The organism is Kosakonia sp. R1.Fl, assembly GCF_023516815.1.
Lineage (GTDB): Bacteria > Pseudomonadota > Gammaproteobacteria > Enterobacterales > Enterobacteriaceae > Kosakonia.
This window is the reverse complement of record NZ_JAMGSQ010000001.1, coordinates 742,440-852,369: the sequence shown is the minus strand read 5'-3', so window position 1 is coordinate 852,369 and position 109,930 is coordinate 742,440. Positions and strand designations below refer to the sequence as shown.

The window sequence follows — 109,930 nt, the reverse complement described above, 5'->3', positions numbered from 1 at the left end:
AAGCTCAAGGATCTCATCTTTGCTCAGCAATTGTTCAATGCGGATCGCCAGGAACACCTCTTTAAGCTTACGCATCAGCGTGCGTTCCGGGCTTAAGAAAAAGTTACGTGCCAGCTGTTGGGTAATCGTACTTGCGCCCTGCGACGCGCGTCCGGAAAACATCGCCACGCTGGCGGCGCGGAAAATCCCCACCGGGTCGACACCGTGATGTTCATAAAAACGGCTGTCTTCCGTGGCGATAAACGCTTTAACCATTACAGGCGGGATTTGATTCAGCGTCAGCGGAATACGGCGTTTTTCGCCATATTGCGCGATCAATTCGCCGTCAGCGCTGTAGACCTGCATCGGAATTTGTAGCCGCACATCTTTCAGCGTGGCGACGTCAGGTAGCTGTGGCTCAATATATTTGTACAGACCGTAAATCGAGCCTGCTCCCAGCAGAATGCAACATACTGCAAGGATGAATAAATACTTTACGAACTTCACTGGAGATTTCCCATTTAGAGTCATTTGGGCAGTTTATAAACAACCGCGCGGTAGTATAAAGGCAAGCCTGATGCATTGATATAGCGTCATCCAGCGAGACGATAAGGAGATCGGGAATTATGGCATTCAGGCACTGGCAAATTGGTTTGCATATTCAACAAGATGGCATCTTCATTGTCGCCCTTGCCGCCGGGCGTCGCGGCCAGGCGCTGCGCCGTTGGTGGCACCTTCCGCTATCCCCTGGCGTCGTGGTGCAGGGGCGAATAAAAGCGCCAGAAGAACTGCTCAATGTTTTGCGGCCCTGGCGGCAAACCCTACCGCAACGCCATTGCGTACGCATGGCATTTCCCGCCGGGCAAACCCTGCAAAAAAAACTGCCGCGACCGGCAATCACGCTGCGCGAACCAGCTTTAACCAGCTGGGTTTCGCAGGCAATGGCGCGTGAACTGGAGATGGCAGAAAACGATCTCTGTTTCGATTTCACCGAAGATGAGCCCGGCAAAGCGTACGGCGTTACTGCTGCGCAAAATAAAGATGTGGCGTCGCTGCTGGAGATAGCGCAGACATTATCCCTCCATCTTTCCTCTATTACGCCGGACGCCAGTGCGCTGCAGCCATTGTTACCCTGGCTTACACCACCGGCTCGTTGCATTGCATGGTGTGATGAGCGCCAGTGGCTATGGGCTACGAGAGAGAGCTGGGGGCGACGAGCGCGGGAAGAAGCCGAAAATGCTACCCAGCTTGCCGCCGTGCTTGGGCTACCCGCAGATGAAATCGCACAGTGCGGCGAGATGCCCGGTGGATTTGACTGCTGGAGCGCTGTTCCGTCGCGCCAGCCACCTTTACCCGATGCCGGAGAACGCTACGCGATAGCGCTGGGGCTGGCTGTTGCCAGGGGATACTGATGCAGCCCGTCGTGAATTTTCTCCCCTGGCGGCGTCAAAAGCGGTTGCGCTGCATTCGTCTGTGGGGCGCGGTTGTCATCGCAACAGCGTTGCTGATTGTGCTGGGCGGCACATTATGGCGGGCACTTGCTGCGGTTGATCTGCGTCAGGCTACGCTGTGGCAGCAATCTGATGCCGCCTTACTCGCCGGGTTGCACGCCGCCGAGCAGCCGTTGCAGCGTCGTCGCCAGCGCTGGCAGCAGGAGCAGGCGCAGCGATTACGGCTTCAGCGTACCCAGGCGTGGCGGCAGACGTTGCTTACCCTCGCGGAAAATCTGCCTCCCAACGCCTGGTTTACTGCTCTGCGCTGGCAGCAAAACCAGCTTGAAATCACTGGCCTGGCCGGCTCTTTTAACGCATTAAGCGAGCTTGAGCAAGGGTTGCAGAAAACGACAGGATTTCAGTTGCAACCCGCAGGCACCGTAGAGCGTGATGCGCAAGGGCGCTGGCAATTCCACTACCAACTGAACCGGGAGCGTGATGATGCTCAACCCTGATGTTTGGTTTGCTTTGTCATTACGAACGCGCGTGCTTTGTTGGCTACTCAGTTCACTTTGCGCGCTGGCACTTTTATGGTGGCTGGCGATATCTCCGGTCAAAGAGACGGAGATGCGGCTGGTTGATCAACAACAGCAACAAAACATGAAGCTGCGCGCGCAGTGGCAAAAGTTACTTGCGCTGGTGCCGCCGTCAGAATCTGTGACCTTGCCGCGGCGTCGTGCATTTAGCCCGCTCGATTTTCAGTCACAGGGGCGCCAGCTTGCACGCTGGCAGCCTGCTCAGGGGGGCGGAGAGTTAGTGCTTGCGACCAGCTGGGAAGGCGCGGTTGAAACGTTTTCACTGCTAACGGCGAGCGACATGCAGGTTCCTGCGTTTTCATTAATGGCCAGTGAAGGCGCGCTGAATTTTACGCTGCGAGTGGAGCAGGACAATGCGAATTAGACGTTTGTTGCTGGCCGCGCTGCTCCCTCTGCTTCTGTGCGGCATGCGCGATCCTTTTCAACCACCGCCAGATACATGCCAAACCGCGCAACTTGGCAACTGGCATTTTCACGGCGCAGTGACGGGCGAGCAATCGACAGGGATCGTGCGCGATGATACCGGGCGCTGGTATCGCCTTATTACCGGCGAAACACTGCCCACCGGATGGCGCGTTGTCGCTATCCACCAGGATGAAATGCTGATTGAGGTTGGCGAAGAGTGCACTCCAGCGCAATGGCGCTGGCAACGAGAAGGAACTCAACATGCGAAAATGGATAGCGAGCGCGATGCTCTTTAGCCTGCCGCTTGCGGGCGCGCAGACATCACGTGTCGTCACAATGACCGTCGACGACGTGCCTGTCACCCAGGTATTGCAGGCGCTGGTTGCGCTGGAGAAGCAGAACATGGTGATTTCACCTGAGGTCAGCGGCACGGTGTCGCTGAACCTCAAAGATGTTCCCTGGCAGCAGGCGCTACAAACCGTTGCTGCCAGTGCCGGATTAACGTTATACCAGCAGGGCAATATCTGGCAGGTCCATACTGCGGCATGGCGGCAGCAAAAGCAGACGGAGCAGGAGGCCGCTCTGCGCCAGCGCAAGCAGAACATACCCTTGCAAACACGCAGTTTTGTGTTGCGCTATGCCGACGCGGTAGAGCTGGCAAAAGCCGGGGAAAAACTGCTCAGCCCACAAGGCGCGATGACGGTTGATGTGCGGCTTAACCGGTTACTGGTGCGTGACAATAAAGAAGGGCTCGCCGCACTGGAAAAATGGGTCGCGCAGATGGATTTACCGGTCGAGCAGGTAGAGCTGGCGGCTTATATCGTCACCATCAATGAAAAAAGCCTGCGCGAGCTGGGGGTGAAATGGGGGCTGGCACAGGATAAACCTGCGGCTCGTGGGCAACTTAGCGGTGTTTCTGCCGATCTCTCAGTTCAGGATGCCAGTACGCGCGTCAGCTTTAATATCGGCAGTATCAACGCCCAACTGCTGGAGCTGGAATTGTCAGCGCTTGAGCAAAAACAGCAACTTGAAATTATCGCCAGCCCGCGCCTGTTGGCGTCTCACCGCCAGCCAGCGAGTATCAAGCAAGGGAGCGAAATACCTTATCAGGTTGCCAGCGGCGATAGCGGTAGCACGGCGGTGGAATTTAAAGAAGCGGTGTTGGGAATGGAAGTCACGCCGACGGTGCTGCCCGATAATCGTGTACGGCTGAAGTTGCGCATTAGCCAAAATATGCCGGGCCAGGTGTTACAGCAGGCAGGGGGTGAGGCGATGGCGATTGACAAGCAGGAGATTGAAACGCAGGTAGAAGTAAAAAGCGGCGATACGCTGGCGCTTGGTGGGATCTTCTCACAAAAGAACTCCGCCGACAGGGCGCAGGTTCCGGGTTTAGGTTCGATTCCAGGCATCGGTAGGTTATTTCGCCAGGACGCGAAAGATAATGAGCGGCGCGAGCTGGTGGTGTTTATTACGCCCAGGTTGGCGGCGGTACATTAAATCTGCCGTAACTCCCCCTTTTTCAATGGAACTTGGTTCATGTGTTTGACGTGAGACATGATTTAGCTTACAAGGAGTACCGATTTGAGCGTCAGTGGTCTCCGTCGAACAATGAGCAGCATGAAGGATTGCGTGTTTATTCAGTTGCCAAACAAGCCGGAGTACTGAGATAATTTTCGATCTGACTCTCGCACTATCGCATATGAGGTTTCAGTTCATGTCCTGCTACGCCGAGTCTTTGCGAAGCGGGTTTATCATCAACGAATAGTCTTAGTAGTACCGAAAAAATGGCAGAGAAACGCAATATCTTTCTGGTTGGGCCTATGGGTGCCGGCAAAAGCACTATTGGGCGTCAGTTAGCTCAACAACTCAATATGGAATTTTACGATTCTGATCAAGAGATTGAGAAACGAACCGGAGCTGATGTGGGCTGGGTCTTCGATGTTGAAGGTGAAGAAGGCTTCCGCGATCGCGAAGAAAAAATCATCAATGAGCTGACGGAAAAACAAGGCATCGTACTGGCGACCGGTGGTGGCTCTGTGAAGTCTCGCGAGACCCGTAATCGTCTCTCCGCCCGTGGCGTAGTGGTTTATCTGGAAACCACTATCGAAAAGCAATTAGCTCGCACTCAACGTGACAAAAAACGCCCGCTTTTGCAGGTGGATACGCCGCCGCGCGAAGTGCTGGAAGCGTTGGCCGACGAACGTAATCCGTTGTATGAAGAGATTGCCGACGTGACCATTCGCACCGACGATCAGAGTGCTAAAGTGGTGGCAAACCAGATTATTCATATGCTGGAAAGCAACTAATTCTGGCTTAATTCACACGCCTGCGGGTTTTAGCAACTAAGGTGGATGTCGCGTCATGGAGAGGATCACAGTCACTCTCGGGGAACGTAGTTACCCTATCACCATCGCGGCTGGTCTGTTTAACGATCCAGCTTCCTTCTCGCCCCTGAAGTCTGGTGATCAGGTTATGCTGGTCACCAATGAAACACTGGCTCCGCTCTATCTTGATAAAGTCCGCCATGTTCTTGAACAGGCTGGCGTGAAAGTGGATAGCGTGATTCTGCCGGATGGCGAGCAGTACAAAAGCCTTGCGGTGATGGACACGGTCTTTACCGCATTGTTGCAAAAACCCCATGGGCGCGATACCACACTGGTCGCGCTGGGCGGTGGAGTGGTGGGCGATTTGACCGGCTTCGCGGCTGCCAGCTATCAGCGCGGTGTGCGCTTTATTCAAGTGCCGACCACGCTCCTTTCTCAGGTTGATTCCTCTGTTGGCGGTAAAACAGCGGTGAACCACCCCCTCGGCAAAAACATGATCGGCGCGTTTTATCAGCCTGCATCGGTGGTTGTCGATCTTGATTGTCTGGCTACGCTTCCTGCCCGCGAATTGTCCTCCGGCCTCGCGGAAGTGATCAAATACGGCATTATTCTCGACGGCGAGTTCTTTACCTGGCTGGAACAGAACATGGATGCGTTGCTGCGCCTTGATGGTCCGGCGATGGCGTACTGTATTCGCCGTTGTTGTGAGCTGAAAGCAGAAGTTGTTGCCGCCGATGAGCGGGAAACAGGCTTACGTGCTTTACTGAATCTGGGGCATACCTTCGGCCACGCTATTGAGGCGGAAATGGGCTACGGGAACTGGTTACACGGTGAAGCTGTCGCGGCAGGTATGGTGATGGCGGCGCATGCATCTGAACGTCTTGGCCAGTTCAGTAAAGCGGATACGCAGCGTATAAAAGCGCTGCTGAAACGCGCAGGTTTGCCGGTACAAGGCCCGCAGGAGATGTCTGCGCAGGCTTATTTACCGCACATGATGCGCGATAAAAAAGTGCTGGCGGGAGAGATGCGTTTAGTGCTCCCGTTGGCAATAGGGAAGAGTGAAGTTCGCGGCGGAGTGCCGCACGACGTAGTACTTGGCGCTATTGCTGATTGCCAGCAGGCGTAACTATTAGAAAGGTCTGGTCACGCACCGCGTGGCGTTTAACTTCGGGCGGGATGCATGATGTGGCATACGCCTTTGTGTGGGGTGTTAAATGGATGAATTCAAACCAGAAGACGAGCTGAAACCCGATCCCAGCGATCGTCGTACTGGTCGTTCTCGCCAATCTTCCGAGCGTGTAGATGAACCGCAAATCAACTTTGATGATGTTGATGTCGATGCGGACGAACGCCGCCCTTCTCGCAGCCGCCGGGCGCGTGATGAGCGTGAAGAAGAGAGCTATGAAGAAGATGAAGAAGCGTTTGACGAGGAGCGCGAAGAGCGCCGTCCGCGTAAACGTAAGAAAGCGGCAGCCGCGAAACCCGCTTCCCGTCAGTATGTGATGATGGGCGTCGGCATTCTGGTTCTGCTTCTGTTAATCATCGGCATCGGTTCTGCGCTGAAATCCCCCGCACCGACAACGAGCAATGAACAAAACGCGCCGGCGGAGAAAAGCATCGATCTCTCTGCAGGCAATAACAACGCCGGCAATACCGGTGCTGCAGATCAGGCGAATGGCGCGCAGCCAGCACCTGCTCAGCAACCCACTTCAGGCAATGCGCCTGCGCAGCAGGATGTCTCGCTGCCGCCAATTTCTTCTACGCCATCACAAGCTGAAACTCCTGCCGCGCCTGCGGGTCAGCAGCGTGTTGAAGTGCAGGGCGATCTGAACAACGCACTGACTCAGCCACAAAACCAGTCTCAGTTGGATAGCGCGGTAAATTCGACGTTGCCAACCGAGCCTGCAACAGTTGCGCCGGTACGTAACGGCAACGGTGCTGCTGCGCGTCAGCAACAATCTGCTACAGCTGAAAGCCATACCGCTGCGCCGCGTACCGAACGCAAACAGATGGTGATCGAGCCGAAGGCGGTGGCTAAAGAGTCCGTATCGAAAGCGGAACCGAAAGCCGAATCCAAAGCTGTCGCTCAGCCGCCGAAACGCACTGAAACCGCCTCTACCGCGCCGGTAAAAGCGCCTGCGGTAACGTCGTCACCTGTGCAAACTCAGCCCAAAGCCGTGACTGCACCTGCAGCCAGCGCCGCGCCTGCAGCAAGCGCTGCTGCCGCCACCGGGAATGTTGGAGCGTTAAAATCTGCGCCGGGTAACCACTACACGCTGCAGTTGAGCAGTTCCTCGAACTCTAACAACCTGAATGCATGGGCGAAGAAAGAGAATCTGAAAAACTTCGTGGTTTACCAGACAACGCGTAACGGCCAGCCGTGGTACGTGCTGGTGAGTGGTGTGTACGCATCTAAAGACGATGCGAAACGCGCTGTTGCGGCGTTGCCGGCAGACGTACAGGCGAAAAATCCCTGGGCCAAACCGATACATCAGGTTCAGGCCGATCTGAAGTAATGTATAAAGCGCAGGATGCTGTCGGAGCTTTCTCCACAGCCGGAGAGAGTGTAAGTAATCAGTCAGCATGAAAAAGAATCGCGCTTTTTTGAAATGGGCAGGGGGGAAATACCCCCTGCTGGACGATATCGGAAGGCATCTGCCGCAGGGTGAATGCCTTATCGAGCCGTTCGTCGGCGCGGGTTCGGTGTTTCTCAACACGTCGTTCTCCCGCTATATCCTCGCTGATATCAACAGCGATTTGATTAGCCTCTATAACATCGTTAAAGACCAGCCTGACGAGTATGTGCGCCAGGCGCGGGCGCTGTTCGCGCCTGAGACCAATCAGTCTGTGGTTTATTACCAGCTGCGCGAAGAGTTTAACCAGTGCCAGGAGCCCTTCCGGCGCGCGCTGCTATTTTTATACCTCAATCGCCATGGCTACAACGGTCTGTGCCGCTATAATTTGCGCGGTGAATTCAACGTGCCGTTCGGGCGTTATAAGAAACCCTATTTCCCGGAAGCGGAGTTGTATCACTTCGCCGAAAAAGCGCAGAATGCCTTTTTTTACTGCGAGTCTTACGCAGATAGCATGGCGCGCGCGGACGAGAACTCCGTGGTCTACTGCGATCCGCCTTACGCCCCGCTGTCGGCGACGGCCAATTTTACGGCGTATCACACCAACAGTTTCAGTCTTGAGCAGCAGGCGCATTTGGCGGCGATTGCCGAAAGCCTGGTGCAAAACCGGATCCCGGTATTGATTTCCAACCACGACACGCTATTAACGCGTGAGTGGTACAGTCAGGCAAAATTGCACGTGGTAAAAGTGCGGCGCAGTATCAGCAGTAACGGTGGTACACGTAAAAAGGTGGATGAGCTGCTGGCACTCTATCGCCCGGCTCCGCGATAATTCGCATTCACCGCGCTGCCTGCCGAACCCTACTTTCTCAAGGAGATGCGGATGAAACAGTATTTGATTGCCCCTTCGATTCTGTCGGCTGATTTTGCACGCCTCGGCGAAGATACCGCCGCCGTACTGGCTGCAGGTGGTGACGTGGTGCATTTCGACGTGATGGATAACCATTACGTGCCGAATTTGACCATTGGCCCGATGGTGCTCAAAGCGCTGCGCAATTATGGCATCACCGCGCCTATTGATGTTCACCTGATGGTGAAACCGGTTGATCGGCTGATCCCGGACTTCGCCGCCGCTGGCGCAAGCATTATCACCTTTCATCCCGAAGCGTCCGAACACGTCGATCGCTCCCTGCAGCTCATCAAAGAGCACGGTTGTAAAGCGGGACTGGTATTTAACCCGGCAACACCGCTCAGCTACCTGGACTACGTGATGGATAAACTGGACGTGATCCTGCTGATGTCGGTAAACCCCGGTTTTGGCGGTCAGTCTTTTATTCCGCACACGCTGGATAAGCTGCGTGAAGTGCGTCGCCGCATTGATGCCTCAGGCTTTGATATCCGTCTCGAAGTCGACGGCGGTGTGAAGGTGAGCAACATCGGCGACATCGCCGCAGCGGGCGCAGATATGTTTGTCGCAGGCTCGGCAATTTTCGATAAACCCGATTACAAACAGGTTATTGATGAAATGCGTAGTGAACTGGCAAAGGTAAGTCATGAATAAAATGCAGTCGATTCAGGGAATTGCTTTTGATCTCGACGGTACGCTGGTGGATAGCGCACCGGGTCTGACCGCCGCGGTGGACAGCGCGCTGTATGCTCTTGAGTTACCGCAGGCGGGCGAAGCGCGTGTGGTGACCTGGATTGGTAACGGCGCGGATGTGTTGATGGAGCGAGCGTTTAACTGGGCTCGCCAGGAGCGCACCAGCCAGCGCGTGGCGCAAGGCAAGCCGGATGTGGGTCATGATATTCCACAAGAAGAGCAGATACGCATGCTGCGTAAGTTGTTCAACCGTTATTACGAAGAGACGGTGGAAGAGGGCAGTTTTCTCTTCCCGGACGTGGCACAAACGCTGGCAGCTCTGCATGCTAAAGGCTTGCCACTGGCACTGGTGACCAATAAGCCGACGCCGTTCGTGGCACCGCTGCTGGAGGCGCTGGGTATTGCGCAATATTTCACCTTTGTGGTCGGCGGCGATGATGTGGTAAACAAAAAGCCGCACCCGGAACCGTTGCTTCTGGTGTGCAAAAAGCTCAATATTCAACCTCATGAATTGCTCTTCGTTGGTGATTCGCGCAATGACATCCTGGCGGCAAAAGCGGCTGGAAGCGTCTGTGTCGGTATGACTTACGGTTATAACTACGGCGAAGCGATTACCGCCAGCGAGCCGGATTACGTGTTCGATCACTTCAAAGATTTACTGCCCGCACTCGGGCTTTCGCACAGTGAAAATCAGGAAACGAAAAATGACTAAGCCCATCGTCTTTAGTGGCGCACAGCCCTCAGGTGAATTAACCATTGGCAACTATATGGGTGCGCTGCGTCAGTGGGTGAACATGCAGGACGACTATCACTGTATCTACTGCATCGTTGACCAGCACGCGATTACCGTGCGCCAGGATCCGCTAGCGCTGCGTAAGGCGACGCTGGACACGCTGGCACTTTACCTGGCGTGCGGCATCGATCCGCAAAAAAGCACCATCTTCGTTCAGTCCCATGTGCCGGAACATGCGCAGCTCGGCTGGGCGCTGAACTGCTACACCTATTTCGGTGAACTGAGTCGCATGACTCAGTTCAAAGACAAATCCGCACGCTATGCGGAAAACATTAACGCCGGCCTGTTTGATTACCCGGTGCTGATGGCGGCGGACATCCTGCTATATCAAACCAATCAGGTACCGGTGGGTGAAGACCAGAAACAGCATCTGGAACTGAGCCGCGATATCGCCCAGCGTTTCAACGCGATTTATGGCGATATCTTCAAAGTGCCTGAGCCGTTTATTCCAAAATCTGGCGCGCGCGTGATGTCACTGCTGGAGCCGACCAAGAAGATGTCCAAATCAGATGATAACCGCAACAACGTTATCGGCCTGCTGGAAGATCCGAAATCGGTAGTGAAGAAAATCAAACGTGCGGTGACCGATTCCGACGAGCCGCCAGTGGTACGTTACGACATCGCCAACAAAGCGGGCGTTTCCAACCTGCTGGATATTCTCTCTGCCGTAACCGGCCAGAGTATTGCGGAGCTGGAACAGCACTTTGAAGGCAAAATGTACGGTCATCTGAAAGGGGAAGTGGCGGATGCCGTTTCCGGCATGTTGACCGAGCTGCAAGAGCGTTATCATCGCTATCGCAATGATGAAGCCTTCCTGCAACAGGTGATGAAAGACGGCGCGGAAAAAGCCAGCGCGCGGGCATCGGAAACCCTGAAGAAAGTCTACGAAGCGATTGGTTTCGTTGCTAAACCGTAATCGTTGGCATCATTAAAAAGGGCAGGTTTATCTGCCCTTTTTCTGTTTTTAAAACCATTTAAGCTTATCGCGCAGTCCCACCACGCGACCAACGATGATCAGCGCCGGGCTTTGCACCTGCTGTGCCAGTTCGCCCAGTTGCGTCAAATCACCACTCACGACTTTCTGTTGTACCGAGGTGCCGTTTTCCACCAGCGCCACCGGCATATCTGTCTGCATTCCATGCTCTATTAATTGCGCCTGAATCGTCGCCGCCTGATTCAGCCCCATATAGAACACCAGCGTTTGCTTTTCCGCAGCCAGATTGGCCCAATCCATCTCGCCACCGGTTTTCAGGTGCCCCGTTACCAGCCGCACGCTTTGTGCGTAATCGCGGTGGGTTAACGGAATGCCGGAGTAGGCCGAACAGCCGGATGCCGCCGTAATGCCTGGCACCACCGAAAAAGGGATACCCGCGTGGCAGAGCGTTTCCAGCTCTTCGCCGCCGCGACCGAAAATAAACGGGTCGCCGCCTTTGAGCCGGACAACGCGTTTACCGCTTTGCGCTTCGCGCAGCAGGATCTGATTGATCTCCTCCTGCGGTACACAGTGATAGCCCGCGCGTTTGCCAACAAACACCCGGTCAGCGTCGCGGCGCACCAGGTTCATGATCTCATCGGAAACCAGCCGGTCATACACCACTACATCGGCTTGCTGGATCTGCTGCAAACCTTTTAAGGTCAGCAGCCCGGCGTCGCCAGGCCCCGCGCCAACCAGTACCACTTCGCCACGGTTATCCAGCGGCTCGGTCAGCAACTGTTCGGTGATTTTATCCACTGAGCTGGTGTCCTGGTTCGCCAGGGATTGCGCCAGTCGGTCGTTGACGAACAATTTTTCCCAGAAGCGGCGACGCTCGCTCATGGTGGCGAACTGTTTCTTGACCCGGCTGCGTAGTTTGCCTGCGTAATGGGCGACGTGACCCAGATGCTGCGGCAACAGCGATTCGAGTTTTTCACGCAGCAAACGCGCCAGCACTGGCGATGTGCCGCCGGAAGAGACCGCCACCATCAACGGCGAGCGGTCAATGATTGACGGCATGATAAAGCTCGCCTGTTTGGGCGCATCGACAACGTTACAGAAGATACGGCGCTGCTCTGCGGCGTCGCTGACGCGCTGATTCACCGCTTCGTCATCCGTTGCGGCAATCGCCAGCCAACACGCGTCTAACAACGTTTCGCTAAATCCACCTTCAACCAGCGTCAACATGCCTTCTTCGGCCCAGACGGTGAACTGAGGAACAAACGTGAGCGCGTTAACGGTAAGCCGTGCACCCGCATCCATTAACAGCCGGGCTTTACGTTCTGCGACATCGCCTCCACCGACAAGCAGGCACTGGCGATCGCGTAGCTGGCAAAAAATTGGCAAATGGTCCACGACATTACCTCAACATTTTAGTTATTCGCTGTAGCCTGGCTTGCCACGCGGGTGACCGCAGAAGGACGCTCAGATTTCGGCGTAGCATACCAGTAACCTAACCCCATAAATACCGCACCAGAGAGAGTATTGCCAAGCGTTACCCACAGCAGGTTATGACCGATACCGGAGAGGGTATACGCCTCGCTGTGATGACCAAACCAGGAGAGGGCAAAGAGCGTCATATTGGCGATGGAGTGTTCGTAACCCGAGGCGATAAACGCCAGCAGACACCACCAGATAGCGAGAAACTTCGCCGCGCCTTCGGTACGGATTGCCATCCAGATAGCCAGGCACACCAGCCAGTTACACAGCGCGCCCTTAAAGAACAGCACCGTTGCTGGCGCACTGGTTTTCGCCAGCGCTACCGCATGCACCAGACTCGTATCCACCGGTAACAAACTGCCGCCGCCCCAGCTGTACAGCAGCGCGACGAACACTGAGCCGAGCAAATTACCCAACCAGGTTTGCGGCAAAATAGCGCACATTTGCCCGTGGCTGATGGTGCCCGCTTTGACGCCCAGCGTCAGAAACATGGTGTGACCGGTAAATAACTCAGAACCGGCGATAATCACCAGCGTTAAGGCGATACCGAACGTCGCGCCCATCACCAGCGGGCGCAATGTTGGATCAAGCAGGTTACCAAGGGTAAAAATCAGGATGATGCCAAGCCCAACATAAGCGCCCGCCATGGCAGAGCTTATCCAGAAACCCAGCGGATTTTGTGCAGAGAGGCGAGCGATACGCGCAGCGTTAGCCGCGCACTTATTAATAGTGTCGGTAAACATGATGTTGATTATCCAAAGTTAAAAGAAAATGTTTAAAAGGAAAAAATGAAAACGAAAAAGTGAAACAGCGGGAGCATTGCGCCCCCGCAGGGGTATTACGCTTTAATCTGTACTTCGCCGTCTTTCACGCGCGCATCGAAATGCGCGACAGAGCGGCTTTCATCTTCCATACATACGCCGTCGCGCAGGCGGAAACGCTGTTTTTTCAGCGGGCTGGCAACCCACAACTCGCCCTGATGTTCAGCGATAAGGCCGCGAGAGAGCACGCTGGACTCAAAAAACGGGTCGATATTGCTGATGGCATACACTTGATCATCATGGCGCGGGCGGAAAATCGCGACTTGCTGACCTTTCACCAACGCACACACACCGGTCGCCGGAATGATGTCGTCGATTTTGCAGACGGTGTTCCACTGGCTCATGCGTTATCCTCCACTAACACCACCGGAATTCGTTCATACGGGGTTGCCGGGCGATGTTGCTGACGCTCTGGCACTACCTGCACGTTCGGATCGCGGCGGTCGCTGTTGATAAAGTGTTTGAAGCGAAGCTGCGCAGAAGGCGTGTTCACCGTTTCAGTCCACTCGCAGACTACCGCTTCACGCAGGCGGGTCATCTCTTCTTCAAGCTGCGCGTCAAAGCCCAGCTTGTCATCGATAATCACGCTCTTCAGATATTCGATGCCGCCTTCCATGCTGTCGAGCCAGGAGGCGGTACGCGTCAGTTTGTCGGCGGTACGGATGTAGAACATCATAAAGCGGTCAAGATAGTGCAGCAGGGTTTCGCGATCGAGATCCGCCGCCAGCAGATCTGCGTGGCGCGGTTTCATGCCGCCGTTACCGCACACATACAGGTTCCAGCCTTTTTCCGTGGCGATGATCCCCACATCTTTACCCTGTGCTTCGGCACATTCACGGGTACAGCCTGAGACGCCGAATTTCATTTTGTGCGGGGTACGAATCCCTTTGTAGCGGTTTTCCAGCTCAACGCCGAAGCCCACACTGTCACCCACACCGTAACGGCACCAGGTCGAACCGACACAGGTTTTCGCCATACGTAGTGCTTTGGCGTAGGCGTGCCCGGTTTCAAAGCCCGCGTTAATCAACTGACGCCAGATTTCCGGCAGATCGTCTTTTTGCGCGCCGAACAGGCCGATACGCTGAGAACCGGTGATTTTGGTGTAGAGATTGAATTCACGGGCGATACGGCCCACTTCCATCAGCCCTTCCGGGGTGATTTCGCCGCCTGCGGAGCGCGGGATCACAGAATAGGTGCCATCTTTCTGGATGTTGGCGAGGAAGTTGTCGTTGGTATCCTGCAACGGTGTGTGCTGCGGTTTCAGGATGTACTCATTCCAGCAGGAAGCCAGCAGTGAACCGATGGTCGGTTTACACACTTCGCAACCATAACCTTTGCCATATTTTGCCAGCAGTTCGTCGAAGGATTTGATGCCTTCCACGCGGATCAGGTGGTACAGCTCCTGGCGTGAGTAAGCAAAGTGCTCACACAGATTATTGGTTACTTCGATACCCTGTTTCGCCAGTTCGGCGTTCAGCACCTGGGTTACCAGTGGGATACAACCGCCGCAGCCCGTACCGGCTTTGGTTTCTGCTTTCAGTGCGGCAACGGTGTGACAGCCTTTGTTAATCGCGGCAATCAGGTCGCCTTTGGTGACGTCGAAGCAGGAGCAGATCTGCGCGCTGTCCGGCAGCTTATCCACGCCGATAGAGGGTTTACCGCCTGCCGCATGGGCCGGCAGGATCAATGCGTCCGGGTTTTCCGGCAGTTCGATAGCGTTCAGCACCAGTTGCAGCAGGTTGCCGAAATCGCTGGTGTCGCCAACCAGTACCGCGCCGAGCAGAGTTTTGTTATCCGGGCTGACAATCAGGCGCTTGTAAACTTCTTTGCTTTCGTCGAGATAGACATAGCTGCGTGCGCCTGGCGTGCGGCCATGTGCGTCGCCGATACCACCAACGTCGACGCCGAGCAGTTTCAGTTTGGCGCTGAGGTCTGCACCTTCAAAGGCGTTGGCGGTGCCGAGGATATGATCCACTGCCACCTGCGCCATTTTGTAACCTGGCGCGACCAGACCGTATACGCGGTTGTTCCAGCTGGCGCATTCGCCGATGGCATAGATATTCGGATCCGAGGTCTGGCAGCTATCGTTGATCACGATACCGCCGCGCTGCGCCACTTCCAGGCCGCACTGGGTCGCCAGTTTGTCGCGCGGGCGAATACCGGTGGAGAAGACGATAAAGTCGACTTCCAGTGCGCTACCATCAGCAAAATGCATGGTTTTACGCGCTTCGGTGCCTTCCTGCACAATCTCTTTAGTATTTTTGCTGGTGTGCACGCGCACACCCATGCTTTCAATTTTGCGCTTCAGTTGCTCGCCGCCCATCTGGTCGAGCTGTTCTGCCATCAGCATTGGCGCAAATTCAATGACGTGGGTTTCCACGCCTAAGTTTTTCAGCGCTCCGGCTGCTTCCAGACCGAGCAAACCGCCCCCGACGACCGCGCCGCGGCGGCTGCGACGGGCGCAGGATTCAATGGCGTTCAAATCTTCAATGGTGCGATAAACGAAGCAGTCTTGTGTTTCGGAACCTTTGATCGGCGGGATCCACGGATAGGAACCGGTAGCCATGATCAATTTGTCGTAATAAACCGTACGTCCGGCGCTGGAGTGGATCACTTTTTCCTGACGGTTGATGGTGATAGCGCGCTCGCCGACCAGCACTTTTACGCCGTGTTTCTCGTAAAAGCCTTCGCGTACCAGCGACAGCTCTTCAGCCGTATGGTGGGAAAAATAGGAAGAGAGGTGGACGCGGTCGTAGGCTTTACGCGGCTCCTCACAGAAGACGGTAATATCGAACTGGCTGGCGTCGGCTTTATCGAGGAGATCCTCAATAAAACGGTGACCGACCATGCCGTTACCGATAATAGCGAGTTTGACTTTGCTCATTTTTGCCTCGATTTCTTTTCTACTACCACCTACCTTAACGATTCAGCTACCCAGCTTATTGATGTACATCAAATACACCTTCACATACCACTTAATGGGTAGATATTTGATTTTTATTGGTTTTTATAAGTCGCGGATATCACTGGTTTTTATGGTTTGCGGAATTTGTGTACAAAAAAAGAGGGTTTTTGCACGCACGTCTGATACAAATTATCTGAGGGAAACTGAGGGAGTCACACTATGTCGGCAGCACCGATTTGGTTAGTTCAGAATGTGCATTTACCCGATCGCGAAGGGTTATGGCAAATCGCGATTGAGAATGGTCGCTTCGGTGAAATCACCCCGATGAATGATACACACAGCGACAGCCTGGAAGTGCTAAATGCGCACGGTGGGCTGGCGTTGCCGCCGTTTGTCGAACCGCATATTCACCTGGATACCACGCAAACTGCCGGAGAGCCGAACTGGAACCTATCCGGCACGCTGTTTGAAGGCATTGAGCGCTGGGCGGAACGCAAAGCGCTGCTGAGCCATCAGGATGTTAAAGCGCGTGCCTGGCAAACATTGAAGTGGCAAATGGCCAACGGCGTGCAGCATGTACGTACCCATGTTGATGTTTCCGATCCCAGCCTGACAGCGCTGAAAGCCATGCTGGAAGTAAAAGTCGAGGTCGCGCCGTGGATTGATCTGCAAATCGTCGCTTTCCCGCAGGAAGGGATCCTCTCCTATCCCAACGGCGCTGCATTGCTGGAAGAGGCGCTCCAGCTTGGCGCGGATGTGGTTGGCGCGATCCCACACTTTGAATTTACCCGCGAATATGGTGTTGAATCGCTGCACATAGCTTTCGCACTGGCGCAAAAATATGACCGTCCGTTGGATATTCACTGTGATGAAATTGACGACGAGCAGTCGCGCTTTGTCGAAACCGTTGCCGCGCTGGCGCTGAAGATGGGCATGGGCCCGCGCGTCACCGCCAGCCATACCACGGCGATGCACTCTTACAACGGTGCATATACTTCGCGACTATTCCGTCTGTTAAAGCTTTCTGGCATTAACTTTGTTGCTAACCCGCTGGTAAATATCCACTTGCAGGGGCGCTTTGACGATTATCCCAAGCGCCGGGGAATTACGCGGGTGAAAGAGCTCCTCGCGGCGGGAATAAATGTCTGTTTTGGCCATGACGATGTGTTTGATCCCTGGTATCCGCTTGGCACCGGCAACATGTTGCAGGTGCTGCATATGGGGCTGCACGTTTGCCAGTTGATGGGCTACCAACAAATTAATGATGGGCTGCGTCTTATCACGCATAACAGCGCCAGAACGTTTGGCTTAACGCAGTACGGTCTTGAAACGGGGAACCCGGCGAATATGGTCATTTTGCCCGTTGAAAGCGGTTTTGATGCAGTACGCTGCCAGTCGCCGGTACGCTGGTCGATTCGACAAGGGCGGATCATTGCCAGCACGCAACCTGCGCAAAGCTGGATTCAGATGGATAACGGTGGTGAAGCGGTGCTTTTTAGCCGTTATCGTTCAGGTATGTAGCCTTCGTGAAGCGGGTTGTGAGCGGTCTGGCGTTACATCTGTTACTAAATACGTAAAATTAAGTAAAAGGCTAGCCTGCTGGCTGACTGCTCTTTAGAATCAAGCCACTCGCTTTCTTTACTGCTCTTCGTTAAGGAAACCTTATGGTTAAATCGACTCTGGCGGCTGTTGCGGCTGTGTTTGCCCTTTCTGCTTTCTCTTCTGCTGCGCTGGCGGCAAAAGGCGATCCTCATGTTCTGCTCACCACTTCCGCCGGTAACATTGAACTGGAGCTGAACAACCAGAAAGCCCCTGTGTCGGTGAAAAACTTCCTTGATTACGTAAATAACGGTTTCTATAACAACACCACGTTTCATCGTGTGATCCCGGGATTTATGGTGCAGGGCGGTGGTTTCAACGAACAGATGCAGCAAAAGCAGCCTAACCCGCCTATCAAAAACGAGGCTGACAATGGCTTGCGTAACACGCGTGGCACCATTTCGATGGCGCGTACCGCCGATAAAGACAGCGCAACCAGCCAGTTCTTTATCAACGTTGCTGACAACGCGTTCCTCGATCATGGCCAGCGCGACTTTGGTTATGCGGTGTTTGGTAAAGTGGTGAAAGGTATGGATGTCGCCGACAAAATCTCCCAGGTACCGACGCACGACGTTGGGCCTTACCAGAATGTCCCGTCAAAGCCGGTCGTTATCCTCTCCGCGAAAGTGCTGCCGTAAGTTTCCCCGCACGGGGTATTCACCCCGTGCTTCCTGAGCTTCCCTGCGTAACCTGTCATTTCTGCTTATAATTTGGGCACCGACATGTGAAACAGGGAGGCGCTATGGCCAAAAAACTCACCGACCGGCAAAAATCCCGTCTCTGGGAACAGCAGCGCAATGCCAATTTTCAGGCCAGCCGGCGGCTGGAAAATGTCGACAGCGAACTGGTGACGCTAAGTAGCGCAGAAGCCGATGCGCGCCTTGAAGAACTGCGGAGGCACTATGAGCGATAAATTCGGCGACGGGCGCGATCCGTACCTCTATCCTGGCCTGAATGTGATGCGCAATGAGCTGGGGCTTCGCCAGGCGCAGAAACTGGAGCAGGCGGCTTATCAGTTCACCGCCTTACGCGCCGCCACACTGGATCTTGGCCCGATGGTGCGCGGTCTTCCTCATTTATGCGCCATTCACCACCATCTTTATCAGGATGTGTTCGACTGGGCCGGGCAGATCCGTGAAGTGGATATTTACGAAGGCGATACCCGGTTTTGCCACTTCGAGTATATCGAAAAAGAGGGCAATGCCTTGATGCAGCAACTGGAAGATGAAGAGTGGCTGTGCGGGCTGGAAAAAGCAGCGTTTATTGAGCGGCTGGCGCACTACTACTGTGAAATCAACGTGCTGCACCCGTTTCGCCTTGGCAACGGCATCGCTCAGCGCATCTTCTTTGAACAACTGGCGCTGCACGCGGGTTTTTCGCTCGACTGGCGTGGCATCGATCCTGATGCGTGGCGTGAGGCAAACCAGGCAGGCGCAATGGGCGACTTAGCGCCGCTTTGCACCATCTTCAGCAAAGTGGTGAGCGAAGCGGTCGAAAGCGAGTAAACTAGCGCGGTTTCCGACACCAGAGGCCGCTATGATCCTGCTTATCGACAATTACGACTCCTTTACCTGGAACCTGTATCAATATTTTTGTGAGCTGGGGGCAAGCGTAGAGGTGCGGCGTAACGATGAGATCGCGCTTGCGGATATTGCCGCGCTGGCACCGGAAAAGATCGTGATTTCGCCCGGACCCTGTACCCCGGATGAGTCCGGCGTTTCACTGGCGGTTATCCGCCATTACGCTGGAAAATTGCCGATTCTTGGCGTTTGTCTTGGTCATCAGGCGATTGCGCAGGTCTTTGGCGCGACTATCGTTCGTGCGGCAAAAGTGATGCACGGTAAGACATCGCCTGTCACCCACAACGGCACTGGCGTATTTAGCGGGCTTAATAATCCGTTAACCGTCACCCGTTACCATTCCCTGGTTATCGATCCGCCTACGTTACCGGCATGCTTTGAGATTACCGCCTGGAGCGATAGCGGCGAGATCATGGGCATTCGCCACCTGGAGTGGGATCTGGAAGGGGTGCAATTTCACCCGGAAAGTATCCTGAGCGAGCAGGGACACCAGTTATTGAAAAACTTCCTCGAACGCTGATTTGTGGTTGCCATTAACTGATTTTTTATGCATATTTCGTGATTATATTTTCATAATCAATGCAACGTAAAACTGGATGGGCAAGCCATGGCAACTCAGCAAGACGCGGTAACGCGTGCAAACTTCGATGACGTTATTCTGCCAATTTACGCACCGGCCGAGTTTATCCCGGTAAAGGGTAAAGGCAGCCGGGTGTGGGATCAGCAGGGTAAAGAGTACGTTGATTTTGCAGGTGGAATTGCGGTTACTGCGTTAGGGCACTGCCATCCGGCGCTGGTGGAGACGCTGAAAACGCAGGGCGAAACGCTGTGGCACACCAGCAATGTTTTTACCAACGAGCCTGCTCTGCGCCTGGCGCGTAAACTCATTGACGCCACGTTTGCCGAGCGTGTGGTGTTTATGAACTCCGGCACTGAAGCTAACGAAACAGCATTCAAGCTGGCGCGTTTTTATGCATCTACGCGTCACAGTCCATACAAAACAAAAATCATCGCGTTTCATAATGCCTTCCACGGTCGTTCGCTGTTTACCGTAAGCGTGGGTGGCCAGCCGAAGTATTCCGATGGCTTTGGCCCGAAACCGGCGGACATTATCCATGTGCCGTTTAACGATCTGCACGCGGTGAAAGCGGTGATGGATGATCACACCTGCGCGGTAGTGGTAGAGCCTATTCAGGGCGAAGGCGGCGTTACTGCCGCCACACCGGATTTCCTGAAAGGTTTGCGCGAGCTGTGCGATCAGCACAACGCACTGCTGGTATTTGACGAAGTGCAGTGCGGCATGGGCCGCAGCGGAGAGTTGTTTGCTTACATGCACTATGGTGTGACGCCGGATATTCTGACCAGCGCCAAAGCGCTCGGCGGCGGTTTCCCTATCAGCGCGATGCTGACTACACATGACATTGCCAGTGTCTTCCACGCCGGTTCACACGGTTCCACTTACGGTGGCAACCCGCTGGCCTGCGCCGTCGCCGGAACCGCATTCGACATTATCAACACCCCGGAAGTGCTCAGCGGTGTGAATGAAAAACGTCAGTTGTTCGTTAAGCATCTGCAGCAAATCGGCGAGAAGTTTGACCTGTTTAGCGATATTCGCGGCATGGGGCTGCTGATTGGTGCTGAGCTGAATCCGCAATATAAAGGCCGTGCGCGCGACTTCCTCTACGCCGCTGCCGATGCGGGCGTCATGGTGCTGAACGCTGGCCCGGACGTCATGCGTTTTGTGCCTTCGCTGATTATTGACGCGCAGGATATCGAAGAAGGGATGAAGCGCTTCGCGAATGCGGTGGCGAAAGTGATCAACGGTTAAGGCGGCGGTTTAACCAGATGCCGTGATGCGGGCGCTGACGCCATGCTACCGACGAAATGGTGTGCATGGTGTTCAGATGCCCGATAATCCGCTGTAAATGCTGCTCCAGCGTACTCATTGGCCCGTGCGTTAATGCTTCCGGGGCTTCGAGAATATTCACATCGCCGGATCCTCCCGGCCCGTCGTACTCCAGCCGCTGCTGGCAGCGCTGCAGGGCAATTTCGCAGGATTGCAAATAACGTTGTGCCAGCTCCGGCGTCAACATCGTATGTTCACGCGCCAGCGTCGTCATCGCATTGATATGTTCAACGATAAACTGGCTGTGCGTTACCCACAGTTTCATATCTTCCAGATAACGCGTATTGAAGCCCGGTTCCTGCATCGCCTGGTTTAGCGAGTTGAACAGGGCGTTATGCGCCTGATTTACGCGCATGCGCTGCCAGGCAAGCGGAGTGGGCTGCGGGTTATCGCTTAAGATCAGGCGAATCGCTTCCTGATCTGTTTCCAGCGCATCGTGCGCATTCTGGCGCAGTAAGCCACTTTGCCACTGCGGCCACAGCCAGACCATGCCGCCGAAGGCAATCAGGCAACCAATCAACGTGTCGATAAGGCGGGCGACAATAAACTCCTCACCATTTAGCGTCAGCAGCTGCAAGGTGTAGACGGCGGTAATGGTAAAACCCACCATCGCCCAGCCGTAGTTTTTCCGAATAATGAGATAACTGACCAGCGTAATCATCAGCATCGCCGCCAGCGTAAAACCGAGTGGAACATGAAAGTGCAGCGTCGCTCCGGCAATCACCAGCCCCGCAATGGTGCCCGCCGCCCGGTGGACAATGCGAACGCGCGTTGCGCCATAGCCGTTTTGCGTGACAAACATCACCGTCATCATGATCCAGTAGGGTTTCGGTAAATGCAGGGCGCTGCCCATCAGGCTGGCGATGCTGAGCATGACGCTGATTCGCGCGGCATTACGCAGCGCCGCAGATTTCAGTGATAAATAGCTTTTCAGCGCCGGGAAAAGGGGCAAGCGACGCTGCTTTTCCGCCATCAGATCGCGGGCATAGAGCGGGCGCTGAGTGCGCAAGACGCGCGCGATACGGCTAAAATGCCAGGCGCAAAACTGCCCGACCGGATTATCCGGGTGCTGGCGGGCGATTTTTTCCAGCGCGCCAATCTGCTTATCCATGTTGAAGCGCGTGGGATAGCGGTGATAGAGAATGTCGTCTGCCAGCACGCGCAGACGAGCGGCAACGGTTTGTGCGTTCCAGCGGATCACCTGCTCGGCGTGGGTTTGTTCCACCAGTTTTTGCACTTCTTCCGGCTGGTGCAAACTTACCGAAATGTGTTCTTGCAAATCCAGCCCTACCTGGAAAACCCGCAGTAGCCGTTTGTAATCGTTATGTTTATTGGCGGCCAGCATATGCAGCTGTTGATAGCACTGGCTTATCATATCCACCGCTTTCTGCTGGCGGGCGAGCAAAGGTGGCAGGGCATTTTCCGGATCGGCGTGCTGCGTCAGCAGGTTGTATTTCGCCTCGCAGTAATCCGCCAGTTGCCGGTAGAGCAGGCTGAGCGATTCGCGCAGCGGTTGCTCGCGCCACATCCAGAACCAGAACCAGTTGAACAATCCGTACCACAGCGTGCCCAGCGCATAGATAAGTATCGGCTCCCATACCGGCATGTTACCGGCAAGGCTGAGCGTAAAGATGGCGGCAATGAGCGAAGCCGGGAGCAGGCGACCGTGCAGCGCACTGATTTCGGCGGTCACACCTAAAACCAGCGTCAGTCCGGTGAGGATCAGCGGCAATGGAAGATCTTTCGCCAGCAATAACTGCACCGCCAGGCTGCTGCCGGCAAACAGGATTCCGCCAATGATCAGGCGTTTGAAAAAACGTTTATGTGGCGTATCAAGCCCGGCAATGTTGCAACAGGCGGGAACGAGGGAAAACAGCAGACCTTGTTGCAGATGACCCGTAACCAGACCAATGGCCACAGGTAAACATAACACCAGCGTTTGTCGCAGTGCGTAGTTGATTTCGGGGTGATAAATCAGCCTGCGCCACATGAGGGAAGAAAAACGACGCAGCGCGTAAGCTGCGCCGTTTTACAGATTAACGCGTTCCGTATACGACGATGGTTTTACCGTGGGCGGAGATCAGGTTCTGATCTTCAAGCATTTTGAGAATGCGGCCCACTGTTTCACGGGAACAACCGACGATCTGACCAATTTCCTGGCGAGTAATTTTAATTTGCATGCCGTCCGGATGGGTCATTGCGTCTGGCTGTTTCGCCAGGTTTAACAGCGTTTGCGCGATACGGCCAGTTACGTCCAGGAAGGCGAGGTTACCCACTTTTTCGGAAGTAACCTGCAGGCGACGCGCCATTTGCGAGGAAAGACGCATCAGGATATCCGGGTTAACCTGGATTAACTGACGGAATTTTTTGTACGAGATTTCAGCCACTTCACAAGCAGTTTTAGCGCGTACCCATGCACTGCGCTCCTGACCCTCTTCGAACAGGCCCAGTTCACCGATAAAATCTCCCTGGTTCAGGTAGGAGAGGATCATCTCTTTACCCTCTTCGTCCTTGATCAGCACTGCCACTGAGCCTTTAACGATGTAGTACAGCGTTTCCGCTTTTTCACCCTGGTGAATCAGCGTGCTCTTCGACGGGTACTTATGAATGTGGCAATGAGACAAGAACCATTCAAGCGTCGGGTCTGTTTGTGGTTTGCCAAGCACCATGCGCGATTATCCTCTGTTATAAGCTGTCTCAGACACAGGATGAGCCCCTACGTCTGGGGTTGCAATCTAAGCTTCCCGCATCCAGGGAAGTGGACCGTCAGCGTCATCTGCGGTCTCTAAAGTATGATGTCATGCATACATGCGTAACATCCATTTATCTCTGTAGCATCCAGAGTGTTTTAGCATAGCTTTTACCGCCTGTCTCCTGGTGTCTCGCTTCAGCATGACGCAGGTCGCCTTCCGTTGCGAGTTTTGTTATGTACGCGTAATCTGTAAAGAAAATTGCCACTCCGGAGTGAAGAAAATGCAGGCACGTGTGAAATGGGTTGAAGGGTTAACGTTCATCGGTGAGTCCGCATCGGGCCACCAAATCCTGATGGACGGTAACTCCGGCGACAAAGCGCCAAGCCCGATGGAAATGGTGCTGATGGCGGCGGGCGGATGCAGCGCCATTGATGTGGTATCTATTTTACAAAAAGGGCGTCATGACGTGACTGACTGCGAAGTGAAGCTGACCTCAGAGCGCCGTGAAGAAGCGCCGCGCCTGTTTACCCACATCAATTTGCACTTTATCGTCACCGGTAAAGATCTGAAGGATGCGGCGGTTTCCCGCGCGGTGGATTTATCCGCGGAGAAGTATTGCTCCGTGGCCTTGATGCTCGAAAAAGCGGTGAATATCACCCACTCTTACGAAGTTATCGAAGCCTGATGTGCAAAGCCCGGCGGCGCGTTGCTGACCGGGCTATCTGCATTATTTGATCTTTTTGCCTTCCATCAGCCGTTGCACCAGCGGCGTCATAATCAACTCCATCGCCAGCCCCATTTTTCCGCCAGGCACCACCAGCGTATCCATATGCGAGATAAACGAGCCTTGCAGCATTGCCAGCAACCACGGGTAATCAATCCCTTCCAGATTGCGAAAATGGATCACCACAAAACTCTCGTCCAGTGAGGGAATGCCTTTCGCGGCAAACGGATTGGACGTATCCACTGTTGGCACGCGCTGGAAGTTAATGTGCGTACGGGAAAACTGTGGCGTAATAAAATTGATGTAATCTTCCATCGAACGCACGACAGAATCCATGACCGCTTCCCGCGAATGCCCGCGCTCGCTGGTATCGCGGACAAGCTTTTGAATCCATTCCAGATTGACGATAGGCACCACGCCCACCAGCAAATCCACATGACGCGCGACATCGTTTTGCGGCGTCACCACGCCGCCGTGCAGACCTTCATAAAACAGCACATCGGTCGGCTCCGGCAGCGGTTGCCACGGCGTAAACGTGCCCGGAACCTGGTTCCAGGGAACGGCTTCATCGTAGGTATGCAGGTATTTGCGCGCCTGGCCTTTGCCGGTTTGACCATATTCGCTAAACGTCTGTTCCAGCAGGCCAAAATCATTGGCTTCCGGGCCAAAATAGCTGATATGCCGCCCAAGATCGCGGGCCTTACGGATAGCCATATCCATTTCCGGACGGGTATAGCGATGGAAGCTGTCACCTTCCACTTCTGCCGCGTGCATATTGAGCTGGGCGAAGATCTTGCGAAAGGCGAGGCTGGTGGTGGTGGTTCCCGCGCCGCTGGAGCCTGTGACGGCGATAACCGGATGTTTGGCGGACATAGCAACTCCCTGAATAAACGATTATTTCAGTATAGCCAGCCGCCATGGACTTGTTCAGTCGTGGAACTGCCCGCGTGGCATGATATTGACCGTCTCGTGCAGTTCCGACCACACCAGTACGGCTTCGCCGCGTTGCAGCTGCCGTTTAACGTCGGCGACCTTTTGCTCAAGTGAACGCTCATGTTCACCATAATCAGTGCCTTCGCGCAAGACAAAGCTCTCAATCAGATTGTCCAGCATCTGTGCATCAATTTCTTGCCAGGGAATAATCATCGTCTTTCCAGGTAAGCGGATAACCAATCCGGAATACGCTTTTCCAGCCACATTTCCGGGTGGCGCAAGGTTCCGCCAACAAACCCGACATGGCCGCCGTGTTCCGTCAGTTGGTACTCAATATTTGCCGGCAAATGTCCGGCATCCGGGATCACATTGTGATCCATAAACGGATCATCTTTCGCGTGGATAATCAGCGTCGGTTTACGAATATCCGGCAAAACCGGCATTGCGCTACAGCGGCGATAGTAATCCAGCGCGTCGGCAAAACCGTGGATTTTCGCGGTGATCAGATCGTCAAACTCGCGAATACGGCGCAGCTTACGCAGCGCCGGCAAGGTGGTTGGCAGCGAACCAGGATAAGCGCGTAATTTGCGCGCGGCGTTCGCTTTCAGCAAATTCAACAAATAGCGCTGATAAACACGGGAAAATCCCTTATCCATATGATAACTGCAGGCTTCCAGCACCAACGGAGCAGAGACAATCACCGCTGCATCGACGGGCAAGTCGTCAGCGGCTTTTGCCAGCAAACAACCGAGCATGTTCCCGCCGAGCGAGTAACCCACCGCTGCGGTTGGCGCGGGTCCGAATTCCTGATGTAACCAGTGCAAGAACCAGGTGCCATCTTCGGTTTCGCCCGAGTGATAAATGCGGTTCAGACGATTTGGGATGCCGCTACAGCCGCGAAAATGCATCACCACGCCAAGCCAGCCGCGCTGCTTCGCCGCATGCACCAGACCGTGTGCGTAAGGGCTGTGCAAGCTGCCCTCCAGACCATGGAAAACCACCAGCCGCGGTTTATGTTTTGCCTGATTCGGCTCTTCGCTCCAGGCCAAATCAACAAAGTCACCATCCGGCAGCTCAAGGCGCTGCCACCAGGGTTCAAACTGGAGGCGTCGACGTAAAATGCGTGGCAGCATCGTTTGTAGATGCGGATTACGCGCACCTGGCATTGGATGAAAGTTAAGCGAGTCTCCCTGATTTTCAAGGAAATTTGCAGGTGTAATATCTGCCATCTTGTCAATAAACGTAAGTAAATAGACGATTATTATACTTGTTAATAAATGGGCTGTTTAATACTTTGCTGCTGTTGTACCGTATATGCCTTTGCAGTCGGCCCGATAACTTTCTAAGAAATCTATTACTTTCATTGGATTACTGCCGTCTGCTTTTAAATCATTGAGGATGTATTAGATGACAGACAATACCTCGCGTGACCTTGCAGCGTCACCGTCCCTGGGCCAAACCATCAACGACTTACCCGGTAGTAAAGATTTAACGCCAGCCGAGCAGACGCAAATCCAAAATATTGTCGACGAGATTAATATTAACGACCCGGTGTTTTCGCTCTCTTTTGGCGCGAAAACTATGAATAGCATTTCGCAATTCTCTGATTCGCTGATGCAGGAAGTCCGCGCAAAAGACGCGGGGGTTATCGGTGCGCAACTGACTGACTTGCTGATGAAAATCAAACAGGTAGATATCAGTCACTTTGAGCAGAAACCGGGCTTTCTTGCCTCGCTTCCGCTGCTGGGTTCGCTGTTTAATCGTATTGAGCGCACCATGCTGGAGTATCAGACGCTGGCGAAGCAAGTTGATACCATCACTGAAAAACTCAATCAGGCAATGGTGGATCTGCTGCGTAATATCTCTGTACTGGAGATCCTCTTTGATCGTAACCGAGATGTTTTCCAGCAAATCACGCTGCATATCATTGCCGGTAAGCAAAAGCTTGATGAGATAAAGCGCAATGAAGTGCCCGCATTACAAGCTCAGGCGTCTGATCCGATGAGCGCACAACGTTTGCGCGACCTGATGGAGGGGATCCAGCGTTTCGAACGTCGTCTGCATGACTTAATGCTGTCGCGCACCATTGCTATGCAAAGCGCTCCGCAAATTCGTCTGATGCAAAGTAACAGCCAATCGCTGGCGGAAAAGATCCAGAGCAGCATCCTTTCCACCATTCCTGTCTGGAAGAGCCAAATTGCACTGTCGATGTCGCTACAGACTCAGCGTCAGGCAGCGAAACTGCAAAAAGACGTTGCTGATACCACCAATGACCTGCTTCGTCGTAATGCGGAAATGTTGCAAACCGGCACCCTGGAAACGGCGCGAGAAGTTGAACGTTCTGTTGTCGATATCGAGACGTTGCGCGACGTACAGTCACGCTTACTGAATACCCTGGAAGAGTCAGTGAAAATTGCCTCTGATGCGCGTCAACGTCGTGCAGAAGTAGAAAAAGAGCTGGTTACGATGGAAAACGAAATGCGCACTCGCCTGGCTGACATTGCCAGCGGCAAGGCTGCACAGCCGTAAGAGAAACGGAATAAGTTATGTTACAGAAATTACTCCTCCCCTTTGATCACATACGTGACAGCCGCTGGATGCGCGTTTTTTTCCATCTGTGCATTTTCATTCTGGCAATGATGTTTCCCTCCTTCTTTAATGCCATACCTACAGACGTCCAGCCCACGTTGCTGGAGAACGCACAGTGGAAAGGCGCATTAAGTACGCTGTACTGGTTTGCGTTCATCATCTTATGCAGGGGGCTTATTTACGATCGCTCATCACTGGTTATGGGCATCATCGCTGGAACAATATGGTTATTTTTTGGTGATGCGGCAGCCATGCCTTTCTGGGCGGCAATAACAACGCTGGTTTTTCATTTTTGCCGAAGCCGACACAGTCTCATGAATGTTCACGGGTGGTATCTTTTCGTCGGCGTACTCATGTTTTTGGCCTACCAAAAGCTCTTTGTTTTCAACGTACCTTCCTTTTTCTTGATCCTGTATGGCCTGATGTTCGTCTCCCTCTTTTTAATAAAAAAATATGCGCAGTACATTGAAGTGCGTAACCAGCAGCGGCTTAAAATCAAACAAGCCCAGGTTAGGTTTGAGGAACAGCGCGAGCAGGAAATAAAAGGTGCGTTGAGTAAGCAGATTTCTCGTCTGGAAGGCATCGGTCATCTACCTGCCGCATTAAAAAAAGAGCTGAACGTCATTACCAACACTGCGCGATTAATTGAACTTTGTATGCAGAGAGATGAACGGGATGAACAGCCAGGACGGTTATTTCTCGAGCGCTATTTACCAATGGCAGAGGCGATTGTGACTAAAGGGCTATCGCTCTCCAACCAGTTGAAAGAAGATCAGCAACAACAGTCGCTTAACGAGCAACTGGAGGCGTTAAGAACGTTAGGTCTTGCCTTTCAGGAGAAGCACCAGGAGCTGTTAATAAACGATCAAACTGATTTAAAAACAGAACTCTCCACACTGGATAAAATGCTAAAAACCGACGGTTACCGCAAGTGACCCTCGTGTGGCGCCCGCACTTTTGCGGGTGCCGACAGCGTTACCCATCCGCCAGCAAATTCCGCGAAAACAAATGGATGTCGACGCCCGGTTTGCGCCGCCATAAACGTGCTTTACGCGCGCCGGTCGCCACGCTTTCGCCGGTCTCTTCAAACATGCCGGAGGCTTCAAAGCGGCGAATCAAACTTTTGCGCTGGATAGGCTGACCAAGGATTATCTCCGTCGCTTCCTGCAATTGCGCCTGGGTAAATGTATCGGGCAAACAGTAAACCGGCAGGAGCGAATACATGGTTTTCTGCCGCAGCCGATGCAGCGCCGCCTGAATTATCGCCCGGTGATCAAAAGCCAGCTCAATAGTCTCCAGCTCGCTTACCGGCACCCATTTCGCATCGCTAACGCTTGCGATATGCGGCGCGCAGGAGACCCACGAAATCAGCGCAAACCAGGCGATGGTCAGACTCCAGCCGCGCGGATCGCGCTGCGGCCCGGAAAAGGTATCCAGCTGTTCCAGCCACGATGGGGAAACGCCGGTTTTTTCCGTCAGTTTGCGCAGCGCTGTGGCGCGCGTGGAATCATCCTGCGCCATATCGATAAACCCGCCGGGCAATCCCCAGCGTCCTTGCTGCGGCTGGCTGGCTCGCTGAACCAATAACACGCAAAGCACCTGCTGATGCACCGTAAACAGCACGCTATCCACCGTCACCAGGGGTGAGGGGAAACGGCTGGCATCATACGTTTTCAGATACTCTGCTTCACTGATCATCGCTCACTCGCTCCTTTTTACACGCCTCAAGTTTATCAGCCTGCCCTGGTGCGGCAAGTTAACTTTTATCTTATTAATTTTCAAAGGGTTAATTATTTAATTTATGAATACACAAAAAAACGCTTGCCTAATAAGTGTCTTATGGACAATATTAAACGTGTCCAAGAGACACTAATTATTGAGTCGAGGTGAAAGATGGCGAGCAGAATCGAATTATTCATTGATAACGAGCAAGTTGCACTGAGCCATGGCGTCTTTCCGGACGGCGCCGTCTGGCTCAAAGTGACTGGCAAACTTCCGTCATTCGGCCAGCAAATGCGGGTGCGTGTTGCCGCGATGCGCGATATGAACGACTTCATGTTGCTGGCACAACTGGTGGACGCCGTTCGTCACGCCACCGATATCGCCGTAAGCCATCTGGAACTGGCGTGGTTGCCGTGGGCGCGTCAGGACAGGCATATGGTGCCTGGCGACAGCTTCGCGCTGAAAGTTTTCGCCAACTTCCTCAACACACTCAATTTCAATAAAGTTTTTGTACTTGACCCGCACAGCGACGCCGCTGCCGCAGCCATCAATAACTGCGTGGTCATTGCGCAGGAAAGCTGCTTAATGCAGAGCGAAACCCTGCGTCGCGCCATTGGCAAAGGCGAGCTGATGCTGGTCGCGCCGGATGCCGGTGCGCTGAAGAAAATCCATAACGTGGCAAAAGCCAGTGGCGCGCAAGAGTACGCCATCCTCACGAAAGAGCGTGATGTCGCCACCGGAAACCTGACCGGGTTTGCGCTGGTCGCCGGTGATGTGGCGGGAAAAGATGTGCTGGTTGTTGACGACCTTTGCGATGCAGGCGGCACATTTATTGGTTCAGCCCAGGTGCTGCGCGATGCCGGCGCCCGCAGCGTCAGCCTGTATGTCACGCACGGTGTCTTTTCCAAAGGGGTTGAGAACCTGCTGAATAACGGTATCGACGCGATTTACACCACCACATCCTTCACCTCGCCTGCACTGACGAACCCGCGAGTTGAACTGATCGACATTGACGCTATTTTTCGCGCCTGAGGGAGACAACATCATGAATATCAATCCGATTCTGGCTATCGACGGTTACAAAGTTTCACACCGCGTGCAGTACCCGCAGGGGACAACGCAGGTGTATTCCAATTTCACGCCGCGCAGCGACCGCTTTTTTCAGTCGCCGGTGGCGGACGGAAAGCTGGTGTTCTTCGGTCTGCAGGGGTTCCTGAAGTGGTTTGTGGTCGATCTGTTCAACGACGGCTTTTTTGCTCGCCCGGAAGAGGAAGTCGTTAACGAATACAAGCAGGTGATGGATAACTATCTCGGCAGGGACGCCGTGGCGGTCGATCACATTCGCGCGCTGCACCGTTTGGGCTATCTGCCGCTGCACATTAAATCGCTGGATGAAGGCAGCAAAGTGCCGATGAAAGTGCCGGTTCTGACCATTACCAATACCCAGGATGAGTTTTTCTGGCTGGTGAACTACCTGGAAACGGTGCTTTCCGCCGAGCTATGGAAAGCCTCCACCAACGCCACCATTGCGCACCACTACCGGAAAATTTGCGAACAATGGGCAGCAAAAACCTGCACGGATTTGTCGCACCTTGATTTCCAGTGCCACGACTTCTCGTTTCGCGGCATGGCTGGCCTGCACGATACCGCACAGGCGGGCGCGGGGCATTTACTGAGTTTTAAAGGCACCGACAGCATTCCCTCTCTGCTGTATGCCCGCGATCACTACACCGCTGGGGAAGAGTACTTTATTGGTGCCAGCATTCCGGCGACCGAGCACAGCGTGATGTGCATGGGTGAACACGACCATGAAATCGAAACCTTCCGCCGCCTGATTGCCGACATCTATCCGCAGGGATTTGTCTCTATCGTCTCCGATACCTGGGACTACTGGCGCGTACTGACGGACTATACCCGCGAACTGAAACAGATAATCCTGGGGCGTGACGGGCGTGTGGTGTTCCGCCCGGACAGCGGTGATCCGGTGGAAATTCTCTGCGGTACAGGCGCGGATGATGACACGCGGGCAGAACGTAGCCCGGAGGAGAAAGGCTCGGTGGAAGTGCTGTGGGAAATCTTTGGCGGCACGGTCAATGAGAAGGGCTACAAAGTGCTGGATCCGCATGTCGGCCTGATTTACGGCGACTCCATTACCCTGGCGCGTGCCAATGAGATCCTGCGCCGTCTGGAGGCCAAAGGCTTCGCCAGCTCTAACGTGGTGTTCGGCGTCGGCTCGTTTACCTATCAGTACAACACCCGTGACACCTTCGGTTTTGCGATGAAAGCGACCTGGGGTGCGGTCAATGGTGAAGGACGGATGATCTTCAAAGAGCCGAAAACCGATAACGGCCTGAAACGCTCGGCGCGCGGGTTATTGCGCGTGGATCGCGATGCGCAAGGCGAACTGCAACTGCACGATGAGCAGAGCTGGGAGCAGGAAAAAGGCGGGGAGCTGAAAACCCGCTTCCTCGACGGCAAACTCTACCAGACCGAGCATTTCGAACAGATTCGCCAGCGCCTGGCGAACCAGCGGTAATCCTCAGCTGGCGGTACGCTCGTACCGCCAGCGCTATAAGCCTTTCTTTCGATGTCGAAATTGACGCACATCACAATTACTTTCATTTAATTATTACTCTCAGGCTAATGATTTAGCTGCCTCCTTAATTGATGGCTTTCTCACCACGGCGCACACTGAGTTCAGTGTTAAGCAAGTCAAAATGATGAGCTGAATCAGGAGGTTAATAATGTTATCTGGGCAAACGCCAGCACAGGTATGGAACACGCGGCGCAGCGAGAAACAGCGCCGCCTGGCGTCCATTCCCGTGCAGGGCAAGGTACTGCCGACCGGCGACCTTGTCGCCATGCTGGAAAAGCTGATTGCACCGGGCGACCGTGTGGTGCTGGAAGGGAACAACCAAAAACAGGCAGATTTCCTCTCGCGAACCCTTGCCGAAGTCAATCCGCAGAAAGTCCACGACCTGCATATGATTATGCCGAGCGTCGGTCGCAGCGAACATCTGGATATTTTTGAAAAGGGCATTGCCCGCAAGCTGGATTTCTCCTTCTCCGGTACCCAGAGTCTGCGCATCTCGCAACTGCTGGAAGATGGTCTGCTGGAAATCGGTGCGATCCACACTTACATCGAGCTTTACTCCCGCCTGTACGTTGACCTGTGTCCGAATGTGGCGCTGATTGCCGGTTATAAAGCGGACCGCAAAGGCAACCTTTACACCGGCCCAAGTACGGAAGATACCCCAGCGCTGGTGGAAGCTGCCGCCTTCCGCGACGGCATCGTTATCGCTCAGGTCAACGAACTGGTGGATGACGAATGTGACCTGCCACGTGTCGATATCCCCGGTTCCTGGATCGACTACGTAGTGGTCGCCGACAAACCGTTCTTTATCGAGCCGCTGTTTACCCGTGACCCGCGCCTCATCAAGCAAGAACACATTCTGATGGCGATGATGGCCATCAAAGGTATCTACGCCGAGCATCAGGTGCAGTCGCTCAACCACGGTATCGGCTTTAACACCGCAGCCATCGAACTGCTGCTGCCGACCTATGGTGAGCAGCTCGGCCTGAAAGGCAAAATCTGTAAACACTGGACACTGAACCCGCACCCGACGCTGATCCCGGCGATTGAAAGTGGCTGGGTGGAAAGCGTGCACTGCTTCGGCGGCGAATTGGGGATGGAAGAGTACATCCGCGCCCGCCCGGACGTGTTCTTCACCGGTTCAGACGGTTCGATGCGTTCCAACCGCGCGTTCTGCCAGTTAGCCGGTCAGTACGCCGTCGATATGTTTATCGGCTCGACGTTGCAAGTCGATGGCCTGGCGAACTCCTCCACCGTGACGCGTGGTCGTCTCTCGGGCTTTGGTGGTGCGCCAAATATGGGCCATGACCCGCACGGTCGCCGCCACGCAACACCGGCCTGGCTGAACATGATCACCGAACCTGACCCGATGCAGCGCGGTAAAAAACTGGTGGTGCAGATGGTGGAAACCTTCCAGGCCGGTGCGAAACCCACCTTCGTGGAAAAACTCGACGCCGTGGACGTGGCGAAAACCTCCGGCATGCCGCTGGCTCCGGTGATGATTTATGGCGATGACGTGACGCACGTGCTGACCGAAGAGGGGATTGCTTACCTCTATCGCGCTGAAAGCCTTGAAGAGCGCCGGGCGATGGTCGCGGCGGTGGCGGGGATCACCGATATCGGTCTGGGCGTTGACGCCAAACGTGTCGCCCAGCTTCGCCAGAGCGGCAAAGTGGTCTACCCGGAAGATATGGGCATTCGCCGCACTGACGCCACCCGTTCACTGCTGGCTGCCAGCAGCGTCGCGGATCTGGTGGAGTGGTCCGGCGGGCTGTACAACCCACCTGCGAAATTCCGGAGCTGGTAATGAAACTTCTGCCACGGATTGACGCTGAAGGCGGTGCCGAATGGTTGGCGCGAACCGCCACACTGTGTCTGATTGACGAAGCACGATTAAGCCCGAAGCCCGGTCTGGTGGACAGCCGGGGGAACGGCGCGCATCACGATTTAACGCTCGAACTGATGGAGCGTTCCGCGCATAGCCTGACCCCCACGTTTCAGGCGCTGGCGCAACAAAGCTGGCGGCGGCCAGCGGATGTGGCGCTCAGACAAACCATTGGGCGATTAGGTCGGGAAGGTGAGCAGCAGATGATGGCGGCCACCGGTGGCGTAAATACCCATCGCGGCGCGATCTGGGCATTAGGGTTGCTGGTAAGCGCAGTCGCCATGTCGGGCGGTAGCGCACCGGCACAGGCGATTGCCGCCACGGCCGCGAAGCTGGCGCAACTGCCGGATGACGCAGCGCCGAAGCTCTTCAGTAAAGGGCTGCGCGCCACGCACCGTTACCGGGTGCCGGGCGCGCGCGAGGAGGCGCAACAAGGCTTTCCGCACATCATCAAGCTGGCGCTGCCGCAGTTGCAGCACAGCCGCCAGCGCGGCAGCAATGAAGCGCAGGCCAGGCTTGATGCGCTGATGGCCATCATGACCTCGCTCAGCGATACCTGCGTGCTTTCCCGCGCGGGTCTGGAGGGGCTGGATGCGATGCGCCAGGGCGCGAGTGCGGTGCTGCAAGCCGGGGGCGTTGCGTCGAAGGCCGGTCAGCAAGCATTAGCCGAACTGGATGCGCGGATGCTGGCGCTGAATGCGTCGCCGGGCGGCGCGGCAGATTTACTCGCGGCGACACTGTTTCTCGATCGCATGACCACGCCTTATTTAGCGAATTAAGAGGAAGTTATGGAACACATTACGATAACCGTGCCTGCTGGCCGCGCATTACGCGGTAAAGCGCTGGCGGGCGTTGTGGGCTCCGGGGATATGGAGGTGTTATTCACCGCCGACCAGGGGCAAACACTGACAATTGAGATCACCACCTCCGTGGATAACAGCCGTGGACGCTGGGAAGCGTTGTTCAACCGTCTCGGTCTGGTAAGCACGCTGCCTGCGGGCCAGCTTGTGATCCACGATTTCGGCGCGACGCCCGGTGTGGCGCGCATCCGTATCGAACAGGTATTCGAAGAGGTGAGCTATGCGTGACGATCGCAGTTTTATCGAACTCAAAGCGCGCCAGCGCGCACAGGCGCTGCTCGATGACGGCAGCTACCGCGAATTGCTGGATCCGTTTGAAGGCATTATTTCGCCGTGGTTAGGCCCGCAGGGCATTGTACCGCAGGCCGATGACGGCATGGTGGTCGCCAAAGGCACCATCAACGGTCAGCCGGCGGTTGTGGTGGCGATTGAAGGCGCGTTCCAGGGCGGCAGCATGGGTGAAGTCTCCGGCGCGAAAATGGCGGCGGCACTTGAGCTGGCGGCGGAAGATAACCGTAACGGCATCCCGACTCAGGCGGTGCTGTGCCTCGAAACCGGCGGCGTGCGCTTGCAGGAAGCCAACCTTGGGTTGGCGGCGATTGCCGATATTCACGCGGCGATTGTTGACCTGCTCCGTTACACGCCGGTTATCGGCATCGTTGCCGGTACGGTTGGCTGCTTCGGCGGGATGTCTATCGCCGCTGCGCTCTGTAGCTACCTGATTGTGACGCGCGAAGCCCGTCTTGGTCTGAACGGCCCGCAGGTTATCGAACAGGAAGCCGGGATTGAAGAGTACGATTCCCGCGACCGTCCGTTTATCTGGAGCATGACCGGCGGCGAAGTGCGTTATCGCAGCGGGCTGGTGGATGCGCTGGTCGGCGATGGCATCCATGCGGTGAAACAGGCGATGAATGAGGCGATTGCCAAAGGCGTACCGGCCAAACATCGCACCGATAACTACGACGATTATCTGCAACGTCTGACCCACTTCGACACCCGCAAACAAGCGGATGCCGAACAGATCAGCGCGTTGTTTGCCGGGGAGGGGAAAGCATGAGTACGACAGTAAGCCGCGGCGCGTTATGGCTGGATAAACTGGCGCCGAATGCAACACGTCTGAGCGGGCTGTGTCCGTCCGTGCAGGCAGCTGATGGCAACGTTAACGGTGAAGCGGTGCGTTTCATCGCCGTGGTGCCGGATGCTAACAACCATTATCCGCGTGCGGCAAAAGGTGAAGTCGGTCTGCTGGAGGGCTGGACGCTGGCGAAAGTGGTGAGCGAAACCGTTGCCGCCGATGCCAACAACAGCGTGAAGCGCCCAATCATTGCGGTGATTGATGTGCCAAGCCAGGCCTATGGTCGTCGTGAAGAAGCCTTTGGTATTCACCAGGCGCTAGCCGGTGCGGCTGCGGCTTACGCCAATGCGCGGCTGGCGGGGCATCCGGTGATTGGTTTGATCGTCGGTAAAGCGATGTCCGGGGCGTTTCTGGCCCACGGCTACCAGGCGAACCGCCTGATCGCCTTTAACGATGCCGGTGTGCTGATCCACGCCATGGGCAAAGAGTCGGCGGCGCGCATTACCTTGCGTAGTGTGGAGGCACTGGAAAAACTGGCGGCCACCATTCCGCCGATGGCTTATGACATCAGTAACTACGCGACACTGGGGCTGCTTGCCGATCTGCTGAACATCAGCAACCCGGACGCGCCGTCAGACGCCGATCTGGCGCAGGTGCAGAGCACATTGCACCAGGCCATCAATGACGCTCGTCAGGACACCACGTTGAAAAACCGTCTGGGTGCTGACAACCGCCGCAGCTCCGCTCTCGTGCGCGAACGCATGAAAGCGAGCTGGTAAGTAAAAAGAAACCTGCCAGATAGCAACGCATGGGCGCGCACGCCGCGCTCATGCGCTACTGAAAATAATAACCATCGCGCTAGTGCTATTTCTTTTCCTTTTAAAGGCTTACAGGTGATTTATGACTTACGTAATTGTTCATGCCCTCGCACCGATATTCGTCATCATGTTGCTGGGGTTCTGGGCGGGAAAGGCCAAAATGGTCGACAACAAAAACGTTTCCCTGCTGAATATCTTTGTGATGGATTTCGCTCTGCCCGCTGCGCTGTTTAGCGCTACCGTGCAGACGCCGTGGACCGGGATCATCGCGCAGTCACCGCTGATTCTGGTGCTGACCCTCTCCATGTGGATTACCTATGCCGCCATCTACTTTCTGGCGACCTCGGTTTTCAAAAAATCGCCGCAGGATGCCGCCGTGCTGACGCTGACCGTCGCACTGCCGAACTACGCCGCGCTCGGCCTGCCGATCCTGGGCAGCGTGCTGGGTGAAGGCCCGTCGACATCGCTCTCCGTTGCAGTTTCCATCGCCTGTGGTTCCGTGCTGATGACGCCGTTCTGCTTACTGATCCTTGAGCGTGAAAAAGCGCGAGCCGCGGGTGACAACACCGGTTCTACGCTGGCCATGCTTCCGGTACTGATGTGGCGCTCGGTGAAAAAACCGATTGTCTGGGGGCCGCTGCTGGGCGTGGTGCTCTCCGCTATCGGTATCAAAATGCCGGAACTGGTACTGGCATCCATCAAACCGCTTGGTCTCGCTGCGACGGCTGCGGCGCTGTTCCTGACCGGTGTGATCCTCTCGGCGAGAAAACTGGCGATTAACACCATGGTTATTTCTGCCACCATCACCAAATTGCTGATCCAACCGGCGATTGCGTGGGGAATTGTGCTGGTGTTCGGCCTGCACGGCTCGGTGGCGATCACCGCTATCCTGATGATTGCGCTGGCTGCGGGCTTCTTCGGTGTGGTATTTGGTAACCGCTTTGGCGTGCAATCGCCGGATGCGGAAGCCGTGCTGCTGCTGAGTTCCGTGCTCTGTATCCTGTCGCTGCCGCTGTTTATCACGCTGACTTCAGGAATGTAATCATGACCGCAACATTACGCCCGCACGATCTTCTCTGGCTGCGCGCACAAGATGCGCTGGAAGGGGTAACCGAACCCTGGGTCGCAGAGATCTGGCACGCTGGTTTACCGGTGGTGGTGCGGCGTGATGTTGCACAAAACGGACGCATCCCCGTTGGCGTGCGCGGCCTGCGCCGCGACCAACGCGCGGCGGGGTGGGTAAAGCCTGAACAGGTTATCCGTGTGGTCTCACCCGAACAACTGGTCGCACCGCAAGAACTGCCGCGTTCGCCGTTTATCTCCCAACCGCCGGTACAACTGGCGCTACAACTGGCGCAGTTTTCCTGGCCGTGGACGTGGGGAGTAACCGGCAGCAGCGGTTATGCGCTGGCGACCGGCATTCCGGTTATCCATGCGACCAGCGATCTCGACTTGCTGATCCGCGTGCCGGAACCGCTCTCCACCCGCGATCTGGCCCGCTGGCAACAGCAGCTTAGCGGCGGGCTTTGCCGGGCGGATACCCAGGTAGAAACGCCGAACGGCGGCTTTGCCTTAGCCGAGTGGCTGCGTGACGGGCGGGTGATGCTGAAAACCAACCACGGGCCGCGTCTGGTGAGCGACCCGTGGCAAAGGGAGGATTCATGAAGATCATCTTTACTTTTCCGGGGCAGGGGACACAACGCCCGGGAATGTTACACGCGCTTCCCGGCAGTGAAATGGATGAAGCCCGCGACGTGTTGGGTGCGGAAATCGACACCCTCGATACCGCCGAATCACTAAAGCATACCCGTGCGGTACAACTGGCGCTGCTGATTGCCGGTGTCGCCTGGGCGCGTGAATTACAGCGGCGTGGCGTGCGCGTTGATATCACCAGTGGCCTGTCGATTGGCGCGTATCCGGCGGCGGTGATCGCGGGTGCGCTCGATTTTCGTGATGCGTTGCGTCTGGTGGCCTTGCGCGGCGATTTGATGGAACAGGCGTATCCGCACGGTTACGGGCTGACGGCGATCATGGGGCTGACGTTGCCCACGGTGGAAACGCTGATCGAAGGCAGTGGAGCCTATATCGCTAATCTCAATGCCGAGACGCAGATTGTCATCGCCGGCAGCGATGAGGCGATGGCGCAGGTGGCGCAACGGGCATTAGCAAAAGGGGCCAGCAAGGCGCAGCGCCTCGCGGTCAGCGTACCTTCCCACTGTGCATTGCTGGAAAAACCCGCCGAAAAACTGGCGCAGGCGTTTGCAGATGTGACGCTCCGTCGCCCGCAGTGCGCTTATTTAAGCGGTAGCACCGGGCGCGTGTTGTGGCAGCCGGAGAAAATCGCTGACGATCTGGCGTGGAATATGGCGCGCACCGTGCGCTGGCAGGAGGCGGTCGTTGCCGCTAACGAACGTGACGCGCGGCTGGCGATTGAAATGCCGCCGGGCGGTATTCTGACCTGCCTGACCCGGCAAGCCGCGTGGAACGGCGAAAGCATTTCGCTGGAGCGCAGCGGTGTGGATGTGGCGGTACATCTGGCGAATCGCCTCAGGATGCAGGCGTAATGTTTTCTTGCAGGCTGCGGGCGTACATGCGGCCTTCCGCCGCCAGCGCCAGCAAGTTGGGATCGCGCTCGCGGTTGCGGGAAAAGACAATGGCGATCAACTGCTGCATTTGATACGGCTCGGCGAGGCGCAACATCTGCACTGATCCTTCGTAGACTTTCTTCATTCTTCCCGGCATTAACGTAAAGCCGACGCCCGCCTGCACCAGACTCAGCATCGAGAAGATGTCATTGACGCGGGTGACAATTTCCGGCTCAAAACCGGCAATATGAAACGCTTCCTGAAAACCGGCATAAGTGGCGAAGCCTTCGGCCAGCGAGACAAATTTTTGCGTGCGGTAGTCGCGCAGATCGGCCAGCGTATCGGTTTCAAGCGTGGCGCTCGCCGGTGCGGCAAGGAAGATGTCGTCATGAAACAGCGGCAGAACTTCGAGGTTGTTGCGATCGATTTCGCTTTCGGAAATGGAGATCAAAATCGCGTCGAGCCTGCCTTCCTCAAGCATCTGCAACAGCGCTTCGTTTGAGCCCATCGTCAGATCCATCTCCAGATCCGGGCGCCGCAATTTCATTCCCATTATCAGTCGCGGTACGGTTTCCAGCGTCAGGGAGTAGAGCGTGCCAACGCGCAACCGCCCCTGGCCAACGCCAGCGGTTTTACGCGCTTCATCCAGCCCGCGCTCCATTAATTGAGTAACTTCCTGGCAATACTCGAGCAGCGTCCACGCGGCAGGCAGCGGGATGAGGTTACGGCCTTTGTGGGCAAACAGCGGGCAACGGACATTTTCTTCCAGCGTGTGCAGCGCACGGTGTACGCTCACGCCGCTGAGATTGAGCGCTTCGGCGGCGCGCGCAATATTGCCTTTTTCCATAAAGGCCATGAAGATGCCCAGCTTGCGAAACGTAATGTCGTTGGTGATATCCAGATTCATAAGCTCTCCCGCCGCCGTTGTTGCGTGTTACTCCCCTTGCAACATGGCTTCCAGTTGCTCGTGCGCTTCCAGCCAGGCCATCTCGCACGCTTCGAGGCCCGATTTTGCCGCCGCCTGCTGTTGCAGACAGGTGGTGAGCTCTGCTTTACGGCTTTGATCGTAAAGCCCGCTGTCACCGAGTTTCTCTTCGACCTGGGCAAGCTGGGCGTTGAGTTTTTCCATCTCTTTTTCCAGCCGGGCAATCTCTTTGCGCAGCGGCTGAGTTTGCGTGCGTAGCTCGGCTTCCCGGCGCTTCTGATCTTTGCGCGCCTGAGCGCTGTTGGCGCTCTCTTTTACCGTATCCGCAGGCTGGCTCTCCTGTTTTTGCACGTCGCTCAGCCACTGCTGGTAATCTTCCAGATCGCCTTCGAACGGCTCTACTTTGCCGTCGTGCACCAGGTAGAGATCGTCCGTGGTGGAGCGAATCAGGTGGCGGTCATGCGACACGACCACTAACGCGCCTTCAAACTCAATCAGCGCTTCGGTCAGCGCCTGGCGCATATCGAGATCGAGGTGGTTGGTCGGTTCATCGAGCAGCAGCAGGTTGGGACGCTGCCAGACGATCAATGCCAGCACCAGACGCGCTTTTTCCCCGCCGGAGAAGCGTTCGGTTATTTCCGTCACTTTATCGCCCTGGAAACCAAAGCCGCCCAGGTAATCGCGCAGTTTCTGCTCCAGCTCCTGCGGTGCGAGGCGCGCCAGGTGCTGCAACGGCGATTCGTCAGCGCGTAAAAATTCCAGTTGATGCTGGGCGAAGTAACCGAGCTTAATGCCTTTCGCCAGCCCGATTTCACCGCTCTGCGCCGCCAGCTCACCTGCCAGCAGTTTGATAAGCGTGGATTTACCTGCGCCGTTACGCCCCAGCAGGCCAATGCGCGAACCCGGCACCAGGTTGAGCTTAATGGCGTTCAGGATGGTGCGATCGCCGTAACCGGCGCTCACTTTTTCCATCTTTAATAGCGGGTTAGGCAGACTTTCCGGCGGGCGGAAACTGAAGTGGAACGGGTTATCAACATGCGCCGGGGCAATCAGCTCCATACGCTCAAGCATTTTGATACGGCTTTGCGCCTGTTTCGCCTTGCTGGCTTTCGCTTTGAAGCGGTCGATAAAACTTTGCAGATGGGCAACGCGCTGCTGCTGGCTTTCATAAGTGGCCTGCTGCTGCGCAAGGCGCGTGGCGCGCTGGCGCTCAAACGAGCTGTAGTTGCCGGTATATTCGAACAGGTTTTGCTGCTCAATATGCAGAATTTTGTCCACCACCGGATCGAGAAAATCACGGTCGTGGGAAATCAGGATCAGCGTTCCCTGGTAGCTTTTCAGCCATTTTTCCAGCCAGATCACCGCATCGAGATCGAGGTGGTTGGTCGGTTCATCAAGCAGCAGTAAGTCGGAGCGGCAAATCAGCGCCTGCGCGAGGTTTAAACGCATACGCCAGCCACCGGAGAAGTCGCTTACCGGGCGCTCCAGCTGCTCGTTGCTGAAACCCAGACCGTGCAGCAGGCTGGACGCGCGCGCGCGAATGGTCCACGCGTCGATGGCGTCGAGCTTTCCGTGCACGGTGGCGATGGCGTGACCATCGTTACGTTCGTTGGCGGCGTTCAGTTCGGCTTCAAGCTGACGGTATTCGCGATCGCCATCGATCACATAGTCTATAGCCGCTTCATTCAGCGCCGGCGTTTCCTGGTTCACCCATGCCAGTTGCCAGGTGCCGGGAAACGTGAAGCTGCCGCCGTCGGCACCGATCTCGTTTTTCAATAGCGACAGCAGCGTTGATTTGCCGCAGCCGTTTTTACCCACCAGGCCTACTTTCTGGCCCGGGTTAATGGTGGCTGTGGCGTTATCCAGCAGGACACGCACGCCGCGACGAATTTGTAACGAGGAGAAAACAATCATAAGGCGCCGTATGTTCAGACTATGTTAATTTGTCATTATGATAATGTAAGAGTGCGGCCAAAAGACGCACCGGGGCCGCAATGGTAGCCCAAAATGAAGATGATAGACAAAATCATTCTGGCAGCGCCCACAGGCCGCTCGCCAGAGTTTGACACCCGGGAGGGGAATGATGTCGCAGACAGCGAAAGTGTTGCTGCTGTATGCCCATCCGGAATCACAGGACTCGGTGGCTAACCGGGTTTTGCTTAAGCCGGCAACGCAGCTGCAAAATGTCACGGTGCACGATCTTTATGCCCGTTACCCTGACTTTTTTATCGATATTCCTTATGAACAGGCGTTGCTGCGTGAGCATGACGTCATTGTGTTTCAACATCCGTTATATACCTACAGTTGCCCGGCGCTGCTCAAAGAGTGGCTTGATCGTGTGTTAAGCCGTGGCTTTGCCAGCGGCATTGGCGGGAACCAACTCGCGGGAAAGTATTGGCGTAGCGTGGTCACCACCGGGGAACCGGAGGCCGCGTATCGCCACGATGGGCTTAACCGCTACTCCATGAATGATATTTTGCGCCCGTTTGAGCTGACTGCCGCCATGTGCCGCATGCACTGGTTAAGCCCGATTATTGTGTACTGGGCGCGCCGGCAACAGCCGCAGGAGTTGGCGAGTCACGCCAAAGCGTATGGTGACTGGCTGGCGTCACCGTTGCCTGTGGGAGGCCGTTAATGGAAGGTTCCGCGCTTTTACTGGCCGGTGTGTTATTTCTTTTTGCGGCGGTGGTCGCTGTTCCGCTTGCCGCGCGTTTAGGGATTGGCGCGGTGCTCGGCTATTTGCTTGCGGGTATCGCGATTGGCCCGTGGGGGCTGGGGTTTATCAGCGATGTTGATGAAATCCTCCATTTCTCCGAGCTGGGCGTGGTGTTTCTGATGTTTATCATCGGGCTGGAGCTGAACCCGCGAAAACTTTGGGAGCTTCGGCGCTCCATCTTTGGCGTCGGCGCGGCGCAGGTGCTGCTGAGCGCGGCGATCCTCGCCGGGCTGCTGATGCTGACGCAATTTTCCTGGCAGGCGGCGGTGATTGGCGGTATCGGCCTGGCGATGTCTTCCACCGCGATGGCGCTGCAACTGATGCGCGATAAAGGCATGAACCGCAGCGAATCCGGCCAACTGGGATTTTCGGTGCTGCTGTTTCAGGATTTAGCGGTGATCCCGGCGCTGGCGCTGGTGCCGTTGCTGGCGGGCAATGGTGATGAGCATCTCGACTGGATGAAAGTCGGCATGAAAGTGCTGGCGTTCGCGGGCATGTTGATTGGCGGGCGTTATTTGCTGCGGCCTGTGTTCCGCTTTATTGCCGGTTCCGGCGTGCGTGAAGTGTTTACCGCCGCGACCTTACTGTTGGTGCTTGGCTCGGCGCTGTTTATGGATGCGCTGGGGTTATCGATGGCGCTGGGAACCTTTATCGCCGGTGTGTTGCTGGCTGAAAGTGAATATCGCCACGAGCTGGAGATCGCCATCGAGCCTTTTAAGGGGCTGTTGCTGGGGCTGTTTTTTATTTCCGTTGGCATGGCGCTGAACCTTGGGGTGCTCTATACCCATCTGTTATGGGTGGTACTGAGCGTTGCGGTACTGGTGGCGGTGAAATCACTGGTGCTGTACGGGCTGGCGCGAATATACGGTTTGCGCAGTTCGGAGCGTATGCAGTTCGCTGGTGTGTTAAGCCAGGGCGGTGAATTCGCGTTTGTCTTGTTCTCCTCGGCGTCTTCTCAGCGCTTGTTCCAGAATGATCAAATGGCGCTGCTGCTGGTCACCGTCACGCTGTCGATGATGACCACACCGCTGCTGATGCGCGGCGTGGATAAACTGCTCTCCCGGCGTTTTAACACCCCGGAAGATGAAGATGAAACCCCATGGGTAGAAGACGACAAACCGCAGGTAATTGTGGTGGGGTTTGGGCGTTTTGGTCAGGTGATTGGCCGCTTGTTAATGGCGAATAAGATGCGCATTACCGTGCTGGAGCGCGATATCAGCGCCGTTAATTTGATGCGTAAATATGGGTATAAGGTCTATTACGGGGATGCAACTCAAGTGGAGTTGCTGCGCTCGGCGGGCGCGGAAGCGGCGCAATCTATCGTCATCACCTGTAATGACCCGCTGGATACGATGAAGCTGGTGGAGATTTGCCAGCAGCATTTTCCGAACCTGGCAATCCTGGCGCGCGCGCGCGGACGTGTGGAAGCGCATGAACTCCTGCAGGCCGGTGTGACGCAGTTTTCCCGCGAGACCTTCTCCAGTGCGCTGGAGTTAGGGCGCAAGACGCTTATTTCGCTGGGGATGCATCCACATCAGGCTCAGCGTGCGCAACTGCACTTTAAACGTTTGGATATGCGTATGCTGCGCGAGCTGATGCCGGTACATACCGATACGATGCAAATTTCCCGTGTCCGCGAAGCGCGGCGCGAGCTGGAGGAGATTTTCCAGCGTGAAATGCAGCAAGAGCGTCGCCAGCTGGATGGTTGGGACGAGTTTGAATAAGGGGAATCGAATGGCTGTACGAAAACGTTTTATCGCCGGGGCGGTTTGCCCGGCCTGCCAGGCGAAGGACTCAATGGCAATGTGGCGTGAGAATAATGTCGATATTGTTGAGTGCGTTAAGTGTGGGCACCAGATGCGTGAAGCGGATAAAGAAGCCCGCGAGCATGTTCGCAAAGATGAGCAAGTGATTGGCATTTTTCATCCGGACTAGCGAGATCGGGCAGCTTTTTTTAAGCTAAAGGGTACACGGGTGCAGAATTCCGCTACAATCTGCGCCAGTAATTTTCCCACGCTCAGGAGATATCATGAAAGTAGCAAAAGACCTGGTGGTCAGCCTGGCCTATCAGGTACGTACAGAAGACGGTGTATTGGTTGATGAGTCTCCGGTGAGTGCGCCGCTGGACTATCTGCACGGTCACGGTTCCCTGATCTCTGGTCTGGAAAACGCGCTGGACGGTCACGAAGTCGGCGATAAATTCGATGTGGCTGTTGGCGCGAACGACGCTTACGGTCAGTACGACGAAAACCTGGTGCAGCGCGTACCGAAAGACGTCTTTATGGGCGTTGACGAGCTGCAGGTTGGCATGCGCTTCCTGGCAGAAACCGACCAGGGCCCGGTACCGGTAGAAATCACCGAAGTGGAAGACGACCACGTTGTTGTTGACGGTAACCACATGCTGGCTGGCCAGAACCTGAAGTTCAACGTTGAAGTTGTCGCTATCCGCGAAGCAACCGAAGAAGAGCTGGCTCACGGGCACGTTCACGGTCCGCATGGTCACGATCATGACCACGACCACGATCATGACGGTTGCTGCGGCGGCCACGGTCACGATCACGGCCATGACCACGGGAAAGGTGGTTGCGGCGGTAACGGTGGCTGCGGCTGCCACTAAGACGCGTCGTTTTTCGCGCCGCAGGGGCGTTGGCTTCGCTTTCAAACCCCGGTCGCATCGTTTTCTGTGCTCCCGGGGATTTTCAAGTTTGCCGCCTGCCTGCAACACGAAATTCATAGCGTCATTGATAAGCGGGGAAACCCGCTTTTTTTACGCCTTAATAATGGGGCGGCGGCGTCTCTTCTGAAGGGGATGCCATGTGCGAAGGCTGGCTGGCTTTGAGCTTTTCCGCCATTAACCGCAGATGTTCGCGCAGCTTCGCCATTTCCAGCTCATGGGCAACAACCGTCTGGTTTAATTCCTCGATGGTCATCTCCTGAAAAGCCAACCGGCTTTCCAGTTCCGCCAGTCGCGCTTCTGTTGTTAACTCTTGCATACATCACCTCTGGATTGCGTCCGGCCCGATTTTCATTAAACGGGCGAATTTTACTGAACTTTGCTGCCAGGTACAGCTCTGGCAAAGAAAAGCAGAAACTTATTTAAACAAAAATAGTCAGAAAACAGGTGAATTCAGGTGGTGTCCTTATGTTGATTTCCACCGCAACGCTTTATAGTACGTCTCTTACTTTTTGTTTAACCCTGGGGCGAGATGCCCCGGCCCCTGGAGAAATGGATGAAATCACTGTTTAAAGTCACGCTGCTGGCGACCACGATGGCCGTCGCCCTTCACGCACCGATCTCTTTCGCTGCCGATGCTGCTGCAAAGAAAGAACCGGCTGCAGCAGCTGACAGCAAAGCGGCATTTAAAAATGACGACCAGAAATCCGCCTATGCGCTGGGCGCTTCGCTGGGCCGCTACATGGAAAACTCGCTGAAAGAGCAGGAAAAACTGGGCATCAAACTGGATAAAGCTCAGCTGATCGCTGGTGTTCAGGACGCGTTTGCCGATAAGAGCAAACTGAGTGACCAGGAGATCGAACAAACCCTGCAAGCGTTTGAGACCCGTGTGAAAACTGCCGCGCAGGATCGCATGGAAAAAGACGCCGCTGACAACGAAGCAAAAGGCAAAGCCTTCCGTGACACCTTCGCTAAAGAGAAAGGTGTGAAAACATCCGATACCGGTCTGCTGTACAAAGTAGAGAAAGAAGGTACCGGTGACGCGCCGAAAGACAGCGACACGGTTGTTGTGAACTACAAAGGCACGCTGATCGACGGTAAAGAGTTCGATAACTCTTACACCCGTGGTGAGCCGCTCTCTTTCCGTCTTGACGGTGTTATCCCAGGCTGGACCGAAGGCCTGAAAAACATTAAGAAAGGCGGCAAGATCAAACTGGTTATCCCGCCGGCACTGGCTTACGGGAAAACGGGCGTTCCGGGCATTCCGGCTAACTCCACGCTGGTATTTGATGTCGAGTTGCTGGATATCAAAGCCGCACCGAAAGCAGATGCCGCCGCACCAGAAGCTGCACCGGCAGCGGGCGATAAAGCTGCTGACGCGAAAGCCGCAGACACCAGTAAGAAATAAAATTTGCAATAGCGCCGCCTTCGGGCGGCGTTTTTTTTTGCAGCAGGGATATAATTCTGGAAAGCTTAACCTACGATGTATTAATTTATATCCCCATATAAATACTGAGCCTGCCCTGAAAACATAACGACAGGCTCCTGAAAAGGAGTGTTTTTTTTCATGTCCAGGTCGCTATTAACCAACGAAACCAGTGAACTTGATTTGCTGGATCAACGTCCTTTCGATCAGACCGACTTCGATATCCTCAAATCCTATGAAGCGGTGGTGGACGGGTTAGCGATGCTCATTGGCAGCCACTGTGAAATCGTTTTGCACTCCCTGCAAGATTTGAAATGTTCCGCAATCCGTATTGCCAATGGCGAACACACAGGGCGTAAAATTGGCTCGCCCATCACCGATCTCGCCCTGCGCATGCTGCATGATATGACCGGCGCCGACAGCAGCGTATCGAAGTGCTACTTTACCCGCGCGAAAAGCGGTGTGCTGATGAAGTCCGTCACTATTGCTATCCGTAACCGCGATCACCGCGTGATTGGTCTGCTGTGCATCAACATGAACCTTGATGTGCCGTTCTCACAGATCATGAGCACCTTTGTGCCGCCGGAAACGCCTGATGTTGGCTCTTCGGTGAACTTTGCTTCCTCAGTGGAAGATCTGGTCATGCAAACGCTGGAGTTCACCATTGAAGAGGTCAACGCAGATCGTAACGTTTCTAACAATGCCAAGAATCGCCAGATCGTACTGAACCTCTACGAGAAAGGTATCTTTGATATCAAAGACGCGATCAACCAGGTCGCCGATCGCCTCAATATTTCAAAACACACCGTTTATCTCTATATCCGCCAGTTCAAAAGCGGTGATTTTTCCGTACAGGATCGTTAATGCGTTTTGCCCTGATGGTCACCGGCCCGGCGTATGGAACCCAACAGGCCAGCAGCGCGTACCAGTTTGCGCAGGCGCTACTGGATGCCGGGCATACGTTAGCCAGCGTCTTTTTTTATCGCGAAGGAGTGAGCAACGCGAACGCGCTCACTGCGCCTGCCAGTGATGAATTTGACCTGGTTCGCGCCTGGCAGCGCCTGCATGAGGAACACCAGGTCGAGTTGCATATCTGTGTTGCCGCCGCGCTGCGTCGCGGCGTTGTTGATGATGCCGAAGCACAACGGCTGGCGCTGCCTGGTGCAAACCTGCAAGCCGGTTTTTCACTGACCGGCCTTGGCTCGCTGGCAGAAGCCGCGCTCTCTTGCGATCGGGTGGTGCAATTCTGATGCAACGTATCGCCTTTGTATTTACTTCTGCGCCACATGGTTCCGCTTCCGGTCGCGAAGGGCTGGATGCGTTGCTGGCGACTTCAGCGTTTACCGATGATATCGGCGTGTTTTTTATTGGTGATGGTGTATTCCAGTTACTGGCCAATCAGCAGCCGGATGCGGTTTTAGCGCGCGATTACATCGCGACGTTTAAAGTTCTGCCGCTTTATGACATCGAACAGTGCTGGCTGTGTGCAGATTCGCTACGTGAGCGTGGGTTAGGCGAGGAGACAACCTTCGTGTTGCCGGCTCAGCGCCTTGAGCCGGACGCGCTGCGCGAAAAGCTTGATAGTTACACTGTCGTTCTGACCTTTTGAGGCATTTATGCTGCATACTTTGTCCCGCTCTCCCTGGCAGTGTGATATGGCGTCGATGCTCCGTTTGCTGCGCCCCGGCGACGATCTTCTGCTGCTTTCAGATGGCGTAACGGCAGCCTTGCAAAACGGGCGCTATGTTGAGTTATTGCTAAACGCCCCCATAACTGTGCACGCGCTTAAAGAAGATATCGATGCCCGTGGTCTGGGTGGTCAAATTTCAAGCAGTGTCGTCAGGGTTGACTATACTGATTTCGTTAGTCTGACGGTGAAAAACGCTGTTCAGATGCATTGGTAATGTGTGATCGCTGTATATTTCTTGACACCTTTTAAGCACAGCCATAAAATTCTGCGTCCTCATATTATATGAGGCCGTTTTATTACGTGTTTACGAAGCAAAAGCTAAAACCAGGAGCTATTTAATGGCAACAGTTAACCAGCTGGTACGCAAACCACGCGCTCGCAAAGTTGCAAAAAGCAACGTGCCTGCGCTGGAAGCATGCCCGCAAAAACGTGGCGTATGTACTCGCGTATATACTACCACCCCGAAAAAACCGAACTCCGCACTGCGTAAAGTATGCCGTGTTCGTTTGACCAACGGTTTTGAAGTGACTTCCTACATTGGTGGTGAAGGTCACAACCTGCAGGAGCACTCCGTGATCCTGATCCGTGGCGGTCGTGTAAAAGACCTCCCGGGTGTTCGTTACCACACTGTACGTGGCGCGCTCGACTGCTCCGGTGTTAAAGACCGTAAGCAATCTCGCTCCAAATACGGCGTGAAACGTCCTAAGGCTTAATGGTTCTCCGTTAAGTAAGGCCAAACTGTTTTAACTTTAATGTCAAACTAAACTCTTAGAGTTTTGGACAATCCTGAATTAACAACGGAGTATTTCCATGCCACGTCGTCGTGTTATTGGTCAGCGTAAAATTCTGCCGGATCCGAAGTTCGGATCAGAACTGCTGGCTAAATTTGTCAATATCCTGATGGTAGACGGTAAAAAATCTACTGCAGAAGCAATCGTATACAGCGCGCTTGAGACCCTGGCTCAGCGTTCTGGTAAAAATGAACTGGAAGCTTTCGAAGTAGCTCTCGAAAACGTGCGCCCGACTGTAGAAGTTAAGTCTCGCCGCGTTGGTGGTTCTACTTATCAGGTTCCGGTTGAAGTTCGTCCGGTTCGTCGCAATGCTCTGGCAATGCGTTGGATCGTTGAAGCTGCTCGTAAACGCGGTGATAAATCCATGGCTCTGCGCCTGGCGAACGAACTTTCCGATGCTGCGGACAACAAAGGTACCGCAGTTAAGAAACGTGAAGACGTTCACCGTATGGCCGAAGCCAACAAGGCGTTCGCACACTACCGTTGGTAATCCCTTCGGAGTTTTAGTCATATGGCGGGCGCTTCAAGCAAGTGGCCCGCCGTTTGGCAACTTAAATCTGAACGCCTAAAGAGACAAACGAGGAATCAAATGGCTCGTACAACACCCATCGCACGCTACCGTAACATTGGTATCAGTGCGCACATCGACGCCGGTAAAACCACGACTACCGAACGTATTCTGTTCTACACCGGTGTAAACCACAAAATCGGTGAAGTTCATGACGGCGCCGCAACCATGGACTGGATGGAGCAGGAGCAGGAGCGTGGTATTACCATTACCTCCGCAGCGACTACTGCATTCTGGTCTGGTATGGCGAAGCAGTATGAACCGCATCGCGTAAACATCATCGACACCCCGGGGCACGTTGACTTCACCATCGAAGTAGAACGTTCCATGCGTGTTCTTGACGGTGCGGTAATGGTTTACTGCGCCGTTGGTGGTGTTCAGCCGCAGTCTGAAACCGTATGGCGTCAGGCAAACAAATATAAAGTTCCGCGCATCGCGTTCGTTAACAAAATGGACCGCATGGGCGCTAACTTCCTGAAAGTTGTTGGTCAGATCAAAACCCGTCTGGGCGCGAACCCGGTTCCGCTGCAGCTGGCAATTGGTGCTGAAGAAGGTTTCACCGGTGTTGTTGACCTGGTGAAAATGAAAGCCATCAACTGGAACGATGCAGACCAGGGCGTTACCTTCGAATACGAAGATATCCCGGCTGAGATGCAGGATCTGGCTGACGAATGGCACCAGAATCTGATCGAATCCGCTGCTGAAGCTTCTGAAGAGCTGATGGAGAAATACCTGGGTGGTGAAGAACTGACTGAAGAAGAGATCAAAAAAGCTCTGCGTCAGCGTGTTCTGAACAACGAAATCATCCTGGTAACTTGTGGTTCTGCGTTTAAGAACAAAGGTGTTCAGGCGATGCTGGATGCGGTAGTTGACTACCTGCCGTCCCCGACTGACGTACCTGCGATCAACGGTATCCTGGACGATGGTAAAGATACTCCGGCTGAGCGTCACGCAAGTGATGAAGAGCCGTTCTCTGCGCTGGCGTTCAAAATCGCTACCGACCCGTTTGTTGGTAACCTGACCTTCTTCCGTGTGTACTCCGGTGTGGTTAACTCTGGTGATACCATCCTGAACTCCGTGAAATCTGCACGTGAGCGTTTCGGTCGTATCGTTCAGATGCACGCTAACAAACGTGAAGAGATCAAAGAAGTTCGCGCTGGCGACATCGCTGCTGCTATCGGTCTGAAAGACGTGACCACTGGTGACACCCTGTGTGACCCGGATCACCCGATCATTCTGGAACGTATGGAATTCCCGGAACCGGTAATCTCCATCGCGGTAGAACCGAAAACCAAAGCTGACCAGGAAAAAATGGGTCTGGCTCTGGGCCGTCTGGCGAAAGAAGACCCGTCATTCCGCGTATGGACTGATGAAGAATCTAACCAGACCATTATCGCCGGTATGGGTGAGCTGCACCTCGACATCATCGTTGACCGTATGAAACGTGAATTCAACGTTGAAGCGAACGTCGGTAAACCTCAGGTTGCTTACCGCGAAGCGATTCGTGCGAAAGTTACCGATATCGAAGGTAAACACGCTAAGCAGTCTGGTGGTCGCGGTCAGTATGGTCATGTTGTTATCGACATGTACCCGCTGGAGCCGGGCTCTAACCCGAAAGGTTACGAGTTCATCAACGACATCAAAGGTGGTGTAATTCCTGGCGAATACATCCCGGCCGTTGATAAAGGTATCCAGGAACAGCTGAAATCTGGCCCGCTGGCGGGTTATCCGGTAGTTGATCTCGGTGTGCGTCTGCACTTCGGTTCTTACCACGACGTTGACTCCTCTGAACTGGCGTTTAAACTGGCTGCGTCTATTGCCTTTAAAGATGGCTTTAAGAAAGCGAAACCAGTTCTGCTTGAGCCGATCATGAAGGTTGAAGTAGAGACTCCGGAAGAGAACACCGGTGACGTAATCGGTGACCTTAGCCGTCGTCGCGGTATGCTGCGCGGTCAGGAATCTGAAGTTACTGGCGTTAAGATCCACGCTGAAGTTCCGCTGTCTGAAATGTTCGGATATGCAACTCAGCTGCGTTCTCTGACCAAAGGTCGTGCGTCTTATACTATGGAGTTCCTGAAGTATGATGATGCGCCGAACAACGTTGCTCAGGCCGTAATTGAAGCCCGTGGTAAATAAGCCGCAGGGTTAAAACCAAAGTCCCGTGCTCTCTCCAAAGAGGGAGAGCACTATAGTAAGGAATAAAGCCGTGTCTAAAGAAAAATTTGAACGTACAAAACCGCACGTCAACGTCGGTACTATCGGCCACGTTGACCATGGTAAAACTACTCTGACCGCTGCAATCACTACCGTTCTGGCTAAAAAATTCGGTGGTAATGCTCGTGCATTCGACCAGATCGATAACGCGCCGGAAGAAAAAGCTCGTGGTATCACCATCAACACGTCTCACGTTGAATATGACACCCCGACTCGCCACTACGCACACGTAGACTGCCCGGGCCACGCCGACTATGTTAAAAACATGATCACCGGTGCTGCGCAGATGGACGGCGCGATCCTGGTTGTTGCTGCGACTGACGGCCCGATGCCGCAGACCCGTGAGCACATCCTGCTGGGTCGTCAGGTAGGCGTTCCGTACATCATCGTGTTCCTGAACAAATGTGACATGGTTGATGACGAAGAGCTGCTGGAACTGGTAGAGATGGAAGTTCGTGAACTGCTGTCTCAGTACGATTTCCCGGGCGACGACACCCCGATCGTTCGTGGTTCTGCTCTGAAAGCGCTGGAAGGCGAAGCTGAGTGGGAAGATAAAATCGTTGAACTGGCTGGCTACCTGGATTCCTACATTCCGGAACCAGAGCGTGCGATTGACAAGCCGTTCCTGCTGCCGATCGAAGACGTATTCTCCATCTCCGGTCGTGGTACCGTTGTTACCGGTCGTGTAGAGCGCGGTATCATCAAAGTGGGTGAAGAAGTTGAAATCGTTGGTATCAAAGACACCGCGAAATCCACCTGTACCGGCGTTGAAATGTTCCGCAAACTGCTGGACGAAGGCCGTGCTGGTGAGAACGTAGGTGTTCTGCTGCGTGGTATCAAACGTGAAGAAATCGAACGTGGTCAGGTACTGGCTAAGCCGGGTTCCATCAAGCCGCACACCAAATTCGAATCTGAAGTGTACATTCTGTCCAAAGATGAAGGCGGCCGTCACACTCCGTTCTTCAAAGGCTACCGTCCGCAGTTCTACTTCCGTACAACCGACGTGACTGGCACCATCGAACTGCCGGAAGGTGTTGAGATGGTAATGCCGGGCGACAACATCAAAATGGTTGTTACCCTGATTCACCCGATTGCGATGGACGATGGTCTGCGTTTCGCAATCCGTGAAGGCGGCCGTACCGTTGGCGCGGGCGTTGTAGCAAAAGTTCTGGGCTAATTAATTAGCTTTGAATTGAAAAAAGGGCGCATCGGCGCCCTTTTTGCTGTCCGCTATTTACGGTCGAAATATTTATTCGAAATGAAGCTACGCACCGGGCGAGCAGCTTTACAGTTGGACTATTGTAATCGCAACTATTCTCATTTACACTTTGCGCAGAAATTGAACGGGAGTGATCATGTACGTTTGTTTGTGTAATGGTGTGAGTGATAAAAAAATTCGCCAGGCAGTGCGCCAGTTTCATCCTCAATCATTTCAGCAACTCCGCAAATTTGTTCCGGTTGGAAATCAGTGTGGTAAATGTGTTCGCGCAGCAAGAGAGATCATGCAAGACGAACTTACCCGGATGCCGGAATACAAAGAGATTGCCTGAGTTTTTATCTTTTTTTTGACATCCTTGTAGCCCCATCTACGCTTCAATGAGTGGAAGCGGAGGGACTACATAATGAAAGGTGATGTTAAAATCATAAATTATCTCAATAAATTATTGGGAAATGAGCTTGTCGCAATAAACCAATACTTTCTCCATGCGAGAATGTTCAAAAACTGGGGGCTGACGCGCCTCAATGATGTCGAATACCATGAATCTATTGATGAAATGAAACACGCCGATCTCTACATCGAGCGTATTTTGTTTCTTGAAGGTATCCCTAATTTGCAGGACTTGGGCAAACTGGGGATTGGAGAAGACGTTGAAGAGATGCTGCAATCGGATCTCCGACTGGAGCTGGAAGGCGCGAAGGATTTGCGCGAAGCCATCGCTTATGCAGATAGCGTCCATGACTATGTTAGCCGCGACATGATGATCAAGATACTTGCCGAAGAAGAACATCATATTGATTGGCTGGAAACAGAACTGGATCTGATAAGCAAAATTGGTATTCAGAACTATCTCCAGTCGCAAATCAAAGTGGAAGAATAGTTGGTATCACAGAATGGTATCCCGTCAGTAAACCCGCTGCCGCCAGAAATGGCCCGAAAGGCAGTGGGTTTTTTAATGCCTGTAAACTTCGCAATCGGAGTGCGTTGATACTTACCACACCGCAGGCCAATAAGGCGGCTATAAAAACCAAGCCAGGTAAATTCTGCCAGCCATGCCAGGCCCCGAGTGCCGAAAGATATTTTACATCGCCGTAGCCAAGCCCTTCCTTACCGCGCAACTTTTTGTAGCCCCAATAAATAACAGCAAACCCTATGTAACCTGCCGTCGCGCCGATAACTGCTTGCTTCAATAATTCAGCATTTGCGAAGCAGTGCCAAATTAGCCCCGCCCAGAGAAGAGGGCAGGTTAAACGGTCTGGCAGCAACCCGGTATGAATGTCGTGCCAGACAAGCATTAGATTGAGTAACAGATATACAGCGAGAAAAAACATGGCGTCCTGCCAGATAAGCCGGTAACGGATGATATGCAGAATGTGAAATTGCGGTGTGAAAGCCAATTAACTCCTTCTGATGTTGCGTAGCTGCTCGTGAGAAATGATACCGGCATTGTTGCTGTTACGTTCACCCTGCGAGCATGCGCACAGTACTGCTTAATTTCTAAACTGTACTTGCGTCTGGCTCAGATTTACGTATAATGCGCGGGCTTGTCGTAAATGACGGCGGGTTCAATCTGAACCACAACGGTGCTGTTTGGCCGTTACAATGCTCCCAATCGGGGGGCTACGTAAGAACGATTACACTCCCCCATCAATCGTAATGGGTGTGAGGAGTAATTATTTTCGTCTATAAATAATTGGAGCTCTGGTCTCATGCAGAACCAAAGAATCCGTATCCGCCTTAAAGCGTTTGATCATCGTCTGATCGATCAATCAACCGCGGAAATCGTCGAGACTGCTAAGCGCACTGGTGCGCAAGTCCGTGGTCCGATCCCGCTGCCGACCCGCAAAGAGCGCTTCACCGTTCTGATCTCCCCGCACGTTAACAAAGACGCGCGTGATCAGTACGAAATCCGCACTCACAAGCGTCTGGTTGACATCGTTGAGCCAACCGAGAAAACCGTTGATGCTCTGATGCGTCTGGACCTGGCTGCCGGTGTAGACGTGCAGATCAGCCTGGGTTAATCAGGTCATCGAGCGATTGAGAGGTTGAAACAATGATTGGTTTAGTCGGTAAAAAAGTGGGCATGACCCGCATCTTCACTGAAGATGGCGTATCTATCCCAGTAACCGTAATCGAAGTTGAAGCAAACCGCGTTACTCAGGTTAAAGACCTGGCTAACGATGGCTACCGCGCAATCCAGGTTACCACCGGTGCTAAAAAAGCTAACCGTGTAACCAAACCGGAAGCGGGTCACTTCGCTAAAGCTGGCGTTGAAGCTGGCCGTGGTCTGTGGGAATTCCGTCTTGCTGACGGCGAAGAATTCACCGTAGGTCAGGACATTAGCGTTGAGCTGTTTGCTGAAGTTAAAAAAGTTGACGTAACTGGCACCTCAAAAGGTAAAGGTTTCGCAGGTACCGTTAAGCGCTGGAACTTCCGTACCCAGGACGCTACCCACGGTAACTCCCTGTCTCACCGCGTTCCGGGTTCTATCGGTCAGAACCAGACTCCGGGCAAAGTGTTCAAGGGCAAGAAAATGGCAGGTCAGCTGGGTAATGAGCGCGTAACCGTTCAGAGCCTGGACGTAGTACGTGTTGACGCTGAGCGCAACCTGCTGCTGGTTAAAGGTGCTGTCCCGGGTGCAACCGGTAGCGACCTGATCGTTAAACCAGCTGTGAAGGCGTGAGGAGATAGCAATGGAATTAGTATTGAAAGACGCGCAGAGCGCGCTGACTGTTTCCGAAACTACCTTCGGTCGTGACTTCAACGAAGCGCTGGTACACCAGGTTGTCGTTGCTTACGCAGCTGGTGCTCGTCAGGGTACTCGTGCTCAGAAGACCCGTGCTGAAGTAACTGGTTCCGGTAAAAAACCGTGGCGCCAGAAAGGCACCGGCCGTGCTCGTTCTGGTTCTATCAAGAGCCCGATCTGGCGTTCTGGTGGCGTGACCTTCGCTGCGCGTCCGCAGGACCACAGTCAAAAAGTTAACAAAAAGATGTACCGCGGCGCGCTGAAAAGCATTCTGTCCGAACTGGTACGTCAGGATCGTCTGATCGTTGTCGAGCAGTTCTCTGTTGAAGCACCGAAAACCAAGCTGCTGGCTCAGAAACTGAAAGACATGGCTCTGGAAGATGTGCTGATCATCACCGGTGAGCTGGACGAGAACCTGTTCCTGGCCGCGCGCAACCTGCACAAGGTTGATGTTCGCGACGCGACTGGTATCGACCCGGTTAGCCTGATCGCCTTCGACAAAGTCGTAATGACTGCTGATGCTGTTAAGCAAGTTGAGGAGATGCTGGCATGATTCGTGAAGAACGTCTGCTGAAGGTGCTGCGCGCACCGCACGTTTCTGAAAAAGCGTCTACTGCGATGGAAAAAACAAACACCATCGTTCTCAAAGTTGCTAAAGACGCGACCAAAGCAGAAATCAAAGCTGCTGTGCAGAAACTGTTTGAAGTCGAAGTCGAAGTCGTTAACACCCTGGTAGTTAAAGGGAAAGTTAAACGTCACGGACAGCGTATCGGTCGTCGTAGCGACTGGAAAAAAGCTTACGTCACCCTGAAAGAAGGCCAGAATCTGGACTTCGTTGGCGGCGCTGAGTAAGTCGGAGGAGTAATACAATGGCAGTTGTTAAATGTAAACCGACATCTCCGGGTCGTCGCCACGTTGTTAAAGTGGTTAACCCTGAGCTGCACAAGGGCAAACCTTTTGCTCCGTTGCTGGAAAAAAACAGCAAATCCGGTGGTCGTAACAACAATGGCCGTATCACCACTCGTCATATCGGTGGTGGCCACAAGCAGGCTTACCGTATTGTTGACTTCAAACGCAACAAAGATGGTATCCCGGCAGTTGTTGAGCGTCTTGAGTACGATCCGAACCGTTCCGCGAACATCGCGCTGGTTCTGTACAAAGATGGCGAACGCCGTTACATCCTGGCCCCTAAAGGCCTGAAAGCTGGCGACCAGATTCAGTCTGGCGTTGATGCTGCAATCAAAGCAGGTAACACCCTGCCGATGCGCAATATCCCGGTTGGTTCTACCGTTCATAACGTAGAAATGAAACCAGGTAAAGGCGGTCAGCTGGCTCGTTCCGCTGGTACTTACGTTCAGATCGTTGCTCGTGATGGTGCTTACGTCACCCTGCGTCTGCGTTCTGGTGAAATGCGTAAAGTCGAAGCAGAATGCCGCGCGACTCTGGGCGAAGTTGGCAATGCTGAGCATATGCTGCGCGTTCTGGGTAAAGCAGGTGCTGCACGCTGGCGTGGTGTTCGTCCTACCGTTCGCGGTACTGCGATGAACCCAGTCGACCACCCACATGGTGGTGGTGAAGGTCGTAACTTTGGTAAGCACCCGGTAACTCCGTGGGGCGTTCAGACCAAAGGTAAGAAGACCCGCAGCAACAAGCGTACTGATAAATTCATCGTACGTCGCCGTAGCAAATAATTTTAGAGGATAAGCCATGCCACGTTCTCTCAAGAAAGGTCCTTTTATTGACCTGCACTTGCTGAAGAAGGTAGAGAAAGCGGTGGAAAGCGGAGACAAGAAGCCCCTGCGCACTTGGTCCCGTCGTTCAACGATCTTTCCTAACATGATCGGTTTGACCATCGCTGTCCATAATGGTCGTCAGCACGTTCCGGTATTTGTTTCCGACGAAATGGTCGGTCACAAACTGGGTGAATTCGCACCGACTCGTACTTATCGCGGCCACGCTGCTGATAAAAAAGCGAAGAAGAAATAAGGTAGGAGGAAGAGATGGAAACTTTAGCTCAACATCGCCATGCTCGTTCTTCTGCTCAGAAGGTTCGCCTTGTTGCTGACCTGATTCGCGGTAAGAAAGTGTCGCAGGCTCTGGATATTCTGACCTACACCAATAAGAAAGCGGCTGTACTGGTCAAGAAAGTTCTGGAATCTGCCATTGCTAACGCTGAACACAACGATGGCGCTGACATTGACGATCTGAAAGTTGCGAAAATTTTCGTAGACGAAGGCCCGAGCATGAAGCGCATTATGCCGCGTGCAAAAGGTCGTGCAGATCGCATCCTGAAGCGCACCAGCCACATCACTGTGGTTGTGTCCGATCGCTGAGACTCTGGAGACTAGCAATGGGTCAGAAAGTACATCCTAATGGTATTCGCCTGGGTATTGTAAAACCATGGAACTCAACCTGGTTTGCGAACACCAAAGAATTCGCTGACAACCTGGACAGCGATTTTAAAGTACGTCAGTACCTGACTAAGGAACTGGCTAAAGCGTCTGTATCTCGTATCGTTATCGAGCGTCCGGCTAAGAGCATCCGTGTGACCATTCACACCGCTCGCCCGGGTATCGTTATCGGTAAAAAAGGTGAAGACGTTGAAAAACTGCGCAAGGTCGTAGCGGATATCGCTGGCGTTCCTGCTCAGATCAATATCGCCGAAGTTCGTAAACCTGAACTGGACGCAAAACTGGTTGCTGACAGCATCACTTCTCAGCTGGAACGTCGTGTTATGTTCCGTCGTGCTATGAAGCGTGCTGTACAGAACGCAATGCGTCTGGGCGCTAAAGGTATCAAAGTTGAAGTTAGCGGCCGTCTGGGCGGCGCGGAAATCGCACGTACCGAATGGTACCGTGAAGGTCGCGTTCCGCTGCACACTCTGCGTGCTGACATCGACTACAACACCTCCGAAGCGCACACCACTTACGGTGTAATCGGCGTAAAAGTGTGGATCTTCAAAGGCGAGATCCTTGGTGGTATGGCTGCAGTTGAACAACCGGAAAAACCGGCTGCTCAACCTAAAAAGCAGCAGCGTAAAGGCCGTAAATAAGGAGCGTCGCTGATGTTACAACCAAAGCGTACAAAATTCCGTAAAGTGCACAAAGGCCGCAACCGTGGTCTCGCGCAGGGCACGGATGTGAGCTTCGGCACTTACGGTCTGAAAGCTGTTGGCCGTGGTCGTCTGACCGCTCGTCAGATCGAAGCAGCACGTCGTGCTATGACTCGTGCTGTTAAGCGTCAGGGTAAGATCTGGATCCGTGTATTCCCGGACAAACCGATCACCGAGAAGCCGCTGGAAGTTCGTATGGGTAAAGGTAAAGGTAACGTAGAGTATTGGGTTGCCTTGATTCAGCCGGGTAAAGTCCTGTACGAAATGGACGGTGTTCCGGAAGAGCTGGCCCGTGAAGCCTTCGAGCTGGCAGCAGCAAAACTGCCGATTAAAACCACCTTTGTAACTAAGACGGTGATGTAATGAAAGCAAAAGAGCTGCGTGAAAAGAGCGTTGAAGAGCTGAACACCGAGCTGCTTAACCTGCTGCGCGAGCAGTTCAACCTGCGTATGCAGGCTGCAAGTGGCCAGCTGCAACAGACTCACCTGTTGAAGCAAGTGCGTCGTGATGTCGCACGCGTTAAGACTTTACTGACTGAGAAGGCGGGTGCGTAATGACCGATAAAATCCGTACTCTGCAAGGTCGTGTTGTTAGCGACAAAATGGAGAAATCCATTGTTGTAGCTATCGAGCGTTTCGTGAAACACCCGATCTACGGTAAATTCATCAAACGTACGACTAAACTGCACGTACATGACGAGAACAATGAATGCGGTACCGGCGACGTGGTTGAAATCCGCGAATGCCGTCCGCTGTCCAAGACTAAGTCCTGGACGCTGGTTCGCGTTGTAGAGAAAGCGATTCTGTAATAGAGTACGCGTTCTCAAACGAATAAACGGCTCAGCGATGGGCCGTTTATTTTTTCTACCCATATCAAGGAAGCGGTGTTATAATGCTGCGCCCCCGATATGGGGCTTTTTATCGACCCTGATTTTAGGGTCTTCAGTAGTAGTTGACATTAGCGGAGCACTAAAATGATCCAAGAACAGACTATGCTGAACGTCGCCGACAACTCCGGTGCACGTCGCGTAATGTGTATCAAGGTTCTGGGTGGCTCGCACCGTCGCTACGCAGGCGTAGGCGACATCATCAAGATCACCATCAAAGAAGCAATTCCGCGTGGTAAGGTCAAAAAAGGTGATGTGCTGAAGGCGGTAGTGGTGCGCACCAAGAAGGGTGTTCGTCGCCCGGACGGTTCTGTCATTCGCTTCGATGGTAATGCATGCGTTATTTTGAACAATAACAGCGAGCAGCCTATCGGTACGCGTATTTTTGGGCCGGTAACTCGTGAACTTCGTAACGAGAAGTTCATGAAAATTATCTCTCTGGCACCAGAAGTACTCTAAGGAGCGAATCATGGCAGCGAAAATCCGTCGTGATGACGAAGTTATCGTGTTAACCGGTAAAGATAAAGGTAAACGCGGTAAAGTAAAAAATGTTCTGTCTTCCGGCAAGATCATTGTTGAAGGTATCAACCTGGTTAAGAAACATCAGAAGCCGGTTCCGGCCCTGAACCAACCGGGTGGCATCGTTGAGAAAGAAGCTGCAATTCAGGTTTCTAACGTTGCAATCTTCAATGCGGCAACCGGCAAGGCTGACCGTGTAGGCTTTAGATTCGAAGACGGCAAAAAAGTCCGTTTCTTTAAATCTAACAGCGAAACTATCAAGTAATTTGGAGTAGTACGATGGCGAAACTGCATGATTACTACAAAGACGAAGTAGTTAAGAAACTCATGACTGAGTTTAACTACAATTCTGTCATGCAAGTCCCTCGGGTCGAGAAGATCACCCTGAATATGGGTGTTGGTGAAGCGATCGCTGACAAGAAACTGCTGGATAACGCAGCAGCTGACCTGGCAGCAATCTCCGGTCAAAAACCGTTGATCACCAAAGCGCGCAAATCTGTTGCGGGCTTCAAAATCCGTCAGGGCTATCCGATCGGCTGTAAAGTGACTCTGCGTGGCGAACGCATGTGGGAGTTCTTTGAGCGCCTGATCACTATTGCTGTACCGCGTATCCGTGACTTCCGTGGCTTGTCCGCTAAGTCTTTCGACGGTCGTGGTAACTACAGCATGGGTGTCCGTGAGCAGATCATCTTCCCAGAAATCGACTACGATAAAGTCGACCGCGTGCGTGGTTTGGATATTACCATTACCACTACTGCGAAATCTGACGAAGAAGGCCGTGCTCTGCTGGCTGCCTTTGACTTCCCGTTCCGCAAGTAAGGTAGGGTTACTTCATGGCTAAGCAATCTATGAAAGCACGCGAAGTTAAACGCGTAGCTTTAGCTGAAAAATACTTCGCGAAACGCGCTGAACTGAAAGCGATCATTTCTGATGTGAACGCTTCCGACGAAGATCGTTGGAACGCTGTTCTCAAGCTGCAGAGTCTGCCGCGTGATTCCAGCCCGTCTCGTCAGCGTAACCGCTGCCGCCAAACTGGTCGTCCGCACGGTTTCCTGCGGAAGTTCGGGTTGAGCCGTATTAAGGTCCGTGAATCCGCTATGCGCGGTGAAATCCCGGGTCTGAAAAAGGCTAGCTGGTAATTGTCACCAATTGAATCACGGGAGTAAAGACAGATGAGCATGCAAGATCCGATCGCGGATATGCTGACCCGTATCCGTAACGGTCAGGCCGCGAACAAAGCTGCGGTCACCATGCCTTCCTCCAGGCTGAAAGTGGCAATTGCCAACGTGCTGAAGGAAGAAGGTTTTATTGAAGATTTCAAAATTGAAGGCGACACCAAGCCGGAACTGGAAGTGACTCTTAAATACTTCCAGGGTAAAGCTGTGGTAGAAAGCATTCAGCGTATCAGCCGCCCAGGTCTGCGCATCTATAAGAAAAAAGATGAGCTGCCGAAAGTTATGGGTGGTATGGGTATCGCGGTTGTTTCTACCTCTAAAGGTGTTATGACTGATCGTGCAGCGCGCCAGGCTGGTCTTGGTGGCGAAATTATCTGCTACGTAGCCTAATCGGAGGAAAAAATGTCTCGTGTTGCTAAAGCACCGGTCGTTATTCCTGCCGGCGTTGACGTAAAAATCAACGGTCAGGTTATCACGATCAAAGGTAAAAACGGCGAGCTGACTCGTACTCTCAACGATGCTGTTGTAGTTAACCAGGCAGACAATGCTCTGACTTTCGGTCCGCGTGATGGTTACGCAGACGGTTGGGCTCAGGCTGGTACCGCGCGTGCCCTGCTGAACTCAATGGTTATCGGTGTTACCGAAGGCTTCACTAAGAAGCTGCAGCTGGTTGGTGTAGGTTACCGCGCAGCGGTCAAAGGGAATGTAGTAAACCTGGCTCTGGGTTTCTCTCATCCTGTTGATCATCAACTGCCGGCCGGTATCACTGCAGAATGTCCGTCACAGACTGAAATCGTGCTGAAAGGCGCGGATAAGCAGGTGATTGGCCAGGTTGCAGCAGATCTGCGCGCCTACCGTCGTCCTGAGCCTTACAAAGGCAAGGGTGTTCGTTACGCCGACGAAGTCGTGCGTACCAAAGAGGCTAAGAAGAAGTAAGGTAACACTATGGATAAGAAATCTGCTCGTATCCGTCGTGCGACCCGCGCACGCCGCAAGCTCAAAGAGCTTGGTGCGACTCGCCTGGTGGTACATCGTACCCCGCGTCATATCTACGCCCAGGTAATCGCATCGAATGGTTCTGAAGTTCTGGTAGCTGCTTCTACTGTAGAAAAAGCTATCTCTGAACAACTGAAGTACACCGGTAACAAAGACGCGGCCGCAGCTGTGGGTAAAGCTGTAGCTGAACGCGCTCTGGAAAAAGGCATCAAAGATGTTTCCTTTGACCGTTCCGGGTTCCAATATCATGGTCGCGTCCAGGCACTGGCAGATGCTGCCCGTGAAGCTGGCCTTCAGTTCTAAGGTAGAGGTGTAAGATGGCTCACATCGAAAAACAAGCTGGCGAACTGCAGGAAAAGCTGATCGCGGTAAACCGCGTATCTAAAACCGTTAAAGGTGGTCGTATTTTCTCCTTCACAGCTCTGACTGTTGTTGGCGATGGTAACGGTCGCGTTGGTTTTGGTTACGGTAAAGCCCGCGAAGTTCCGGCAGCGATCCAGAAAGCGATGGAAAAAGCCCGTCGCAATATGATTAACGTCGCGCTGAACCACGGCACCCTGCAGCACCCGGTTAAGGGTACTCACACGGGTTCTCGTGTATTCATGCAGCCGGCTTCCGAAGGTACCGGTATTATTGCCGGTGGTGCAATGCGCGCCGTTCTGGAAGTCGCTGGGGTTCATAACGTTCTGGCTAAAGCATATGGTTCCACCAACCCGATTAACGTGGTTCGTGCAACTATTGATGGTCTGGAAAATATGAAATCCCCGGAAATGGTCGCTGCCAAGCGTGGTAAATCCGTTGAAGAAATTCTGGGGTAATTGACCATGGCAAAGACTATTAAAATCACTCAAACCCGCAGTGCAATCGGTCGTCTGCCGAAACACAAGGCAACGCTGCTTGGCCTGGGTCTGCGTCGTATTGGTCATACTGTTGAACGTGAGGATACTCCTGCGGTTCGCGGTATGGTCAACGCGGTTTCCTTCATGGTTAAAGTTGAGGAGTAAGAGATGCGTTTAAATACTCTGTCTCCGGCCGAAGGCTCCAAAAAGGCGGGTAAACGCCTGGGTCGTGGTATCGGTTCTGGCCTCGGTAAAACCGGTGGTCGTGGTCACAAAGGTCAGAAATCTCGTTCTGGCGGTGGCGTACGTCGCGGTTTCGAGGGTGGTCAGATGCCACTGTATCGTCGTCTGCCGAAATTCGGTTTCACTTCTCGCAAAGCAATGATCACGGCAGAAATTCGTCTGTCCGATCTGGCTAAAGTAGAAGGCGACGTAGTTGACCTGAACACGCTTAAAGCGGCTAACATTATCGGCATCCAGATCGAGTTCGCGAAAGTGATCCTGGCTGGTGAAGTAGCTCGTCCGGTAACTGTTCGTGGCCTGCGTGTGACGAAAGGCGCTCGTGCTGCTATCGAAGCTGCTGGCGGTAAAATTGAGGAATAAGTAGCAGATGGCTAAACAACCGGGATTAGATTTTCAAAGTGCCAAGGGTGGAATTGGCGAACTGAAACGCAGACTGCTGTTTGTTATCGGTGCGTTGATTGTTTTCCGTATTGGCTCTTTTATTCCGATCCCTGGTATTGATGCCGCTGTACTTGCCAAACTGCTTGAGCAACAGCGTGGCACCATCATTGAGATGTTTAACATGTTCTCTGGTGGTGCTCTTAGTCGTGCTTCTATCTTTGCATTGGGTATCATGCCGTATATTTCGGCATCGATTATTATCCAGCTGTTAACGGTCGTTCATCCGGCCCTGGCAGAGCTGAAGAAAGAAGGGGAGTCTGGACGTCGCAAGATCAGCCAGTACACCCGTTACGGCACTCTGGTGTTGGCGATATTCCAGTCGATCGGTATTGCTACCGGTTTACCGAATATGCCTGGTATGCAAGGTCTGGTTATGAACCCAGGCTTTGCATTCTACTTCACCGCTGTTGTGAGTCTGGTTACAGGAACTATGTTCCTGATGTGGCTCGGTGAACAGATTACTGAACGCGGTATCGGCAACGGTATCTCGATCATTATCTTTGCCGGCATCGTGGCGGGTCTTCCGCCAGCCATTGCCCATACTATCGAGCAAGCGCGTCAAGGCGACCTGCACTTCCTCCTGTTGCTGTTGGTTGCAGTATTAGTATTCGCAGTGACGTTCTTTGTTGTTTTTGTTGAACGTGGTCAACGCCGTATCGTGGTGAACTACGCAAAACGCCAGCAAGGTCGTCGTGTCTATGCTGCTCAGAGCACACATTTACCGCTGAAAGTGAATATGGCGGGGGTAATCCCGGCAATCTTCGCTTCCAGTATTATTCTGTTCCCTGCAACCATCGCGTCATGGTTCGGGGGCGGTACTGGTTGGAACTGGCTGACAACAATTTCGCTGTATTTGCAGCCTGGGCAACCGCTTTATGTGTTACTCTATGCGTCTGCAATCATCTTCTTCTGTTTCTTCTATACGGCGTTGGTTTTCAACCCGCGAGAAACAGCAGATAACCTGAAGAAGTCCGGTGCATTTGTACCAGGAATTCGTCCGGGAGAGCAAACGGCGAAGTATATCGATAAGGTAATGACCCGCCTGACTTTGGTCGGTGCGCTTTATATTACTTTTATCTGCCTGATCCCGGAGTTCATGCGTGATGCGATGAAGGTACCGTTCTACTTTGGTGGGACGTCACTGCTTATCGTTGTTGTCGTGATTATGGACTTTATGGCTCAAGTGCAAACTCTGATGATGTCTAGTCAGTATGAGTCTGCATTGAAGAAGGCGAACCTGAAAGGCTATGGCCGTTAATGGTCGCCCGAGAAGTTACGGAGAGTAAAAATGAAAGTTCGTGCTTCCGTCAAGAAATTATGCCGTAACTGCAAAATCGTTAAGCGTGATGGCGTCATCCGCGTGATTTGCAGTGCCGAGCCGAAGCATAAACAGCGCCAAGGCTGATTATTTCGCATATTTTTCTTGCAAAGTTGGGTTGAGCTGGCTAGATTAGCCAGCCAATCTTTTGTATGTCTGTACGTTTCCATTTGAGTATCCTGAAAACGGGCTTTTCAGCATGGTGCGTGCAAGTAAAATTATAGGAGTGCATAGTGGCCCGTATAGCAGGCATTAACATTCCTGATCAGAAACATGCTGTGATCGCATTAACTTCGATCTATGGCGTCGGTAAAACCCGCTCTCAAGCCATTCTGGCTGCTGCGGGCATCGCTGAAAATGTTAAGATCAGTGAGCTGTCTGAAGAACAAATCGACACGCTGCGTGACGAAGTTGCCAAATTTGTCGTTGAAGGTGATCTGCGCCGTGAAATTAGCATGAGCATCAAGCGCCTGATGGATCTTGGTTGCTATCGCGGTTTGCGTCATCGTCGTGGTCTCCCGGTTCGCGGTCAGCGTACCAAGACCAACGCACGTACCCGTAAGGGTCCGCGCAAACCGATCAAGAAATAATCGGGGTGATTGAATAATGGCAAAGGCACCAATTCGTGCACGTAAACGTGTAAGAAAACAAGTCTCTGACGGCGTGGCTCATATCCATGCTTCTTTCAACAACACCATCGTTACTATTACTGATCGTCAGGGTAACGCGCTGGGTTGGGCAACAGCCGGTGGTTCCGGTTTCCGTGGTTCTCGCAAATCCACTCCGTTTGCAGCTCAGGTTGCAGCAGAGCGTTGCGCTGAAGCCGTAAAAGAATACGGTATCAAGAATCTGGAAGTTATGGTTAAGGGACCGGGTCCGGGCCGCGAATCTACTATTCGTGCTCTGAACGCCGCTGGTTTCCGCATCACTAATATTACTGATGTGACTCCGATCCCTCACAACGGTTGTCGTCCGCCGAAAAAACGTCGCGTATAACGCGGTCGTTTTCTAGGATTGTTGGAGAAAGAAAATGGCAAGATATTTGGGTCCTAAGCTCAAGCTGAGCCGTCGTGAGGGCACAGACCTGTTCCTTAAGTCTGGCGTTCGCGCGATCGATACCAAGTGTAAAATTGAACAAGCTCCTGGCCAGCACGGTGCGCGTAAACCGCGTCTGTCTGACTATGGTGTGCAGTTGCGTGAAAAGCAAAAAGTTCGCCGTATTTACGGTGTGCTGGAGCGTCAGTTCCGTAACTACTACAAAGAAGCAGCACGTCTGAAAGGCAACACCGGTGAAAACCTGTTGGGTCTGCTGGAAGGTCGTCTGGACAACGTTGTATACCGTATGGGCTTTGGCGCCACTCGTGCTGAAGCACGCCAGCTGGTTAGCCACAAAGCAATCATGGTAAACGGTCGTGTTGTTAACATCGCTTCTTATCAGGTTAGTCCGAATGACGTTGTTAGCATTCGTGAGAAAGCGAAAAAGCAGTCTCGCGTGAAAGCCGCTCTGGAGCTGGCTGAGCAGCGTGAAAAGCCAACCTGGCTGGAAGTTGATGCTGGCAAGATGGAAGGTACGTTCAAGCGTAAGCCGGAGCGTTCTGATCTGTCTGCGGACATTAACGAACACCTGATCGTCGAGCTTTACTCCAAGTAAAGCTTAGTACCAAAGAGAGGACACAATGCAGGGTTCTGTGACAGAGTTTCTAAAACCGCGCCTGGTAGATATCGAGCAAGTGAGTTCGACGCACGCCAAGGTGACCCTTGAGCCTTTAGAGCGTGGCTTTGGCCATACTCTGGGTAACGCACTGCGCCGTATTCTGCTCTCATCGATGCCGGGTTGCGCGGTGACTGAGGTTGAGATTGATGGTGTACTTCATGAGTACAGCACCAAAGAAGGCGTTCAGGAAGATATCCTTGAAATCCTGCTCAACCTGAAAGGGCTGGCGGTGAGAGTTCAGGGTAAAGATGATGTTATTCTTACTCTGAATAAATCTGGCATTGGCCCTGTGACCGCAGCCGACATTACCCACGACGGTGATGTCGAAATCGTCAAGCCGCAGCATGTGATCTGCCACCTGACCGATGAAAACGCATCTATCAACATGCGTATCAAAGTTCAGCGCGGTCGTGGTTATGTTCCGGCGTCTGCCCGAATTCATTCGGAAGAAGATGAGCGCCCAATCGGCCGTCTGCTCGTTGACGCCTGCTACAGCCCTGTAGAGCGTATTGCCTACAATGTTGAAGCAGCACGTGTTGAACAGCGCACCGACCTGGACAAGCTGGTCATCGAAATGGAAACCAACGGCACAATCGATCCTGAAGAGGCGATTCGTCGTGCGGCAACCATTCTGGCTGAACAACTTGAAGCTTTCGTTGATTTACGTGATGTACGTCAGCCGGAAGTTAAAGAAGAGAAACCAGAATTCGATCCGATTCTGCTGCGCCCTGTTGACGATCTGGAATTGACTGTCCGCTCTGCTAACTGCCTCAAGGCAGAAGCTATCCACTATATCGGTGATCTGGTACAGCGTACCGAGGTTGAGTTGCTGAAAACGCCGAACCTGGGTAAAAAATCTCTTACCGAGATTAAAGACGTGCTGGCCTCCCGCGGTCTGTCTCTGGGCATGCGCCTGGAAAACTGGCCGCCGGCAAGCATTGCTGACGAGTAACCGGATCACAGGTTAAGGTTTTACTGAGAAGGATAAGGTCATGCGCCATCGTAAGAGTGGTCGTCAACTGAACCGCAACAGCAGCCATCGCCAGGCCATGTTCCGTAACATGGCAGGTTCTCTGGTTCGTCATGAGATCATCAAGACGACCCTGCCGAAAGCGAAAGAGCTGCGTCGCGTAGTTGAGCCGCTGATTACTCTTGCCAAGACGGATAGCGTTGCTAATCGTCGTCTGGCATTCGCCCGCACTCGTGATAACGAGATCGTGGCAAAACTGTTTAACGAACTGGGCCCGCGTTTCGCGAGCCGTGCCGGTGGTTACACTCGTATTCTGAAGTGTGGCTTCCGTGCTGGTGACAACGCGCCGATGGCTTACATCGAGCTGGTTGATCGCTCTGAATCGAAAGCAGAAGCTGCTGCAGAGTAATCTGTAGTAACGTAAAGAAACCCGCTTCGGCGGGTTTTTTTATATCGGTCGTACTACCTCTTCCCTACAATGTATTTATCTTTTTTGTTCCTTCCCTCGTGAGCCGTTATGTGGTTACTTGATCAGTGGGCAGAACGCCATATCCTCGATGCTCAGCAAAAAGGCGAATTTGATAGTCTACCCGGCCGCGGTAAGCCGTTGTTGTTGGATGACGATTCTCACGTCCCCGCTGAGCTCCGCGCTGGGTATCGCTTGCTGAAAAATGCTGGCTGCCTGCCACCAGAACTGGAATACCGTAAAGAAGCCGTGATGCTTATCGATCTGCTCAATAGCGTGCAGCATGATCATCCTGATTTCCAGCAGTTGCATCGCCGTTTGTCGTTACTGGAAATGAAGTTGCGGCACGCCGGATTAAGCACCGATTTCCTGCGAGGTGATTATGCCGACAAACTGCAGCAAAAAATTAATGGGGAGTAATCATGTACCGCATTGGTGAAATCGCGAAACTCGCAGAAGTCACGCCAGATACGATCCGTTACTACGAAAAACAGCAAATGATGGATCATGAAGTCAGAACGGAAGGCGGATTTCGTCTTTATACGGATAAGGATCTGCAACGGCTCAAATTTATTCGCCATGCGCGGCAATTAGGGTTTACCCTCGAATCCATCCGTGAACTGTTGTCGATCCGTATTGATCCTGAACATCACACTTGCCAGGAGTCAAAAAGTATTGTGCAGGCTCGCCTGAGCGAGGTTGAAGCTCGCATCGAAGAGTTACAGTCCATGCGCCGCTCGTTACAAAAGCTGAACGATGCATGTTGTGGTACAGCGCATAGCAGCGTTTATTGTTCTATTCTCGAAGCCCTTGAACAAGGGGCAAGTGGTAACCCGACCACAACGGTCTGTTGATCTTCTGCGCAGAGGGATCTACACTCCGGCCGTTTTAATACACAATCTGGAGACGTTATGAGCCGCTATCAGCATACGAAAGGGCAGATCAACGATAACGCTATTGAAGCTTTGTTACATGATCCGCTATTTCGCCAGCGTATTGAGAAAAACAAAAAAGGGAAAGGAAGTTATTTACGGAAAGGCAAACACGCAAAAAAAGGCTTTCAGGAGGCCAGTGGCAAGCAAGCGAATCGCTTATTTACCACTGGTCTTCTTGCATTTGCTTAACTGCGATTATTTTGCTCTTTCAGCAAATCGCGAATTTCACTCAGCAATACTTCCTCTTTACTCGGTGCCGGTGGCGCTTTCGGTTCTTCTTCTTGCTTACGTTTCAGCTTATTGATCAGCTTTATTGCAATGAAAATCGCAAAAGCGACGATGATGAAGTCAAAAATGTTCTGAATAAACACGCCATAGTGCATGACGACAGCGGGAACGTCGCCCTGCGCGTCGCGTAGCGTCCAGGCAAATGATTTGAAATCAATCCCGCCAATTAATAGCCCCAGCGGTGGCATAATGATATCTGCAACCAATGACGACACAATTTTGCCGAAAGCTGCACCAATGATGACACCAACTGCCAAATCCACCACATTTCCGCGCATTGCAAATTCACGGAACTCTTTCAAAATGCTCATATCCCTTCTCCATGTGCAGACTGTCGGATTAAGTCTAACAAATTACCGATCAATTTCCATTTGGGCAGGGTGATTGTAATGATTTCTTAAACCCTGATAAAAGCGGGGGAATAATGTGCGGGCGCATAATTGCGCCCGGATTATTACAGGAAGAATGGGCTCGGCTGAAATAAACGCTCGACGTCCGTGATATATTTTTTGTCCGTTAAAAACATAATCACATGGTCGCCTTGCTCAATACGCAAATTATCATTGGCAATCATGACATCATTTCCACGTACTACAGCACCGATGATTGTGCCTGGCGGCAATTTAATTTCATCAATAACGCGGCCGACAACGCGGGACGTCGTTTCGTCTCCGTGTGCAACCGCTTCAATTGCCTCTGCGACACCGCGACGTAACGATGAAACGCCAACGATATCCGCTTTACGCACATGGCTAAGCAGAGCGGAAATAGTTGCCTGCTGTGGCGATATGGCAATATCAATCACACTGCCCTGAACCAAATCGACATAAGCGCGGCGCTGAATTAGCACCATCACTTTCTTGGCTCCCATCCGTTTGGCCAGCATTGCAGACATAATGTTGGCTTCGTCGTCATTGGTGACAGCAATAAAGAGATCCACCTGATCGATATGTTCTTCGGCCAGTAATTCTTGATCGGAGGCGTCGCCATAAAAAACGATCGTATTTTGCAGTTTCTCGGCCAGCTCCGCCGCACGCTGTTGATCGCGCTCGATCAACTTCACGCTGTAGTCTTTTTCCAGCTGACGAGCCAGACCGGCGCCGATATTACCACCGCCAACCAACATAATGCGTTTATACGGTTTTTCCAGCCGCTGAAGTTCACTCATAACGGCACGGATATGCTGCGATGCGGCAATAAAGAATACTTCATCACCTGCTTCAACAATCGTTGAGCCTTGCGGGCGAATAGGTCTGTCGTGGCGAAAAATAGCGGCAACGCGAGTATCAATATGCGGCATATGCTCGCGCATGGTTGACAACGCATTTCCCACCAACGGGCCGCCATAATAGGCTTTCACCACAGCCAGGCTGACTTTTCCTTCGGCGAAATTCACGACCTGCAATGCGCCGGGATATTCGATGAGGCGGTAAATACTGTCGATAACCAGTTGCTCCGGCGCGATCAGATGATCGATAGGAACGGCTTCTGAGTGAAAAAGCTTATCCGCGTCGCGAACATAATCTGGCGAGCGGATGCGGGCAATACGGTTTGGCGTATTAAACAGCGAATAAGCAACCTGGCAGGCAACCATATTGGTTTCATCCGAGCTGGTCACCGCAACCAGCATATCGGCATCGTCAGCGCCGGCTTCGCGTAGCACGCGGGGGTGAGAACCGTGGCCTTGTACGACGCGGAGATCGAATTTGTCCTGCAAACTACGCAGACGGTCGCCATTAGTATCAACAACGGTAATATCGTTATTCTCTCCGACCAGGTTTTCTGCCAGCGTGCCACCAACCTGCCCTGCACCCAGAATAATTATTTTCATCTGTTGTGACCCGTTGTTCCCATCACTGTTTGATTATCTTAGCGTAAAAGAAACCATCACCTTCTTCCGCACCTGGCAGTTTCTGCAAGCCAGGGTTTTCCGGCGTACCCGTTTCGCTCAGTTGCGCATCAGTTGTGCGCTTGAGGAAGGCTGTGACCTGCTGACTGTTCTCTTCCGGCAAGATGGAGCATGTTGCATACACCAGCGTACCGCCTGGTTTCAAATGCGGCCAGATAGCATCCAGAATTTCAGACTGTAACTGCGCTAACTCGGGAATATCGCGATCGCGACGCAGCCATTTGATATCGGGATGGCGTCGAATAACCCCCGTCGCTGAGCAAGGCGCATCCAGCAGGATTCGATCGAATTGTTCATCACCGCACCATTGCTCCGGGAAACGCCCATCCCCCTGTTTTACCTGCGCTTTCACGCCCAGTCTTTTCAGGTTGTCGTAAACACGCGACAAACGTTGCTCGTCTATGTCTACAGCCAACACGCTGGCCTCGGGAGCGGCTTCGAGTATATGGGTGGTTTTGCCACCGGGTGCTGCACATAGATCGAGAATGCGTTCACCGTTTTTGGGCGTAAGAAAAGCAATGCAACCCTGAGCAGAAGCATCCTGTACGGTAACCCAACCCTCAGAAAAGCCCGGCAGAGCGGTGACTGGTGCAGGGCTCGCCAGACGAACTGCATCGGGATAATCCGGATGCGGGGATCCTTGCAAACCGGCCTCTTCCAGCAATGCTAACCAGCCATCGCGTGAATGGTGCTGACGATTGACACGCAGCCACATTGGCGGGCGCTGATTACTGGCTTCGACAATGTGTTGCCATTGGTGTGGATAGGCCTTCTGCACACGGTTTAATAGCCACTTCGGGAACAGAAAATGATTTTCGCTTTGGTCGAACTCTGCCAGTAACTCTTCCTGTTGACGCTGGAATTGACGTAATACGCCATTAATCAAGCCCTTAAGCTGCGGGCGCTTAATGACCACCGCGCCTTCCACGGTTTCTGCCAGCGCAGCATGGGCAGGGATGCGCGTATGCAAAAGCTGATAAAACCCAACCATGATCAGATAGTGCACTGTGCGCTGCTTGCCCGTCATTGGACGTGACATCAATTTATTGATGAGCCAGTCGAGCTGTGGCAAAACGCGCAAAACACCAAAGCACAGCTCTTGCAGCAGCGCTTTATCTTTGTCGGAAACTTTTTGTTGCAACGGCGGCAGGATATTGCTGAGCGATTGCCCTTGTTCTATGACCTGCTCAACTGCCTGCGCAGCCATGCTGCGTAAATTTATTTGTTTTTTCATAGCGATAAAAATAAAAAATGCCCGGCAAGCCGGGCTAAAAATACTCTCAGGCCAGGTGGTTGCCAGGGGCAAACCATTCCCGCCGCGAATTCAGCAGATCCTGCGCGCTCATTGCTTTTTTACCGGCAGGCTGCAGCGATTCAAGATTCAATATTCCGTCGGCAGTTGCAACCTGAATACCCGCTTTCGACACTTCCACGATCGTACCGGGTTTGTCTGTTGGCTTAGACGGAATAACCGACGCTTTCCAGACTTTCACTGGTTGCTCATCAACCACAAACCAGCTCATTGGCCAGGGGTTGAAGGCACGAATGCATCGTTCAAGCTGGGTGGCGCTGAGCGACCAGTCCAGACGTGCTTCTTCTTTACTGAGCTTCTCTGCGTAAGTGACCTGCGCTTCGTCTTGCACCTGCGGTTGTGTTGTGCCCTGAGCAAGCTGTTGCAGCGTCGCGATTAACCCCTGCGGACCGAGCTCTGCCAGTTTGTCATACAGCGTGGCGCTGGTGTCTTCATCGGTAATCGGGCATGCGAGTTTAAACAACATGTCGCCAGTATCCAGACCTACATCCATTTGCATGATAGTGACGCCCGTTTCCGCATCACCTGCCCATAGTGAGCGCTGAATAGGCGCCGCACCGCGCCAGCGTGGCAGTAGTGAACCGTGAACATTTATACAACCCAGGCGCGGCATGACCAGCACTGCTTTTGGCAGGATCAGACCGTATGCCACCACTACCATCACATCGGCGTTGAGGTTGGCAACCAATTGCTGGTTTTCCTCTGCACGTAACGATGCAGGTTGAAAGACTGGCAGGCCTTTTTCTTCCGCCAGTACTTTTACTGGGCTTGGCATCAGCTTTTTACCGCGACCTGCAGGTCGGTCTGGCTGGGTAAAAACTCCCACCACCTGATGCTCAGAAGACAACAGCGCGTCAAGATGACGCGCTGCAAAATCCGGAGTGCCGGCGAAAATAATACGTAGAGAATCTGACACGTTTATCCTTTTCAGCCCGTTTTATGCGCGGGCGTTCATGCGATCCAGTTTTTCAACTTTCTGGCGAATGCGCTGACGTTTCATCGGCGACAGGTAATCAATAAACAGCTTACCTACCAGATGATCCATCTCATGCTGAATGCAGATTGCCAGAAGACCGTCGGCTTCCAGTTCGAATGTTTTTCCGTCACGATCCAGCGCGCGGATTTTTACTTTCTCGGCACGAGGTACCAGCGCACGTTGTTCCGGAATAGACAGGCAACCTTCTTCAATACCTGTTTCCCCACTTTTTTCCAGCAACTCGGGGTTAATCAACACTAATTGCTCATCGCGATTTTCGGAAACGTCGATCACGATGATGCGCTGGTGAATATCAACCTGCGTTGCTGCCAGTCCAATACCTTCTTCTGCGTACATCGTTTCAAACATATCATCGACGATACGTTGAATGTCCGCATTCACTTCTTTTACCGGCTCGGCGACTTTGCGAAGGCGCTCGTCCGGAATATGTAACACATGCAAAACTGCCATAAATATCCAGAGTCGTGTTCAGGAGTTGGTGAGAATATTATCTCTATTCTAGACAAATCCCCCCGCGATTGACAGCATCAGTGACCAATCGCAAGGATTGCTACAGCGGCTTATGGCAGGGGATAAAGGATGACAAGCACGGAGATTTGGCTGCGGTTGTTACAGGTGACCACACTGTGTGGCGATCCATGGCTGAATGCAGCGCAGTGGCTGGAACAAAACCAGAAAGCATCCTTTGCTGAACTTCGACTCATCGGGTTTACAGAAGCGCAAACGCAGCGCTTTTTCTCTCTTCCTGCTTGTGAGCTTGAAAAGAGCCTTAACTGGCTTGCACAACCCGGTAACCATTTAATTATTGCCAGCGATCCGGCTTATCCTGCACCTTTGCGCGCTATTCCTGATTTTCCCGGCGCTATTTTTGTTAAAGGCAATCCAGCGATACTGGCAACACAACAACTGGCCGTTGTCGGGAGCCGCGCACATTCATGGTATGGCGAGCGGTGGGGGCGGATTTTTTGTGAAGAGCTTGCTCGTGCGGGGTTAACGATTACCAGTGGCATGGCGTTGGGGATCGATAGCGTGGCTCACCGGGCGGCTTTACAGGTTAATGGAAAAAGCATTGGCGTACTGGGGAACGGTTTATACAGCCTCTATCCGCGCAAGCATGCTTCGCTTGCAGCAGAAGTAATTGAAAGTGGTGGTGCATTGGTATCCGAATTCCCCCTCGCGGCTACGCCGAAGCCGGGTAATTTTCCGCGCCGCAACCGTATCATCAGCGGCCTCAGCCGTGGGGTACTGGTTGTAGAAGCCGCTTTGCGTAGTGGTTCGCTGGTGACCGCGCGGATTGCGCTTGAACAAGGCCGTGATGTATTTGCATTACCCGGTCCTATTGGTAGCCCTGGCAGCGAAGGGCCGCACTGGTTAATCAAGCAAGGGGCAATACCGGTAACATCGGCTGATGAGATCCTCGAAAATTTGCAATATGGGCTGAATTGGTTGTCTGACGTACGCGAAAATGCAATTTATTCTCCAGATCAAGAAGAGGTGGCATTGCCATTTCCTGAGCTCCTGGCTAACGTAGGAGATGAGGTAACACCTGTTGACGTCGTCGCTGAACGTGCCGGCCAACCTGTGCCAGTCATCGCAGCTCAATTGCTTGAACTGGAGTTAGCAGGATGGATCGCAGCTGTACCCGGCGGCTATGTCCGATTGAGGAGGGCAAGCCATGTTCGACGTACTAATGTACTTGTTTGAGACTTACATCCATAACGAAGCGGAATTGCGTGTGGATCAGGACAAACTGGAACGGGATCTTACCGACGCCGGATTTGATCGTGAAGACATCTACAATGCACTTTTGTGGCTGGAAAAGCTGGCTGATTATCAGGAAGGCCTCGCCGAACCGATGCAGCTTGCTTCTGATCCGCTTTCTGTCCGTATTTATACGGCGGAAGAGTGTGAAAGGCTGGATGCCAGTTGCCGGGGATTCTTGTTATTCCTGGAGCAGATTCAGGTGCTAAACCTCGAAACGCGAGAAATGGTGATTGAACGGGTGCTGGCGCTGGATACGGCAGAGTTCGAGTTGGAAGATCTGAAATGGGTCATTCTGATGGTTCTCTTCAATATCCCTGGGTGTGAAAACGCCTACCAGCAAATGGAAGAATTACTCTTTGAAGCGAATGAAGGTATGCTGCACTAATCATTCTTGCAGCTTCAAGAGTCGTTATGGCCAAATCAGCACTCTTTTCGGTGCGTAACAACGAGCCCTGCCCACAATGCGGGGCTGAACTTGTTATCCGTTCCGGGAAACATGGTCCGTTTCTCGGATGTTCTCATTATCCGGAATGCGATTATGTTCGCCCGCTAAAAAGTCAGGCGGATGGACATATTGTTAAGGTTCTGGATGGGCAGCAGTGCCCAGCATGTGGAGCCGCGCTAGTATTGCGTCAGGGTCGTTTCGGGATGTTCATTGGGTGCAGCCAGTACCCTGAATGTGAACATACCGAGTTGATTGATAAGCCCGACGATACCGCAATCACTTGCCCACAGTGCCGAAGCGGGCATCTTGTTCAACGCCGTTCCCGATATGGTAAAACCTTTTATTCCTGCGATCGTTACCCTGATTGCCAGTTCGTTATTAATTTCAAACCGGTGGCGGGCGAATGTCTTATATGCCACTACCCGCTACTTATCGAGAAGAAAACCGCGCAAGGCATGAAACGCTTCTGCGCCAGTAAACAATGTGGACAGCCGGTAACGGCGGAACAAACCCGTGAAGAATAACCTGCCAACAGATCCTATCGCTGCGGCGGTAGAGGTTCTGAACAAAGAACACGTCATCGCTTATCCAACAGAAGCTGTTTTCGGTGTCGGCTGCGATCCGGACAGCGAGATTGCGGTTCATCGCTTGCTTGAACTAAAGCAACGCCCGGTTGATAAAGGCCTCATCCTTATCGCTGCCAGCTTTGATCAACTCAAACCCTATATTGATGACAGCATGCTGACCGACGAACAGCGTCAGACGATTTATGCCTGCTGGCCCGGACCGGTAACGTTTGTCTTCCCGGCGAAACCGAACACGCCGCGCTGGCTAACCGGGCGCTTTGACTCGCTGGCTGTGCGCGTGACTGACCATCAAACGGTGATTGCGCTGTGTGAGGCTTACGGAAAACCGCTGGTATCAACGAGCGCTAATTTATCGGGCTTGCCGCCTTGCAGAACAGCGCAGGAAGTTATCGACCAATTTGGTCCAGACTTCCCGGTTGTAGATGCCCCGACCGGAGGCCGGCAAAATCCTTCTGAAATTCGTGACGCCCTTACCGGCGAACTTTTCCGTCAGGGGTAACTGTATGGAATCCTATGCTGTCTTTGGCAACCCTATTGCACACAGCAAGTCTCCGTTTATTCATCAGCAATTTGCCCGGCAACTGGGTATTGAACATTCTTATGGTCGGGTTCTGGCTCCGGTAGATGGCTTTGTGCTGACGCTGGATGCTTTTTTTACCGCGGGTGGAAAAGGCGCGAATGTTACCGTGCCTTTTAAAGAGGAAGCATTTGCTCGCGCGAATGAACTCACAGAACGTGCCGCGATGGCTGGGGCGGTAAACACGCTTAAACGCCTTGAAGATGGTCGGTTGCTGGGCGATAACACGGATGGGATAGGCTTGTTGAGCGATCTCGAACGCCTCTCGTTTATTCGCCCGGGGTTTCGTATTCTGCTGATCGGAGCGGGTGGGGCAGCGCGCGGCGTCATTCTTCCTTTACTGTCTCTGGATTGCGCCGTGATTGTTACCAACCGTACTTTTTCTAAGGCGCAAACGCTGGCTAAGCTCTTTGCACACACCGGTAGCATTGATGCTGTTGCTATGGATAATTTAGCGAACCATGAATTCGATTTGATCATCAACGCGACTTCCAGCGGTATTGGTGGGGAGATCCCCCCGTTACCGAATGCGCTTATCCATCCCGAGCTTTATTGCTATGACATGTTTTATCAGAAAGGATCGACGCCATTTCTGAGTTGGTGTGAAAATTCAGGTGCGAAAAAATGTGCGGATGGTTTAGGCATGCTGGTCGGGCAGGCTGCGCATGCGGTGTTGCTATGGCATGGCGTACTGCCGGACGTTGAACCGGTAATCACTCTGTTGAAACAGGAACTGGCAAAATGAATCAGGCCATTCAGTTTCCGGATCGCGAAGGGTGGGATGACGCGGCTGGTGCTGTCTGTTTTCCTGCGTTGGTCAATGGTATGCAAATTACTTGCGCCATAAAAGGAGAGACGCTAGCAAAGCGCTTTGGTGGCAAAACACCAGAACACTACCTGGCGGTATTTCGTGAACATCGTTGGGATCTGGAAGAGGAGGCGGAACAGTTGATCCGCCAGCAAGAAGAGGATGATCAGGGGATTGTCTGGTTACCTTGATCCAGATATTCATCTTTCCATTTCACGTAATTTCCGGCTGAGTATTTCAACCCTTCAAGCTCCGCTTCCGTCAGGGGGCGGATCTGTTTTACCGGGCTGCCCAGATAAAGGTAGCCACTTTCCAGACGTTTATTTTGGGGGACCAGGCTACCTGCGCCGATCATTACATCATCTTCAACAATAGCCCCATCGAGTAAGATCGATCCCATGCCGATAAGGACACGATTGCCGATAACGCAGCCATGCAACATCACTTTATGCCCAACAGTGACATCTTCGCCAATGAGCAGCGGATCGCCTTCAGGATTATAAGAAGATTTGTGCGTAACATGGAGAACGCTACCATCCTGAATGTTGCTGCGCGCGCCAATCTCAACATAATTCACATCACCACGAATCACGACTAATGGCCAAATGCCCACATCATCAGCAATTCTGACATCACCAATCACCACGCTGGTGGCATCAATCATTACCCGCTGGCCTAATTGGGGCCGCAGATCCTTATAAGGGCGTAAAACGGTAGACATAATTACCTCATCATAAACAGGCCGGGATAATGACTTTGATCGCAAGAAAGGCCTTCTGCAACCCTTTTACATACCATTATTTGAGCAGATCGTACGGGATCGCAGCGAAAAGAATGAAAAAACAGCAGTCAGAAAAAAAGATCGCAAAAAGACTTGTGCAAAAAATTGGGATCCCTATAATGCGCCTCCGTTGACCCGACAACGTGAATCACTTCACGAGATAGTCGAGAAAACGAAAGAGAAAAAATCCTGAAATTCAGGGTTGACTCTGAAAGAGGAAAGCGTAATATACGCCACCTCGCGACAGAGCGCTAAAGCGCGTCGCACCTGCTCTTTAACAATTTATCAGACAATCTGTGTGGGCACTCAGGGTGACTGGATTCTTGACGTCCTCGGACGAAAAATGAATACCAAGTCTCAACGAGTGAACACGTAATTCATTACGAAGTTTAATTCATTGAGCATCAAACTTTTAAATTGAAGAGTTTGATCATGGCTCAGATTGAACGCTGGCGGCAGGCCTAACACATGCAAGTCGAACGGTAGCACAGAGAGCTTGCTCTCGGGTGACGAGTGGCGGACGGGTGAGTAATGTCTGGGAAACTGCCTGATGGAGGGGGATAACTACTGGAAACGGTAGCTAATACCGCATAACGTCGCAAGACCAAAGAGGGGGACCTTCGGGCCTCTTGCCATCAGATGTGCCCAGATGGGATTAGCTAGTAGGTGGGGTAACGGCTCACCTAGGCGACGATCCCTAGCTGGTCTGAGAGGATGACCAGCCACACTGGAACTGAGACACGGTCCAGACTCCTACGGGAGGCAGCAGTGGGGAATATTGCACAATGGGCGCAAGCCTGATGCAGCCATGCCGCGTGTATGAAGAAGGCCTTCGGGTTGTAAAGTACTTTCAGCGGGGAGGAAGGGAGTAAGGTTAATAACCTTGCTCATTGACGTTACCCGCAGAAGAAGCACCGGCTAACTCCGTGCCAGCAGCCGCGGTAATACGGAGGGTGCAAGCGTTAATCGGAATTACTGGGCGTAAAGCGCACGCAGGCGGTCTGTCAAGTCGGATGTGAAATCCCCGGGCTCAACCTGGGAACTGCATCCGAAACTGGCAGGCTTGAGTCTCGTAGAGGGAGGTAGAATTCCAGGTGTAGCGGTGAAATGCGTAGAGATCTGGAGGAATACCGGTGGCGAAGGCGGCCTCCTGGACGAAGACTGACGCTCAGGTGCGAAAGCGTGGGGAGCAAACAGGATTAGATACCCTGGTAGTCCACGCCGTAAACGATGTCTATTTGGAGGTTGTGCCCTTGAGGCGTGGCTTCCGGAGCTAACGCGTTAAATAGACCGCCTGGGGAGTACGGCCGCAAGGTTAAAACTCAAATGAATTGACGGGGGCCCGCACAAGCGGTGGAGCATGTGGTTTAATTCGATGCAACGCGAAGAACCTTACCTGGTCTTGACATCCACAGAACTTAGCAGAGATGCTTTGGTGCCTTCGGGAACTGTGAGACAGGTGCTGCATGGCTGTCGTCAGCTCGTGTTGTGAAATGTTGGGTTAAGTCCCGCAACGAGCGCAACCCTTATCCTTTGTTGCCAGCGGTTAGGCCGGGAACTCAAAGGAGACTGCCAGTGATAAACTGGAGGAAGGTGGGGATGACGTCAAGTCATCATGGCCCTTACGACCAGGGCTACACACGTGCTACAATGGCGCATACAAAGAGAAGCGACCTCGCGAGAGCAAGCGGACCTCATAAAGTGCGTCGTAGTCCGGATTGGAGTCTGCAACTCGACTCCATGAAGTCGGAATCGCTAGTAATCGTGGATCAGAATGCCACGGTGAATACGTTCCCGGGCCTTGTACACACCGCCCGTCACACCATGGGAGTGGGTTGCAAAAGAAGTAGGTAGCTTAACCTTCGGGAGGGCGCTTACCACTTTGTGATTCATGACTGGGGTGAAGTCGTAACAAGGTAACCGTAGGGGAACCTGCGGTTGGATCACCTCCTTACCTTAAAGAACCTGCCTCTGCAGTGTCCACACAGATTGTCTGATGAAATAACGAGCAGTAAAAAATCTCTGCAGGCTTGTAGCTCAGGTGGTTAGAGCGCACCCCTGATAAGGGTGAGGTCGGTGGTTCAAGTCCACTCAGGCCTACCAAATTCGCTCCCGTGCTTTGTTGTGTTAACGCTCACATACTTCAGTATGCTTCGCGTCAACACGCCGCGCCCGGTAACGAATTCAAGGTAACGGGATTTAACTACGATGGGGCTATAGCTCAGCTGGGAGAGCGCCTGCTTTGCACGCAGGAGGTCTGCGGTTCGATCCCGCATAGCTCCACCATCTTTACTGTTCGGCACAAGAAAACTTCAGAGTACACATTCTGTGTGTGCTGCGAAGTTTTGCTCTTTAAAAATCTGGATCAAGCTGAAAATTGAAACACTGAACAGTGCGAACTGTTCTGTGAGTCTCTCAAATTTTCGCGACACGCGGATGTTTCACGAAACATCTTCGGGTTGTGAGGTTAAGCGACTAAGCGTACACGGTGGATGCCCTGGCAGTCAGAGGCGATGAAGGACGTGCTAATCTGCGAAAAGCGCCGGTAAGGTGATATGAACCGTTATAGCCGGCGATGTCCGAATGGGGAAACCCAGTGTGACTCGTCACACTATCATTAACTGAATCCATAGGTTAATGAGGCGAACCGGGGGAACTGAAACATCTAAGTACCCCGAGGAAAAGAAATCAACCGAGATTCCCCCAGTAGCGGCGAGCGAACGGGGAGGAGCCCAGAGCCTGAATCAGCTTGTGTGTTAGTGGAAGCGTCTGGAAAGTCGCGCGATACAGGGTGACAGCCCCGTACACAAAAGCACACAGGCTGTGAGCTCGATGAGTAGGGCGGGACACGTGGTATCCTGTCTGAATATGGGGGGACCATCCTCCAAGGCTAAATACTCCTGACTGACCGATAGTGAACCAGTACCGTGAGGGAAAGGCGAAAAGAACCCCGGCGAGGGGAGTGAAAAAGAACCTGAAACCGTGTACGTACAAGCAGTGGGAGCATCCTTCGGGGTGTGACTGCGTACCTTTTGTATAATGGGTCAGCGACTTATATTCTGTAGCAAGGTTAACCGAATAGGGGAGCCGAAGGGAAACCGAGTCTTAACTGGGCGTTAAGTTGCAGGGTATAGACCCGAAACCCGGTGATCTAGCCATGGGCAGGTTGAAGGTTGGGTAACACTAACTGGAGGACCGAACCGACTAATGTTGAAAAATTAGCGGATGACCTGTGGCTGGGGGTGAAAGGCCAATCAAACCGGGAGATAGCTGGTTCTCCCCGAAAGCTATTTAGGTAGCGCCTCGTGAATTCATCTCCGGGGGTAGAGCACTGTTTCGGCTAGGGGGCCATCCCGGCTTACCAACCCGATGCAAACTACGAATACCGGAGAATGTTATCACGGGAGACACACGGCGGGTGCTAACGTCCGTCGTGAAGAGGGAAACAACCCAGACCGCCAGCTAAGGTCCCAAAGTCATGGTTAAGTGGGAAACGATGTGGGAAGGCCCAGACAGCCAGGATGTTGGCTTAGAAGCAGCCATCATTTAAAGAAAGCGTAATAGCTCACTGGTCGAGTCGGCCTGCGCGGAAGATGTAACGGGGCTAAACCATGCACCGAAGCTGCGGCAGCGACACTTATGTGTTGTTGGGTAGGGGAGCGTTCTGTAAGCCTGCGAAGGTGTGCTGTGAGGCATGCTGGAGGTATCAGAAGTGCGAATGCTGACATAAGTAACGATAAAGCGGGTGAAAAGCCCGCTCGCCGGAAGACCAAGGGTTCCTGTCCAACGTTAATCGGGGCAGGGTGAGTCGACCCCTAAGGCGAGGCCGAAAGGCGTAGTCGATGGGAAACAGGTTAATATTCCTGTACTTGGTGTTACTGCGAAGGGGGGACGGAGAAGGCTATGTTAGCCGGGCGACGGTTGTCCCGGTTTAAGCGTGAAGGTGTGTGCTCCAGGCAAATCCGGAGCACTTTAACACTGAGGCGTGATGACGAGGCACTACGGTGCTGAAGTAACAAATGCCCTGCTTCCAGGAAAAGCCTCTAAGCTCCAGGTAACACGAAATCGTACCCCAAACCGACACAGGTGGTCAGGTAGAGAATACCAAGGCGCTTGAGAGAACTCGGGTGAAGGAACTAGGCAAAATGGTGCCGTAACTTCGGGAGAAGGCACGCTGATATGTAGGTGAAGCGACTTGCTCGTGGAGCTGAAATCAGTCGAAGATACCAGCTGGCTGCAACTGTTTATTAAAAACACAGCACTGTGCAAACACGAAAGTGGACGTATACGGTGTGACGCCTGCCCGGTGCCGGAAGGTTAATTGATGGGGTCATCCGTAAGGAGAAGCTCTTGATCGAAGCCCCGGTAAACGGCGGCCGTAACTATAACGGTCCTAAGGTAGCGAAATTCCTTGTCGGGTAAGTTCCGACCTGCACGAATGGCGTAATGATGGCCAGGCTGTCTCCACCCGAGACTCAGTGAAATTGAACTCGCTGTGAAGATGCAGTGTACCCGCGGCAAGACGGAAAGACCCCGTGAACCTTTACTATAGCTTGACACTGAACACTGGTCCTTGATGTGTAGGATAGGTGGGAGGCTTTGAAGCGTGGACGCCAGTCTGCGTGGAGCCGCCCTTGAAATACCACCCTTTAATGGCTGGTGTTCTAACGTGGACCCGTTACCCGGGTTGCGGACAGTGTCTGGTGGGTAGTTTGACTGGGGCGGTCTCCTCCTAAAGCGTAACGGAGGAGCACGAAGGTCAGCTAATCCTGGTCGGACATCAGGAGGTTAGTGCAATGGCATAAGCTGGCTTGACTGCGAGCGTGACGGCGCGAGCAGGTGCGAAAGCAGGTCATAGTGATCCGGTGGTTCTGAATGGAAGGGCCATCGCTCAACGGATAAAAGGTACTCCGGGGATAACAGGCTGATACCGCCCAAGAGTTCATATCGACGGCGGTGTTTGGCACCTCGATGTCGGCTCATCACATCCTGGGGCTGAAGTAGGTCCCAAGGGTATGGCTGTTCGCCATTTAAAGTGGTACGCGAGCTGGGTTTAGAACGTCGTGAGACAGTTCGGTCCCTATCTGCCGTGGGCGCTGGAGAATTGAGGGGGGCTGCTCCTAGTACGAGAGGACCGGAGTGGACGCATCACTGGTGTTCGGGTTGTCATGCCAATGGCACTGCCCGGTAGCTAAATGCGGAAGAGATAAGTGCTGAAAGCATCTAAGCACGAAACTTGCCCCGAGATGAGTTCTCCCTGAGACTTTAAGTCTCCTGAAGGAACGTTGAAGACGACGACGTTGATAGGCCGGGTGTGTAAGCGCAGCGATGCGTTGAGCTAACCGGTACTAATGAACCGTGAGGCTTAACCTTACAACGCCGAAGATGTTTTGGCGTGAGAGACAGAATTTCAGCCTGATACCGGATATGTAAAAACGAAAGATTTTACGCTGAGGCAAGGCGGCAAGCGAAGGAAAGGAAGGAGCATGCAGAAGTATGTGACTGACTTTACGAGAGCAGCCAACGCCGCTTCAGGGTGAAAGATTCGTTTTGAGCACAAAGAATTTGCCTGGCGGCAGTAGCGCGGTGGTCCCACCTGACCCCATGCCGAACTCAGAAGTGAAACGCCGTAGCGCCGATGGTAGTGTGGGGCCTCCCCATGCGAGAGTAGGGAACTGCCAGGCATCAAATTTAGTGTGCTGATATGGCTCAGTTGGTAGAGCGCACCCTTGGTAAGGGTGAGGTCCCCAGTTCGACTCTGGGTATCAGCACCAGTTATAACGGTTAAAGTTCGGCACTTAGAAAAGAATTTGCCTGGCGGCAGTAGCGCGGTGGTCCCACCTGACCCCATGCCGAACTCAGAAGTGAAACGCCGTAGCGCCGATGGTAGTGTGGGGTCTCCCCATGCGAGAGTAGGGAACTGCCAGGCATCAAATAAAGCAAAAGGCCCAGTCGAAAGACTGGGCCTTTTGCTTTTCTACTGCAGTACCAAGCATGACGGTCGTACTCAAGTCATTTTCCCCTGATGTGTAGCCCTTTGAGCATCAATAAGCTTAAGCACCACAGAACGTGAAAGGTAGCGATCAAGCCGTTCCTCTTCAACAGCCAGACATCAAACTCACTAACTTAGAAGTGAAATGCGTAGCGCCGATGGTAGCATGGGGTCTCCACCCGCGAGGGTCGGTAACTTCGGGCAAACAAGCAAGTACATAAGAAGTAAAGAACCGCTCGCATGTAAGCCAGTATTAGCTGGCGTGTCCCGGAATTTTTAAGAAGCGCGCTCAGCCAGCTCAGTGATATCGGTAGCCAAAGAAATAAAGTCGGAAATAAACCTTTTGATAAGCATACTTCATGACGTGCTTCTGCCTCGGCAATAAAAAAGGCCACCCGCATGAGTGGCCTGTAACAATCGGGGAGAGATCAATGAATAACCTGCGACAAAAACGCACGAGTACGTTCTGATTTCGGATTCGCGAAGAACTCTTCCGGCGGTGCCTGTTCAACGATTTCACCCCGATCCATAAAGATCACGCGATCGGCAACGGTACGCGCAAAACCCATTTCGTGGGTGACACACAACATCGTCATACCGGACTGCGCCAGCCCAATCATGGTATCCAGCACCTCTTTTACCATCTCCGGATCCAGCGCTGAAGTTGGTTCATCGAACAGCATGATTTTAGGCTTCATACATAATGAGCGGGCGATCGCCACACGTTGCTGCTGACCACCGGAAATCTGCCCAGGAAACTTATGCGCATGCTCGGCAATGCGAACACGTTCAAGGTAATGCATTGCCAGCGCTTCAGCCTCCTTTTTGGGCATCTTACGTACCCAAATCGGTGCCAGCGTGCAGTTTTGCAAGACCGTCAGATGCGGGAATAAATTAAAGTGCTGGAACACCATTCCCACTTCCTGGCGGATCTTTTCGATATTGCGGATATCTTCATTTAACTCAATACCGTCAACGACAATGCGCCCTTGTTGATGCTCTTCCAGATGGTTAATGCAGCGAATTGTTGTCGATTTTCCAGAACCGGACGGGCCACAAAGCACAATGCGCTCGCCCTGTTTCACATTGAGATTAATATCTTTCAGTACATGGAACTGCCCGTACCACTTATTCACATTTTCGAGCGTAATCATCGCGTCGGCAGATTGCATAGTTGTATTACTCATGGGGATCCTCAGTGCGGTGTACGCCCGGTGTTAAAGCGCTTTTCCAGATGCTGGCTGTAGCGCGACATGCTAAAACAGAAAACCCAGTAAACTAAGGCAGCAAAAACATAGCCTTCGGTGGACATCCCAAGCCATGCAGGATCGACCGTGGCTTGCTGTACGCTGCTGAACAGATCAAACAGGCCGATGATGATCACCAGACTCGTATCTTTGAACAGAGCAATGATGGTGTTCACAAGCCCCGGGATCACCAGCTTCAGCGCCTGCGGTAAAATCACCAGCCCTTGCGTTTTCCAGTACCCCAGTGCCAGAGATTCCGCCGCTTCATATTGCCCCTTCGGCAGCGCCTGCAAGCCGCCACGCACCACCTCCGCCACATAAGCGGACTGAAACAGGATCACACCGACCAGCGCACGGATCAGTTTATCGATACTGATACCTTCCGACATAAACAGCGGCAGCATCACCGAGGACATAAACAGTACGGTAATTAAGGGAACGCCGCGCCAGAACTCAATGAAAATGACCGATAACACGCGAACCACCGGCATTTTCGAACGGCGACCCAACGCCAGCAAAATCCCCAGTGGCAGTGCGCCAGCAATACCAACAGAGGCGATGATCAATGTCAGAGTCAGACCGCCCCACTGGCGGGTTTCAACCCGTTCCAGCCCCAGAAATCCGCCAAACAACAACCACCACACGACAAGCGGATAAATCACCGCCCAGCAAGCGATATAGCGCCCGCGACGCGGCAGCGCTTTCCAGAACATCGGTGCGATAGAAAGCAGGCCAACGAGCAGCGCCACATTAATACGCCAGCGTTGATCATGCGGGTAGAGGCCATACATAAACTGGCCAAAACGCTCGTGTATAAACACCCAGCACGCGCCTGCTTTCGTACAATCGGCACGTGTCGAACCAAACCAGTTCGCCTGAAACAGCGCCCAGTCCAGCAAAGGGGGAATCAACTCCCACATTAACCACAAACACAGCAGCGTCAGCAGCGAGTTTGACCAACTGGAGAACAGATTTTTTCGTACCCACACTATCGCGCCATTGCTTCCTGCAGGTGTCTGGCGCGTGGAGGGAGACAGAATTGCTTTTGTCATCAAGGTTCCTTAGCGCTCAATCAGGGCAATGCGGCGGTTATAGATGTTCATCAGTAATGAAATCGACAGGCTGATGAGCAAGTAAACCGACATGGTAATAGCGATAGTTTCAATCGCCTGGCCGGTCTGATTCAGCACCGTTCCGGCAAACAGCGACACCATATCCGGATAACCAATTGCCGCTGCCAGCGAGGAGTTTTTGGCGATATTCAGATACTGGCTGGTCAGCGGGGGGATAATCACGCGCAGCGCCTGCGGAATAATCACCTGCCGCAGCGTTACCGGATTAGGCAAGCCGAGAGAACGTGCCGCTTCGTGCTGCCCATAGGGCACTGACTGAATACCTGAACGAATAATCTCAGCGATAAACGCGGAAGTGTAGACCGACAGCGCAATGGTAAGCGCGGCGAGTTCTGGGATCAGCACCATACCGCCCTGGAAGTTGAAGCCGCGCAGATGCGGAACATCCCAGTGCAGCGCTGCGCCAAACACCCAGTGCGCTACCAGCGGCAGCAGAATAATCAACCCCAGCGCGGCAGGCCATGTCCGGCGTAGCTGCCCGGTTTTGATTTGATGCATTTTATTAAAGCGAAACAGACCGACGGCGATAGCCACCGCCACGATTATCGCGCCCACGAACGCCAACATGCCCTCGCCCATTTGCGGGGAAGGGATATATAAGCCCCGGTTGCTCAGAAACACCAGCTCCATTGCGTTGACCGCCTGGCGCGGGCCGGGTAGGTTACGCAGCACCGCGAAGTACCAGAAAAAGATCTGCAACAGCGGCGGGATATTACGGAACGTTTCGATATAGATGGTCGATAGCTTCCGCAGTAGCCAGTTTTCCGACAGGCGGGCGAGACCAAGGAAAAAACCGAGGAACGAGGCGAACACAATACACAGCGCTGAAACCAGCAGCGTATTAAGTAAGCCCACAAGAAATACACGGCCGTAGGTGTCACCTTGTTCATAATCAATAAGATGCTGAACAATACCAAAACCGGCAGCGCGGTCCAGAAAGGCAAAGCCGGAGGTAATGCCGCGGTTATTCAGGTTGGTAACGGTGTTGTGTATCAAATAAATGGCGACAACGACCACGGCGACAATCGCAAGGATTTGAAACAGCCAGGCGCGAACCGCAGGGTTAGAAAGGGAGATGGCACCTTTCACGGTTGGGCGGCGATGGGACATAGGAAAACCTCAGTAACCATGACTCTGGGCTGGGCGCCACGCAAGCGTAGCGCCCGTTACAGCACTTACGTATTAACGCACTGGCGGAGCGTACTGAATACCGCCGTTGTTCCAGAGGTTGTTCTGGCCGCGTTTGATTTTCAGCGGGCTTTCAGAACCGACGTTACGTTCAAAGATCTCTGAATAGTTACCGACTTTCTTAATGATGTTGTAAGCCCACTTGTTATCCAGCTTCAGGTCTTTACCGAAGTCACCTTCTTTACCTAACAGGTGTGCCATATCCGGCGTTGCTGGGTTAGCGGCTTTCTCATCGACGTTTTTCGAGTTAACACCCATCTCTTCTGCGTTCAGCATGGCGAACAGCGTCCAGCGAACAATCGAGAACCAGTCATCATCACCACGGCGAACCACCGGCCCCAGCGGCTCTTTCGAGATCACTTCCGGCAATACGATCCACTCTGCCGGGTTGCTCAGTTTGATACGCAATGCATACAGCTGAGACTGGTCGGAAGCGAGTGTATCGCAACGGCCTGATTCCAGTGCTTTCGCGGATTCATCGGAACGGTCGAAGGTCACCGGCGTATATTTCATTTTGTTGGATTTAAAATAATCCGCCACGTTCAGCTCAGTATCGGTGCCCGCCTGAATACAAACGGTTGCGCCATCCAGCTCTTTAGCGCTTTTCAGGCCTGCTTTGTTGTGAGTCAGGAAGCCGATACCGTCGTAATAGGTTACGCCAGTGAATGACAGGCCCATGCCGCCATCACGGGAAGAGGTCCAGGTAGTATTACGGGAGAGCATATCCACTTCGCCTGATTGCAGGGCGGTGAAACGCTCTTTGGCCGTCAGCGGGGTATATTTAACTTTCGTGTCGTCACCGAATACGGCGGCGGCTACGCCGCGGCAAACGTCCACGTCGATACCGGTGAATTTACCGCTCGCATCCGCGTAGGAAAAGCCAGGCAGACCGTCGCTGATACCGCATTGTACGAAACCTTTCTTTTTAACGGCATCCAGCGTTGCGCCTGCATGTGCCTGATTTGCGACAGCAAACAGTACACCGGCAGCGGCCAGGCTGGCGATCATCATCTTTTTCATAATGCATCCTGTGTGGCGAAAAATTTATCGTTATATAAGGCGTTCGGGAAACGCCTGAACCTGTCTGTGGCGATGGCCATACTCTTTAAAGCAAAGGTAGTGCCAGTTTTGCGCGTGGCGTTATTTGGCTAGCACAGGCGCAATATTGAGAGTGTAGACAGGAAAAAATAAAACCATTGCCCCGTTGTGGTGCAAAAATACAACCTGCGCCACAAAACAGAGCAAAAAGGGAGTGCCGTTAAGAGGTTAATAACAGGAAAGTTTCTTGCGTGAATATAAGCAATATATTGATTGGCATCGCTTTGTGAAATGTGTCACGCAAAAATAGAGAAAAAGAGGAAAGTGTGAAAACCAGTTGGTTGAGATGAAAGTCAGTTTGAGTTTGTTTTTTTATTTCTGCCTGCTTATGGGGCTGAAAATTTACTTATGCAAAATCAACTGCACCTTAATAAAGCAAAAGCGCGGCGAACCGCGCTTTTTATAACTATTTGGCTTTTTAAAACTATTTAGTCAACGCTACGATACCGAGCGTCAGGCCGGCAATCGCCGCAGCGCCACCGGCAATTGCGCCGGCTGTTTCCCAGTTATCCTGAGTTGTGCCTTTCATACAGGTATTGGTATGTACCAGACGACCTTGATCATCGTACACCGGAACACAAGGAGAATCGTGGGCACAGCCTGCCAGGAAGGTCGCCAGTAATGCCACGGAAATGAATTTTTTCATAATATTACCTCGAAATAATCACGATCCCCGATATCAATAATTACGACATCTGTCCAGAATCGATAAGGCATATTTTACCATTGGCATGCGCAAATTCCCCGGTTCAATAATCTCAAATTATGTTCTTTGTAAAAATCATGAAGACAAAACTACGTCGCAGGTTAAATAGTGCAGAAAAGATGAAGGGTGAAATAAAAAATTCTGTTGCAATGCGTAAGCGCTTGATTAAATAGAGATGGTGAATAACATTATTTTTATAAGAATAATCTAGTTTACGGCTTTGGTAAAACAAAAGCGCCTGCTGGCGCTTTATTTAAATCAATCTGGCTTCAGGAAAGCGTCTCGGGCGGAGGAAATTTATTACCGTAAGAAGTAATAGATTCCGCGCTCACCGGTTTACCTAATAAATACCCCTGCAGTGTATTGCAGCCCAGCTCGGTAAGAAACTTTTGTTGTTCTTCTGTTTCCACACCTTCTGCCACAACTTTTAAATTCAGTGTTCTGGCTAACGCCACGATGGCGGAGACGATGGTGGCATCTTCGCCTTCCCGGCTTAACTCGCGAACAAATGCACGGTCGATTTTTAATTCGCAGGCCGGAAGACGTTTCAGATACAGCAAGCTGGAGTAGCCTGTACCAAAATCATCGATTGAGGCTTGAACGCCCGCATCTGTCAGCTCCGTCAACACGCGCACGCTCTCATCCGGATTGCTCATTGCCGTGGTTTCGGTCACTTCCAGGATTAACTTTTGCGGCGGCACACCATGCTTTTTCAGCGTCTCCATAATCGTTTCCACCAGGGTATTCTGCTCGAACTGCAGAGTGGAAAGGTTTACCGCCACTGACCAGTCCAGGTGCCCCATTTTGCGCCATTCGCCAAGCTGACGGCAGGCTTCATCCACTACCCAGTTACCGAGCGGCACAATCAGACCGGTTTTCTCCGCCAGCGGCAAAAAAATATCCGGAGTGAGTACGCCCTGGTAAGGGTGATGCCAGCGCAACAGCGCCTCAAAGCCGATAACTGGCCCCGCAGGGGCTTTAAATTTGGGCTGGTAAACCAGCCGGAACTCCTGACGCTCCAGTGCCATCCACAAATCATTGAGTAACTGCAACTGTGTTTGCGCCAGCGTGTTCATCGATGGCTGAAAGAAGTGGTATCCGTTACGGCCCATATGTTTGGTGTGATACATCGCCGCATCGGCGTTGAACATCAGTTCCCGCTCGTTTTTGCCATCGTGTGGATAAAGCGCGATACCGACGCTTAGCGTCACCATCACGTCATAGGGATCGATAGTGAAGGGCTTATCGATCACGCGTACCAACGAACTGGCAAGCGTTGCTGCTTCATCTGGTGCGCTGACTTCCGCCAGCAAAACAAACTCATCACCACCAATGCGCGCCAGCGTGTATTGCCCTTTTAATTTTTGCGTCAGGCGATCGGTCACCGCGACCAGCAATTTATCGCCGACATCGTGACCCCAGGCGTCGTTGACGGTTTTGAAACCGTCGAGATCCATAAACATCAGCGCGAAGAACGAGCCTTCGCGTTTGGCTTTGTTGATGGCCTGTTCAAGGCGATCTTCCAGCAACACGCGGTTAGGCAGACGCGTTAAGGTATCGTGCAACGCCAGCCGCGCCAGTTCGCGGTTTGCGGCCGCCAGTGAAGTTGCCAGGAGCGAGGTTTTCGCCTGCAGACGCGCATCAAACATCGACACCAGTAGCGTAATGCCCAGCACCGAGAAGGCCATCATACCGACCAGTACGGCTAACCAGTTATTGTTAAAACCGTTATGCCCCATGGCATGTTGGTGAGGGATTTGAGCCGCCATCATGCCGGTGTAATGCATACCAGCAATGGCGACGCCCATTAAAATTGCCGCACCAAAACGCATTAGCGCAACCTGAGCCGCTTCATGACGTAGATGAAATGTGAGCCACAGAGCGGCGAAAGAGGCGACCAGCGCGATCGCTAAAGATAAGGCGACCCAATTCAGATTCCAGATGATTGCCGGGGAGACCTGCAGCGCCGCCATACCGGTATAGTGCATCGCTGCAATACCCAGGCCCATGGCAATTGCGCCCGGGATCAGGCGACGCAGATGCAGATGTGGGGCGCTCACCAGCCACAGCGCGAACAACGAAGAGCCGATCGCGATAACCATGGAGAGGGCCGTGAGAAACGGTTCGTAGCGCATGTTCATCGACATGTTCATCGCCAGCATGCCGATAAAATGCATCGCCCAGATGCCTATCCCCATCGCTACGCCGCCACCGCTGAGCCAGACCCATGACGATCCCTTGCTGCTGGTGGAAACTCGGCCGGCCATATTCAGGGCGGTATAAGAGGCCAAAATGGCTACGATAAAAGAAACAACAACAAGGATATAGTCGTATTGGCTATCCAGCATGGTGTCATCAACTCATTCACTAAGGGCGTTACGCATTACTACGATCGGACTGGCGAAAAGGGCTGAGACATTAGCATCGTATGGAGATGGCTCAAAATGATTTAAATCCCTGCGTTAATCAGGGTGATGACTGCATTTTCGCGAATTTTCGCTACAAGCAACCACTTACAGATTATTGCAGTTAACCAGTTTGAGCGGATTTACGGAATTCATATTGCGGCATTTATCGATCTCGGTGGTCATATACTCAACCCAGTACATGATTAAGCTATCCAGCATGAGGATCGACAGGGCGAAAGCCACCAGCCACCAATACTTGCGAATCATTCCGTATCTCCCTTTCTTGCAACCATTTGTTGAAATATACACGAATCCGCAACCCCGGAATGACAGGGAAAGCGGGGTTTTTAGCGCTATTTCAGGCAATAAAAAAGGCGCTGTCCCATGCCGGTTAGCGCCTTTTTATCAATACAACTCACTGATTAAAAATCAGTTCATGCCGTATTTTCTAAAACGGTGTTTCATGCGGTTTATCGTGGTTTTTTAGCATTCTCGTATTTGGTTGATATGAAACAAGAAAACCTCTTTTCGTGTGTGCGGATGCTCACTGTCGTTCAGGGAGTAACGGTAAAATGTGCAGTTAACGGTGCAGTCACTGCTCCGGCGAAATCGATATGAACTGAGGGTTTTATGGCTGGTGGTACGAATAAATTAAGTGATACATCTCTTCGTAAAATGGTTGGGAAAGGAGAGCGATTCGCAGGTTTTTATGCGGATGGTGACGGGCTAAGCGTAAAGGTATCTAAGGCTGGCATTCTGACCTGGTACTTTACGTATCGTGTCGGTGGCCGAGAGACAAACTCACAGCGCCTCAAGCTGGGAAATTACCCAGACCTGTCAATCAAGGCAGCGAGAGAGAAGCGCGACCAATGCCGCGCGTGGTTGGCTGAGGGTAAAAACCCTAAACACCAGCTCAAGGTCAAAACCCATGAAGCTCTCTCACCAGTAACGGTGCGTGAGGCCCTTGAATACTGGATCAGAGAAGATGCCACGCACCGGCGCGCCAATGTTGAAAAGCACGTCGAGCAACTGAATAAACATATCTTCCCCTATATCGGTGATTACCCGCTCGCAATGTGCGAGACGCGGCACTGGCTGGAATGCTTTAGCCGGATCAGGAGTGAATATCCGGTAGCTGCCGGTTACGTGCTGCAAATGTGCAAACAAGCTCTGAAATATTGCCGTACTCACAATTACGCCGTTAGTAATGCTTTAGACGATCTAACTCCTATTGATGTCGGAAAAAAGCAGGAGAAGCGAGACAGGGTGCATACGCGGCACGAATTGGCGGATATCTGGCGTGAAAGTCAGGGGTGGAAATTCAAGCCTTATTACGCTGCGCTGCTGCACCTGCTGGTGGTGTTTGGCTGCCGAACGCAGGAACTGAGGTTATCAACAATCAGCGAGTGGGATTTACAGGAAGGGATCTGGATGGTGCCAAAAGCTCACAGCAAAAGCGGCGTAAAAATACTCCGACCAATTCCCGCATTTATCCGGCCATACGTAGCCGCTCTGATCGAACAGCACAGACATACAGGCCTGCTTTTGGGCGAGATAAAGAAACCGGAAGCCGTAAGTCAGTGGGGGCGCGGTATCTACAAACGCTTGGGGCATTCTGAGCCGTGGACGCTGCACGACATTCGCCGGACGTTCTCCACCACGCTAAACGATATGGGGATCGCCCCTCACGTCGTGGAGCAGTTGTTGGGGCATACATTAGGCGGCGTAATGGCAGTTTACAACCGTAGTCAGTACATGCCCGAGAAATTAGATGCATTGAACAAATGGATAGATCGCTTATCCCTCGTTGCTGATAACCATGAAAATATTGTGTTGTTAAAGGCGTAGATATGACACAGAAAACCAAACTGCCGGAACGACTGTATTACCCGATTGCATTAGCTGCCGAAAAACTCGGTTGCACAGTCGACGACCTGATCCACTTCGGAACTACCGGACAGGTTGAAATTTGTTGCTTCATGAAAATGCGAGTGTACGGCGTTTCCGCTGCCTGGCTAACTGATGGGGCAGTACAAATCAAAGGCTTCTATTGCACGATGCAGATAAGCGAGGCTCTAGCGAGAGGGGAACGCTCAGCCGTCGCCTTTGGCTTGTTTGCTCTGCCATGCAGAATGTTGCGTAACTGGGATCTAAATATTGATGAAGATCCAGATTATCGGGCAAAGCTGAAAACACCGGCGCACAACTTTGATGAGAAAGAGGTTGAATTCACGATGGCCGTTCAACCTGAGCGGGATGATTTACCCTTGTACCTGACAGCGCATGAAATAGGCAAGTTAACAGGCAAGCCGTTCTCGTCTGATGTGCATGTCTTTGCAGAAGAACTGCCAGAGCACGCCAGGACTGCCAACCGAAAAGGATCTGTAATCTCCACTTTGTTAAAACTGATCCCTGATTTTGATGGTGTGGATATTGATACTGCCCCAGTGAGCAAACTCATCAACATGGTTGAGTCACTCGCCGCAAATAAAGGTATTGAGTTCGATAGTCCAGATAAAAACACTTGGTCTCGGTATTTGGGGAGAAAGTGAATTCACCCTCTGGTTTAGTGAATTCACCCAGAACATTATCTGCCATCACCATAATCGCCCCCGAATCTTAATGAACGAGGGCGTTATCTAATGAGCAATTCACCAGTAAATCAAATCCTGACAGACCGCACTATCCGCGAGCCAGAGTGCCGGGAAATCACCGGCCTCGCTCGTACTACGCGATACATGATGGAAAAAGAGGGCAAATTTCCGGCGCGCCGTAAGCTTGGTGGCCGCGCGGTTGGCTGGCTTTTATCAGAGATTACAGACTGGCAGAACACATGCAGCAAAGTGGTTTAAGGGCGGGATATGACGCATAAAACAAAGGCGACCGTGCAGGGCCGCCAACGTCGCAACAGAAAACATGAAATGCAGGGCAATCATATCAAGGGCAGCGCGAGTGATCAAAGCACAGGCCAGCGCAATTTTGTGCTGGCTGATGAAATCACAAAGCTCCGGGAAATGATTAACTCCAGCCGTGAGGGATCACAATGACACGCGCACCGAATGTAAAACTTCTTCCAAAGGATAAATTCACCGAAGCGATTATTTTTGTAGGTGAGGACGCATACGCACATGCAAAACAATGGGAAGAGGGATTAGGGGAGGCGATTGCTGGTGATGACACACCGCCAATTTATATCGGTCCGAAACAACTGGAGATGCTGGACAAGCTGCAAATCATTGATGATGGTCGCCAATCAGCACGCGTTTATCTGGCAGGGGATATTGAGCCAATCCAGATCAACCTTATTGCCAAGAAGCTAGCCGTCGCCGGTGTTCAGGATGCTAAGCTCTACAAAAGCTTAGCTGACAGGGATCCAGAGGACTGGCGGGCATATCTGGAGCGCCTGCGCAATGAGCCGGAACGCGGCGAGGAAGTTGTAGTAAGTCTGCCCGTTGCGGTTCCGGCGTTAAACCAGATGGGGCCAAGCCAACGCGGTGACGTTCTGGCGGCGCGCTACGATAACGCGCTGGCTATTGATGGTGATTCTGACACGGTGCATCACTATAACGGTGCGGTATGGGAACCGATACAGGACAAGGTTTTGCAGCGGGAAATGGCGCGTATATTCATTCATTCAGAGATCGCCTATTCACAAACCAGTGTGAAGAACGCCGTCGACACAATGAAACTGAGCTTGCCGCAAATGGGCATTACGGCCAGGCATCTGATCGGCTTCCGTAACGGTGTGTTTGATACCCGCGCCGGTGCTTTTCGGGAGCACGACAAAAACGACTGGCTGTTGATCGCCAGTGATGCAGATTTCTGCCAGGCGGCAGACGGTGAATCTCTGGAAAAGCATGCCCCTAATTTCTGGCGCTGGTTGCACTATTCCACGGCAAGGAATCAGTCAAAAGCAGATCGCCTACTGGCTGCGCTGTTTATGGTGCTGGCTAACCGCTACGACTGGCAGTTGTTCCTGGAGGTAACCGGGCCAGGCGGCAGCGGAAAAAGTGTGATGGCGGAGATCTGCACCATGCTAGCGGGCAAGGGAAATACGGTATCAGCCAGTATGGCGGCGCTGGAGAACCCACGAGAGCGCGCACTGGTGGTGGGGTTTTCGCTTATCATCCTGCCGGATATGACACGTTATGCTGGCGATGGGGCAGGTATTAAGGCTATCACCGGTGGTGACCGAGTATCTATTGACCCGAAACACAAGGCTCCATTTTCAATCCGTATCCCGGCGGTTGTGCTTGCCGTAAACAATAATGCCATGACGTTTAGTGACCGCAGCGGCGGTATCTCGCGTCGACGGGTTATTTTCAATTTCTCGGAGGTAGTTAGCGAATCAGAACGTGACCCAACGCTGGTGGAGAAAATTGAGGGTGAGCTGCCGGTTATTATCCGCTACCTATTAACCCGATTCACTGTACAGAACGATGCGCGGGAGCTGCTGGCAGAGCAGCGTAAATCAGAGGAGGCGCTGGCTATTAAGCGTGAGGGTGATTCATTGGTCGATTTTTGCGGCTATTTAAAAGCATCTGACACATGCGATGGCATGTTAATCGGTAACGCTGAAATCTTGCCGTTCAGCCCGCGCCGATATCTTTATCACGCTTACCTGTCATACATGGCGGCTCATGGGCTGGGAAAACCAGTGTCGCTTACGCGCTTTGGTTCAGATATGCCTGGTGCAATGGCTGAATATGGGAAGGAGTATTTGAAACGGAGGATGTCCCAGGGTATGCGCTCAAATATTACTCTTAAAGAGGATTCAGAAGACTGGTTACCAATGTGTACAGATATAACCAACAGCATTTGACAGAGATTATTTTAATAAGATAAGTATTCACTAGTGTTCATGTTGCTTAAAAGTTTTTAAGCAACAACAAGTTAAGCAATGAACACTCTAGCAATAAGTGTTCATCAAGTGTTCATGGTATACATGGAGAGGTTAAAGATTGACCTTTCGATGTAGGGTTAAATGAATACTTATGAACACTTAATATGAAAGTGATCATGAGTTAATTATTTGATATTAAAGGTTGTTTTTAGATAATGAACAGTATGAACACTTAAACATATAAACTTTATTTTTGCCCCCACTTGTTTGATGGCTCTTCAACCACTTCACCAGATACATCTAATGAAGCACCTTCATTCTCACCTTGATGTCAATGCTCCGCGCACACTTTCGTTTTAGACGATGCAGTCAGCCAGTTTTATAAACCGATCGATCTCATCATAAAGCGGCGGCAACTCGCCGTTATCTAAGTGCCACATAGTTTCCTGAGCGGCGCGAAGTTCTCCGAACGCGCGCTGCAAAGCCTGGCAGCAAAGTAAGTGTTTAAGGTTCCGTTCAATTTCTCTCATTTCTTCCGTCATAACCGATCCCTGTTAGTTTCCCCACTGAAAACTAAAACGCCTGCCAACTGAATGGAAGTGGGCGGAGCGAGGAAGTTTCTGAAAAATATTTTTTCGAGTGTTCAGGGGCGAATGGGGATTAGCGCGGATCTTTTAGCGAGTTGGTTTTAACCGAACAGCTCTCCGTGCTACGCGCGCGCGCGTTTTTTGTCGGGGGGGCTGGGGATCAGACCTGTCAGAAAACCTATGCTGAAACACCTGAATTCTCTTGGCTGCAATGGATTTGTTCTCTATGGTTCAGCAAGATGTGCAGTCAACGGTGCAGTCATTTCAATAAAAAAGGCGCATCCCCATGCCGGTTAGCGCCTTTTAATTCAACAACATAGCTGATGGTTATCAGTTCATGCCGTATTTTTTCAGTTTTTTACGCAGCGTACCGCGGTTGATGCCCATCATCAGCGCCGCGCGGGTCTGATTACCACGGGTGTATTGCATCACCATGTCCAACAGTGGCTGTTCTACTTCAGCCAGTACCAGCTCATACAGGTCATTAACATCCTGACCATTCAGTTGAGCAAAATAGTTCTTCAGTGCCTGTTTTACCGAGTCACGGAGCGGTTTTTGGGTTACCTGATCCTGAGAGTTAACGGTAGAAACGGTCAGTACGTCAGAATTTACGCGTTGTTCGAACATAGTTCTGTCAGCTCTTTATTTCTGTTTACGCAAAATTTTCGAAGTATGCCTCCAACGCCTCCAGCTGTTCGCTGGCATTCTCAATGGCGTTGAATGTGCGCCGAAACTGGTCATTCGGAGCGTGCTCCTGGAGATACCAGGAGACGTGTTTGCGTGCGATTCGGTAACCTTTTGCCTGACCGTAAAAGTCATGCAGTTCCCGAACGTGCGCGCAAAGCAAGCGCTTAACCTCTGCCAAAGGCAGCGGGGCCAGCAGCTCCCCAGTGTCCAGATAATGCTGGATTTCCCGGAAGATCCAGGGTCTTCCCTGAGCCGCGCGGCCTATCATCAGGGCATCCGCCCCTGTATAGTCGAGCACAGCTCTGGCTTTAAGCGGGTCAGTAATGTCGCCATTCGCGATAACCGGAATGGAAACTTTCTGCTTAACTGCCCGAATACTGTCGTACTCAGCGTCTCCGTTGAACAAACAGGCGCGGGTGCGTCCATGAATGGTCAGAGCCTGAATACCACACTCTTCAGCCAGTTGGGCAATTTCTACGCAGTTACGGTGTTCTGGAGCCCAACCCGTGCGAATCTTCAGAGTGACAGGAACATCCACTGCATTAACTACCGAGGTCAGGATCGACTTCACCAGATCCGGGTATTGCAGCAGGGCGGAACCTGCAAGCTTGCGATTCACTTTTTTAGCCGGGCAACCCATATTGATATCAATAATCTGGGCGCCGCTTTCCACGTTAATACGTGCGGCTTCCGCCATTTCATCCGGGTCGCTGCCGGCAATTTGCACGGTGCGAATACCGGGTTCATCAATGTGCACCATCCGCAGTCGGGACTTGTCGCTTTCCCACACTTGTGGGTTAGAAGACATCATCTCGGATACGGTTAAACCGGCTCCCATCTCGTAGCACAACGTCCTGAATGGTCTGTCAGTAATGCCAGCCATTGGCGCTGCGATCAGGCGATTTCTGAGCTGGTGGTGTCCGATGCGCATGAGTTAAGAAATGACCATACTGTGACTGCAAGGCGGCGTATATTACGCATTTTTTGCACGAGATGAAAGGCCAAACTTTGAGCAATCCTCTGTTGTAGATCAAGGAATAGCCAGTCCACCGGGGCAATAAACGTATTAAATCATGTTTTTCATAGGGTTATGTAAAAGATAAAAATTTCACATAACGCATAAATTCGCACAAGTTATCGTTTTTTAACGGGTGATAAGCGGCTGAACTGCTGTTTTTTCAGACAAAAATGACGATTTTTGCGAAGCTGCTCGCAATTTTCTCATCGGCATTTTGGCTGCTTTTTTCGACAGTTCAGCGCGCTGGCTCCGCGAAACGTGGCCCGCAGGCCGCGTTCAGTTTTACCTTTTCTGTCCCGTGATACGGCACCACTCTTCTTTCTCGACCACCGGGTCAAGAGTAAAGAGCTCTGTATAGGCTTCGCACACGCTATCTGCCTGGCTGGCAAGGATACCAGAGAGCCCCAGCAAACCGCCCTCGACGGGCAATACGCTGATTAACGGCGCCAGTTCACGCAGAGGGCCAGCCAGGATATTGGCGACCACCACATCGGCTTTCATCGCGTCTGGCTGGTCTTTCGGCAAGTACAACTCGAGACGCTCGGAAACGCCGTTGCGCTCGGCGTTATCACGGCTTGCCTGGATCGCTTGCGGATCGATATCAATACCGATCGCTTTAGCCGCACCCAGTTTCAGGGCGGCGATCGCAAGGATCCCGGAACCGCAGCCAAAATCGATCACGGTTTTGCCGACAAGATCCAGGCCATCGAGCCATTGCAGACACAACGAGGTGGTTGGGTGCGTGCCGGTTCCGAATGCCAGACCCGGATCGAGCATCACATTCACCGCATTGGCATCCGGCACCTCGCGCCAGCTCGGGCAGATCCACAGGCGTTCGCCAAAGCGCATCGGGTGGAAGTTGTCCATCCATTCGCGCTCCCAGTCTTTATCTTCCAGTTGCTCAATTTTATGGGCGAAACCTTCGCCGAGCAGCGGGTGTAAAGCGAGTTGGGCAACGACGTCTGCCATCTCGGTTTCCGCATCGAACAGGCCGATAACGTCGGTATCGCCCCACAGACGGGTTTCACCCGGCAGCGGTTCAAATACGGGCGTGTCGTGCGTGTCCTGGAAGGTAATGGACACCGCGCCCGCTTCCATCAGAGCATCGCTCAGATCTTCTGCATTTGCGCCGGTGGTGTTCAGTTTCAGTTGGATCCAAGGCATGGCATAACTCTTTATTCATTAACAGAAATAGTTGGGGCCTGCGGCACGGGTTGACCGAAACGGTTCCCGACAATGAAGGCCAGCAAACTTAACAGCAGCGAGGGCACAATCGGATGGAAGCCCAGGTACTGAATATTAAAGGTGGCGAGCACGGCATACAGCGCACCGCCAACAATCATGGCGCTGAGCGCGCCGGTGGAATTAGCGCGATCCCAGTAAAGACCCAGCACCAGCGGCCACAGGAATACCGCTTCAAGCCCACCAAACGCTAACAGGTTCAGCCAGATGATCATCTCTGGCGGACGCCATGCCGCCAGCATCATCAAAATGCCGAGTACCAGCGTTGTCACGGTGGAAATGCGTTTTAAGCGTGGCTCATGACGAATTTTAGTCGGCTGCGCGCTTAGCCACAGATCTTTGATAATTGTCGCGGAAGCCTGCAACAGATGCGCGTTGACGTTGGACATGATCGCGGCCATCGGTGCGGCAAGGAACAACCCTGCGGCCCACGGTGGCAACACTTCGACCATTAGTGTGGGAATGACCTGATCCGGCACCGACAGATTCGGCAGCACAGCGCGACCCAGCGCACCTGCCAGGTGCATTCCCAGCATCAACAGCGCGATAACGATGGTGCCGATAATGATCCCACGGTGCACCGACTTGCTGTCTTTATACGAAATACAGCGCACAGCGGTATGCGGCAGACCGATAACGCCAAAACACACCAGTACCCAAAACGAAGTCATAAACGCCGGAGAAAGGATGTCGTGTGCGCCCTGCGGACTAACCAGTTTCGGATCGATATGCTGCAAGGTATCAACGGCGTTATGCAATCCGCCCGCCGCATGGATCACGCCGACCAGCAACACCAGCGTACCGATCAGCATCACCATGCCTTGCATGGTGTCGTTCAACACACTGGCGCGAAAACCGCCAAACGCCGTATACAACGCGATAGTAATGCCGAAGATCAGCAGGCCCGATTCGTATTTGATGCCGGCCGCGGTCTCCAGCAGACGCGCGCCGCCGATAAACTGCACGGCAATCGCACCGACAAAGGCCACCAGCAGGCTGACGCTGGCGATCCACACGACTGCGCGGCTCTGGTAGCGCGCCATCAGCATGTCGTTGAGCGTAATCGCATTGTAGCGACGTGCCAGAATGGCGAATTTTTTGCCGAGAATGCCCAGCGACAGCCAAATGGTGGGAACCTGGATCATCGCCAGCAGCACCCAGCCAAGGCCGAATTTGTACGCGGCTCCCGGCCCGCCAATAAACGAACTGGCGCTAACATAGGTTGCGGTCAGCGTCATCGCCAGCACAAATCCGCCCATGGAACGGCTACCGAGGAAGTACTCGCTCAGGAAAGTACCGCTGCTACGCTGGCGCATCGCATAGAAAGAGAGGCCGAAGACAACGATCAGGTAGATTATCAGCACGGCGATAATTTCAGTTTGCATCGTTATCCTCCAGAGAGATATCGCGGAAGATAAAACGCACCATCGCCCAGCAAAGTAAAACAAATACCAGCGGCGTAAGCAGGCAGGCCAGTTCAAACCAACGCGGCAGCCCGGTGAAGCCCTGCTCTGTACCCGGTAGGTAAGCGCACACTAACCAGGCGGCAAGATAAAGAAGGGTCAGCCACAGCGCCCAGCGGGCTTCTTTGTGAGCCTGAACAAAACGGTTGTCCATTTTTGTCCCTTGTAAATGAAGAAAGCGGGGATTGTACCCTATGGGCAAGTTCCGGGGAGAGAAAAACAAAAAAGGCCGGAAGATCCGGCCTTTTGCGCTGATTGCAGATTATTTTTCCTGCAAACCGAGTTTTTTCTCCAGATAGTGGATGTTGGTGCCACCATGCTGGAAGTTCTCGTCGCTCATAATACGCATCTGCAGATCAACGTTGGTTTTGATCCCGTCGATAATCAGCTCCTGCAACGCATTCTTCATGCGCGCAATCGCCACATCGCGGCTCTCGCCGTAGCAGATAAGCTTGCCAATCATTGAATCGTAATACGGCGGTACGGTGTAACCGGCGTAAATATGCGATTCCCAGCGCACACCAAACCCACCAGGAGCGTGGAAGCGGGTGATTTTGCCCGGGCTCGGCAGGAAGGTGTTCGGATCTTCGGCGTTAATACGGCATTCCACCGCATGGCCTTTCACCACCACTTCTTCTTGCTTAATGGACAGCGGCTGCCCGGCTGCGATATGCAACTGCTCTTTGATCAGGTCAACGCCGGTAATCATTTCGGTAACCGGGTGTTCAACCTGAATACGGGTGTTCATCTCGATGAAGTAGAACTCGCCGTTTTCGAACAGAAACTCAAACGTACCCGCTCCGCGATAGCCGATATCGACACAGGCTTTCGCGCAGCGCTCGCCGATATAGCGACGCAGTTCCGGGGTGATGCCCGGTGCTGGTGCTTCTTCGACCACTTTCTGGTGGCGGCGCTGCATGGAGCAGTCGCGCTCTGCCAGATAGATAGCGTTACCCTGACCATCGGCCAGCACCTGGATCTCGACGTGGCGAGGATTTTCCAGGTATTTTTCCATGTACACCATGTCGTTGTTGAAAGCGGCTTTCGCTTCCGCACGCGTCATGCTGATGGACTGCGCCAGGTCGGCGTCTTTGCGCACCACGCGCATACCGCGACCGCCGCCGCCGCCGGAGGCTTTGATGATAACCGGGTAACCGATGCGCTTAGCATGGGCGCGGTTTGCATCCATATCGTCGCCCAGCGGGCCGTCTGAACCCGGTACGGTCGGTACGCCAGCTTTCTTCATGGCGGTGATTGCCGACACTTTGTCGCCCATCAGGCGGATGGTGTCAGCTTTCGGGCCGATGAAGATAAAGCCGGAGCGCTCAACCTGCTCAGCGAAGTTGGCGTTCTCAGAGAGGAAGCCATAACCCGGGTGAATCGCCACCGCGCCGGTGATTTCGGCGGCGGAGATAATTGCCGGGATATTCAGATAGCTTTTTACTGATGGCGCAGGACCGATACATACGGTCTCATCTGCCAGCAGTACGTGTTTTAAATCGCGATCCGCAGTGGAATGCACGGCGACAGTCTTGATGCCCAGTTCTTTACAGGCACGAAGAATACGCAGTGCAATCTCGCCGCGGTTGGCGATAACAATTTTATCCAGCATGTGCGCCTCGTTTACTCGATGACGACCAGCGGCTCGTCAAATTCAACCGGTTGGCCACTTTCCACCAGAATGGCTTTCACCACGCCTGATTTATCGGCTTCGATCTGGTTCATCATTTTCATGGCTTCAACGATGCACAGGGTATCGCCCACGTTGACTTTCTGGCCGATTTCGATAAACGCTTTCGCGTCCGGGCTCGGGGTGCGATAGAAGGTTCCGACCATCGGGGAACGTACGATGTGACCACTGATTTCCGCTGCGGCTGCAGGGGCTTCCGGCGCTGCGGCAGGTGCGACAGCGTTAGACAGGGCTGGTTGCTGTTGCATCATCGGCGCAGCATAAGCCTGCTGCATCACCGGGAAGCCAGCATTCGGCGCGCTGCGGCTGATGCGCACAGACTCTTCGCCTTCAGAAATTTCCAGTTCGGAGATGCCTGATTCTTCAACCAGCTCGATCAGTTTCTTAATCTTACGAATATCCATGAGTGGGTTCCGTACTCTTGTTTAGTGTGATTGTGACAGGCGTTTTACCGCCGTCTGTAAAGCGTATGAATAACCTTCCGCACCCAGCCCGCAAATAACGCCCTCGGCGATATCTGACAGATACGAGTGGTGACGGAATGGCTCCCGCGCATGCACGTTGGTCAGGTGGATCTCGATAAACGGGATGCCGACCGCCAGCAGTGCGTCGCGGATAGCAACACTGGTGTGCGTAAACGCGGCCGGATTGATCAGGATGAAGTCCATAATGTCTTTAGCCTGATGAATACGGTCGATGATTGCGTACTCCGCGTTTGACTGAAAATGCGCCAGTTCCACATCAAGCGATGCCGCTTCGGTGCTCAAACCGTTAACAATCTCTCTGAGCGTAAGCGTGCCGTACTTATCCGGCTCGCGGGTGCCAAGCATGTTCAGGTTCGGTCCGTTCAAAACTAATATGTGGAACTTGCCAGCCATTGTGCCGCTATCTCCTGCGATTCTCGGGTAAAAAACAAAATATACCTTCGATTCGCGATTGTCACCTTTTCAGAGGCTAAAAACCCCTGTCAGGAAAACCAAAGTCGCACATTATAACGATTTCGTAGCAATTGGCAGCTAAATACTGGTCTTATCAGGGAAGATTATCAACCACCGCCCGGAATCTGGCGGTGAATGATAGTAGATCTGCGGAGAACTGCACACAATGAGCGTGTTAACGCCACCATTGGCGAAACTTCTTATAACGCCACGCTAACAGCCCAATCGCGGCGGTAGCGTAAAGGATCGGCTGCGGTGACAAGATTTTCACCGACCAAAGGTAGTGAATCGGCGCGAGGATCGCCACCAGATAGACGAAGTTGTGCAATTGTTGCCAGCGTTTGCCCAGCTTACGCTGCGCCCATTGCGTTGAGGTCAACGCTAATGCCAGCAAAATCAGCCAACTTACGGCGCCCAGCGTTAAATAAGGGCGCGTTACCAATTCTTGCCCTAATAATGAAAGATTGTTGATACCCAGTTCCAGCAAGGTGTAGCTGGTCAGATGCAGCGTCGCCCAGGCAAAGCACCACAGCCCCAGTAAGCGCCGGGTACGGATCAATAACGGTTGTTTCGCGTAGCGTGCGAGTGGTGCTATCAGCAAACTGGCGAGCAGGAATTTAAGCGCCATTCTGCCCGTAAAATGCTGGATGTCTTTTGCCGGATCGGCGCTGAAATAGCCCTGATTCGCCGCCCAGAAAAGCCAAAGTAAAGGCAGCAGACCCGCCAGATGCAATGCGACTTTTAACCATGTCACCTGTTTTGCCGTTAAACGCACTCAGAAATTCTCCCGCAGATCTAACCCGTGATAAAGCGAAGCCACTTCTTCAGCGTAGCCATTAAACAGCAGCGTTGGCTGACGTTTTACATCCAGCGCGCCGCCTGATCCAATAAAACGTTCCGTTGCTTGTGACCAGCGTGGGTGATCCACATGCGGGTTCACATTGGCGTAGAAACCATATTCATCGGGTGCGGCAAGGTTCCAGGTGGTCGGCGGTCGTTTACTGGTCAGCTTGATACTGACTATCGATTTGATGCCTTTAAAACCATATTTCCACGGCACAGTCAGGCGGATCGGCGCGCCGTTTTGCGGCGGCAGCGCTTTGCCATACACCCCGACAGTAAGCAGCGTAAGCGGATGCATCGCTTCATCTATACGTAGCGCTTCAACATACGGGTATTTAAGGCCGCCGCCGATAAATCGGTCTTTTTGCCCAGGCATCTGATCCGGTGCGTACAGAGTCTGGAACGCGACATATTTGGCGTTGCTGGTGGGTTCAACTAACGCCAGCAGTTTATGCAGCGGGAAGCCGATCCACGGCACCACCATCGACCAGGCTTCAACGCAGCGCATCCGGTAGATTCGCTCTTCCAGCGGGAAACGCGAGGTCAGCGCCGCGTGGTCGAGGGTTAACGGTTTCGCCACTTCACCATCAATGGTCAGCGTCCAGGGATCGGTTTTCATTCCCCCGGCGTTGGCGGCAGGATCGGCTTTATCGAGGCCAAATTCGTAGAAGTTGTTATAGCCGGTGACTTTCTCTTCCGGCGTCAGCGGGAGAGAGGCTTTCCACTGCGCAGGTTGCGTAAAATCGAGCGGTTTTCCTGACGGCGCTTTTGGCCGGTCATGGCCTTTAAACCAGTCCAACAGATCGGCCCGCGCGCCGGGTGCCAGGGTCAATGCCGAGGCGCTAATTCCCAGCATTTTCAACACCTGGCGGCGCTGTAACATAAAAACGGATTCCGCAGTGACATCGGCTTCGGTTAGTTTTTTCTTCATCACATCCTCCGTTAGTCTCTCGTCAAGCATGGTGTAAGCGCAGCGTGAGCGCGAGCACGAGTGTGTTACCAAACATTGTAAATAGTCAGGTTAAGACATTTTTCAGGCTTATTGATTGTTGGCAAAAAATTTCTGAGGACTATACTCGCAGATGTGAAACGCGGTGCCAGTTTTTCCCTGCCGACTGCAAGCTATCCCGGGACGCGGGTAGACATCAAAGTTAGTACTTACTTCAATGACGTAACCCTGAGCGGTATCGTTTCGTTCTTTATACAAGCGGAGTTAACACAAGGATGCGATTAACGACGAAATTTTCAGCTTTTGTGACGCTACTGACAGGGCTGGCGTTTTTCGTCACCCTGATTGGGTGTTCACTGAGCTTCTATAACGCGATTCAAAATAAGGTTGCCAATCGTGTGGAAGCGGTGGCGGCGATTGTTGATACGCGCTTGATCTCAACGCCGCTTTCCCGGCTGTTGCCGCAGCTCGATGAATTGATGGTGCCGGTAGACATTATTGAGATTCAGATTAAGCAAGGCCGGCGCACGGTGCTCAGCTATTCGCATAACGGAAGTTATCGCCCGGCGGGCAGCAACTATCAATATCGTGAACTGCATATTCCCTCCCTGAAAAATCCCGGTTTCACCTTCACGCTGGTTTACCAGGATCCCATGGCGAACTACTTTCGTTCGTTGTTAACCACCGCGCCGCTGACGGTGGCGATCGGTTTTATGATAGTGATCCTCTTTCTTTCCGTTCGCTGGTTACGACGCCAGCTTTCCGGACAGGAACTGCTGGAGACACGCGCGACGCGGATCCTCAACGGCGAGCGCGGGCCACAGGTTCGCGGCAGCATTTATGAGTGGCCATCACGCACCAGTAGCGCGCTGGATGTGCTGCTGACCGATATCCAGTTTGCCAGCGATCAACGTAGCCGTTTGGATACGCTTATCCGCTCCTACGCCGCGCAGGACAAGCGAACGGGCCTGAATAACCGTCTGTTTTTTGATAACCAGCTCGCCACGCTGCTGGAAGATCAGGAAAAAGTCGGTTCACACGGCGTGGTGATGATGATCCGTTTGCCGGATTTTGATCTGCTGCGCGATAGCGGCGGAACCACCACCGAAGAGTATCTCTTTACCCTCATTAATCTGCTTTCTACCTTTATTATGCGTTATCCCGGCGCGTTACTGGCGCGCTACCATCGCAGCGACTTCGCCGTACTATTGCCGCATCGCACATTAAAGGAAGCGGAGAGCATCGCCGGGCAGATCCTGAAAGCAGTGGACGGGTTACCCCCAAATAAGGCCCTGACCCGCGAAGACATCATGCATATTGGGATTTGTGCCTGGCGCAGCGGGCAAGCCGGTGTGCAAGTCATGGAACATGCCGAAGCCGCAGCGCGCAATGCGGTGTTGCAGGGCGGAAACAGCTGGTCAGTGTACGACGACACATTGCCGGAGCAAGGGCGTGGAAATGTGCGCTGGCGGACGCTGATTGAGCAGATGCTGAGCCGCGGCGGGCCGCGCGTTTATCAGAAACCGGCGATTAACCGTGATGGCCAGGTTCATCACCGCGAGCTGATGTGCCGCATTTTCGACGGCGAACAAGAAGTGATTGCCGAAGAGTATATGCCCATGGTGCAGCAGTTTGGTCTGGCTGAAGAGTATGACCGCCTGCAGGTGACGCGGCTGATTCCGTTTATGGGTTTTTGGCCGGAAGAAAACCTCGCCATGCAAATAACAGTGGAATCATTGATCCGCCCCCGTTTTCAACGCTGGCTACGCGATATATTAATGCAGTGCGAAAAATCTCAACGTAAACGGATTATTTTTGAACTTGCTGAGGCGGATGTTTGTCAACATATCAGCCGGTTACAGTCGGTGGTGCGTTTAATCAACGCATTAGGCGCCCGCGTGGTGGTAAATCAGGCGGGTCTGACGTTGGTGAGCACCAGTTGGATTAAAGCGTTGGATGTTGAGTTATTAAAGCTGCATCCGGGGCTGGTCAGGAACATTGAAAAGCGCACCGAAAACCAGCTTCTGGTGCAGAGCCTCGTGGAAGCGTGCAAAGGCACGCGAACGCGAGTTTTCGCGACCGGCGTTCGCTCTCGTGGCGAATGGCAGACGCTGGTGGAACGGGGTGTTGCGGGTGGGCAGGGCGATTTTATCGCGGCTTCCCAACCGCTCGATACCAATGTGAAAAAATATTCGCAAAGATACTCGGTTTGAACTGCTGTTTAAGTCGTTTTCACGTAGAATAATGCGCGCTGCCATGTTTGGGGGTGTGCGTGCCTGCCCGCCGGATTATCGCAGTGAACAAAGCCGGTTTGTCCTTATGAAAAACTGCAAACGCAACAGACTGGAAGATGGGCTTTTTTTACTTCCGGGCAGAATCATGTCGTTTTGCAACAAAGGAAACAAACTGCACTAATTTTCACCGTAGCAGATGATTCTTATGC

Annotated in this window: 128 protein-coding genes, 3 tRNA genes and 4 rRNA genes (1 of these 135 running past the window's edge); 96 read left to right on the top strand and 39 right to left on the bottom strand. The window is 53.0% G+C overall.

Annotation, left to right across the window (positions count from 1 at the left end):
• Positions 1-486 carry the start of a peptidoglycan glycosyltransferase/peptidoglycan DD-transpeptidase MrcA gene (gene mrcA / locus M8Q36_RS04105; RefSeq protein WP_249880086.1) on the bottom strand. 2,067 nt of this gene lie to the left of the window's left edge, so only the first 486 of its 2,553 coding nucleotides appear in the window; its start codon is at positions 484-486; the stop codon falls past the left edge of the window.
• 119 nt (positions 487-605) lie between these two features.
• On the opposite strand from mrcA, the gene M8Q36_RS04100 reads away from it, so the two are divergent.
• The 12 genes from M8Q36_RS04100 to trpS all read left to right on the top strand — a co-directional run bounded on the left by M8Q36_RS04100 (position 606) and on the right by trpS (position 10,619).
• Positions 606-1,391: a pilus assembly protein PilM gene (locus M8Q36_RS04100; protein ID WP_249880085.1), complete on the top strand. Its 786-nt coding sequence runs from the start codon at positions 606-608 to the stop codon at positions 1,389-1,391.
• Positions 1,391-1,927: a PilN domain-containing protein gene (locus tag M8Q36_RS04095; RefSeq protein WP_249880084.1), complete on the top strand. Its 537-nt coding sequence runs from the start codon at positions 1,391-1,393 to the stop codon at positions 1,925-1,927. The genes M8Q36_RS04100 and M8Q36_RS04095 overlap by 1 nt, the downstream gene beginning before the upstream one ends.
• Positions 1,911-2,372: a HofO family protein gene (locus M8Q36_RS04090; protein ID WP_249880083.1), complete on the top strand. Its 462-nt coding sequence runs from the start codon at positions 1,911-1,913 to the stop codon at positions 2,370-2,372. Before M8Q36_RS04095 ends, M8Q36_RS04090 begins: the two co-directional genes overlap by 17 nt.
• Entirely contained in the window at positions 2,362-2,709 is a 348-nt protein-coding gene (locus tag M8Q36_RS04085) for a HofP DNA utilization family protein (protein ID WP_249880082.1), read from the top strand. The genes M8Q36_RS04090 and M8Q36_RS04085 overlap by 11 nt, the downstream gene beginning before the upstream one ends.
• A complete protein-coding gene (hofQ, locus tag M8Q36_RS04080) occupies positions 2,675-3,910 on the top strand; it encodes a DNA uptake porin HofQ (protein WP_249880081.1) in 1,236 nt (411 codons plus the stop codon). Before M8Q36_RS04085 ends, hofQ begins: the two co-directional genes overlap by 35 nt.
• A gap of 287 nt (positions 3,911-4,197) precedes the next feature.
• Positions 4,198-4,719, top strand: a complete 522-nt coding sequence (aroK, locus tag M8Q36_RS04075) for a shikimate kinase AroK (protein WP_017459852.1) — start codon at positions 4,198-4,200, stop codon at positions 4,717-4,719.
• A 55-nt stretch (positions 4,720-4,774) separates the two neighbouring features.
• Positions 4,775-5,863, top strand: a complete 1,089-nt coding sequence (aroB, locus tag M8Q36_RS04070; RefSeq protein WP_249880080.1) for a 3-dehydroquinate synthase — start codon at positions 4,775-4,777, stop codon at positions 5,861-5,863.
• 88 nt (positions 5,864-5,951) lie between these two features.
• On the top strand, positions 5,952-7,253 hold the full coding sequence (damX, locus tag M8Q36_RS04065; RefSeq protein ID WP_249880079.1) for a cell division protein DamX: 1,302 nt from the start codon (positions 5,952-5,954) through the stop codon (positions 7,251-7,253).
• Between the two features lie 67 nt (positions 7,254-7,320).
• Positions 7,321-8,142 carry an adenine-specific DNA-methyltransferase gene (dam, locus tag M8Q36_RS04060; protein ID WP_017459855.1) on the top strand — a complete coding sequence of 274 codons (822 nt, stop codon included), beginning with the start codon at positions 7,321-7,323 and terminating at the stop codon, positions 8,140-8,142.
• A gap of 51 nt (positions 8,143-8,193) precedes the next feature.
• Positions 8,194-8,871, top strand: a complete 678-nt coding sequence (rpe, locus tag M8Q36_RS04055; protein ID WP_065369526.1) for a ribulose-phosphate 3-epimerase — start codon at positions 8,194-8,196, stop codon at positions 8,869-8,871.
• Positions 8,864-9,622 (top strand): phosphoglycolate phosphatase, encoded by a 759-nt coding sequence (gene gph / locus M8Q36_RS04050; RefSeq protein WP_249880078.1) that lies wholly within the window; start codon positions 8,864-8,866, stop codon positions 9,620-9,622. Before rpe ends, gph begins: the two co-directional genes overlap by 8 nt.
• The gene (trpS, locus tag M8Q36_RS04045; protein WP_020455534.1) at positions 9,615-10,619 is read left to right on the top strand and encodes a tryptophan--tRNA ligase; all 1,005 of its coding nucleotides are present in this window, start codon (positions 9,615-9,617) and stop codon (positions 10,617-10,619) included. Before gph ends, trpS begins: the two co-directional genes overlap by 8 nt.
• Positions 10,620-10,667: 48 nt before the next feature.
• Here trpS and cysG read toward each other — a convergent pair whose 3' ends face one another.
• The 4 genes from cysG to nirB all read right to left on the bottom strand — a co-directional run bounded on the left by cysG (position 10,668) and on the right by nirB (position 15,821).
• Entirely contained in the window at positions 10,668-12,032 is a 1,365-nt protein-coding gene (gene cysG / locus M8Q36_RS04040; protein ID WP_249880077.1) for a siroheme synthase CysG, read from the bottom strand.
• A gap of 17 nt (positions 12,033-12,049) precedes the next feature.
• Positions 12,050-12,859, bottom strand: a complete 810-nt coding sequence (nirC, locus tag M8Q36_RS04035; protein ID WP_249880076.1) for a nitrite transporter NirC — start codon at positions 12,857-12,859, stop codon at positions 12,050-12,052.
• A 95-nt stretch (positions 12,860-12,954) separates the two neighbouring features.
• Positions 12,955-13,281: a nitrite reductase small subunit NirD gene (gene nirD / locus M8Q36_RS04030; protein ID WP_020455530.1), complete on the bottom strand. Its 327-nt coding sequence runs from the start codon at positions 13,279-13,281 to the stop codon at positions 12,955-12,957.
• Complete coding sequence (gene nirB, locus M8Q36_RS04025) at positions 13,278-15,821, bottom strand: nitrite reductase large subunit NirB (protein WP_020455529.1); 2,544 nt, start codon at positions 15,819-15,821, stop codon at positions 13,278-13,280. Before nirB ends, nirD begins: the two co-directional genes overlap by 4 nt.
• Before the next feature lie 240 nt (positions 15,822-16,061).
• Here nirB and M8Q36_RS04020 point away from each other — a divergent pair, with 240 nt between their 5' ends.
• From M8Q36_RS04020 to argD, 6 genes are all read left to right on the top strand, one after another.
• Complete coding sequence (locus M8Q36_RS04020; protein ID WP_249880075.1) at positions 16,062-17,363, top strand: cytosine deaminase; 1,302 nt, start codon at positions 16,062-16,064, stop codon at positions 17,361-17,363.
• Positions 17,364-17,506: 143 nt separating this feature from the next.
• Positions 17,507-18,079 (top strand): peptidylprolyl isomerase A, encoded by a 573-nt coding sequence (gene ppiA, locus M8Q36_RS04015; protein WP_017459864.1) that lies wholly within the window; start codon positions 17,507-17,509, stop codon positions 18,077-18,079.
• Positions 18,080-18,183: 104 nt separating this feature from the next.
• Positions 18,184-18,354 carry a FicA/YhfG family antitoxin gene (gene ficA, locus M8Q36_RS04010; protein ID WP_017459865.1) on the top strand — a complete coding sequence of 57 codons (171 nt, stop codon included), beginning with the start codon at positions 18,184-18,186 and terminating at the stop codon, positions 18,352-18,354.
• Positions 18,344-18,946, top strand: a complete 603-nt coding sequence (locus tag M8Q36_RS04005) for a putative adenosine monophosphate-protein transferase Fic (protein WP_249880074.1) — start codon at positions 18,344-18,346, stop codon at positions 18,944-18,946. Before ficA ends, M8Q36_RS04005 begins: the two co-directional genes overlap by 11 nt.
• Positions 18,947-18,977: 31 nt before the next feature.
• Entirely contained in the window at positions 18,978-19,541 is a 564-nt protein-coding gene (pabA, locus tag M8Q36_RS04000; RefSeq protein ID WP_020455525.1) for an aminodeoxychorismate synthase component 2, read from the top strand.
• Positions 19,542-19,628: 87 nt separating this feature from the next.
• Positions 19,629-20,849: a bifunctional acetylornithine/succinyldiaminopimelate transaminase gene (gene argD, locus M8Q36_RS03995; RefSeq protein ID WP_249880073.1), complete on the top strand. Its 1,221-nt coding sequence runs from the start codon at positions 19,629-19,631 to the stop codon at positions 20,847-20,849.
• Here the strand turns inward: argD and M8Q36_RS03990 are convergent.
• Together M8Q36_RS03990 and crp are read right to left on the bottom strand one after the other, a co-directional pair.
• Entirely contained in the window at positions 20,839-22,917 is a 2,079-nt protein-coding gene (locus tag M8Q36_RS03990; RefSeq protein ID WP_249880072.1) for a YccS/YhfK family putative transporter, read from the bottom strand. The genes argD and M8Q36_RS03990 overlap by 11 nt on opposite strands.
• A 46-nt stretch (positions 22,918-22,963) precedes the next feature.
• On the bottom strand, positions 22,964-23,596 hold the full coding sequence (gene crp / locus M8Q36_RS03985; protein ID WP_000242758.1) for a cAMP-activated global transcriptional regulator CRP: 633 nt from the start codon (positions 23,594-23,596) through the stop codon (positions 22,964-22,966).
• A 304-nt stretch (positions 23,597-23,900) separates the two neighbouring features.
• Between crp and M8Q36_RS03980 the strand changes: the two genes are divergently transcribed.
• Positions 23,901-24,305 carry an OsmC family protein gene (locus tag M8Q36_RS03980; protein ID WP_020455522.1) on the top strand — a complete coding sequence of 135 codons (405 nt, stop codon included), beginning with the start codon at positions 23,901-23,903 and terminating at the stop codon, positions 24,303-24,305.
• A 42-nt stretch (positions 24,306-24,347) separates the two neighbouring features.
• Here M8Q36_RS03980 and M8Q36_RS03975 read toward each other — a convergent pair whose 3' ends face one another.
• From M8Q36_RS03975 to M8Q36_RS03965, 3 genes are read right to left on the bottom strand one after another with little or no spacing between them, the layout of a single operon-like run.
• Positions 24,348-25,217: a phosphoribulokinase gene (locus tag M8Q36_RS03975; RefSeq protein ID WP_017459871.1), complete on the bottom strand. Its 870-nt coding sequence runs from the start codon at positions 25,215-25,217 to the stop codon at positions 24,348-24,350.
• A 54-nt stretch (positions 25,218-25,271) separates the two neighbouring features.
• Positions 25,272-25,490, bottom strand: a complete 219-nt coding sequence (locus M8Q36_RS03970) for a YheU family protein (protein ID WP_249880071.1) — start codon at positions 25,488-25,490, stop codon at positions 25,272-25,274.
• A complete protein-coding gene (locus M8Q36_RS03965; protein ID WP_249880070.1) occupies positions 25,487-26,506 on the bottom strand; it encodes a hydrolase in 1,020 nt (339 codons plus the stop codon). The genes M8Q36_RS03970 and M8Q36_RS03965 overlap by 4 nt, the downstream gene beginning before the upstream one ends.
• A gap of 178 nt (positions 26,507-26,684) precedes the next feature.
• Between M8Q36_RS03965 and M8Q36_RS03960 the strand changes: the two genes are divergently transcribed.
• Positions 26,685-27,806 carry a toxic anion resistance protein gene (locus tag M8Q36_RS03960; RefSeq protein ID WP_249880069.1) on the top strand — a complete coding sequence of 374 codons (1,122 nt, stop codon included), beginning with the start codon at positions 26,685-26,687 and terminating at the stop codon, positions 27,804-27,806.
• A gap of 17 nt (positions 27,807-27,823) precedes the next feature.
• Positions 27,824-28,801, top strand: coding sequence for a 5-bromo-4-chloroindolyl phosphate hydrolysis family protein (locus M8Q36_RS03955; RefSeq protein WP_249880068.1), 978 nt, complete (start codon positions 27,824-27,826; stop codon positions 28,799-28,801).
• 40 nt (positions 28,802-28,841) lie between these two features.
• Here the strand turns inward: M8Q36_RS03955 and M8Q36_RS03950 are convergent, their stop codons facing one another.
• Complete coding sequence (locus tag M8Q36_RS03950) at positions 28,842-29,564, bottom strand: NUDIX hydrolase (RefSeq protein WP_249880067.1); 723 nt, start codon at positions 29,562-29,564, stop codon at positions 28,842-28,844.
• A 195-nt stretch (positions 29,565-29,759) separates the two neighbouring features.
• Here M8Q36_RS03950 and prs point away from each other — a divergent pair, with 195 nt between their 5' ends.
• The 10 genes from prs to mdcH all read left to right on the top strand — a co-directional run bounded on the left by prs (position 29,760) and on the right by mdcH (position 39,383).
• Positions 29,760-30,620, top strand: a complete 861-nt coding sequence (gene prs, locus M8Q36_RS03945; protein ID WP_249880066.1) for a ribose-phosphate diphosphokinase — start codon at positions 29,760-29,762, stop codon at positions 30,618-30,620.
• Positions 30,621-30,633: 13 nt separating this feature from the next.
• Entirely contained in the window at positions 30,634-32,124 is a 1,491-nt protein-coding gene (locus M8Q36_RS03940; protein ID WP_249880065.1) for a nicotinate phosphoribosyltransferase, read from the top strand.
• A gap of 208 nt (positions 32,125-32,332) precedes the next feature.
• Positions 32,333-33,988 carry a malonate decarboxylase subunit alpha gene (gene mdcA / locus M8Q36_RS03935; RefSeq protein ID WP_045507892.1) on the top strand — a complete coding sequence of 552 codons (1,656 nt, stop codon included), beginning with the start codon at positions 32,333-32,335 and terminating at the stop codon, positions 33,986-33,988.
• A complete protein-coding gene (locus tag M8Q36_RS03930) occupies positions 33,988-34,845 on the top strand; it encodes a triphosphoribosyl-dephospho-CoA synthase (protein ID WP_020455513.1) in 858 nt (285 codons plus the stop codon). Before mdcA ends, M8Q36_RS03930 begins: the two co-directional genes overlap by 1 nt.
• A gap of 9 nt (positions 34,846-34,854) precedes the next feature.
• A complete protein-coding gene (gene mdcC / locus M8Q36_RS03925) occupies positions 34,855-35,154 on the top strand; it encodes a malonate decarboxylase acyl carrier protein (RefSeq protein ID WP_020455512.1) in 300 nt (99 codons plus the stop codon).
• The gene (locus tag M8Q36_RS03920; RefSeq protein WP_249880064.1) at positions 35,147-35,983 is read left to right on the top strand and encodes a biotin-independent malonate decarboxylase subunit beta; all 837 of its coding nucleotides are present in this window, start codon (positions 35,147-35,149) and stop codon (positions 35,981-35,983) included. The genes mdcC and M8Q36_RS03920 overlap by 8 nt, the downstream gene beginning before the upstream one ends.
• Positions 35,980-36,780, top strand: a complete 801-nt coding sequence (mdcE, locus tag M8Q36_RS03915; RefSeq protein WP_249880063.1) for a biotin-independent malonate decarboxylase subunit gamma — start codon at positions 35,980-35,982, stop codon at positions 36,778-36,780. Before M8Q36_RS03920 ends, mdcE begins: the two co-directional genes overlap by 4 nt.
• A 121-nt stretch (positions 36,781-36,901) precedes the next feature.
• A complete protein-coding gene (locus tag M8Q36_RS03910) occupies positions 36,902-37,861 on the top strand; it encodes an AEC family transporter (RefSeq protein ID WP_249880062.1) in 960 nt (319 codons plus the stop codon).
• Between the two features lie 2 nt (positions 37,862-37,863).
• A complete protein-coding gene (locus M8Q36_RS03905) occupies positions 37,864-38,484 on the top strand; it encodes a malonate decarboxylase holo-ACP synthase (RefSeq protein ID WP_249880061.1) in 621 nt (206 codons plus the stop codon).
• Complete coding sequence (gene mdcH, locus M8Q36_RS03900; protein WP_249880060.1) at positions 38,481-39,383, top strand: malonate decarboxylase subunit epsilon; 903 nt, start codon at positions 38,481-38,483, stop codon at positions 39,381-39,383. The genes M8Q36_RS03905 and mdcH overlap by 4 nt, the downstream gene beginning before the upstream one ends.
• Here mdcH and M8Q36_RS03895 read toward each other — a convergent pair.
• Both M8Q36_RS03895 and M8Q36_RS03890 read right to left on the bottom strand, forming a co-directional pair.
• The gene (locus M8Q36_RS03895) at positions 39,367-40,311 is read right to left on the bottom strand and encodes a LysR family transcriptional regulator (protein ID WP_249880059.1); all 945 of its coding nucleotides are present in this window, start codon (positions 40,309-40,311) and stop codon (positions 39,367-39,369) included. The two genes, mdcH and M8Q36_RS03895, sit on opposite strands and share 17 nt — an antisense overlap.
• A gap of 27 nt (positions 40,312-40,338) precedes the next feature.
• The gene (locus M8Q36_RS03890) at positions 40,339-42,243 is read right to left on the bottom strand and encodes an ABC transporter ATP-binding protein (RefSeq protein WP_249880058.1); all 1,905 of its coding nucleotides are present in this window, start codon (positions 42,241-42,243) and stop codon (positions 40,339-40,341) included.
• A gap of 169 nt (positions 42,244-42,412) precedes the next feature.
• Between M8Q36_RS03890 and kefG the strand changes: the two genes are divergently transcribed.
• The 4 genes from kefG to slyD all read left to right on the top strand — a co-directional run bounded on the left by kefG (position 42,413) and on the right by slyD (position 45,662).
• Complete coding sequence (kefG, locus tag M8Q36_RS03885; protein ID WP_017459889.1) at positions 42,413-42,964, top strand: glutathione-regulated potassium-efflux system ancillary protein KefG; 552 nt, start codon at positions 42,413-42,415, stop codon at positions 42,962-42,964.
• The gene (gene kefB / locus M8Q36_RS03880; RefSeq protein ID WP_045507920.1) at positions 42,964-44,769 is read left to right on the top strand and encodes a glutathione-regulated potassium-efflux system protein KefB; all 1,806 of its coding nucleotides are present in this window, start codon (positions 42,964-42,966) and stop codon (positions 44,767-44,769) included. The genes kefG and kefB overlap by 1 nt, the downstream gene beginning before the upstream one ends.
• Before the next feature lie 10 nt (positions 44,770-44,779).
• Positions 44,780-44,980 carry a YheV family putative zinc ribbon protein gene (locus M8Q36_RS03875; RefSeq protein ID WP_017459891.1) on the top strand — a complete coding sequence of 67 codons (201 nt, stop codon included), beginning with the start codon at positions 44,780-44,782 and terminating at the stop codon, positions 44,978-44,980.
• Positions 44,981-45,074: 94 nt separating this feature from the next.
• Positions 45,075-45,662 (top strand): peptidylprolyl isomerase, encoded by a 588-nt coding sequence (slyD, locus tag M8Q36_RS03870; protein WP_017459892.1) that lies wholly within the window; start codon positions 45,075-45,077, stop codon positions 45,660-45,662.
• Positions 45,663-45,819: 157 nt separating this feature from the next.
• Here slyD and M8Q36_RS03865 read toward each other — a convergent pair whose 3' ends face one another.
• Positions 45,820-46,038, bottom strand: a complete 219-nt coding sequence (locus tag M8Q36_RS03865) for a protein SlyX (RefSeq protein WP_086872642.1) — start codon at positions 46,036-46,038, stop codon at positions 45,820-45,822.
• 237 nt (positions 46,039-46,275) lie between these two features.
• Between M8Q36_RS03865 and fkpA the strand changes: the two genes are divergently transcribed.
• The 11 genes from fkpA (at position 46,276) to bfr (ending at position 54,507) form a co-directional block, all read left to right on the top strand.
• On the top strand, positions 46,276-47,127 hold the full coding sequence (gene fkpA, locus M8Q36_RS03860; protein ID WP_017459894.1) for an FKBP-type peptidyl-prolyl cis-trans isomerase: 852 nt from the start codon (positions 46,276-46,278) through the stop codon (positions 47,125-47,127).
• Between the two features lie 159 nt (positions 47,128-47,286).
• Entirely contained in the window at positions 47,287-48,009 is a 723-nt protein-coding gene (locus tag M8Q36_RS03855) for a helix-turn-helix transcriptional regulator (RefSeq protein ID WP_017459895.1), read from the top strand.
• Positions 48,009-48,395 carry a sulfurtransferase complex subunit TusD gene (gene tusD / locus M8Q36_RS03850; RefSeq protein WP_249880057.1) on the top strand — a complete coding sequence of 129 codons (387 nt, stop codon included), beginning with the start codon at positions 48,009-48,011 and terminating at the stop codon, positions 48,393-48,395. Before M8Q36_RS03855 ends, tusD begins: the two co-directional genes overlap by 1 nt.
• On the top strand, positions 48,395-48,754 hold the full coding sequence (tusC, locus tag M8Q36_RS03845) for a sulfurtransferase complex subunit TusC (protein ID WP_200551413.1): 360 nt from the start codon (positions 48,395-48,397) through the stop codon (positions 48,752-48,754). The genes tusD and tusC overlap by 1 nt, the downstream gene beginning before the upstream one ends.
• Positions 48,755-48,761: 7 nt before the next feature.
• Positions 48,762-49,049 (top strand): sulfurtransferase complex subunit TusB, encoded by a 288-nt coding sequence (tusB, locus tag M8Q36_RS03840; RefSeq protein ID WP_249880056.1) that lies wholly within the window; start codon positions 48,762-48,764, stop codon positions 49,047-49,049.
• 124 nt (positions 49,050-49,173) lie between these two features.
• A complete protein-coding gene (gene rpsL / locus M8Q36_RS03835; protein ID WP_003023654.1) occupies positions 49,174-49,548 on the top strand; it encodes a 30S ribosomal protein S12 in 375 nt (124 codons plus the stop codon).
• A 97-nt stretch (positions 49,549-49,645) separates the two neighbouring features.
• Positions 49,646-50,116: a 30S ribosomal protein S7 gene (gene rpsG, locus M8Q36_RS03830; RefSeq protein WP_007369802.1), complete on the top strand. Its 471-nt coding sequence runs from the start codon at positions 49,646-49,648 to the stop codon at positions 50,114-50,116.
• Between the two features lie 99 nt (positions 50,117-50,215).
• Positions 50,216-52,330 carry an elongation factor G gene (fusA, locus tag M8Q36_RS03825; RefSeq protein WP_017459899.1) on the top strand — a complete coding sequence of 705 codons (2,115 nt, stop codon included), beginning with the start codon at positions 50,216-50,218 and terminating at the stop codon, positions 52,328-52,330.
• A gap of 70 nt (positions 52,331-52,400) precedes the next feature.
• Positions 52,401-53,585: an elongation factor Tu gene (gene tuf, locus M8Q36_RS03820; RefSeq protein ID WP_249880055.1), complete on the top strand. Its 1,185-nt coding sequence runs from the start codon at positions 52,401-52,403 to the stop codon at positions 53,583-53,585.
• Between the two features lie 178 nt (positions 53,586-53,763).
• Positions 53,764-53,958 carry a bacterioferritin-associated ferredoxin gene (gene bfd / locus M8Q36_RS03815; protein ID WP_071925235.1) on the top strand — a complete coding sequence of 65 codons (195 nt, stop codon included), beginning with the start codon at positions 53,764-53,766 and terminating at the stop codon, positions 53,956-53,958.
• A 72-nt stretch (positions 53,959-54,030) separates the two neighbouring features.
• Complete coding sequence (gene bfr, locus M8Q36_RS03810; protein ID WP_017460067.1) at positions 54,031-54,507, top strand: bacterioferritin; 477 nt, start codon at positions 54,031-54,033, stop codon at positions 54,505-54,507.
• Here bfr and M8Q36_RS03805 read toward each other — a convergent pair.
• Positions 54,491-54,958, bottom strand: coding sequence for a prepilin peptidase (locus tag M8Q36_RS03805; protein WP_249882715.1), 468 nt, complete (start codon positions 54,956-54,958; stop codon positions 54,491-54,493). The two genes, bfr and M8Q36_RS03805, sit on opposite strands and share 17 nt — an antisense overlap.
• 378 nt (positions 54,959-55,336) lie before the next feature.
• Here M8Q36_RS03805 and rpsJ point away from each other — a divergent pair, with 378 nt between their 5' ends.
• The 31 genes from rpsJ (at position 55,337) to M8Q36_RS03650 (ending at position 70,176) form a co-directional block, all read left to right on the top strand.
• Complete coding sequence (gene rpsJ, locus M8Q36_RS03800; RefSeq protein ID WP_001181005.1) at positions 55,337-55,648, top strand: 30S ribosomal protein S10; 312 nt, start codon at positions 55,337-55,339, stop codon at positions 55,646-55,648.
• Between the two features lie 32 nt (positions 55,649-55,680).
• On the top strand, positions 55,681-56,310 hold the full coding sequence (rplC, locus tag M8Q36_RS03795; protein WP_017460069.1) for a 50S ribosomal protein L3: 630 nt from the start codon (positions 55,681-55,683) through the stop codon (positions 56,308-56,310).
• Positions 56,311-56,320: 10 nt separating this feature from the next.
• On the top strand, positions 56,321-56,926 hold the full coding sequence (rplD, locus tag M8Q36_RS03790; RefSeq protein WP_007369811.1) for a 50S ribosomal protein L4: 606 nt from the start codon (positions 56,321-56,323) through the stop codon (positions 56,924-56,926).
• Positions 56,923-57,225: a 50S ribosomal protein L23 gene (gene rplW / locus M8Q36_RS03785; RefSeq protein ID WP_000617546.1), complete on the top strand. Its 303-nt coding sequence runs from the start codon at positions 56,923-56,925 to the stop codon at positions 57,223-57,225. The genes rplD and rplW overlap by 4 nt, the downstream gene beginning before the upstream one ends.
• Before the next feature lie 17 nt (positions 57,226-57,242).
• Positions 57,243-58,064: a 50S ribosomal protein L2 gene (rplB, locus tag M8Q36_RS03780; RefSeq protein WP_007369812.1), complete on the top strand. Its 822-nt coding sequence runs from the start codon at positions 57,243-57,245 to the stop codon at positions 58,062-58,064.
• Between the two features lie 16 nt (positions 58,065-58,080).
• Positions 58,081-58,359 (top strand): 30S ribosomal protein S19, encoded by a 279-nt coding sequence (rpsS, locus tag M8Q36_RS03775; protein ID WP_001138115.1) that lies wholly within the window; start codon positions 58,081-58,083, stop codon positions 58,357-58,359.
• A gap of 14 nt (positions 58,360-58,373) precedes the next feature.
• A complete protein-coding gene (rplV, locus tag M8Q36_RS03770) occupies positions 58,374-58,706 on the top strand; it encodes a 50S ribosomal protein L22 (protein ID WP_002919773.1) in 333 nt (110 codons plus the stop codon).
• Positions 58,707-58,723: 17 nt separating this feature from the next.
• Entirely contained in the window at positions 58,724-59,425 is a 702-nt protein-coding gene (gene rpsC / locus M8Q36_RS03765) for a 30S ribosomal protein S3 (RefSeq protein WP_000529945.1), read from the top strand.
• Between the two features lie 12 nt (positions 59,426-59,437).
• Positions 59,438-59,848, top strand: coding sequence for a 50S ribosomal protein L16 (rplP, locus tag M8Q36_RS03760; protein WP_007369814.1), 411 nt, complete (start codon positions 59,438-59,440; stop codon positions 59,846-59,848).
• Entirely contained in the window at positions 59,848-60,039 is a 192-nt protein-coding gene (rpmC, locus tag M8Q36_RS03755) for a 50S ribosomal protein L29 (protein WP_004388609.1), read from the top strand. Before rplP ends, rpmC begins: the two co-directional genes overlap by 1 nt.
• Positions 60,039-60,293: a 30S ribosomal protein S17 gene (rpsQ, locus tag M8Q36_RS03750; protein WP_017460070.1), complete on the top strand. Its 255-nt coding sequence runs from the start codon at positions 60,039-60,041 to the stop codon at positions 60,291-60,293. Before rpmC ends, rpsQ begins: the two co-directional genes overlap by 1 nt.
• Positions 60,294-60,458: 165 nt before the next feature.
• Positions 60,459-60,830: a 50S ribosomal protein L14 gene (gene rplN, locus M8Q36_RS03745; RefSeq protein ID WP_000613954.1), complete on the top strand. Its 372-nt coding sequence runs from the start codon at positions 60,459-60,461 to the stop codon at positions 60,828-60,830.
• A gap of 10 nt (positions 60,831-60,840) precedes the next feature.
• On the top strand, positions 60,841-61,155 hold the full coding sequence (gene rplX, locus M8Q36_RS03740; protein ID WP_007369816.1) for a 50S ribosomal protein L24: 315 nt from the start codon (positions 60,841-60,843) through the stop codon (positions 61,153-61,155).
• A 14-nt stretch (positions 61,156-61,169) separates the two neighbouring features.
• Entirely contained in the window at positions 61,170-61,709 is a 540-nt protein-coding gene (rplE, locus tag M8Q36_RS03735) for a 50S ribosomal protein L5 (RefSeq protein WP_001096200.1), read from the top strand.
• A 14-nt stretch (positions 61,710-61,723) separates the two neighbouring features.
• A complete protein-coding gene (gene rpsN / locus M8Q36_RS03730) occupies positions 61,724-62,029 on the top strand; it encodes a 30S ribosomal protein S14 (protein ID WP_007369817.1) in 306 nt (101 codons plus the stop codon).
• A gap of 33 nt (positions 62,030-62,062) precedes the next feature.
• A complete protein-coding gene (gene rpsH, locus M8Q36_RS03725) occupies positions 62,063-62,455 on the top strand; it encodes a 30S ribosomal protein S8 (protein ID WP_017460071.1) in 393 nt (130 codons plus the stop codon).
• A 12-nt stretch (positions 62,456-62,467) separates the two neighbouring features.
• Positions 62,468-63,001: a 50S ribosomal protein L6 gene (rplF, locus tag M8Q36_RS03720; protein WP_017460072.1), complete on the top strand. Its 534-nt coding sequence runs from the start codon at positions 62,468-62,470 to the stop codon at positions 62,999-63,001.
• A gap of 9 nt (positions 63,002-63,010) precedes the next feature.
• Positions 63,011-63,364, top strand: coding sequence for a 50S ribosomal protein L18 (rplR, locus tag M8Q36_RS03715; protein ID WP_017460073.1), 354 nt, complete (start codon positions 63,011-63,013; stop codon positions 63,362-63,364).
• A gap of 14 nt (positions 63,365-63,378) precedes the next feature.
• A complete protein-coding gene (gene rpsE, locus M8Q36_RS03710; RefSeq protein ID WP_007369821.1) occupies positions 63,379-63,879 on the top strand; it encodes a 30S ribosomal protein S5 in 501 nt (166 codons plus the stop codon).
• A gap of 6 nt (positions 63,880-63,885) precedes the next feature.
• Positions 63,886-64,065, top strand: a complete 180-nt coding sequence (gene rpmD / locus M8Q36_RS03705; RefSeq protein ID WP_001140434.1) for a 50S ribosomal protein L30 — start codon at positions 63,886-63,888, stop codon at positions 64,063-64,065.
• Between the two features lie 3 nt (positions 64,066-64,068).
• Positions 64,069-64,503: a 50S ribosomal protein L15 gene (gene rplO / locus M8Q36_RS03700; RefSeq protein WP_007369822.1), complete on the top strand. Its 435-nt coding sequence runs from the start codon at positions 64,069-64,071 to the stop codon at positions 64,501-64,503.
• 7 nt (positions 64,504-64,510) lie between these two features.
• Positions 64,511-65,842 (top strand): preprotein translocase subunit SecY, encoded by a 1,332-nt coding sequence (gene secY / locus M8Q36_RS03695; protein WP_007369823.1) that lies wholly within the window; start codon positions 64,511-64,513, stop codon positions 65,840-65,842.
• A 30-nt stretch (positions 65,843-65,872) separates the two neighbouring features.
• Positions 65,873-65,989, top strand: coding sequence for a 50S ribosomal protein L36 (gene rpmJ, locus M8Q36_RS03690; RefSeq protein ID WP_000868187.1), 117 nt, complete (start codon positions 65,873-65,875; stop codon positions 65,987-65,989).
• A gap of 146 nt (positions 65,990-66,135) precedes the next feature.
• Positions 66,136-66,492 (top strand): 30S ribosomal protein S13, encoded by a 357-nt coding sequence (gene rpsM / locus M8Q36_RS03685; protein ID WP_007369824.1) that lies wholly within the window; start codon positions 66,136-66,138, stop codon positions 66,490-66,492.
• 16 nt (positions 66,493-66,508) lie between these two features.
• On the top strand, positions 66,509-66,898 hold the full coding sequence (gene rpsK, locus M8Q36_RS03680; RefSeq protein WP_002919257.1) for a 30S ribosomal protein S11: 390 nt from the start codon (positions 66,509-66,511) through the stop codon (positions 66,896-66,898).
• Positions 66,899-66,932: 34 nt separating this feature from the next.
• Complete coding sequence (rpsD, locus tag M8Q36_RS03675; protein ID WP_003031138.1) at positions 66,933-67,553, top strand: 30S ribosomal protein S4; 621 nt, start codon at positions 66,933-66,935, stop codon at positions 67,551-67,553.
• Between the two features lie 25 nt (positions 67,554-67,578).
• Positions 67,579-68,568 (top strand): DNA-directed RNA polymerase subunit alpha, encoded by a 990-nt coding sequence (locus M8Q36_RS03670; protein WP_007369825.1) that lies wholly within the window; start codon positions 67,579-67,581, stop codon positions 68,566-68,568.
• A gap of 40 nt (positions 68,569-68,608) precedes the next feature.
• Positions 68,609-68,995, top strand: coding sequence for a 50S ribosomal protein L17 (rplQ, locus tag M8Q36_RS03665; protein WP_001216372.1), 387 nt, complete (start codon positions 68,609-68,611; stop codon positions 68,993-68,995).
• A gap of 108 nt (positions 68,996-69,103) precedes the next feature.
• Positions 69,104-69,472 carry a DnaJ family domain-containing protein gene (locus M8Q36_RS03660; protein WP_249880054.1) on the top strand — a complete coding sequence of 123 codons (369 nt, stop codon included), beginning with the start codon at positions 69,104-69,106 and terminating at the stop codon, positions 69,470-69,472.
• Positions 69,473-69,474: 2 nt separating this feature from the next.
• Positions 69,475-69,906 (top strand): Zn(2+)-responsive transcriptional regulator, encoded by a 432-nt coding sequence (gene zntR, locus M8Q36_RS03655; protein ID WP_249880053.1) that lies wholly within the window; start codon positions 69,475-69,477, stop codon positions 69,904-69,906.
• Positions 69,907-69,963: 57 nt separating this feature from the next.
• A complete protein-coding gene (locus tag M8Q36_RS03650) occupies positions 69,964-70,176 on the top strand; it encodes an alternative ribosome-rescue factor A (RefSeq protein WP_045514453.1) in 213 nt (70 codons plus the stop codon).
• On the opposite strand, the gene mscL is transcribed toward M8Q36_RS03650, so the two are convergent.
• The 5 genes from mscL to def all read right to left on the bottom strand — a co-directional run bounded on the left by mscL (position 70,173) and on the right by def (position 74,943).
• On the bottom strand, positions 70,173-70,586 hold the full coding sequence (gene mscL / locus M8Q36_RS03645; RefSeq protein WP_045514451.1) for a large-conductance mechanosensitive channel protein MscL: 414 nt from the start codon (positions 70,584-70,586) through the stop codon (positions 70,173-70,175). The two genes, M8Q36_RS03650 and mscL, sit on opposite strands and share 4 nt — an antisense overlap.
• 143 nt (positions 70,587-70,729) lie before the next feature.
• Positions 70,730-72,106, bottom strand: coding sequence for a Trk system potassium transporter TrkA (gene trkA, locus M8Q36_RS03640; protein WP_007369830.1), 1,377 nt, complete (start codon positions 72,104-72,106; stop codon positions 70,730-70,732).
• Between the two features lie 22 nt (positions 72,107-72,128).
• Positions 72,129-73,418 (bottom strand): 16S rRNA (cytosine(967)-C(5))-methyltransferase RsmB, encoded by a 1,290-nt coding sequence (gene rsmB, locus M8Q36_RS03635; protein WP_249880052.1) that lies wholly within the window; start codon positions 73,416-73,418, stop codon positions 72,129-72,131.
• A 46-nt stretch (positions 73,419-73,464) separates the two neighbouring features.
• A complete protein-coding gene (fmt, locus tag M8Q36_RS03630; protein WP_249880051.1) occupies positions 73,465-74,412 on the bottom strand; it encodes a methionyl-tRNA formyltransferase in 948 nt (315 codons plus the stop codon).
• 21 nt (positions 74,413-74,433) lie between these two features.
• Entirely contained in the window at positions 74,434-74,943 is a 510-nt protein-coding gene (def, locus tag M8Q36_RS03625; RefSeq protein ID WP_007369833.1) for a peptide deformylase, read from the bottom strand.
• Positions 74,944-75,072: 129 nt separating this feature from the next.
• Here def and dprA point away from each other — a divergent pair, with 129 nt between their 5' ends.
• The 6 genes from dprA to M8Q36_RS03595 are packed head-to-tail and all read left to right on the top strand — an operon-like array spanning position 75,073 to position 78,865.
• Positions 75,073-76,197, top strand: coding sequence for a DNA-protecting protein DprA (dprA, locus tag M8Q36_RS03620; RefSeq protein ID WP_249880050.1), 1,125 nt, complete (start codon positions 75,073-75,075; stop codon positions 76,195-76,197).
• Positions 76,169-76,642 (top strand): DUF494 family protein Smg, encoded by a 474-nt coding sequence (smg, locus tag M8Q36_RS03615; protein WP_017460081.1) that lies wholly within the window; start codon positions 76,169-76,171, stop codon positions 76,640-76,642. The genes dprA and smg overlap by 29 nt, the downstream gene beginning before the upstream one ends.
• A gap of 26 nt (positions 76,643-76,668) precedes the next feature.
• Positions 76,669-77,226: a DNA topoisomerase family protein gene (locus M8Q36_RS03610; RefSeq protein ID WP_249880049.1), complete on the top strand. Its 558-nt coding sequence runs from the start codon at positions 76,669-76,671 to the stop codon at positions 77,224-77,226.
• Positions 77,216-77,788: an L-threonylcarbamoyladenylate synthase type 1 TsaC gene (tsaC, locus tag M8Q36_RS03605; RefSeq protein ID WP_249880048.1), complete on the top strand. Its 573-nt coding sequence runs from the start codon at positions 77,216-77,218 to the stop codon at positions 77,786-77,788. The genes M8Q36_RS03610 and tsaC overlap by 11 nt, the downstream gene beginning before the upstream one ends.
• A gap of 4 nt (positions 77,789-77,792) precedes the next feature.
• Positions 77,793-78,611, top strand: a complete 819-nt coding sequence (gene aroE, locus M8Q36_RS03600; RefSeq protein ID WP_249880047.1) for a shikimate dehydrogenase — start codon at positions 77,793-77,795, stop codon at positions 78,609-78,611.
• Positions 78,608-78,865, top strand: coding sequence for a DUF1488 family protein (locus M8Q36_RS03595; protein ID WP_045514441.1), 258 nt, complete (start codon positions 78,608-78,610; stop codon positions 78,863-78,865). The genes aroE and M8Q36_RS03595 overlap by 4 nt, the downstream gene beginning before the upstream one ends.
• On the opposite strand, the gene M8Q36_RS03590 is transcribed toward M8Q36_RS03595, so the two are convergent.
• A complete protein-coding gene (locus M8Q36_RS03590; protein WP_249880046.1) occupies positions 78,841-79,395 on the bottom strand; it encodes a gamma carbonic anhydrase family protein in 555 nt (184 codons plus the stop codon). The two genes, M8Q36_RS03595 and M8Q36_RS03590, sit on opposite strands and share 25 nt — an antisense overlap.
• 474 nt (positions 79,396-79,869) lie before the next feature.
• Here M8Q36_RS03590 and M8Q36_RS03585 point away from each other — a divergent pair.
• The 7 genes from M8Q36_RS03585 to rrf (M8Q36_RS03555) all read left to right on the top strand — a co-directional run bounded on the left by M8Q36_RS03585 (position 79,870) and on the right by rrf (M8Q36_RS03555) (position 85,384).
• A 16S ribosomal RNA gene (locus M8Q36_RS03585) occupies positions 79,870-81,409 on the top strand.
• A gap of 72 nt (positions 81,410-81,481) precedes the next feature.
• A tRNA-Ile gene (locus M8Q36_RS03580) sits at positions 81,482-81,558 on the top strand.
• A gap of 107 nt (positions 81,559-81,665) precedes the next feature.
• Positions 81,666-81,741, top strand: a tRNA-Ala gene (locus tag M8Q36_RS03575).
• 179 nt (positions 81,742-81,920) lie between these two features.
• Positions 81,921-84,828: ribosomal RNA gene (locus M8Q36_RS03570) — 23S ribosomal RNA — on the top strand.
• Positions 84,829-85,023: 195 nt separating this feature from the next.
• Positions 85,024-85,139, top strand: a 5S ribosomal RNA gene (gene rrf, locus M8Q36_RS03565).
• A 14-nt stretch (positions 85,140-85,153) separates the two neighbouring features.
• Positions 85,154-85,229 (top strand) — tRNA-Thr (locus tag M8Q36_RS03560).
• Between the two features lie 39 nt (positions 85,230-85,268).
• Positions 85,269-85,384 (top strand): 5S ribosomal RNA (gene rrf, locus M8Q36_RS03555).
• The 16S, 23S and 5S rRNA genes sit together here with 3 tRNA genes alongside, the layout of an rRNA operon.
• Positions 85,385-85,875: 491 nt before the next feature.
• On the opposite strand, the gene M8Q36_RS03550 is transcribed toward rrf (M8Q36_RS03555), so the two are convergent.
• The 7 genes from M8Q36_RS03550 to M8Q36_RS03520 form a co-directional block, all read right to left on the bottom strand.
• A complete protein-coding gene (locus M8Q36_RS03550; protein WP_017457271.1) occupies positions 85,876-86,634 on the bottom strand; it encodes an amino acid ABC transporter ATP-binding protein in 759 nt (252 codons plus the stop codon).
• 8 nt (positions 86,635-86,642) lie between these two features.
• Positions 86,643-87,746 carry an amino acid ABC transporter permease gene (locus M8Q36_RS03545; protein ID WP_249880045.1) on the bottom strand — a complete coding sequence of 368 codons (1,104 nt, stop codon included), beginning with the start codon at positions 87,744-87,746 and terminating at the stop codon, positions 86,643-86,645.
• Between the two features lie 9 nt (positions 87,747-87,755).
• Positions 87,756-88,937, bottom strand: coding sequence for an amino acid ABC transporter permease (locus M8Q36_RS03540; protein WP_249880044.1), 1,182 nt, complete (start codon positions 88,935-88,937; stop codon positions 87,756-87,758).
• A 72-nt stretch (positions 88,938-89,009) separates the two neighbouring features.
• The gene (locus M8Q36_RS03535) at positions 89,010-90,035 is read right to left on the bottom strand and encodes an amino acid ABC transporter substrate-binding protein (RefSeq protein WP_020455478.1); all 1,026 of its coding nucleotides are present in this window, start codon (positions 90,033-90,035) and stop codon (positions 89,010-89,012) included.
• Between the two features lie 502 nt (positions 90,036-90,537).
• Positions 90,538-90,759 carry a lipoprotein gene (locus M8Q36_RS03530; protein WP_017457276.1) on the bottom strand — a complete coding sequence of 74 codons (222 nt, stop codon included), beginning with the start codon at positions 90,757-90,759 and terminating at the stop codon, positions 90,538-90,540.
• Positions 90,760-91,088: 329 nt separating this feature from the next.
• A complete protein-coding gene (locus tag M8Q36_RS03525) occupies positions 91,089-93,167 on the bottom strand; it encodes a putative bifunctional diguanylate cyclase/phosphodiesterase (protein WP_249880043.1) in 2,079 nt (692 codons plus the stop codon).
• Between the two features lie 165 nt (positions 93,168-93,332).
• Complete coding sequence (locus M8Q36_RS03520; RefSeq protein ID WP_020455476.1) at positions 93,333-93,494, bottom strand: DUF2556 family protein; 162 nt, start codon at positions 93,492-93,494, stop codon at positions 93,333-93,335.
• 363 nt (positions 93,495-93,857) lie between these two features.
• Here M8Q36_RS03520 and M8Q36_RS03515 point away from each other — a divergent pair, with 363 nt between their 5' ends.
• From M8Q36_RS03515 to M8Q36_RS03495, 5 genes are all read left to right on the top strand, one after another.
• Complete coding sequence (locus tag M8Q36_RS03515; protein WP_249880042.1) at positions 93,858-95,075, top strand: tyrosine-type recombinase/integrase; 1,218 nt, start codon at positions 93,858-93,860, stop codon at positions 95,073-95,075.
• A 2-nt stretch (positions 95,076-95,077) separates the two neighbouring features.
• Positions 95,078-95,779, top strand: a complete 702-nt coding sequence (locus tag M8Q36_RS03510) for a hypothetical protein (RefSeq protein WP_249880041.1) — start codon at positions 95,078-95,080, stop codon at positions 95,777-95,779.
• A gap of 90 nt (positions 95,780-95,869) precedes the next feature.
• A complete protein-coding gene (locus tag M8Q36_RS03505; protein WP_249880040.1) occupies positions 95,870-96,079 on the top strand; it encodes a helix-turn-helix transcriptional regulator in 210 nt (69 codons plus the stop codon).
• A gap of 9 nt (positions 96,080-96,088) precedes the next feature.
• A complete protein-coding gene (locus M8Q36_RS03500; RefSeq protein WP_249880039.1) occupies positions 96,089-96,274 on the top strand; it encodes a hypothetical protein in 186 nt (61 codons plus the stop codon).
• A complete protein-coding gene (locus tag M8Q36_RS03495) occupies positions 96,271-98,049 on the top strand; it encodes a DNA primase family protein (RefSeq protein ID WP_249880038.1) in 1,779 nt (592 codons plus the stop codon). The genes M8Q36_RS03500 and M8Q36_RS03495 overlap by 4 nt, the downstream gene beginning before the upstream one ends.
• Before the next feature lie 377 nt (positions 98,050-98,426).
• Here the strand turns inward: M8Q36_RS03495 and M8Q36_RS03490 are convergent, their stop codons facing one another.
• The 11 genes from M8Q36_RS03490 to msrP form a co-directional block, all read right to left on the bottom strand.
• Complete coding sequence (locus M8Q36_RS03490; RefSeq protein WP_249880037.1) at positions 98,427-98,612, bottom strand: hypothetical protein; 186 nt, start codon at positions 98,610-98,612, stop codon at positions 98,427-98,429.
• A 375-nt stretch (positions 98,613-98,987) separates the two neighbouring features.
• Positions 98,988-99,284 carry a DNA-binding transcriptional regulator Fis gene (gene fis / locus M8Q36_RS03485; protein WP_000462905.1) on the bottom strand — a complete coding sequence of 99 codons (297 nt, stop codon included), beginning with the start codon at positions 99,282-99,284 and terminating at the stop codon, positions 98,988-98,990.
• A gap of 25 nt (positions 99,285-99,309) precedes the next feature.
• Positions 99,310-100,275, bottom strand: coding sequence for a tRNA dihydrouridine synthase DusB (dusB, locus tag M8Q36_RS03480; protein WP_044489505.1), 966 nt, complete (start codon positions 100,273-100,275; stop codon positions 99,310-99,312).
• Positions 100,276-100,644: 369 nt separating this feature from the next.
• Positions 100,645-101,526, bottom strand: a complete 882-nt coding sequence (gene prmA, locus M8Q36_RS03475) for a 50S ribosomal protein L11 methyltransferase (RefSeq protein WP_249880036.1) — start codon at positions 101,524-101,526, stop codon at positions 100,645-100,647.
• Between the two features lie 11 nt (positions 101,527-101,537).
• Positions 101,538-102,989 (bottom strand): sodium/pantothenate symporter, encoded by a 1,452-nt coding sequence (gene panF, locus M8Q36_RS03470; protein WP_249880035.1) that lies wholly within the window; start codon positions 102,987-102,989, stop codon positions 101,538-101,540.
• Entirely contained in the window at positions 102,979-103,221 is a 243-nt protein-coding gene (locus M8Q36_RS03465) for a YhdT family protein (protein ID WP_017457282.1), read from the bottom strand. Before M8Q36_RS03465 ends, panF begins: the two co-directional genes overlap by 11 nt.
• Positions 103,222-103,329: 108 nt before the next feature.
• Positions 103,330-104,679, bottom strand: a complete 1,350-nt coding sequence (gene accC, locus M8Q36_RS03460; RefSeq protein WP_249880034.1) for an acetyl-CoA carboxylase biotin carboxylase subunit — start codon at positions 104,677-104,679, stop codon at positions 103,330-103,332.
• 11 nt (positions 104,680-104,690) lie between these two features.
• Positions 104,691-105,161 carry an acetyl-CoA carboxylase biotin carboxyl carrier protein gene (accB, locus tag M8Q36_RS03455; protein ID WP_249880033.1) on the bottom strand — a complete coding sequence of 157 codons (471 nt, stop codon included), beginning with the start codon at positions 105,159-105,161 and terminating at the stop codon, positions 104,691-104,693.
• A 21-nt stretch (positions 105,162-105,182) separates the two neighbouring features.
• Entirely contained in the window at positions 105,183-105,635 is a 453-nt protein-coding gene (gene aroQ / locus M8Q36_RS03450; RefSeq protein ID WP_249880032.1) for a type II 3-dehydroquinate dehydratase, read from the bottom strand.
• A gap of 235 nt (positions 105,636-105,870) precedes the next feature.
• Positions 105,871-106,470 carry a protein-methionine-sulfoxide reductase heme-binding subunit MsrQ gene (gene msrQ, locus M8Q36_RS03445; protein WP_249880031.1) on the bottom strand — a complete coding sequence of 200 codons (600 nt, stop codon included), beginning with the start codon at positions 106,468-106,470 and terminating at the stop codon, positions 105,871-105,873.
• The gene (gene msrP / locus M8Q36_RS03440; protein ID WP_025263820.1) at positions 106,471-107,472 is read right to left on the bottom strand and encodes a protein-methionine-sulfoxide reductase catalytic subunit MsrP; all 1,002 of its coding nucleotides are present in this window, start codon (positions 107,470-107,472) and stop codon (positions 106,471-106,473) included.
• A gap of 290 nt (positions 107,473-107,762) precedes the next feature.
• Between msrP and csrD the strand changes: the two genes are divergently transcribed.
• On the top strand, positions 107,763-109,700 hold the full coding sequence (gene csrD / locus M8Q36_RS03435) for an RNase E specificity factor CsrD (RefSeq protein ID WP_249880030.1): 1,938 nt from the start codon (positions 107,763-107,765) through the stop codon (positions 109,698-109,700).
• The last annotated feature ends 230 nt before the right edge of the window (positions 109,701-109,930 follow it).

Bases quoted from the DNA above. Each gene is read 5' to 3' on its own strand.
- M8Q36_RS03975 (WP_017459871.1), bottom strand. From the start codon at position 25,217: ATGTCCGCCAAACATCCGGTTATCGCCGTCACAGGCTCCAGCGGCGCG.
- M8Q36_RS03550 (WP_017457271.1), bottom strand. From the start codon at position 86,634: ATGAGTAATACAACTATGCAATCTGCCGACGCGATGATTACGCTCGAA.
- rplC (WP_017460069.1), top strand. From the start codon at position 55,681: ATGATTGGTTTAGTCGGTAAAAAAGTGGGCATGACCCGCATCTTCACT.
- damX (WP_249880079.1), top strand. From the start codon at position 5,952: ATGGATGAATTCAAACCAGAAGACGAGCTGAAACCCGATCCCAGCGAT.
- M8Q36_RS03965 (WP_249880070.1), bottom strand. From the start codon at position 26,506: ATGGCAGATATTACACCTGCAAATTTCCTTGAAAATCAGGGAGACTCG.
- rplO (WP_007369822.1), top strand. From the start codon at position 64,069: ATGCGTTTAAATACTCTGTCTCCGGCCGAAGGCTCCAAAAAGGCGGGT.
- rplV (WP_002919773.1), top strand. From the start codon at position 58,374: ATGGAAACTTTAGCTCAACATCGCCATGCTCGTTCTTCTGCTCAGAAG.
- trkA (WP_007369830.1), bottom strand. From the start codon at position 72,106: ATGAAAATAATTATTCTGGGTGCAGGGCAGGTTGGTGGCACGCTGGCA.
- rpsS (WP_001138115.1), top strand. From the start codon at position 58,081: ATGCCACGTTCTCTCAAGAAAGGTCCTTTTATTGACCTGCACTTGCTG.
- rpsC (WP_000529945.1), top strand. From the start codon at position 58,724: ATGGGTCAGAAAGTACATCCTAATGGTATTCGCCTGGGTATTGTAAAA.
- rplE (WP_001096200.1), top strand. From the start codon at position 61,170: ATGGCGAAACTGCATGATTACTACAAAGACGAAGTAGTTAAGAAACTC.
- rpsL (WP_003023654.1), top strand. From the start codon at position 49,174: ATGGCAACAGTTAACCAGCTGGTACGCAAACCACGCGCTCGCAAAGTT.
- aroK (WP_017459852.1), top strand. From the start codon at position 4,198: ATGGCAGAGAAACGCAATATCTTTCTGGTTGGGCCTATGGGTGCCGGC.
- tusC (WP_200551413.1), top strand. From the start codon at position 48,395: ATGCAACGTATCGCCTTTGTATTTACTTCTGCGCCACATGGTTCCGCT.
- accB (WP_249880033.1), bottom strand. From the start codon at position 105,161: ATGGATATTCGTAAGATTAAGAAACTGATCGAGCTGGTTGAAGAATCA.
- nirB (WP_020455529.1), bottom strand. From the start codon at position 15,821: ATGAGCAAAGTCAAACTCGCTATTATCGGTAACGGCATGGTCGGTCAC.
- aroQ (WP_249880032.1), bottom strand. From the start codon at position 105,635: ATGGCTGGCAAGTTCCACATATTAGTTTTGAACGGACCGAACCTGAAC.
- fkpA (WP_017459894.1), top strand. From the start codon at position 46,276: ATGAAATCACTGTTTAAAGTCACGCTGCTGGCGACCACGATGGCCGTC.
- M8Q36_RS03920 (WP_249880064.1), top strand. From the start codon at position 35,147: ATGCGTGACGATCGCAGTTTTATCGAACTCAAAGCGCGCCAGCGCGCA.
- rplR (WP_017460073.1), top strand. From the start codon at position 63,011: ATGGATAAGAAATCTGCTCGTATCCGTCGTGCGACCCGCGCACGCCGC.
- rplD (WP_007369811.1), top strand. From the start codon at position 56,321: ATGGAATTAGTATTGAAAGACGCGCAGAGCGCGCTGACTGTTTCCGAA.
- bfd (WP_071925235.1), top strand. From the start codon at position 53,764: ATGTACGTTTGTTTGTGTAATGGTGTGAGTGATAAAAAAATTCGCCAG.
- M8Q36_RS03970 (WP_249880071.1), bottom strand. From the start codon at position 25,490: ATGATTATTCCCTGGCAAGAAATTGATGCACAGATGCTGGACAATCTG.
- dam (WP_017459855.1), top strand. From the start codon at position 7,321: ATGAAAAAGAATCGCGCTTTTTTGAAATGGGCAGGGGGGAAATACCCC.
- rsmB (WP_249880052.1), bottom strand. From the start codon at position 73,418: ATGAAAAAACAAATAAATTTACGCAGCATGGCTGCGCAGGCAGTTGAG.
- M8Q36_RS04005 (WP_249880074.1), top strand. From the start codon at position 18,344: ATGAGCGATAAATTCGGCGACGGGCGCGATCCGTACCTCTATCCTGGC.
- M8Q36_RS03960 (WP_249880069.1), top strand. From the start codon at position 26,685: ATGACAGACAATACCTCGCGTGACCTTGCAGCGTCACCGTCCCTGGGC.
- rplP (WP_007369814.1), top strand. From the start codon at position 59,438: ATGTTACAACCAAAGCGTACAAAATTCCGTAAAGTGCACAAAGGCCGC.
- M8Q36_RS03950 (WP_249880067.1), bottom strand. From the start codon at position 29,564: ATGATCAGTGAAGCAGAGTATCTGAAAACGTATGATGCCAGCCGTTTC.
- rpsE (WP_007369821.1), top strand. From the start codon at position 63,379: ATGGCTCACATCGAAAAACAAGCTGGCGAACTGCAGGAAAAGCTGATC.
- M8Q36_RS03990 (WP_249880072.1), bottom strand. From the start codon at position 22,917: ATGTGGCGCAGGCTGATTTATCACCCCGAAATCAACTACGCACTGCGA.
- rpmJ (WP_000868187.1), top strand. From the start codon at position 65,873: ATGAAAGTTCGTGCTTCCGTCAAGAAATTATGCCGTAACTGCAAAATC.
- M8Q36_RS03595 (WP_045514441.1), top strand. From the start codon at position 78,608: ATGAATCAGGCCATTCAGTTTCCGGATCGCGAAGGGTGGGATGACGCG.
- slyD (WP_017459892.1), top strand. From the start codon at position 45,075: ATGAAAGTAGCAAAAGACCTGGTGGTCAGCCTGGCCTATCAGGTACGT.
- M8Q36_RS03590 (WP_249880046.1), bottom strand. From the start codon at position 79,395: ATGTCTACCGTTTTACGCCCTTATAAGGATCTGCGGCCCCAATTAGGC.
- mdcC (WP_020455512.1), top strand. From the start codon at position 34,855: ATGGAACACATTACGATAACCGTGCCTGCTGGCCGCGCATTACGCGGT.
- aroB (WP_249880080.1), top strand. From the start codon at position 4,775: ATGGAGAGGATCACAGTCACTCTCGGGGAACGTAGTTACCCTATCACC.
- M8Q36_RS03545 (WP_249880045.1), bottom strand. From the start codon at position 87,746: ATGACAAAAGCAATTCTGTCTCCCTCCACGCGCCAGACACCTGCAGGA.
- def (WP_007369833.1), bottom strand. From the start codon at position 74,943: ATGGCAGTTTTGCATGTGTTACATATTCCGGACGAGCGCCTTCGCAAA.
- zntR (WP_249880053.1), top strand. From the start codon at position 69,475: ATGTACCGCATTGGTGAAATCGCGAAACTCGCAGAAGTCACGCCAGAT.
- ficA (WP_017459865.1), top strand. From the start codon at position 18,184: ATGGCCAAAAAACTCACCGACCGGCAAAAATCCCGTCTCTGGGAACAG.
- nirD (WP_020455530.1), bottom strand. From the start codon at position 13,281: ATGAGCCAGTGGAACACCGTCTGCAAAATCGACGACATCATTCCGGCG.
- rplB (WP_007369812.1), top strand. From the start codon at position 57,243: ATGGCAGTTGTTAAATGTAAACCGACATCTCCGGGTCGTCGCCACGTT.
- ppiA (WP_017459864.1), top strand. From the start codon at position 17,507: ATGGTTAAATCGACTCTGGCGGCTGTTGCGGCTGTGTTTGCCCTTTCT.
- argD (WP_249880073.1), top strand. From the start codon at position 19,629: ATGGCAACTCAGCAAGACGCGGTAACGCGTGCAAACTTCGATGACGTT.
- dprA (WP_249880050.1), top strand. From the start codon at position 75,073: ATGACAAGCACGGAGATTTGGCTGCGGTTGTTACAGGTGACCACACTG.
- rpe (WP_065369526.1), top strand. From the start codon at position 8,194: ATGAAACAGTATTTGATTGCCCCTTCGATTCTGTCGGCTGATTTTGCA.
- rpsD (WP_003031138.1), top strand. From the start codon at position 66,933: ATGGCAAGATATTTGGGTCCTAAGCTCAAGCTGAGCCGTCGTGAGGGC.
- rplX (WP_007369816.1), top strand. From the start codon at position 60,841: ATGGCAGCGAAAATCCGTCGTGATGACGAAGTTATCGTGTTAACCGGT.
- mscL (WP_045514451.1), bottom strand. From the start codon at position 70,586: ATGAGCATTTTGAAAGAGTTCCGTGAATTTGCAATGCGCGGAAATGTG.
- rpsK (WP_002919257.1), top strand. From the start codon at position 66,509: ATGGCAAAGGCACCAATTCGTGCACGTAAACGTGTAAGAAAACAAGTC.
- M8Q36_RS03650 (WP_045514453.1), top strand. From the start codon at position 69,964: ATGAGCCGCTATCAGCATACGAAAGGGCAGATCAACGATAACGCTATT.
- rplF (WP_017460072.1), top strand. From the start codon at position 62,468: ATGTCTCGTGTTGCTAAAGCACCGGTCGTTATTCCTGCCGGCGTTGAC.
- kefG (WP_017459889.1), top strand. From the start codon at position 42,413: ATGTCGCAGACAGCGAAAGTGTTGCTGCTGTATGCCCATCCGGAATCA.
- dusB (WP_044489505.1), bottom strand. From the start codon at position 100,275: ATGCGCATCGGACACCACCAGCTCAGAAATCGCCTGATCGCAGCGCCA.
- tusB (WP_249880056.1), top strand. From the start codon at position 48,762: ATGCTGCATACTTTGTCCCGCTCTCCCTGGCAGTGTGATATGGCGTCG.
- secY (WP_007369823.1), top strand. From the start codon at position 64,511: ATGGCTAAACAACCGGGATTAGATTTTCAAAGTGCCAAGGGTGGAATT.
- M8Q36_RS03895 (WP_249880059.1), bottom strand. From the start codon at position 40,311: ATGAATCTGGATATCACCAACGACATTACGTTTCGCAAGCTGGGCATC.
- gph (WP_249880078.1), top strand. From the start codon at position 8,864: ATGAATAAAATGCAGTCGATTCAGGGAATTGCTTTTGATCTCGACGGT.
- rpsQ (WP_017460070.1), top strand. From the start codon at position 60,039: ATGACCGATAAAATCCGTACTCTGCAAGGTCGTGTTGTTAGCGACAAA.
- aroE (WP_249880047.1), top strand. From the start codon at position 77,793: ATGGAATCCTATGCTGTCTTTGGCAACCCTATTGCACACAGCAAGTCT.
- M8Q36_RS03530 (WP_017457276.1), bottom strand. From the start codon at position 90,759: ATGAAAAAATTCATTTCCGTGGCATTACTGGCGACCTTCCTGGCAGGC.
- trpS (WP_020455534.1), top strand. From the start codon at position 9,615: ATGACTAAGCCCATCGTCTTTAGTGGCGCACAGCCCTCAGGTGAATTA.
- M8Q36_RS03855 (WP_017459895.1), top strand. From the start codon at position 47,287: ATGTCCAGGTCGCTATTAACCAACGAAACCAGTGAACTTGATTTGCTG.
- M8Q36_RS04090 (WP_249880083.1), top strand. From the start codon at position 1,911: ATGATGCTCAACCCTGATGTTTGGTTTGCTTTGTCATTACGAACGCGC.
- fis (WP_000462905.1), bottom strand. From the start codon at position 99,284: ATGTTCGAACAACGCGTAAATTCTGACGTACTGACCGTTTCTACCGTT.
- smg (WP_017460081.1), top strand. From the start codon at position 76,169: ATGTTCGACGTACTAATGTACTTGTTTGAGACTTACATCCATAACGAA.
- M8Q36_RS03505 (WP_249880040.1), top strand. From the start codon at position 95,870: ATGAGCAATTCACCAGTAAATCAAATCCTGACAGACCGCACTATCCGC.
- M8Q36_RS03670 (WP_007369825.1), top strand. From the start codon at position 67,579: ATGCAGGGTTCTGTGACAGAGTTTCTAAAACCGCGCCTGGTAGATATC.
- M8Q36_RS03940 (WP_249880065.1), top strand. From the start codon at position 30,634: ATGAATATCAATCCGATTCTGGCTATCGACGGTTACAAAGTTTCACAC.
- mdcH (WP_249880060.1), top strand. From the start codon at position 38,481: ATGAAGATCATCTTTACTTTTCCGGGGCAGGGGACACAACGCCCGGGA.
- pabA (WP_020455525.1), top strand. From the start codon at position 18,978: ATGATCCTGCTTATCGACAATTACGACTCCTTTACCTGGAACCTGTAT.
- M8Q36_RS04085 (WP_249880082.1), top strand. From the start codon at position 2,362: ATGCGAATTAGACGTTTGTTGCTGGCCGCGCTGCTCCCTCTGCTTCTG.
- M8Q36_RS04020 (WP_249880075.1), top strand. From the start codon at position 16,062: ATGTCGGCAGCACCGATTTGGTTAGTTCAGAATGTGCATTTACCCGAT.
- csrD (WP_249880030.1), top strand. From the start codon at position 107,763: ATGCGATTAACGACGAAATTTTCAGCTTTTGTGACGCTACTGACAGGG.
- M8Q36_RS03525 (WP_249880043.1), bottom strand. From the start codon at position 93,167: ATGCTGGATAGCCAATACGACTATATCCTTGTTGTTGTTTCTTTTATC.
- M8Q36_RS03890 (WP_249880058.1), bottom strand. From the start codon at position 42,243: ATGATTGTTTTCTCCTCGTTACAAATTCGTCGCGGCGTGCGTGTCCTG.
- rpmD (WP_001140434.1), top strand. From the start codon at position 63,886: ATGGCAAAGACTATTAAAATCACTCAAACCCGCAGTGCAATCGGTCGT.
- M8Q36_RS03490 (WP_249880037.1), bottom strand. From the start codon at position 98,612: ATGACGGAAGAAATGAGAGAAATTGAACGGAACCTTAAACACTTACTT.
- M8Q36_RS03805 (WP_249882715.1), bottom strand. From the start codon at position 54,958: ATGTTTTTTCTCGCTGTATATCTGTTACTCAATCTAATGCTTGTCTGG.
- nirC (WP_249880076.1), bottom strand. From the start codon at position 12,859: ATGTTTACCGACACTATTAATAAGTGCGCGGCTAACGCTGCGCGTATC.
- M8Q36_RS03535 (WP_020455478.1), bottom strand. From the start codon at position 90,035: ATGAAAAAGATGATGATCGCCAGCCTGGCCGCTGCCGGTGTACTGTTT.
- rpsN (WP_007369817.1), top strand. From the start codon at position 61,724: ATGGCTAAGCAATCTATGAAAGCACGCGAAGTTAAACGCGTAGCTTTA.
- M8Q36_RS03610 (WP_249880049.1), top strand. From the start codon at position 76,669: ATGGCCAAATCAGCACTCTTTTCGGTGCGTAACAACGAGCCCTGCCCA.
- M8Q36_RS03980 (WP_020455522.1), top strand. From the start codon at position 23,901: ATGCAGGCACGTGTGAAATGGGTTGAAGGGTTAACGTTCATCGGTGAG.
- M8Q36_RS04100 (WP_249880085.1), top strand. From the start codon at position 606: ATGGCATTCAGGCACTGGCAAATTGGTTTGCATATTCAACAAGATGGC.
- M8Q36_RS03465 (WP_017457282.1), bottom strand. From the start codon at position 103,221: ATGGACAACCGTTTTGTTCAGGCTCACAAAGAAGCCCGCTGGGCGCTG.
- M8Q36_RS03510 (WP_249880041.1), top strand. From the start codon at position 95,078: ATGACACAGAAAACCAAACTGCCGGAACGACTGTATTACCCGATTGCA.
- M8Q36_RS03520 (WP_020455476.1), bottom strand. From the start codon at position 93,494: ATGATTCGCAAGTATTGGTGGCTGGTGGCTTTCGCCCTGTCGATCCTC.
- prmA (WP_249880036.1), bottom strand. From the start codon at position 101,526: ATGCCTTGGATCCAACTGAAACTGAACACCACCGGCGCAAATGCAGAA.
- M8Q36_RS03930 (WP_020455513.1), top strand. From the start codon at position 33,988: ATGAAACTTCTGCCACGGATTGACGCTGAAGGCGGTGCCGAATGGTTG.
- mdcE (WP_249880063.1), top strand. From the start codon at position 35,980: ATGAGTACGACAGTAAGCCGCGGCGCGTTATGGCTGGATAAACTGGCG.
- prs (WP_249880066.1), top strand. From the start codon at position 29,760: ATGGCGAGCAGAATCGAATTATTCATTGATAACGAGCAAGTTGCACTG.
- mdcA (WP_045507892.1), top strand. From the start codon at position 32,333: ATGTTATCTGGGCAAACGCCAGCACAGGTATGGAACACGCGGCGCAGC.
- M8Q36_RS03540 (WP_249880044.1), bottom strand. From the start codon at position 88,937: ATGTCCCATCGCCGCCCAACCGTGAAAGGTGCCATCTCCCTTTCTAAC.
- kefB (WP_045507920.1), top strand. From the start codon at position 42,964: ATGGAAGGTTCCGCGCTTTTACTGGCCGGTGTGTTATTTCTTTTTGCG.
- rpsG (WP_007369802.1), top strand. From the start codon at position 49,646: ATGCCACGTCGTCGTGTTATTGGTCAGCGTAAAATTCTGCCGGATCCG.
- M8Q36_RS03910 (WP_249880062.1), top strand. From the start codon at position 36,902: ATGACTTACGTAATTGTTCATGCCCTCGCACCGATATTCGTCATCATG.
- rplN (WP_000613954.1), top strand. From the start codon at position 60,459: ATGATCCAAGAACAGACTATGCTGAACGTCGCCGACAACTCCGGTGCA.
- hofQ (WP_249880081.1), top strand. From the start codon at position 2,675: ATGCGAAAATGGATAGCGAGCGCGATGCTCTTTAGCCTGCCGCTTGCG.
- M8Q36_RS03495 (WP_249880038.1), top strand. From the start codon at position 96,271: ATGACACGCGCACCGAATGTAAAACTTCTTCCAAAGGATAAATTCACC.
- tusD (WP_249880057.1), top strand. From the start codon at position 48,009: ATGCGTTTTGCCCTGATGGTCACCGGCCCGGCGTATGGAACCCAACAG.
- bfr (WP_017460067.1), top strand. From the start codon at position 54,031: ATGAAAGGTGATGTTAAAATCATAAATTATCTCAATAAATTATTGGGA.
- rplW (WP_000617546.1), top strand. From the start codon at position 56,923: ATGATTCGTGAAGAACGTCTGCTGAAGGTGCTGCGCGCACCGCACGTT.
- M8Q36_RS04095 (WP_249880084.1), top strand. From the start codon at position 1,391: ATGCAGCCCGTCGTGAATTTTCTCCCCTGGCGGCGTCAAAAGCGGTTG.
- M8Q36_RS03955 (WP_249880068.1), top strand. From the start codon at position 27,824: ATGTTACAGAAATTACTCCTCCCCTTTGATCACATACGTGACAGCCGC.
- rplQ (WP_001216372.1), top strand. From the start codon at position 68,609: ATGCGCCATCGTAAGAGTGGTCGTCAACTGAACCGCAACAGCAGCCAT.
- rpsJ (WP_001181005.1), top strand. From the start codon at position 55,337: ATGCAGAACCAAAGAATCCGTATCCGCCTTAAAGCGTTTGATCATCGT.
- rpsH (WP_017460071.1), top strand. From the start codon at position 62,063: ATGAGCATGCAAGATCCGATCGCGGATATGCTGACCCGTATCCGTAAC.
- panF (WP_249880035.1), bottom strand. From the start codon at position 102,989: ATGCAAACTGAAATTATCGCCGTGCTGATAATCTACCTGATCGTTGTC.
- M8Q36_RS03515 (WP_249880042.1), top strand. From the start codon at position 93,858: ATGGCTGGTGGTACGAATAAATTAAGTGATACATCTCTTCGTAAAATG.
- rpmC (WP_004388609.1), top strand. From the start codon at position 59,848: ATGAAAGCAAAAGAGCTGCGTGAAAAGAGCGTTGAAGAGCTGAACACC.
- M8Q36_RS03500 (WP_249880039.1), top strand. From the start codon at position 96,089: ATGACGCATAAAACAAAGGCGACCGTGCAGGGCCGCCAACGTCGCAAC.
- fusA (WP_017459899.1), top strand. From the start codon at position 50,216: ATGGCTCGTACAACACCCATCGCACGCTACCGTAACATTGGTATCAGT.
- M8Q36_RS03875 (WP_017459891.1), top strand. From the start codon at position 44,780: ATGGCTGTACGAAAACGTTTTATCGCCGGGGCGGTTTGCCCGGCCTGC.
- M8Q36_RS03905 (WP_249880061.1), top strand. From the start codon at position 37,864: ATGACCGCAACATTACGCCCGCACGATCTTCTCTGGCTGCGCGCACAA.
- crp (WP_000242758.1), bottom strand. From the start codon at position 23,596: ATGGTGCTTGGCAAACCACAAACAGACCCGACGCTTGAATGGTTCTTG.
- M8Q36_RS03865 (WP_086872642.1), bottom strand. From the start codon at position 46,038: ATGCAAGAGTTAACAACAGAAGCGCGACTGGCGGAACTGGAAAGCCGG.
- accC (WP_249880034.1), bottom strand. From the start codon at position 104,679: ATGCTGGATAAAATTGTTATCGCCAACCGCGGCGAGATTGCACTGCGT.
- M8Q36_RS03660 (WP_249880054.1), top strand. From the start codon at position 69,104: ATGTGGTTACTTGATCAGTGGGCAGAACGCCATATCCTCGATGCTCAG.